Below are 93,696 nucleotides of genomic sequence, written 5' to 3'. Positions count from 1 at the left end.
GCAAGCCTTTTTTTATGCACTCGTACTATGTACAAATCCCTTGCAATAGTCTGTACTTTTATTTTGCATTAAACACCTCTTTCTTCAACAGCAGATAAACCTGGTATGCATAGTATCCAAATAATTCATAAGGATAGAAGTAATTTTGGGTTATAGCTGATTTCTCCTTACTGATCATTAAAAACTGCGATTTCTCCTTGCAATCGAAGTCCTTCTGATTAGTTAAATACCAGAGAGCCCAAATTGCCTCCTTTGAGCGATAAGGAAAATAGGAAGGTTGTAATTTATGAAGGAATTGACTTTTAATTCCGCCACCAAGTACTCTTACAACTGTGTATTCCTCTGTATCTAGCTTACTTAACTTTAAACTTGCCAATCCCTTTAGCGAATCGTAATCAACATCGTTAAATTCTTCAGTGTACCAGGAAGAAAAGGTGGATATATTTCGGCAGACTGTCAATAAATCATTAGGATTGGCTAAATTAAAATCCCTCTGAAACTTATCAAGCTCTTTTGACTTGCTCATCAATGATTTTTGAATGATTCGACATTCCCGCCATAAAGCACTTTTGAAAACGGCAGGACTGTCCTCAAATTCTTCAAGGGCTTCAATATTCAATAACTCAAGATAGCCTAGACGGCCCCTATTGAACTTTTCAATCCCCTTGGTCATTATTTCAGTTAGAATCTGACGGATGTTCCTTACCTTCATTTTCACAGCACTTCCACAGCCAACCTCTGCCGTTTTTTCCGTTTGCCCTGCCAATAGGGAAATTTCAGAGCCCTCTTCAAATTCAATACATCGCTCAAAATAGGAAGGGAAATTCACCTTAATTTCTTCAACAACGCCCTCTATGTGCTTTTCATCATAACAAATTTTTTCAATAGTATTGGGATAGTACATTTGTGAAAATCCTCCTTTTTATTCAAAAGACCAAAGGTGGAGACATTCAAAGTCCTAAAAAGGAATGTTATCCCTGTGACTTTTTTTGTCTGCGGGAGAAAATATACGGTTTGCCGCAAGTTAGGACATTCATAGTCATTTCACCTCTTATTTCTTGAAACTTTGGATTAAAGTAGTTATTTGAATATAATCAAAAATGATTTTAATGCACTTCTATAGGTGATTATTTACATACTTTCAGTGTTTTAAACAGACTGTTTAGAAAAAGGAGAAAAGAGTGGATGGAACCTTGAAGATATATCAGGTTCAAACTATTTTAAATTATTAAAAGTGGGGATATATTCAGATGTAATGGAGGATGGAATGAGGATGTTTGCCCTAACCGTACTTGTCTTGGAGTTTTCAATAAAAATAGGTCAGGGATCCAAAGCTGATGTTAAAATAGTTCCCCCGCAATTTAGATAAACAGTTGTTCTTAATACTATAGTAGAATTATTATAGTTCCATGGAAAAATCATTGTGAGATTAGTACAATGAATGACAGAAAGGATATGTCTAAAGTGCAGTGGGAGCATTACAACGGGGGGTTCAAGAAAACCATTGTGGAGTTATATTGTGCAGGCAGTTCAGTCAAATAGTTAGTGGACGAATATAGTGTTTCAGAATATGCATTATACAAGTAGATTAAGCAGTTTTCCCCAATTGGGGGATCCCCAGAAAGAACTAATAGTTCTTTAGGACGCAAAGAACCTTTGAAAGTAAATTGCTCATTTGAAAGAAAAAAATGTAATTCCAAAAAAGGAGCATGGTTATATTCGCGAGAAAGTAACGGAAATTGAGCTGTCGGAGCGGGTATAGCAATAGGCAAGGGAATGTTATACCAAATACTGGGTTTTCTACCAATGACAGAAGGCGTATATAAAACAAATTTCGGAGATTTATCGGAAGGGCAAAAAGCATTATCAGTTGCCCAAAATTCAGCCGATTTTAATGCCACAGGACGAGGTGGTTGGCCCCAAGCGTGTACAACGGCTTATGGAAAAGGCCGATGTCTATCCCATCAAAATGGAGACAAGTTTTATATTTTAATATTGACAAGATACCTAAATAACATTAGAGTATTGAACAATAGTTATTCCTTGTGAAAAACTGAATAAGCAACAAGCTATGATTGCTATGGATCACACTATAGCAGGAGCAGCTTCTGGAGAGACCGCATGCATGTGCGGCGCCGAAGGGTTCACAATCTCAGGCAAAAGGACAGAAGAGTACTGAATATATATTTGTTGTGCTGGAATTTCCAGTGGAACAGGTATTATTTGTTATTCTTATGACCACGAGATTGGAGAGCATCCAATCTCTTTTTTTATTGTCCAGGAAGCTAGAAGGCCATTTAGATGTTGGATTATCTCGCATTTAAACTGGCACCACAATGGATGTAGGAGGAATTCAAATTGGCACAGCAAGAATTAAAACGAGATTTAGCAAACAGGCACGTCCAACTGATAGCAATTGGCGGAACCATTGGCACCGGATTGTTCTTAGGATCTGGTAAAGCCATACAGGTGGCAGGACCATCTATTATACTGGCCTATCTCATTGTAGGCATCGCCTGCTTTTTCATCATGAGGGCGCTGGGAGAGCTCCTGCTGTCCAAAGCGGGCTATCAATCTTTTACCGACATTGCAGAGGACTACCTGGGACCGCGTGCAGCGTTTGTAACCGGATGGACATACTGGTTTTGTTGGATTATGACTGCAATGGCTGATGTGATTGCGGTTGGTGTATATGTACGATATTGGTTCCATATCCCACAATGGGTACCTGCCATCATCTGTTTGATGATATTATTGGGCCTGAATCTATTAACGGTGAAGCTCTTTGGAGAATTGGAATTCTGGTTTGCTTTGGTAAAGGTAATTACTATTCTTGCACTGATCAGCGTTGGCATTATTCTGCTGGTGATTGGATTCAAGACAGACTCAGGGATAGTTTCCGTAAAGAACCTTTGGGCTCATGGCGGGTTGTTTCCAAACGGAACTACAGGCTTCCTGCTTTCCTTCCAAATGGTTGTGTTTGCATTTACCGGCATGGAATTGGTGGGTGTGACGGCGGCAGAGACATCCAATCCGGAAAAAAGCATCCCATCGGCAATTAATAAAATTCCGTTAAGAATTCTCTTCTTCTATGTGGGTTCTTTAATCATTCTTTTATGCATCAGCCCGTGGACAGCATTGCATGCAGGTGAAAGCCCCTTTGTGAAAACATTCAGCCTGGTGGGAGTTCCAATTGCTGCGGGAATCATTAATTTTGTTGTCTTAACCTCGGCTGCCTCTGCTTGCAACAGCGGGATGTTCTCAACAAGCAGAATCCTATATACCTTAAGCAGTAATGGCCAGGGGCCGGCAAGCTTTGCCAAGCTGAATAAAAATCATGTACCAGGGAATGCGTTGTTGATCTCTACTCTCGTTTTATCAGGTGGTGCCCTGTTGAGCAAACTCATTCCGGAGCAAGCCTTTGGAATTGTTACAACCATCAGTGCCATCTGCTTTATCTGGGTTTGGGGCGTCATCCTGGTTTGCCATGTTAGATATAAGAAAACACGTCCGGATTTACAGGCAAAATCAAAGTTCAAAGCACCATTTACACCATTTATGAATTATGCTGTTCTAGGATTGTTTGCTGTCATTCTGATTGTTATGCTGTTTGCGGAAGCTACAAGACCCGCCCTTTTACTGACGCCTCTATGGTTTATTCTACTGTTTGCTTTGCACGCATATAGAGGAAAAAAACAGAGACAGATAAAATTGTCAGCGTAGATAAACAGTAATGGATGAAATAAGAGAGTGTTGCCACTATATATGATGGCAGCACTTTCTTATTTATATGAATAGGAAGACAGACTGGTATTTGCAGGGTAGCCGATGCCGGGGCATGAGGAGCTACACTTGTGATTAGACTGACTATTCGAAATGTATATTGCATTCAGGATCCCATTCGTTATAATTAAAATATTATTCTCGGACTGCTGTTAAGAAATGCCAGATTCTCAGGGTTGGCACAAGAGGGTACATATTCTGAAGTGAAGGGGCTTGAAAATGAAAAAAACATCTCAATTGCTCATGGCAGGCATCGCATTGGCCGGGATGACCGGAATGATGGCCGGCTGCTCATCCAAAGAAAAAGCAGCATCCACAACTACAAAAGAAAAGGTAATCCTTGTAGGAACACAAAATGATTATCCTCCGTTTGCCTTTGCGGATGAAAAAATAACCTGACCGGCTATGATGTCGAGGTGATGAAGGAAGTGGACAAGAGACTGGATGGCTACACCTTCAAGTTCGTGGCAACACCTTGGGACAGTATGTTCCTTGCGCTGGAATCGAACAAAATTCAGGCTGTGGCAGACCAGGTGGCAAAGACAACTGAGCGCCAGCAAAAATACTTATTTACAGATCAATCTTACTTCGCCGCTCAAACAGTTATCGTAACAAAGGCCGGCCGAAAGGATATTCAGACCCTGAAGGATTTGGAAGGCAAGAAGGTCGGTGCTGTATCAGGAGATTCCTACACACTTTTGCTGGAGGATTACAATAAGAAGACAGATAACGATATCATCTTAAAGTACAGTGAGAACGGAAGTCCGGCTGAGATTCTGCAGGATGTACAAAACGGCCGATTGGATGCCTATGTGAACGATCCTATTATGACAAAGGCCGTCATCAAGAAGCAGAACCTGAAGCTGGATATTGTCGGTGAGCCTTTGGTGAGCGACAACATGGGAATCGTCTTTAAGAAGGACGAGCAGGGCAAGGAGCTACAGGGCCTCATTGATCCTGTTCTGAAGAAAATGAAGGAAGATGGAACCTTAGCAAAGCTATCCAAGAAGTGGACAGAGGGCGAGTATATTCCTAAATAAGGATTAAGAGGGAATTTGAAATGGAAAAATTATTGGATGTTGGATTCATTGTAAAGAGCTTTCCTGTCATTGCAGCCCAATTGCCTGTCACCCTAGCAATTGCCATTGGCTCTATGGCTCTTGGGCTGCTTATCGGGCTGCTGACGGCACTTATTAAAATATACAAGATACCGGTGCTGAAGCAAATTTCCGCCTGTTATGTATCCTTTGTCAGAGGAACACCGCTTCTCGTGCAGATCTATCTCGTCTTTTACGGGATACCCAAACTGATTTACTTCTGCCAAACAGAATATGGCTGGCTGCAGGGGTTGGATGTTAACGTGATCGCACCTGAGTTTTACGCGCTGCTTTCATTCTCAGTCAACCTGGGTGCCTACCTGTCGGAAACTATACGTTCAGCAATTGAGTCCGTTGACCGCGGGCAATTCGAGGCTGCCAAAGCAATCGGCATGAGCCCTGCCAGCATGATGATGAAAATCATTTTGCCGCAGGCTTGGGTTGTGGCAATCCCAAACCTCGGCAATGTGCTGATCAGCACGATTAAGGACACCTCCCTTGTCTTCATTATTGGTGTCATTGATGTGATGGGACAGGCGAAGATTCTGGGCTCCAGGGGACTTGCTTTCTTTGAGGTGTACATTGCGGTTTCCCTCATTTATTGGATCGTTTGCATTTTGATTGAGGCGCTGCTTGTCAGAGTGGAAAAGCGTGCCCGCAGATATGAAGGAAGTGCTGCTTCATGATTCAATTAGAGAAGCTTCATAAGTATTTCGGCCAGCATCATGTGCTGAAGGGTATTGATCTTACTGTACAGCAGGGAAAGGTTGTTGCCATTTTGGGGCCAAGCGGGTCAGGCAAGTCCACCCTGCTGCGCAGCATCAACTTCCTGGAGCCTGCCACCAGCGGCATCATTGAGGTTCAAGGGAAGAGGGTGGATGTGGAAGCTGCAAGCAAGGCGGAGATACAGGCCCTCAGAATATCCACCGGAATGGTGTTTCAGCAGTATAATCTGTTTAAGAATCTGACAGTGCTGCAAAACGTCATGATTGGCCTGACGGATGTAAAAAAAGTAAACCCGAAGGAAGCGCGGGAAACCAGTATCAGCATCCTTGAGAAGGTGGGGCTGCAGGATAGGCTTCACCATTATCCGTCCCACCTCTCCGGGGGACAGCAGCAGCGGGTTGGAATTGCCCGGGCCCTTGCTTTGAAGCCGGAGGTGCTCCTGTTTGACGAACCGACTTCGTCCCTCGATCCTGAGCTGGTGAATGAGGTGCTTATGGTCATCCAACAGGTTGCAAAGGAAGGAAATACAATGCTCATTGTAACGCATGAGCTGCAATTCGCCCGTGAAATTGCGGATCAAATTGTATTTATGGAGGACGGAAGAATTGTGGAAACGGGGACGGCCGAACAAATTTTTACGAATCCTGTTCAGGAGCGTACAAGACAATTCGTAAGCAAGGCATTGCGGCTGTAAGTTGAGAAGCATGGAAGGAGTGGCAGACGATGAATCCGATCACACAGGTTCTGGACAGGTTTCCTATTCTGATTCTTGATGGGGCGATGGCCACAGAGCTGGAGAGCCACGGCTGTGAGTTGAATGATAGCCTTTGGTCGGCAAAGGTGCTGATGGAGAATCCGGATATAATCCGCCGTGTCCATATGGATTATTTTGAAGCGGGAGCGGATTGTGCCATTACTGCCAGTTATCAGGCTACCGTTGAGGGCTATATGAAGAAGGGGTTGACGGAAGCTGAGGCTGTGCATCTGATTGGTGAATCGGTTCGAATTGCAGTGGAAGCAAGGGATGCGTTTTGGGAACAGGCAGGTGCACCGGCTGACCGGCCTAAGCCGTTGGTGGCGGCCTCAGTCGGGCCATATGGGGCATTTCTTGCAGACGGTTCTGAATATAGAGGAGATTATTCTCTGACAGAGGATGAACTGGTGGCATTCCACAGGGACCGAATCAAAATCTTGATTGAGGCAGGAGCTGACATCCTGGCTTGTGAAACAATTCCATGCTTAATGGAGGCCAAGGCCATTATCAGGGTGCTGCAGGAGCTGCCGGGCGTGTATGCCTGGATCACCTTCAGTGCAAAGGATGCTCTGCATATCAGCAGCGGTGAGAGGATAGCAGATTGTGCGGCATGGCTGGATGGGGAGGAGCAGGTAGCCGCCGTTGGCATTAATTGTACACCGCCTAGATACATCTCACCGTTAATTCAAGAAATCAAGAGCCGCACTGCAAAGCCAATCATTGTATATCCAAATTCCGGCGAAGCGTATGATGCGGAAAGTAAGACATGGGGAGCCGGCACAGAAGCGGATAACAGCTTTAATGCCCGATCCTGGTATCAGGCCGGGGCCTCCCTGATTGGCGGCTGCTGCCGGACCGCTCCCGAGGATATTGAAGGGATTGCATCCTGGGCTAGAAAATAAGAAAAGGCCGGACTATCGATTAGTTCGGCCTCTTTTTGCTGTGTATCCAGCAATCAGTATGTTTTTTCAGCAGTGAAATGACCGATTCCCTTCAGTTTCTCATCAAAGAACTTCAGAATTAACTCATTCTCAGTCTTGATGCAGTACTCCTGATTAATATCGGCTTTCCCGCCCTGCAGTGTATCCGCAAGGACAGGGGAGAAGAATGGCAGATCAGTCAGGCTTAAGTGCTTTGCTCCCTTAAAGTGAGTTGTATAAGCCTCCTTGAATTGTGGGTTATCCAACTTATTGGCCGCATACAGGGAGTTGCTTTCAAGCTGATTCCACACATCATCAGAATAAATGTTCAGGAGCGGGATGGTGTAAGGCTTGGTGCTTACGGCAAAATCACTGGTTTCCTTTGAATAAGTAAGCTCACTGAAGAACGGGGCATCAATATTCACAACGGCACTGATATCCTTGCGTTCTCTGCCCAGCCAAACACTGGCTGCAGCACCCATGGAATGCCCGAACACGCCGATTTTCTTTGTGTCAATGTGCTGGTACACCGGGTCGCGGTCCTTGCCGGCCTTTGCAAGGATTGTATCAATGACAAAATTCATATCATCCGTGCGCAGCTTCATCCATTTCTGCGTGAGCTGGAAAAGCTCTTCCTTTGAGTAGACACCGTTATTCATGTTTGTGATTTCCTGATTATATGCGGTATTGATTGTTGCTACAGTTCCATCCGCTGAGCGGGTGAAAAAGGAGTGGTACGGGTGGTCAATGGAAACAACGATATAGCCGTGGCTGGCAAGCTCATTATAGGTGGAGGTGTTGCTTGCCTTAATTCCATATGCGCCGTGTGAGAACACCAGCAGCGGGTATGTTCCGTCTGCATGTTCGGGATACCAGAATTCTACGTTTACGAATCTGTTGCCCCCCTTATCCGTGAATTCCTCCACACGGTTTTTGTCAGTATAGGTGTAAGTGGCATTGGCAACCTTATATTTCCCTGTCACTGCCAATGCTGTATGCTGTGGAAAGACAATCGCCGGTATGCATGCAAAGATAAGAGCCGCTATCATCACAATGGATTTCCACGCAATTGCGGAGGGTTTATATGACTTTTTTGTTTTGTTACGAATGAGGGAAACTGCCGCCTTCAACGCCAACAGGAAAAGCAGCAGGCCCAGCACAGCCCATCGGAGGCTCCACACAATCACCGACGAAAGTGCCAGCACTATAAAAACAGCAAAGATTCCGATTCTCCCCCAATTCTTTGCTTTTGTATGGTTTTGCTTCGTGGCAAAGCAGTAAACAGAGAAAGCAACCTCAAAGGCTACAGCAATCAATAAAAGTACAAGGCCCATCATAGTTATCCCTTCCTTCTGAAGAATTTCTTCTGGATTCATCATAGGAAATTCCAAAAAGGAAGTATATAGAAAAACGGTAAGTTGCGTTCTGAAGCAGGTAAGCTGCAAAAGAAAAGCGATAAGCCTTAGGGCTTACCGCTATATTGCCTGATCCTTCTTAAATGCCTGCAGCTTATCATTGATTTGCCGGGCTTCCTTTTGATCCTTTCTCCATGATAACAGGCGGATGATGCCGTAGATGACCGCAATCTGCAGGGCTAGAATGAGCCCCTCTGCTGTGCTGTTCACAAGGTCCAATACAATGGCAAGGGCAATCAGCAGAACCTCCAGGGCAAGAAAATGAATGAGCATTCTCATACGGGCATGTCTCTCGCTTACATGACGGGAGGAATATGAAATGAATCCCAATGCCGCGCTCAGCAGGGAAAAGCCCATGATGATATAGATGGAATGCAAATCAAAGGCGACGGCAGGCTGATACAGTTGCCGCAGAACAGTCAAGATGACGATGATGGATGCGAAGACCATTAAGAAATCCTTCAGTAATTTTTGTATGAATCCGAACATGTTCTCGTCCCCCCTACAATCCCAGCATGCTCTTGAGGACAGGCACATACTGTCTGGATACCACAGCGCGCTCCCCATTATCCAGCACTGCCTCGAACCTGCCGCTGAAGGAAGGGGAGATTGCTGAGATTTTGGCTATGTTGAGTATCGTTGATTTGGATGCGCGAAAGCATCCTTTTCCCCTGCACAATTCCTCGAGCTCATACAGCTTTTGCTTGACCTCAAATACGTTGTCCTCGCCATACAGAAAGACCTTTCCATCTACTGCTTCAAAGTAATACACGTCGCTCAGCTTCACACGGTGGGCCTTCTCATTCTGATATCCCATGATAATCGAGCTTTCCGTTTTCAGCTTGTTCACAACCTCGTGGATTTCCTCATCCACTTCATGGCACCGGATGAGAATTTCCTCTTCCAGTTCTCTGTTGATTTCTTCTATAGATATTTTCATCCCATCACCCGGTTAAAATAACAGTTTTCTTAATTTTATCAAAACAAATGAATAAAATTAAGAGTATATGGCCATTTACAGCCGAATCTCCATACCGGCAACCTTAACGATGATATCCTTGCAGGCAGCTCGTTCCGGATTATTTTTGGTGAAAAGAATTGCGCGGTCCCAGATTACATCAAAGGGTGCCGGCCCCGTCAAAGTCCTTGGGTCAACATATAATCGAAAGATGATGGAGGCATCCTGGTTGTTATCAACTCCGTAAGCCTTTCCATTTGGATTGCCCATGCTGTACGGCACAAGTATTTCAATTCCTTCCCCGGCAGCTTTTCTTGCCATTTTGCATACGTAATACAGCTTTTCATTTTCATAGCCTTCCGGAAAGAAGGCGGCTGCAGAGTTCTGAAATCCTGTTATATTTGCGACAGCAACACCGTTAAAGAGCTCATTCCCGTAGAAGCTGGCGTTGGAGAAGGTCGCTTTTCCGGTTTGTTTGTGGTTCACGCCATACAGGATGAGAAAATCATCATCAGATGTGAATTGAAAAAGGTCTGATTGCAGGTAGAGTGCATCCCGGTTGTCTGCCCATACGTTTACATCGTTCAGGATGGCTTCAAAGTTTTCTAGAATGGCTAGGTTGAAGTTCAGGTCAGTGTAATGAAAATTTTTGCCCCCATATTTGGAGAGAATCCGGCTTCTGAGATAATCCAATTCTTGTCTCGCGTAAGGAATAGCCTGAAATTCCATAGAGCCTGTTTCCTTGATCGTAAGGTTTGGAATTGGCCAGGGATTCAGATCTGTTTGGAGTGTTTTTGGTGTGATTCGATACACTTTTATATACTGGCTCAGGTTACTTAGATACTGCTGACCGGCAGCCGGATCTGTCCAAAGAGCGGCCCTCATAAGGAATAAGAAGGTATCCCGCCCCTTCTCCAAGCCCATATTCACCAAACCGGCCGGGATATTATCATTGTTCATGATACTTGGATCAAAGCCTGCTTCTGCCAGCGCATCACGAATTTGTTGATTGATACCCTGGTCGGCTGTGCTGATGATAACCGTGGAGCTGTCAAAAGGCCCTCCCGCGGTGCGGATATTGAAGTTATTCAATTGGTCGCCCAGACTGGCGAGAACGCTGTGATAGAAGCCTGTTTCAGCAGTTCCTGCAGTCTCTGTACCACTGTAATCCTTCCCGGGTTTGTTTTCAATAAAGCCAAGATAGCTGCGAAAGGCAAAATACACAGCCGGCGGCGGAGTCTTCCCAACGAAAACGATCGCTTCATCAGGGCGCAGCTTATAAGTGAAGCCGGGTCCAACAAAGTTTATATTGGCAGGCTTGTTATCGGGGTCATCCGGGTTATATCCAACTGGCGGCTCCTGCCCTTCAGATGGGTGCTGGCCGGGGGCAGGCGGAAGAAAACAGGTGGCGTAAGGAGCACCTGCATGGTTTCCTAGACACGTGTCCACGCCTCCTTCACTGCACAGCTTCAGTATGTCTACATATCTAAACTCGCCTTCTTGGATAATGAAGCCTTGTTCCTTTAGTGTTGAAACAAGCTTATTTGTAGGATTAATCCCTTCGTTTATGCGCGGGGTCTGGTGCATTAGATTCATCTCCTTCACAGTGGCATCCATACTACTGATATGAAGGAGCGGTGAAGGGAGTGCCTATTTCAACAGCCATTATATGCAGAGAAAAACCCCCCGCTTTGATGTAGAGCGGAGGGTTTTTTCTATTCGTCATTTAACTTTTTGGAACGGAGGAGAAAGGACTTATTCTCTCCGCTTTCCAGTGAAAAAGAATTTCCGATACCGGCTACTGCATCAATGATAATCTGCATATGCTGCCAATAGGAAAGGTTTGAAGTGTGCATATAGTAGGGCACGCCCAGAACCTCTCCTATTTGCTGATCTTGGCTGCCAAGGTAGAAGCTGTCTGCTGTTGTGCAGAGCGGTGCAGTCCCGTCACAGCAGCCCTCCGAATGAACAAATATAAGGCTGCCGTGCTGCTCCTGCAGTTGCCGGATCAAGGCTTGCGCTGCCTCTGTTGCGATGACCTTGTCCATCTTAGAAGAAGCCCATGGCCCCTTTGTTGTAGCCGACCAGGATGCACTTTGTCTGCTGGTAGTGGTTCAGCATCATCAAATGGTTCTCACGGCCGATGCCGGATTGCTTGTAGCCGCCGAACGCAGCGTGCGCCGGATACTGGTGGTATGTATTTGTCCATACACGGCCAGCTTGGATGGCGCGGCCTGCACGGTAAGCAATCTCGCCATTGCGGGACCATACACCGGCACCCAGGCCGTAGGATGTGTCATTTGCAATCTCAATTGCCTCTTCAAAGTCCTTGAAGGTTGTCACGGACAATACCGGGCCGAAGATTTCTTCCTGGAAGATGCGCATCTTGTTGTGGCCCTTGAATACGGTTGGCGCCACATAGTAGCCTTCTGCCAAGTCACCTTCCAGCTTGTTTTGGTAACCGCCAAGCAGCAGTTCAGCGCCTTCTTGCTTGCCGATTTCAATATAAGACAGGATTTTATCCAGCTGTTGTCTGGAGGCCTGCGCGCCCATCATGGTCTCTGTATCCAACGGGTTGCCGGTCTTGATTGCTTTGACACGTTCCATGACTTTTTCCATGAATGTATCGTAGATGGACTCATGGATTAACGCGCGGGAAGGGCATGTACAAACTTCGCCGGAGTTCAGTGCAAACAGGACGAAGCCTTCAATGGCTTTATCCAAGTATTCATCATCCGCATCCATGACATCCGGGAAGAAGATGTTCGGCGATTTGCCGCCCAACTCCAATGTTACCGGGATAATGTTTTCCGTTGCATATTGCATGATGGAACGGCCTACTGCTGTAGAGCCGGTGAATGCAATCTTGGCAATGCGCGGATTCGTGGCAAGCGGCTTTCCTACTTCGAGTCCTGTTCCTTGCACGATATTCAGCACGCCCTTTGGCAGAAGATCCTGAATCAGCTCAAGCAACACGCAGATAGATGCTGGTGTTTGCTCCGCAGGCTTCAGCACGATACAGTTTCCTGCAGCCAATGCCGGTGCAATTTTCCATGCAGCCATCAGGATTGGGAAGTTCCAAGGGATAATCTGGCCGACAACTCCAAGTGGCTCATGGAAGTGGTAAGCCACTGTATCGCCATTGATTTCGCTGATGCCGCCTTCCTGCGCGCGGATGACACCGGCAAAGTAACGGAAATGGTCCACTACCAGAGGCAAGTCGGCATTCAATGTTTCACGGACTGCTTTTCCATTATCCCAGGTTTCAGCAACAGCAAGCATTTCCAGATTCTCTTCAATGCGGTCCGCAATTTTATTTAAGAGCTGTGCACGGTAAGCAACAGTTGTTTGACCCCATGCAGCCTTGGCTGCATGCGCTGCATCAAGTGCCAGTTCGATATCTTCTGCTGATGAACGGGGGACAGATGTAAACACCTTACCTGTTACAGGAGAAACGACATCCAGGTATTGGCCTTTTACAGGTGCAACCCATTCGCCGCCAATGAAGTTCTGATACTGCTCTTTGAAATGAACAAAAGCGCCTTCTGTGTTCGGATTTGCATAGATCATGCTGCAGTGCCTCCCAATATTATGTATTTTGTCATGCCATCAGCTTTTGTCACATTTTGGACAAAAATAGCTTTGAATCTATCATGCTACTTTTCTAATAAATTTGCAACCGCTTTCAATGAAGTTTTCATCTTTTTTTGATATGCTTAAAGTTGGGGAAAGGCGGTAGTTAAAAATGGATTATAACTATCGTAATAGTGGGCGTTTCAATATTTCAAATATTTTTGATATACTATAGGTAGGCTTTGGTTGGCGCAGAGAGGATATTTTCTGCAAAATTAGGGGATAAGGGATGGGAGAAATGAGCAACAGACAAACGAGAACAGACGTGATCTTGATTGGTGCCGGAGTCATGAGCGCAACCCTGGGGGCATTGCTGAAGGAGCTGGCGCCGGAATGGGAAGTTAAGGTATTTGAGAAGCTCGCGGGGGCAGGGGAAGAAAGCTCCAATGAGTGGAACAATGCGGGCACAGGCCATGCTGCATTATGCGAGCTGAACTACACAACTGAAAAGGCTGACGGCTCCATAGACGTGGGCAAGGCCATCAAAGTGAATGAACAGTTCCAGCTGTCCAGACAGTTCTGGTCCTATCTGGTGAAGCACAACATCATTCGCAATCCGCAGGACTTTATTATGCCAATTCCGCATATGAGCTTGGTCCAGGGGGAGCAAAACGTATCGTTTTTGAAAAAACGTTTTGAAGCGCTTTCAGCAAATCCTTTATTTCAAGGAATGGAGTTCTCTGATGATCCGAAGAAGCTGAAGGAATGGGTTCCGCTGATTATGGAAGGACGGACAGGGGATGAGCCGATTGCGGCAACAAGAATCGAGTCCGGAACAGATGTGAACTTCGGTGCCCTGACGCGCATGCTGTTTGAGCACCTCAAAACACAAAACGTCGAAATCAACTATAAGCATAGTGTGGAAGATATTAAGCGTACCTCTGATGGCCTGTGGCAGGTGAAGGTACACGATATTCATAAGGGTACAACAGAATATCATACCGCCAAATTCGTCTTCATCGGCGGCGGCGGCGGCAGTCTGCCTCTTCTGCAGAAGACGGGCATTCCTGAGTCCAAGCAGATTGGCGGCTTCCCGGTAAGCGGGCTGTTCTTGGTGTGCAACGATCCGAAGGTTGTGGAGCAGCACCATGCAAAGGTGTACGGCAAAGCCAAGGTTGGGGCCCCGCCTATGTCTGTTCCGCATCTGGATACACGATATATTGATAATAAAAAGGCCTTGCTGTTCGGGCCGTTTGCCGGCTTTTCGCCGAAGTTCCTGAAGACGGGGTCCAACTTGGATCTGATCAGCTCTGTGAAGCCGAATAATGTGCTCACGATGCTGGCTGCGGGCATGAAGGAAATGGCATTGACAAAGTACCTGATTGAGCAGGTCATGCTGTCACATGAAAAGCGCATGGAAGAGCTGCGTGAATTCATTCCGAATGCCAAGAGCGAGGACTGGGGCATTGTGGTGGCGGGCCAGCGCGTGCAGGTGATTAAGGACACGCCTGCGGGCAAGGGAACGCTTCAATTCGGCACGGAGGTTGTAAGTGCGGCTGACGGCTCCGTGGCAGCGTTGCTTGGCGCTTCCCCTGGGGCGTCCACGGCTGTCCATGTCATGCTGGAAGTGCTGCAGAAATGCTTCCCGCAGCACATGAAGGAATGGGAGGCGAAGATCATGGAGATGATCCCTTCCTACGGCATGGCGCTTGAGAAGAATCCGGAGTTCTTCCAGGAGATTCATACTTCCACAGCGGAGGCATTGGGATTAAGCGAAAAAAAGCCGGTCTATAGCTGACTGATTGATGCGGAATCAGGCAGAATCACAATAAGAATAAGAAATTGAATCTGGAATGGAGATTCTTTTTCTTTGAAAAAGGAAGCTCCGGTTCACCATCAGAACCGGAGCTTCGTGCAATAGATGAGAAGTAAAAAAGAAGCTGCCAGGCCAACTGACAGCTTCTTTTCTATTAGTTCCGAATCAGATAATCGAATGCACCCAAAGCGGCAGTCGCACCGGATCCCATAGAAATGATAATTTGCTTATAGGCACTGTTTGTGCAGTCTCCCGCAGCAAACACGCCAGGGATGTTTGTAGCGCCGTGGCGGTCTACAACGATCTCGCCGAAACGAGTGCGCTCTATCGTTTCGCCCAGCCAGTCTGTGTTTGGAACAAGACCGATTTGAACAAATACGCCTTCAAGCTCCACATGGTGCACTTCTTCGGTTGCGCGGTCGATGTAGGAAATGCCGTTTACCTTATCAGTGCCCGTAATTTCCTTCGTCTGCACATTCTTCAGAACTGTTACGTTCGGCAGGCTGTACAGGCGGTCTTGCAGGACTGCGTCAGCCTTCAGTTCAGGCATGAACTCCAGAACTGTCACATGGCTTACGATGCCTGCCAAGTCGATTGCTGCTTCCACGCCGGAGTTTCCGCCGCCGATTACAGCTACGCGCTTGCCTGCGAACAGAGGGCCGTCACAGTGAGGGCAGTAAGCCACACCCTTGTTCTTGAACTCTGCTTCGCCGGGAACGCCCACATTGCGCCAGCGGGCGCCTGTGGACAGGATGACGGTCTTGCTCTTCAGCACCGCCCCGTTCTCCAGCTCCAGCTCAACGAAATCCTTCTTCTCCAAGCGCTTCGCACGCTGCAGGTTCATGACATCAATGCCATAGTCCTTGACGTGCTCTTCCAGGCTTGCAACAAGCTTGGGGCCTTCTGTGTATTTCACACTGATGAAGTTCTCAATGCCCATTGTGTCCATAACCTGGCCGCCGAAGCGCTCCGCAACGATGCCTGTACGGATGCCTTTGCGGGCTGCGTAGATTGCCGCACTTGCACCAGCAGGGCCGCCGCCGACAACGAGCACATCAAATGGCTCCTTATCGGAGAATTCAGAAGCATCCGGGCCGGTGCCGATTTTTGCAAGGATTTCCTCAAGCGTCATACGGCCGCTGCCAAAAGGTTCGGCATTGAGGAAAACAGTCGGCACTGCCATGATGTCTTTGCGTTCCACTTCTTCTTTGAATGCCGCACCATCAATCATAGTATGTGTGATATTAGGATTGAGGACGCTCATCAGGTTCAAAGCTTGTACCACGTCAGGACAGTTGTGGCAGCTCAGGCTGATATAAGATTCAAAGTGGTATTCACCCTTAATGCTCTTCACTTGGTCGATTACTTTCTGGTCTGCCTTCGGCGCTCTTCCGCTCACCTGCAGCAAAGCAAGAACCAGTGAAGTGAACTCATGTCCAAGAGGGATGCCGGCAAAAGTGATGCCTGTATCTTCGCCGATACGGTTCACACTAAAGCTTGGCGTTCTTGGCAGTTCTGCTTGTTCAACTTTAATATGGGATGACATGCTGGCCAGCTCGTCCACTAGAGCCAGCATGTCACGGGATACGTCGTCTGCGCCTGCACTGACCTTCAGCAGTACATCGCCCTCCATCAACTGAAGATATTGGGCTAATTGCGCTTTAATATCTGCATCTAGTATCATGATTTACTCTCCTTAGATCTTGCCTACCAGGTCAAGGCTTGGCTTCAATGTTGCAGCGCCTTCTTGCCATTTGGCAGGGCAAACTTCACCTGGGTTGTTGCGTACGTATTGAGCAGCTTTGATCTTGTTGATCAGTGTGCTTGCATCACGGCCGATGCCGTCTGCATTGATTTCCATAGCTTGGATTACGCCGTCTGGATCGATGATGAAGGTAGCGCGCGCAGCCAGGCCGTCTTCTTCAACCAGTACGTTGAAGTTGCGGGAAATTGTGTGAGTAGGGTCGCCAACCATGATGTACTCGATCTTGCCGATTGCTTCGGAGTTGTCATGCCAAGCCTTGTGTGTGAAGTGAGTGTCTGTAGAAACAGAGTATACTTCCACGCCAAGCTCCTTCAGCGCAGCGTATTGGTTTTGCAGGTCTTCCAGTTCAGTCGGGCATACGAATGTGAAGTCTGCAGGGTAGAAGCAAACTACACTCCATTTGCCTTTCAGGTTTTCGTCTGTTACTTGAATGAAATCGCCGTTGAAGAAGGCAGATGCTTTAAATGGTTTTACTTCAGTTCCGATTAGAAACATAGTATATATTCCTCCTTAGAGATAGTAAGTGACAGCTGTAGAAGAAGTCACAGTATAATAATTCTAATTCAATTCTAATTATTATATAGGATTCATTCTCCCGTCAAGTGTCTGTGTATCCATACACAAAAATTTGTCTACATAATAGCATGAAATTGTCATAAACTGTTAGCAATGTACCCTATTATCCATGAAAATAACCCATGAAGGATCACTTCATGGGCCATGGTATGAAAAAAATATTAGTAGCTTAGACCGGCTTTTGGATTCTCACCGTATTGATTCTCGCCGGATTGACTGTCCTGACAGAAGAATACCAGCAGCACGATAAATCCGACGATAGGAATTAAGCTGATGAGGAGCCACCAGCCGCTTCTGCCGGTATCGTGCAATCTGCGGATGCTCACTGCCAAGGATGGGAGAAGCACAGCCAGACTGTATAGATTGGAAATGAGTCCAAACACATCAGCAGCCTGCATTAAGAGAGCAAAAACAAGGCCGATGATAAAGTTGACCAAGGCAAACATCCAGTATTCCTTCCGGCGGGCCCGGCCTGAAAAGCCAACATAGTTCTGAAGCACCTTGACATACCAATTCATTGTGATGTCTCCCCCTTCTGATGTCTTGTCAGTATTAAACATATGTGGACGGGAGAGGTTTCAGAAGAAAAATTGCCATTTGGCAGGCAGAATTTTTGACTTTTGCCAGAGGGAAGCTCAAAAAAGAGACCTCTAAAACAAGAGGTCCCTCACCATTCCTTCGGCTTATAATTCAATTCCCGAAAAAGCTGTGTTTTCTCCTTTTTCGTCAGGTCACGCCATTGTCCCACCGGCAAATTGCCAAGGTGGATATTCATGATACGGATGCGCTGCAGCCGCACGACACTATAGCCCAAAGCCTGGCACATGCGGCGGATTTGGCGGTTTAAGCCCTGTGTCAGCGTGATGCGGAACACATACTTGGAGAGCTTCTCCACCTTGCAGGGCAGCGTTTTGGTATCCAGGATATGTACTCCTTCGGACATTGCTTTGGCAAACTGGGGTGTAACAGGCTGATCCACTGTTACAATATATTCCTTCTCATGCTTGTTTTCCGCACGCAGAATCTCATTTACAATGTCTCCGTCGTTTGTCAGCAGAATCAATCCATCTGAATCCTTATCGAGGCGTCCAATATGGAAAATACGAAGCGGATGATTGACGAAGTCAACAATGTTCCCTTTTACATGCCGCTCGGTTGTACTTGTAATGCCGACAGGCTTATTCAAAGCAATATATACATACTCATGATTCACCTTGGCCGGTGCACCGCCGATGCGGACATCATCACCGGGGTTGACCTGGTCGCCAATTTGGGCGGTTCTGCCGTTAATGGTTACTTTTCCTTCGGCAATCAGCTTGTCGGCCCCCCGCCGGGAGGACAAGCCGGTCTCGCTGAGGTATTTGTTGATACGCAAGCTACACACGTCCTTCAGTAAAGATAGATAGTGACAGTGTACCATATATTCAGTGAAAGGCAAAAAGCCGGAAAGCTCAGCTTCCAGCCTGCAAGTGGGCAGAGTGCGTAATGCGGTTGCGCCCCATTTCTTTAGAGGTGTACAGCCCCTGGTCCGCCCGGGAGAGCAGCTGTCTCTCCTGGTCACCGGGCAGCATCGTGGTAATGCCGATACTGATTGTAATAGGCATCTCGATCCAGCAGGAGGCCTCTACCATGGAACGGACTCTCTCTGCTGCAGCTGCGGCACCATCCTGGTCTGTATCGGGAAGAACCATGGCAAATTCCTCGCCGCCATAACGGGCGGCGGTGTCAATTTTACGGCAGGATTGCATTAAGACTTGGGCAATCTGCTTGAGCACAAAATCTCCGGTGGAGTGGCCGAAGGTGTCATTAATTTGCTTGAAGTGGTCCACATCCAGCAGCAGCAGGGAAAACGGCCGATTTGTCCGATTGAAGAGCTCAATATTGTCAGCCAGGCTTTCTTGAAAGCTGCGCCTGTTTTGTAAACCTGTCAGCTCATCTGTTTTTGCCAGGATTTGCAGCTGTGCATTGAGCTTCAGCAGCTCCTGCTGCTTGTCTTCCAAGTCCTTCTTCAAGGATTCCAGGGCAGCAATTGCCTCATTCTTGCTGCGGGTGGCTTCTTCAGCAGACTTCTTGGCAGCCAATAGGCCTTGTTCAAACTCATAACGCTGCGTCATGTTTGTAAAAATACACTCATTTGAAAGAATACCATCATATTCCTTGCGGACCGCATTAATCAACACCGGGATGCTTTTGCCTGAGCGGGCCTGGAGAGAAAGATACATCTCCTTGACCGTCCCGTGCATCCGAATTAAGGGGAAAAAGTACACCTGATAAAACAGACGACCCGGGGCTGATAAGATGGTATCCACATGCTTCCCCTGCAAATCGGACAAGGGGTAGCCAAGCCACTCCAGCAGTGTTTCATTCAGCGCCAAAATGCTGCCGTCATCCGCCAAAGACAGATAACCGCAAGGGGCAAATTTCAGCCGGGCGTCCACATTCCTCACCTACATTCCTTTGAGATTTCATCGAAGTCAAGCAGACAAATATTCTGCGATGAGCTGCTTCGTCTCTTCCGGGTGGCTCATATGCGGACAATGCCCAGTTGCATTCATCACCTTCAGCACGCTGTTTGTGATGTTCTCATGCATGTAGTAGCCAACCTCAATTGGTGCAATGGCATCTTCAGAGCACTGCAGCACCAGGGTCGGTACTGTAATTTTCTTCAGATCCGCTCTGTTGTCGGAGAAGAAGGTCGCTCTGGCAAAGGTGCGGGCCACCAACGGATCTGTCGAACAGAAGCTTTCCTCCAGCTCAGCAGCCAGCTCCGGGCTGTCAGGATTCTTCATAATGATCGGGGCAAAGGCATTTGCCCAGCCAATATAATTCAGTTCAATCATTTCAATCAAACCGTGCAAATCCTGCTGATTGAAGCCGCCCACATAGCTTTCATCATTCAAATAGCAAGGAGACGGCCCAACCATGACAAGCTGGCTGAAGCGTTCCGGCTGCTGGATGGAAGCAAGCATGCCAATCATGCTGCTGACTGAGTGCCCGACAAAAATCACGTCCTGCAGGTCCATGGCCTCCAGAATATCAATCACATCCTGGGCATAGCCGTCGAGCTTGGCATACTTTTCCGGATCATATGCGGCCAAATTGGTTTGGGTTGCACCGACATAATCAAATAAAATGACTCTGTACTTCTCTTCAAAGGCAGGAGCCACCAGCCGCCACATTTTCTGGTCACAGCCGAAGCCAGGGGCAAACAGGATCGGCTGTGTTCCTTTGCCGCTGATTCTTATATTATTACGTGTGAGAATATGCTCGTTCATAACTCGCACTCCTTATAGCTTGTAGTTAAGATAGTTAATTCATTGAATCATATTATAAATATAACATCATTGAAGCCGCATTCATACTGGTAGAGGCGACCAACAGTGCCTGGGAGCAAGGAATTCATTAAAATGAACAACAGACTGTAACATTTTTGTCACATATATAGGATAACTATTGTAGGGAGCAACGGAAAATTGGTGTAAGAAACCTTTCATCGGGGAAATAGCAGTTCAGAGGGAATAAAAAAATAAAGGCAGGCCGTATCAGGGCTTGCCTTTTGGCTATAAAAGCTCTTCATGGACAATGGCTGTGCCGGTTGCTTCAATACGGAGCTTCTCCTTGCGCAGTGTTTCTTCTATGTGCTGGAGTTCTTCTGTCTGCTTCATGTATACAGAGACATCCTCAATCTCAACCATATGCTTATGGATTTCAAGCTGCTCTTCCCGCAATGGAATGCGCATAACCTCTATTTTTCCCTCGGGCAAAGCTGTCTCAATGACAATTTCCTCTCTTGTGAGGGGGATGGTAATGGTCTTTTCTTCCGTAACCTGTTCTGTGTGCACCTTTACTTTTCCAAGCTCTTTGCGGGTTTTCTCAATCTGAAGCTGTTCTTCCCGCAGTAAAATAGTGTGCTTTTCATTCAAAGGAAACCGCCCCTTATTTAGAATACACCCCGCCTTAGCGGGGTGTATATGCTTGTCCGTTATCGGATCGATTCGTCCCCGTCAATATGGGCGCTGTTGCGGACGATGTGAGGGTCGCCCTCCGTTTCGATGTAGGCTTCCTCACGTTTCACTGTTTCTTCAATGCGCTGTGTTTCAGCGATCTCACGCTTATAAGCAGCGACTTCCTCAGTCACAACAGTATGCTTGCCGACAGATACTGTTTCTTGACTGACAGGGATATGAATCGTGTCATCTTCACTGATCGGCTCATCACTTGGCTCATGCATGGTGCGGCGCTCGATGACCACTTCTTCATGCATAACAGGGACATCCATGACCTTCGGCTCTTCTACAATTTCCTTGCTCAGAATGACTTCACCAGTGCGTACTCTTGTCTTGGACACATCAAGCTCTTCCTGGCGAAGCTGCAGCTTGCCGTCATCAGCAACATGGATATCTTCACGTTCTCCATCGCGTTCGAACAAATCGCTCATGTTATAGCCCCCCGTTGTTGGTGTCACCAAAGGTGCAATACTATCTTGGCTTTTTTGCATGTGTACTATCCAGATTTCACGTACAAAACTATAAGTAAAACTCTTCCTCTCATTCACTTCCTTGGGAAAGCGCATTATAATGGAGACCGATGTGTATAAATTGGACGAAGATGGTGATGTACATGCTCGAGTGGAGCGGAGAACGAATTATTCCAAAGCTCATGAAGCCGATGAATGGGATGCTTCTTGAGCATATTGCCCGTTATTATTTCGCAACCCCTTATATACAGGGGAGAGTATTGGATATTGCCTGCGGGGCTGGGTACGGCTGTCACTTTGTGGCGAAGGATAGAAAGCGTGAGGTGCATGAGGTGATAGGCGTGGATATCGATGCGGCAACAGTTGCCTATGCCAGCCGGGAATACCATCACCAGAAGGTTACCTATGTGCAGGGAGATGCGTTAGATCCGCAATTGCCGGAGAAGCTGGGGGCTTTTGATACAATTCTGAGCTTCGAGACGATTGAGCATGTGGCGGACGACCGGCTGTTTATGGACAATCTATATAATATGCTGAAGCCTGAAGGCAAGCTGATTTTGTCCAGCCCATTCGGCAGGGGAAGGGGGATGCCGACCAGTGAGCCATTCCACGTACATCAGCTCACCCCGCAGGAATTTGAAGAGCTGTTTGAACGGTTTACGGAGGTTGAAATCTATTATCAGCGGGGCCCGACCTTTGAAAAGCCGCGTGAGGGCGTGCGTTATTTCATTGGGGTGGCTGTCTGCACAAAATAAAAAATGAAAAAAGAAAAATTTCACTTTACCGCGTAGATGCTTTAATATATACAGCGTAGTATACAGAGGAAGGAACGATGCAGCATGCCAAAGCAGCAGATTGGGGTTGTCGGTGTTGGCGTTATGGGAAAAAGCCTGGCACTGAACTTTGAAAGTAAGGGCTATTCCGTGGCGCTTTACGACATTTCCGAAGAAAGAGTGAACGCCATTGTGGCGGAGAACTCAGGCAAGAACTTAATTGGTACACATAAGGTTGAAGATTTCATCAACTCATTGGAGCTGCCGCGCAAGATCCTGTTGATGGTGAATGCCGGCGACATTACTGATAAAGCAATTGATTCCCTGTTCCCATACCTGGAAAAGGGAGATATCCTCATTGACGGCGGCAATACATATTTTGAGGATACTGTGCGCCGCAATAAGCGTTTGGCCGAGAATGGAATCAATTTCATCGGTGCGGGCGTTTCCGGCGGCCAAGAAGGAGCGTTAAAGGGCCCTTCCATTATGCCGGGCGGCCAGAAGGAAGCATATGAAAAAGTGAAGGATATGCTGGAGAACATTGCAGCGAAAGTGAACGGCGAAGCCTGCTGCTCATATGTGGGTCCTGACGGTGCCGGCCATTATGTGAAAATGGTGCATAACGGCATTGAGTACGGTGACATGCAGCTGATTTGCGAAGCCTACTTCTTCCTGAAGCAGACCTTGAATCTGTCTGCCGAGGAATTCCATGAGATTTTTGCGTCCTGGAATGAAGGTGAGCTCGACAGCTATTTGATTGAAATTACAGCGGATATCTTTACGAAAAGAGACGAGGAAACAGGAAAGCCTCTCGTTGACGTGATTTTGGACCAGGCAGGCCAGAAGGGAACTGGCAAATGGACAAGCCAGAACGCCCTCGACCTCGGTGTGGCGCTTCCGGTCATTACAGAGTCCGTATTTGCCCGCTGCTTGTCCTCACTGAAGGAAGAGCGTGTATATGCAAGCCAGGTGCTGGGCGGACCGGCAAACAAGCCGGCGCTTACTCTGGACAGAGAAGCATTGATTGAAGCGGTGCGCCAAGCGCTGTACATGAGCAAAATCTGCTCCTATGCGCAGGGCTTTGCCCAGCTGAAGGCAGCCTCCAAGGAGTATGACTGGAATCTGGACTTCGGCAGCATTGCGATGCTGTGGCGCGGGGGCTGCATCATCCGCGCAGGCTTCCTGCACAATATCAAAGAGGCATACGACCGCAATCCGGAGCTGCCAAACCTGATGCTGGACCCATATTTCAAGGAAATTGTGGAATCCTACCAGGGCGGCCTGCGCCAGGTCATTGCAAATGCCGTACTGCAGGGCATTCCGGTGCCGGCATTCTCCGCGGCTGTCTCGTATTATGACAGCTACCGCACAGAAACGCTGCCGGCAAACCTGCTGCAGGCGCAGCGTGACTATTTCGGAGCGCATACGTACCAGCGCATTGATAAAGAAGGCACGTTCCATACAGAGTGGAAATAAGCAAGAGCCAGGCGGATGCCTGGCTCTTTGTTGTTTTTGGGAAAGCTATGTCCTTACTGCAGCCCGTTTCCCCGTGTCCTGCTTAATGGCGCCGTCTTCCACATAGATGATTCTTTCTGCCTGGGCCGCAATGCCTTCATCATGGGTGATGATGACGATTGTTTTTCCTTCCTGATTCAGCTCCTGCATGAAGGAGAGGACTTCCTTCCCTGTCTTCTGGTCGAGCGCGCCGGTCGGCTCATCGGCCAGAATGAGAGGGCATTCACCAACCAGCGCGCGTGCGATGGCCACCCGCTGCTGCTGGCCGCCTGAGAGCTGATTGGGGCGGTGGTGAGTCCTGTCACCGAGACCGACCCGCTTCAAGGTTTCTGTTGCTTTCTGCTTGGCAGCCTTATAGCTTGCGCCCCGAAGAAGGATGGGGAGGGCCACATTATACAGTGCTGTATATTTGGAAATGAGATTGAATTTCTGAAAAACAAAGCCGATTTTCTCATTTCTGATTTTGGCATAGCCATTTTCTGAATGATCATGGATGTTGACACCATCAAGCAGATAATCACCGCTGTCAATGGTGTCAATGAGCCCGATTAAATTCATCAATGTTGTTTTCCCCGAGCCGGAGGGGCCGAGAATGGCAACAAACTCGCCTTGTTCGATGGTTAAGGAGACATCTTTTAATACATCCACCTTGTTCTCAGCCTTGCCAAAAGACTTGCAAATATTTGTCATCTTAATTACCGGGTTTACCACCTGTGCCACCTTGGCCGCCACCACCTGTTCCCTGCTTTCTCAGGGTTATTTTCTTAATTGTTTTTCCGTCCTTTTCATAATAGATGGACAGTGTATTGCCGGATGTCAGCTCATTCAGACTGACCTCACTCTCTTGCATGCCGCTGTCTCCGCGTGTCATGGAAACAATCGGAGTGCCCACCGGAATCACAATTGTTTTTTGTTCGCCTGTATAATTTTTCTGGCGCATACCGCCTCCGCCATTGGCTCCATTGGCACCGCCTGCACCTTGAGCCTGCTTGTCATCCTTGGTGCCGTTATTGGCGCCCCGGGCAGACATATCCGGAATGGCTAAAAGCTTTAAGGTTACTTCATTTCCTGTGATTTCTGCAATTTCACCATATACATCCGGCTTTTCAAAGGCTGGAGCAGTCCCGTTTGCCTGCTTAGTGGTGCTTTGGCTTGTGGTTTGTCCTCCTGAGCTGGAGGTTGCCGCATTCGAGCTGGAGCACCCTGCTATAGTAAAGGTCAGTAATAAAGGTACAACTACCTGCAGTACATGTTTTGTTTTCAATGTTTCCACTCCTATTAATCATGATTTAAAGCTTCAATCGGCTTCAGCTTGGATGCTTTTGCAGCCGGATAATAGCCGAAGAAAATTCCCGTAATAACGGAAAAGCCCAGTCCCAAAAGAATTCCTTTCAGCGAAGCCAGATAGCTGATTTCGGTGAAGGAAAGCAGCCATGGTGCAAACACACTTAGCAGTACACCAAGCAAGCCGCCGCAAAGGCTGATGAAGATTGCCTCGAACAGGAATTCCAGCAGAATCACCTTCCGTGCAGCTCCAATGCTTTTCAGAATGCCGATTTCCCGTGTCCGTTCCTTCACGGATACCATGAGCACGTTCATAATCCCGATGCCGCTTACGACCATGACAATGGCAGCCACCGCAATCAGCAGGGCGGACATGGTGCTGGAGGTTTGCTGGGCGGAAGCAAGTGTGCTTCCCGCATCGACAACAGAATAAGAGTCAGAGGAACCCGTCACTTCTCCGATATACTTTGTAATTTCCTCAATGGCGGGCTTCACGCTGTTGATGTCATTGGCCTGGGCGATGATGGTTACCATACCGCCGCCGCGGCCGCCTTTTGTCCCGCCCATCCCGGTGGTGTACTTCAGAGCCACATCATAAGGAATGAATGCCATGTCATCTGCAGAGGTGCTTCCCATATTGCCGGGGCCGCTGCTGATGCCGCCGGAGCCGCCAATTCGGCTCAGAACGCCTGTCACCGTGTAAGGCGACCCTTTCACCATAATCTTCGAGCCTACTGCCGTATCAACGTTTCCATCAAACAACAGGCTCGCCAAATTATAGCCGAGCACAACTACTTTATTTCGCATGGTGCCATCTTCATCTGTGAATAAGTCTCCGCTCATGGGAGTCAAATGTGTGATGGCCGCATATGCCTCATTGATTCCCTGTATGCTTACGGTGGAGGTTGTCAGCCCGTTGGCAACCTCAGAGGAGGTTCCGGTGCTGATGCCGACACTTTTTACATTGTTCAGCAGCTCAGACATTTTCATCGCATCCTGCTTCGTCAGCGTTTTGGAGGAGGAAGTGCCCTCTTTTCCCGGCCCGCGCACCTTAGTGATTGTAATGCTTTCCACAGAAAGGCGTTTATACTGATCCTCCACCGCTTGTTCACTGGCCTTCCCGATGCCGACAACCATAATGATGGTGAAGGTTCCGATAATGATGCCAAGCGATGTCAGGATGACTCTGAATTTATTGGTGGCTACGCTGAGCATGACAGAGCGCAGCAGTTCAACTAGCTTCATTTCTGAACACCGCCTATAACGACGGTCTCTCCTTGCTTCAGGCCGTCCACAACTTCTGTTTGCGAGCCGTTTGTCAGCCCTCCGGTTATAGCGCGCTTCTCTGTTTTGCCATCAGATGTTTTCACCGTGACATATTGCTTGCCACTTGAAACAGAGATTGCTTTGTTTGGCACCAGCAGGACATCCTTCTTCTCTTTCTTCAGGAAGGTGATGAAGGAAGTCATGCCATCCTTAATGACTTCATTCGGCTCTGTCAGCTTGCCGGTTACCTTGTAGGTGACGACACCGGAGCTGTCTGTTGTCGGGATATCGCTGACGGAAACCACTTCACCCGGGACATTTTCCAGGGAGACAGAGTCGATGGCGACGCGCAGCTGCTGGCCGGTCTTGATGCCGGAAATATCTGATTCTGTCGCGCTGGCTTCCACGTAAATCACAGATGGGTCTACAATTGTCATGAAGGCGCTGCTTGAGGAAGCGGAGTTATTATTGGTGCCGGACTGGTTTCCCGTCACGACCTCGCCGACCTTGTAGTTGATATTCATGATTTTTCCGTCAAGCGGGGCTTTCAAATAGATCTTATTCAGTTTGTTTTTGGCTTCCTGAAGATTGTTTTTGGCCTCTTCTACACTCAATTTTGCATTTTGGATGGTTGAGTTGCTGTTTTGCAGTGTTTGATACTTCTTCAGTTCCAGTTCATATGCCGCTTGCAAGGAAGTGTCATCCGGCTTGGCATCCCATTTCGCTTTTGCATCGGCCACCTTGTTTTTAGAGTCCATTAAGTTGATATCCCGCTGGTTTACCGCATCTGTATAGTTCGCCTGGGCCTTGCTTAATGCATTCTCTGCCTGTGTCACCGCAAGCTGCAGGTCTGTGCCGTCAAGCTCGGCCAGGACGTCTCCGGCCTTTACTGCCTGCCCAAGCTGAACGTTCACCTTCTTCACTGTACCCGACACTTCAAAGTTCAAGTTTGTAATGGAACGGCTGATTTTGCCGTCTGCAGACAAGCCGATTTCCAGATTCCCTTTCACTGCCTTTTGCTCTGTCGTTTTTACAGCGGTTGCAGTTGTCTGCTTGGAAGAGCATCCAGCCAAAGCGGACATACCTATAGAACAGGAAAGAATGATTGCTGCTGTGCGTTTTTTCAAAATGGACCAATCCCCTCTTTATAATGAGCTGTACTCTGGCCGGACCTATTTTCCATATTTCCAATATTCAAAAATAGAAGATGCCTGAGATTTCTAAATCCTACCATGCCAAGCTTAATGAAAGCTTAAGGGAAAATAGACAAGCACCAGACCAGCTGTATTTGACGGGAGGTTCCACATAAGGGGGGATGAGGCTTTGGAAAGTCGTGTGGGATTTGCAGGGCAGGAAACACAAAAAAAGAAGGAACCAAATCGGTCCCTTCTCTTGTCATATTAGATGGAGAACTCGCTGTCATCAGCAATCGGCCACCAGTGGAAGCCGTCCTCTGCCAGCAGATCGTCTGCTGCTTGAGGTCCCATGGAGCCCGCCGCATAGTTCGGGAAGTCCACGTTTGTGTTGTTTGTCCATGCCTTGGAGATCACATCGACAAACTGCCAGGAAAGGGCTACTTCATCCCAGTGGGTGAAGTTTGTGCCGTCGCCTTGGATGGCATCATACAAGAGCTTCTCGTAAGCCTCCGGTGTGTTGAGGGAATCGACACAGTTGTTGCAGTAGTCCAGCTTAACTGGAGTGGCTGTGCCGGATGTGCCCATCTTCTTGCCGTTCAGGACAAGCGAAATGCCCTCGTCAGGCTGGATATGGATAATCAGCAGGTTCGGCTGCTTCTTCTCATCTGCTTTGTCGTACAGATTCATCGGCAGGTCCTTGAACTGAATGACAATCTTTGTGGACTTCTCAGCCATGCGCTTGCCTGTGCGCACGTAGAACGGCACACCCGCCCAGCGGAAGTTGTCAATCATCAGCTTGCCGGCTACATAAGTTTCTGTACGGGAGTCTTCCGGCACGTTTCCTTCGCTGCGATAGCCAGGCACTTCCTTTTCGCCCATTGTACCAGGGCCATACTGGCCGCGGACGAAATACTTTGCGACTTCTTCTTCTGTCATCGGACGAAGGGAACGAAGTGCTTTAATTTTCTCGCTGCGGACCTCATCTGTGGACAGACGGATTGGCGGCTCCATTGCCAGAAGGGCAACCATCTGCAGCATATGGTTCTGCAGCATGTCGCGCAGCGCGCCGGATTTGTCATAATAGCCGCCGCGGTCTTCTACGCCGAGAGATTCGCTGGATGTCACCTGGATGTTGGAGATGTAGCGATTGCTCCAAAGCGATTCGAAAATGGCATTGCCAAAGCGGATTACTTCGATATTCTGCACCATTTCCTTGCCGAGATAATGGTCGATGCGGTAGATTTCGTCTTCTGCAAAGGCTTGGCGCAGCTCTTCATTCAGCTTCTGGGCAGAAGGCAGGTCACGGCCAAATGGCTTTTCAATGATCAGGCGGTTCCAGCCTTTTTCATTTTTTACGCCTTCAGATTTCAAATAAGAAGCGATTGTGCCGAAGAATTCCGGTGCCATAGCCATATAGAACATACGGTTGCCAGGGATGTCAAACTGCTGTTCCATTTCACCCAGCAGGGTGTTCAGATCCTGGTAGGAGGCAGTGTTTGTTACATCAAATGCCAGGTAGCGGAAGTGAGAGAGGAAGTCTTCCAGATCTCCCTCCACCTGCATCTTGGAATCGCGCAGGGAGGCAGCCACGTTTTCGCGGAAGGATTCATCTGTCCAGCCGCGGCGCGCCACACCCACCACTGCGAAGCGGCTGTCCAGCTGCCCTTTGCGGTACAGGTTATATATGGAAGGAAAAAGCTTCCGTTTTGCCAAGTCGCCTGTTGCACCGAAGATGACGATGCTGCAGTTTGTATTTGCTTCAATATTCATTGGAAAACCTCACCTTTGTCAATTTATACTAAATAGTATCCCACGAAACATACAGGAAACTCACCTTTCCATGAAATGTCAGAGGAGCTATTCAGCTGTTGTGCCCTAACAAAAAAAGACTACCTCTGCTTCGTAGTCGCGGCATCCAAAAAGCCTGTCCAAGGGAGCATACTCTTCAAAATCAAGATTATAAGCGTTTTTACATACTTTATCAATTTTAATACTTTAATCTGTATAAGGGTTTGCCCAAAGGGCTGTTGTTACCGTTTGCACCAGTTTCAATTTCATGGCGATAATGCTAATCTTAAGGGTAAGAAAGGAAGTCAGTCAAGAAAATAACAAGCAGGGGAGAGATGTATATGGCGATGCTGCAAAAGAATCAGCTGAATGAGCTGGCAGAGCAGATGGACGAGGAAATCATTGCTTGGAGAAGATATTTGCATCAGCATCCGGAGGTGTCCTTCCATGAGGAGAAGACATCACAGTTTGTATACGACACCTTGGCTTCCTTCGGCGGCTTGGAGTTGTCCCGGCCGACGAAGACAAGTGTCATGGCCCGGCTGATCGGCCCGGCCCCAGGAAAGGTATTGGCCATCCGGGCGGATATGGACGCCCTGCCGATCGAAGAGGAGAATACCTTCGAGTTTGCTTCGCAAAACCCGGGGGCCATGCACGCTTGCGGCCATGATGGCCACACGGCGATGCTCCTGGGCACTGCGAAGGTGCTCGCAGGCCTGAAGGAGCACATCCGGGGCGAAGTGCGCTTTCTATTCCAGCACGCGGAAGAGCTGTTTCCAGGCGGAGCGGAGGAGATGGTGCAGGCCGGCGTGATGGAGGGTGTCGACCTTGTCATTGGCACACATCTATGGTCCCCGCTGGAGGCCGGCAAGGTCGGTGTCGTCTATGGACCGATGATGGCTTCTCCGGACACCTTCTGGATTGATGTAATCGGCAAGGGCGGGCATGGAGGCATCCCGCATCAAACGGTGGATTCCATCGCCATCGGCGCGCAGGTTGTAACGAATCTGCAGCACATTGTATCGCGGAATATGGACCCGCTCGAGAATGTGGTTGTATCCATCGGCCAGTTTACCGGCGGCACGACACACAATGTCATTCCCGGCTCCGTCAGCATGTGGGGAACCGTCCGCAGCTTTGACCTGCAGGTGCGCCAGGATGTGCCGAAGCTCATCGAACGGATTGTAAAGGGGATTACCGAGGCACATGGCGCTTCCTACACCTTCAGATACGAGTTTGGCTACCGTCCGGTGATCAATGAGCAGGAGGTAACGAGGGTAGTGGAAGAGACGGTGCGAGAGGTCTTTGGAGCAGAGGCGCTTGAGCTGATGAAGCCAAGCATGGTTGGCGAAGATTTCTCCGCCTTCCAGCAGAAAGCCCCGGGATGCTTCTTCTACGTCGGCGCCGGCAACCAGGAGAAGGGCATTACATACCCGCACCATCATCCGCGCTTCACGATTGATGAGGATGCCCTGGTCATCGGCGTGAAAACCTTCCTGCATGCAGCCTTTAAGTTTCTTGCGTAATGAGAATCAATAAGTATATCAGCGAAACCGGCTTTTGCTCCAGGCGGGAAACAGACCGGCTGATTGACGCTGGCCGCATCACTATCAACGGCACGGTATGCCAGCCGGGCGATGAGGTGGAGCCGGGGGACACAGTGCTGGTGGACGGAAAGCCGATTCCGCCGCGCGAGCCGTCTGTGTACCTTCTGCTGAACAAGCCGCCCGGCATTACCTGTACCGCAGCGGAGCAGGTGGAAGACAATATTATCTCCTTCGTCAACTATCCCATCCGGATTTTTCCGGTGGGCCGGCTGGATAAGGCATCAGAGGGACTGATCCTGATGACGAATGACGGCAGCATTGTCAACAAAATCTCACGGTCCGAGCATGGGCATGAAAAGGAATATATCGTAAGAGTGGACCGGCCATTTGATGATGCCTTTTTGCAGCACATGGCTGAAGGTGTGGAGATTCTGGGGACAAAGACAAAGCCCTGTCAGGTGTCCCGGGTCAGTGAGGACACCTTCCGCATCATCCTGACGCAGGGGCTGAACCGGCAAATCCGCCGGATGAGCAAGGCGCTCGGCTATCAGGTGGAGAAGCTGGAGCGGATCCGCATCATGAACCTGGAAGCGAAGGGCCTGCCGCAGGGGCAGTGGCGGTATGTAACAGAAGAAGAGCTCCGGCAGCTGCTTGCGCTGCTGGAGGAATAAGAAAGGAGCAGGCTCAGCCTGCTCCTGTTCTTATAGACGGCGGAAGCCCTCTTCATCCAGATACTCTGCCGCTTCACCGTAGGAGTTGAAGGTGCCGTCCAGATTCAGGCCGGCATAGACATTCCACATATCCTCGTCTTCATTCACGAGAATGAGAATATGGCCGTCCTCATTCACCCATTTTTCTTCAGGCTGGTCTCCAACAATGGCGGACTCCTCCGTTGACTTAGGGGCCAGGGCCGCAATGGCCTGCTCCAGCAGGGTGCGCAGCTCATCTGCTGAGAAATCCCGGATGTTCACCATGCCTTTGTCATCCTTCTCATAGCCCTGCAGCCCGCCGGCATAGACGAAGCCATTGCCGTTTGGATGTAAATGATAGACAACATTTTTCTTGTCCGAAGCACTTTCCTCATAGTGAAAATTCACTCGTCCAAGGGAAACATCCTTCCGCTCCAGCTGTGGGAATTCTTTGATGATAGATAGCTTTTCTTCAAATGTAAGCATAGATCCTCCAGTAATGATGATAGTTGGTTCATTATAGCACATAAAATAGCTTTTCCAAAAAAGAGCAATGGGAATTGTTTTTCTGCGGGAAGCGTGAGGGAATGTGGTAAAATAGAGGTCAGATGAACAAGCACCAGAGTCCTGAATAGCAAGGGAGAGGGATACATGAGCTACAAGGCAGTCTTCTTAGATATCGATGGCACAATGCTGCCGCACCGGAAAAGCATTACAAATACAACGAAGCAGGCGGTCCAAAAGCTGAAGGACAATGGGATTCATGTTGTGGTCGCGACAGGACGGGCTCCATACTTTGCGATGCCGATTATTCAAGACCTTCATATCCCATCCGCGATTTTTTTTAATGGCTCTTATGTGGAGCATCGCGGAGAGGTTCTTCATCAGCAGCCGATTGAAAAGTCCATCTTGGAGAAGCTGCACGTGCACACAAGCAGCCATCAGCATCCGCTCACCTATTTGGCGGGGACGGAGTGCCGGGTGACGGAGCAGAACCATCCCTTCGTGAAGGAAGCCTTCCAGCACGATCCATGGCAGCCGGATTTGGCGCCGGCCACCTTCTGGCAGGAGCAGGATATTTACCAGATGTTCCTTCATTGTGACATGGAAGAGGAGCGCCTGTATGAAGAGCGTATTCCCGAACTGCACTTCCGCAGATGGAGCGATGAGGGGATGCGCACCTGTGATGTGAATGCGGCAAACCTGACAAAGGCAGCCGGCATCCTGAAGATTCTGGAGCAGCTGCAGGTTGCGCCGGAGGAGGCTGCGGCGTTTGGAGACGGCCTGAATGATATTGAAATGCTTTCGCTTGTCGGCATGGGCGTGGCCATGGGCAACGCGAGACAAGAGGTCAAGCAGCATGCAGATTTGGTCACACTCACCGCTGAAGAAGACGGCGTTGTGCACGGCTTGAAGAAGCTTGGTTTAATTTGAGGAAAGAGCTTTCCGGTCATTATCGGAAAGCTCTTTTGGTTATTTTAATTTCTCACCAAACAGAGAGCCCATTAACGCAACTGCTGTATCGGCTGTCTTATTTCGCTCATCCAGGATTGGATTGACCTCCACAAATTCAGCGGAAGTAATGATGCCGGATTCAGCCAGCATTTCCATGGCAAGATGGCTTTCCCGGTAGGAAAGGCCGCCGATGACCGGTGTTCCGACGCCGGGGGCATCATGCGGGTCCAAGGCATCCAAGTCCAAGGAGAGGTGCACCCCGTCTGTATGGGCCAGGTGGGCAATTGTCTCTTCCATGACCGCTGTCATCCCCATACGGTCAATCTCATGCATCGTGAACACCTTGATGCCCTCGCGGCGGACAAACTCCTTCTCGCCGTCATCAAGGGCCCTTGTGCCAATCAGCACGACATTTTCTTTCTTGATCTTCGCGCCGTCCTGATACAGGTTTGTCAAAAGCGGATGCCCGACCCCGAGGCTCACTGCCAACGGCATGCCGTGAATGTTTCCGGATGGAGACGTCTCCTCGGTGTTGAGATCACCGTGGGCATCATACCAAATCACCCCTAAGTTCTGATGGTGCTTGGACAGCCCGGCCAGTGTGCCGATTGCAATGCTGTGGTCCCCGCCCAAAACGATTGGAAAGCGCTTACGAGAAACGATGTCATCAACCTTGCCGGCCAACTGCTCACATACACTGACAACACGGGGCAGGTTTCTAAGCTTTGGGCCGCTGTCATCCGTCTGCGTTTGTGAACGTTCTACATACAGATCGCCCAGATCCTCCACGTCAAACTGAAGCTCCTGTAAACGCTCAACCATTCCGGCATAGCGGATGGCACTTGGTCCCATATCTACTCCACGGCGCATTTGCCCCATATCCATTGGTACGCCAACAATTGAAAGCTGTTTGTTCATCATAACCCCTCCACACCCTTTCTTCCCTGCTATTGTAGCCCCCTTTCCTCAAGTGGTTCAACCGGACAATTTTTCTGTATATTTATTACATTCCCATTTTTCTGTTATGTTTCACGTGAAACATTCTAGAAATGATAGGGACAGAGAAATGCGTGTATAATAAGGATATATAGTGAGAATGGAGTGGTATGGATGAGTGAAGCAGAACAGCGGGTTGAATTGGCAACCTTTGCCGGCGGATGCTTTTGGTGCATGGTTTCCCCATTTGAAGAAATGGACGGCATTATTGGGATTGTGTCCGGCTATACAGGGGGACATACTGTAAATCCGACATACAAGGAGGTTTGCTCAGAAACAACAGGGCACTATGAGGCTGTGCAAATCACCTTCGATCCAAGCCGTATGTCATATGAACGGCTGTTGGAAATGTATTGGCAGCAGATTGACCCGACTGATCCGGGAGGCCAATTTTACGATCGCGGGCAGTCTTACCAAACTGTAATTTTCTACCACAGTGAAGAGCAGCGGCAGAAGGCTGAGGCCTCCAAGCAAAAATTAGCGGAAAGCGGCGTTTTCAAAAAGCCGATTGCAACGGCCATTCTGCCGGCTTCCGCCTTTTATCCGGCTGAGGAATATCATCAGGATTACCACAAGAAAAATCCGTTCCGCTATAAGATGTACCGGCAGGGCTCCGGCCGTGATGCCTTTATTAAGCAGCATTGGCCCAGGGGATAAAGAGGCACTGCGGCAGAGGCTGACAGCGCTGCAGTATGCGGTGACGCAAGAACAGGCAACAGAGCCGCCCTTCCAAAATGAATATTGGGGCTTGGAGGAAGAAGGCTTATACGTAGATGTGATATCGGGTGAGCCGTTGTTCTCCTCCCGGCATAAACTCCGGACAGCCGACGGATGGCCCGGCTTTTCCAGGCCGGTAATGGATGCCAGTGTGAAGCGGCCGGATGGTGTTGAGTTGTTTGCGCGTGAAAGCGGAGGCTATCTTGGGATGCTGAAGCAGCAGGGCAATCAAGCGTATTACAGCATCAATTCAGCAGCCCTCCGCTTCATCCCCCTGAAACAGTTGGCTGCTGAAGGCTATGAAGATATGATTATCCTTTTCAGGATAAAATAGGATGAGAATCCTCTCGGTATTTGGGGGATTCTCTATTTCGTTTTGGGGACAAAAACGAGTATACTAGGATGATGAGAAATAATTTAAATAAACAGAGAGATAAATATAAAAATCAAAGAGAGGAGCGGACTGCTTTTGTTTCTGTCAAATAAGGTTAAGCAGCTGCAGCATTTAAAGATCCTTATTCTCGATGATAATGGGAGCAATGTCCGTATTCTGGAGAGAATGCTGCAAATGGCCGGCTATCAACAAATTCACGGGATGACGGATTCCAGAGAAATTTTACATGTGTATGAGTCATATAAACCAGACTTGCTGCTGTTGGATTTGTCCATGCCGTATATGGATGGCTTCGAGGTGATGCAGCTGCTGCGGGAGACCATTGAGGAAGCAGACTACTTCCCTATTCTAATCATCACAGCCCACAGTGACCAGGAAAGCCGGCTCCGGGCATTGGAGCTTGGGGCAAGGGATTTCATCGGCAAGCCGTTCAATCAGTCAGAGCTGCTGATGCGAGTCGGCAATTTGCTGGAGCTGCGCCAGTTGTATGTCGAGCTGCGGAAAAACAATGAAGAGCTGGAGCAGAAGGTGGCCGAGCAGACAGCCCTTTGGAAGGAAACACAAATGGAGCTGGTGCAGCGGCTTGGACATGTAATTGAATTTCGCGATGAGGATACGGGCTTTCATATTGCCAGGATGTCACATTATTCAGCTGCCCTGGGCCGGGCAGCCGGCCTTAATGAGAAGGCGGTGGAGCTGCTGCTGCATGCCAGCACCCTGCATGACATCGGAAAGATTGCCATTCCGGACCATATCCTGCTGAAGCCCGGCAAGCTGGATCCGGAGGAAATGGAGGAAATGCGGGCACATGCCTTGATTGGAGCGGATATGCTGAAGGACAGCACCACGGAGATGATCCAAATGGCGTATACCATTGCATTGTCACATCATGAAAAGTGGGATGGAACGGGTTACCCATATGGGCTGAAGGGGGAAGACATTCCTCTTGTTGCCCGGATTGTTGCGGTTTGCGACGTATATGATGCTCTGACATCTGAAAGACCATATAAATCTGCTTGGAGCGATGAGGATGCCCTTGCATGTATTCTGGCGGACAGCGGCAAGCACTTTGACCCGCAGCTGGTGGAAATTTTCTTAAGGATATTCCCGGAGATTCAAGAGATTCAGCGTAATTACAGCACGGTAGAGGTGGTGCACCAATGAGGAAGAAGAAGACGCTGTTCCGCTGGATCTGGCATGCATACGCAAAATCAGCCATCATTCCATTGATTGTAATTGAACTTGCCTTTCTCGCAATTTATTTTACTTCTAACTCTTGGATCAAGAATAAGAACCAGGAAGCAAGCCACGGGGAAGCGAAGGTGTATCTGCAGGAGCTGGTGGGTCTGGAAGCCAAAGAAGTCCAGAAGCAGCTGCAGGGCGTTTCAAATCTGACGAGAATTTATCAAAAGCAGACAGAAGCTGCCTTGAAGTCGCCGGAGGCTGTAATCCCGCCGGAGGATGCGAAACGGCTTGCCTACGCACCCAATGGGGCGTACTACACAACCTCGGGCCGTCCCGGCGGAAGTGCCGTGTTCTACAGCGGATATGTGCCTGTCGGAGCACCGGAGCGCCAGAAGCTGGCCAAGCTCCTTCCGCTGCAGGGAATCATGAAGGACCTGCAGGAATCCGATCCATTGGTGGCTTCCATCTATTTCAATACGTATGATTCTTTGAATATTATCTATCCGTATTTTTCGGTTTTGGAGCAATACCCGTCTAAAATGGACATTGCCACCTATAATTTCTACTACGAAGCGGATGCTGCCCACAATCCTGAGCAGCGGACCAAGTGGACCGATGTGTATCTTGACCCTGCCGGCCATGGCTGGATGGCTTCCAGCATCGCGCCTGTCTACAATGGCAGCAAGCTGGAGGGTGTTGTCGGTCTTGATATCACTGTTGATACCATCATTAAGACCATCCTGAAGCTGCATGTACCGTGGAACGGCTATGCCCTCCTGGTCGGGAAGGACGGCACCATCATCGGGCTGCCTGAGACCGGCGAGAAGGAGTGGAAGCTGCAGGAGCTTACCTCCCATCAGTACAAAGAAGCGGTCCAGCAGGATACAACAAAGCCTGATGAGTTCAACATTTACAAGCGGAAGGATACGGATGCTTTTGCTTCCTCGATCCGGACAAAGCAGGATGGCGCCTTGGATGTTACCTTCAACAAGGAGCAAAAGGTAGTGAGCTGGACAACCATTCCCGAAACAGGCTGGAAGCTCTTGGTGATGGTGCCCGAAAGTGAAGTGTATAAGGACATTAATTTGTTCAATCAGGCACTGAATCGGGTGGGAACCTGGATGACCATCGGATTGGTGATCTTCTACCTGCTGTTCTTCGCCTGGCTGTACCGCCGCGCAAAAGCAATGAGCTTTCATATGGCAGGTGCGCTGTCAGCCATTAATCGGGGATTACAGCGGATTGTAGAGGAGGATTACCGGAAGGATTATCCTGAATTGCAGGGAGACCATTACGATGTAGTGGAACTGGAGGAAACGGCAAGCCTGCTTGGCGGACTGACTGAGGAGTTGAGCGGGGCAAAGGCGGGATTGCTGGAGGCCAACGCGGAAATTCAGCAGCGTGAACGGGAGCTGCGTGCGCTTGTGAACTCCATCGATGATGTCATTCTGGTTCTAAATGAAAAGGGCTATGTTCTCAATATTTTGACCCAGCAGCAGCATCGCTTCCGCACCCCGATTGAGGAGTTGGTGGGCAGGCACTTGAGCCGGGTTATCGGTGAAGAGACCAGTGCGGCGAAGATTTTGGAGAAATGCCAAGCTGCGGCCCAGGCCAATTCATCAGAAGTATTGGATTTCTCTCTGGCTGCATCCGGCTTGTACTATCAGGCGCGAATCAGCCCGATTCAGCTCGAGAGACAGGAAATGCATTTCGCAGTCGTGATTCATGAAACCACAGAGCAGAGAAAAGCCCAATTGGCCCTCCTTCAGGCAAAGGAGGAAGCAGAGAAAGCCAATCGGGCAAAGTCCCAGTTCTTGTCCCAAATGAGCCATGAGCTGCGCACTCCTTTGAATGCGATTTTGGGATTTGCCCAAATCCTGGAGATGGACCCGCTTGAGCCGCTGCAGGAGGGCCAGAAGGAGAGTGTCACCGAAATTTACAAAGCCGGCAATCATCTTCTGGATTTAATTAATGAAATTCTGGATTTAGCCAAGATTGAGGCGGGTAAGGTTTCCCTTGAGCTCGAGCCGGTGGACTATTGCAGTCTGATGGCTGAGTGCAAAAAGCTCATTCAGCCTTTGGCCCAAAAACGGGGAATTGCCATTGCCGAGAGTGCTGCAGGACAAGAGGCACTGTATGTACAGGCAAATGAAGTGAAGCTGAAGCAGGTGCTGCTCAACCTGCTGTCGAATGCAGTGAAGTACAACCGTGAGCAGGGAAGCATTGAAATCCGCAGTGAAGTTATGGATGGAACGAGAATGCGGGTATCTGTGGCCGACACGGGCTACGGCGTTCCGCTGCAGGATCAGGAGCGAATCTTCGAGCCGTTCCAGCGCTATACGCATGATGACCGCTTCGTTGAGGGGACAGGCATCGGCCTCACCGTTTCCAAGCAGCTCATCCAGCTGATGGGCGGCTCCATCGGTGTGGAAAGCGAGGAGGGTGTTGGAAGCACCTTCTGGATTGAACTGCCGCTGCAGCAAAAGCAGGAGCAACCGCCGGCTGAGCAGGAGGATGCCCTGGCTGCGCCAATCAGCAAAGGAACCGTGTACCGTATTCTGTACATTGAGGATACAGACCATAACATGCGGCTGGTGGATAGAATTTTAAAAGGACAGCCGGACCTGGAGCTGATTGGGGCAAAGAGCGGCTGGGAAGGGCTGCAGCTCATAGAACAGCAGCTGCCGGATGTGATTTTAACAGATATCCATTTGCCGGATATAGACGGCTTTGAAATTCTGCAGCACATGAAGCTGGATGGCCGGACAAAGGATATTCCGGTCATTGCCGTCAGCGCCAATGCCATGCCGCAGGATATAGAAAGAGGCATGCAGATGGGCTTCTATGCCTATCTGACGAAGCCGCTCCGGGTGCGGGAGCTGCTCCAGACAATCAGAGATGCATTACAAGCGTAGGATCGGCGGGAGCCGGTCCTTTTCTTTGTTATAATGGGGGGAGTCAGAGGGAGGGACGTATATGGAAAAGGTTGCAATCTCAGCACGGGCACTGGCTGAGTACATATTTCGGAGCGGCAGCATTGAATCCGGCTTTCAGACGGCTGCAGCCCTGGTTGAGGGGACGAAGGCGCATCAAAGAATTCAGCAGACCTACGGAGCAGGAGACCAGAAGGAAGTGTTCCTGTATGCCGAGATTGAATATGAGGGGCTCTTGTATGCTTTGGAGGGAAGATGTGACGGCCTCCTGCAAATAGACGGCGGCATGATGATCGATGAAATCAAGTCCACAAAGCGGGAGCTTGCGGGCATCGCGGAGGATACCTATCCGGTTCACTGGGCGCAGGCCATCTGCTATGCCTATATGTATGCGAAGGAATACGGGCAGGACTCCATGATTGTCCAGCTCACTTATATCCATACAGCAACGGACATGCAAAAGCAGTTTCGGCGGAGCATGAGCCTGCCTGAGCTGGAGTGTTACATATTGGATCTAATCTGCCGGTATGCCCCTTATGCTTCCATGCAGGCAAAGTATAGACAGCAGCGGACCGCAAGCATTGCCGGGCTGCCATTCCCTTTTCCCTCCTACCGTGCCGGGCAGCGGCGCCTTGCAGGAGCGGCCTATAAAAGCATCCAAGAGAAGCGAAGTCTGTTCGCCAAAGCGCCGACCGGCATCGGGAAGACGATATCCACCCTGTTTCCGGCGGTAAAGGCAATCGGCGAAGGGCACCTGCAGCGCATCTTCTACTTGACCGCACGGACCACGACGCGGACAGCCGCAGAGGAAGCCGTGCAGTTGCTGCAGCGAAACGGGTTACAGGCTCGGAGCGTGACGATTACAGCGAAGGATCAGGCATGCCTGAAGGAGGAGACAATCTGCAAGCAGGAGCATTGCGAGTTTGCGGACGGCTATTACGATCGGATCAATGGCGCGATATTGGATATTTTAAGCGGAGAAATCATGCTGACCCGCCCTGTCATTGAGCAGTATGCCCGCAAGCACCGGGTTTGCCCGTTTGAATTTTCCTTGGACCTGGCCTATGCCTCCGACCTTGTGATTTGCGACTATAACTATATCTTCGACCCCCGCGTGTCCCTGAAGCGCCTGCTGGAGGAGCAAAAGCGGCAGACAGCCCTCCTTGTGGATGAGGCACATAACCTGCCGGAGCGGGCCAGGGAGATGTTTTCCGCCGTCCTGCAAAAATCGGATTTCCTGCAGCTGAAGCGGATGTTTAAGGGAGTGAATCCAGAATTGCATGCGGCTTCGGGCAAGGTGAACGATGCCTGTATCGCCATCCGCAAGCAGCCTGTGCACATATGGAAAGAGGTGCCGCAGGAGCTTGTGGAGGCCGTGGAAGCGTTCGTGGCATGCGCTGAGGAGGAGCTGCAGCGCACACAGCCGGCCGAGCTGCTGGATGCTTATTTTGCAGCGCGTGACTTTGTGCAGACAGCCGGCTTGTTTGACAAAAGGTATGTGGCTTATGCGGAATGTGAAAGAAGCGAGGTCAAGGTCAAGCTGTTTTGCCTGGACCCTTCCCACCTGCTGCGGAAGGCAGGCAAGGGATATCGTTCCAAGATTTATTTCTCAGCGACGCTGACGCCCCTCTCCTATTATGAGGACATGCTCGGAGCGGTGCCGGAGGACTTTGTTGTCTCCATCCCCTCCCCCTTCCGTTCAGAGCAGCTGCAGGTGGAGATTCTGCCGCTGTCCACGAGATATCAGGACAGGGAACAAACGAAAGGGATGATTGCCCGGAGCTTGGCGGCGTTTGTAGGTAAAGGAAATTATCTGATCTTTTTCCCGTCCTACCAATACCTGCGGGATGTCTATGAAGAGTTTCTGGCGCTGCAGCCGGATACCCGCACTCTGGTACAGCAAAGCAGCATGGATACAGGGCAGCGGGAGGAATTTCTGGCGGCCTTTCAGGAGAATCCGGAGGAACCCCTGGTTGGCTTCGCGGTGCTTGGCGGCATTTTCTCCGAGGGAATTGACCTCAAGGGCGACCGGCTGAACGGTGTGGCGGTCATCGGCGTCGGCTTGCCGCAGCTTGGCATGGAGCGGAATATCATCAGGGACTATTTTCAGGAGACCGGCAGGAATGGCTATGATTACGCCTATGTCTTCCCCGGCATGAATAAGGTGCTGCAGGCGGGCGGCCGCCTCATTCGCTCGGAAACAGACACTGGGCGCATCCTGCTCATTGATGACCGGTTCTTACAGCAGAAATACCAGCAGTTGCTGCCGGAGGAATGGCGGCATTTCTCTCTGCTGCGGCAATCCTAAAATAAAACCTGGAGGGCTGGTCTCGAAGCTGACAGACCGTGCCCTCCTTCTTCATCTCTGCGCCCATTCTTCAATTTTGCTCCAGGAGGACCTGCTGACGAGGATGCGTTTGACCAAGGTTGAGCCTTTGTGGCTATTCAGCCCCGGCTGCAGTGAGAAAATAAGGCCATATCCCCGCCGCTGCAGCAGGGCATCAGTGGCAGCTGACCCGAATCCGTACGGATAGGAATAATAGCGCGGAGCATCGCCAAACAGCTTGCGAAAGGCAGTCTCTGCCTTTTCTGTATCCTGTTCAAATGCCGAAAGATTTTCGGGTCTCAGTACAGAAGGATCATTGTCATCATCCGGATGCGGCATATCGTATGTATGTACTCCAATTTCTGCGAGACCGGATCGTTTCATTTCCTGCAGCTGCGGCAGAGTAGCAAGATTGAGATGGCGGTATTGTCTCTCGCCAATATGCTCCTTTTGCAGAATGGGAAAAGCATTTTCATATACAGTCCGGTCAATATCATCAAAGGTAACAAGCGCACATTTTCCCTCTATATGCTGCTTGCCCTGAAGCTGGTCCTGGAGCTCAGCTGCTGTAATAAAGCGGACACCTTGTTTCTTTAAGGCTTGCATTTGTGCGGCAAACTCATCTGTGTATACTGAGTAGGTGGTCAGTTCCTGACTGTTGCCCACAGCTGTCAGAACCTTATTGAGCAAGTTTGGAGGGCGTACCCGGTGATAGCTCAGCACGAGGCAGCCGCTTCCGGGTTCAATGGCAGCTTCAGCGGCAGAAGCATGATAATCGGGGCTTTTGTAGCCGATTTGAATCAAAACAAGCAGCAATACAAGAAGATTTAAAATGAATGCACGCATGGAGATGTTCCTTTCTTGGTTTATCAGTTCTCTTTAAAGAACATAGAGATACAAGCAGTTCTAAATTATGATGGGGATTATATCCTTTATTCTTTATAGAGAACTAGTTCTATTTAAATATATATAAAACTATAATTTCGTTCAATGAAAAGAATAAAATATACTTATATAAAGAACAAAAAATTATGAGTGGAAGGAAAATGTGGAGTATATAAGGTTGGTGGCGGGAAAACGGCTGAAGGCAGCATCTTGACTCCTTAAGATACAAACAGAGGGCGGACTCACATGCTGAGTCCGCCCCTGTTCTTATACGCCTGTGCGCCGGCGCTGGTTATTCGGCTTCTTTGTCTGCTGGCTCTTCATGCCTTTTGTCGTTTTCACAAGGCCGTTCTCCAGCTTGCCGCCGGCCTGCGCCTGCTTCTTTTGCTCCAGCATTTGCTTCATGGCTTCCTGCAGGCTGACTTTTTTTGCTTCGTTTGTCATAAGACACTCTCCATCAGAAAATTTTTGTTGTCCAAGACTCACAGTTCCAAACCTCTGTCGCCACTTCGCGATAGAATTCCGGTTCGTGGGAGATCAAGAGGATGCTGCCCTTATATTCCTTCAAGGCGCGCATCAATTCATCCTTCGCATCTACATCCAAGTGATTCGTCGGCTCGTCAAGCACCAGTACGTTTGTCTCGCTGTTGATCAGCTTGCACAGGCGCACCTTCGCCTTCTCGCCGCCGCTCAGCACTTCGACCTTGCTTTCAATATGCTTGGTCGTTAACCCGCATTTTGCCAAAGCAGCACGCACTTCATACTGGGTAAAGTGCGGGAAGTCCTTCCAGATTTCCTCAATGCAAGTATTGTAGTTGGCTTCCTTCACTTCCTGCTCGAAATAGCCGATGTGCAGGTGCTCGCCAAGCTGGACAGAGCCGGAGATCGGCTGGATGGCACCCAGAATGCTCTTCAAAAGCGTCGTCTTACCGATACCGTTGGCGCCGACAAGCGCAATCTTCTGGCCGCGCTCCATGCGGAGGTTCAACGGCTTGGAAAGCGGTGAATCATAGCCGATGACCAAGTCATTTGTCTCAAAAATCAGCTTGCCGGACGTCCGTGCCGGCTTGAAGCGGAACTCCGGCTTCGGCTTTTCCTTCGCCAATTCAATGACGTCCATCTTATCGAGCTTCTTCTGGCGGGACATTGCCATGTTGCGTGTGGACACACGCGCTTTGTTGCGGGCAACGAAATCCTTCAGCTCGGCGATTTCCTGCTGCTGCTTTTTATAAGCGGATTCCAGCTGCTGCTTCTTCACTTCATATACCTTCATGAACTCATCATAGTCGCCCACATAGCGGTTCAGCTCTTGATTTTCCATATGGTAAATCAGGTTGATGACACTGTTCAGGAATGGAATGTCGTGGGAGATCAGAATGAAGGCATTCTCGTATTCTTGCAAATAGCGCTTCAGCCATTCAATATGCTTCTCATCGAGATAGTTCGTCGGCTCGTCCAAGAGGAGGATATCCGGCTTTTCCAGCAACAGCTTTGCCAAGAGGACCTTCGTACGCTGGCCGCCGCTCAAATCCGTCACATCGCGCTCCAGACCGATATCATCCAAGCCAAGACCGCGGGCCACCTCTTCCACCTTCGCATCAATGATGTAGAAATCATTGTTTGTCAGCGTGTCCTGCAGCACACCCACTTCTTCCAGAAGCTGCTCCAGCTCCTCCGGTGTAGCTTCTGCCATTTTGCCGTAAATATCATTCATTTGTGCCTCAATATCAAACAGATACTGAAATGCGCCCTGCAGTGCCGTGCGGATTGTCATGCCGCGCTGCAGCACCGCATGCTGATCGAGATAGCCGACACGTACATTCTTGGACCATTCCACCTTGCCCTCGTCCGGCTGCAGCTTGCGGGTGATGATGTTCATGAAGGTGGATTTCCCTTCGCCGTTGGCACCGACAAGACCAATATGCTCGCCCTTGAGGAGGCGGAAGGAAACGTTATTAAAAATCGCCCGGTCACCGAAGCCGTGGCTCAAGTTCTTCACTGTTAAAATGCTCATCCGTACACACCTTTTCTCTTATAGTCTAAAGCACACACATATTATCGATTATAGCGGAGTTACGGGTCGGATGAAAGAGAATGGCGGAGAGAATCGTTGGAAAGTCCGATCCTGTGGATAAGTGAAAGGAGCTGTGCTGAAAATAAGTTATCCACAGCCGTAAAAAAAGGAAAACGGTACCTTCATCGTAACCGCAGAAAAGATGATAAAATAGAAGCAGAAAAATATGCGAAACAAGAGGGAGAGCAATGTGTATAAAGATGCAATTTATCCAGTAGATGCAGCGGCCATTTCCCATGACAGCCTCATTCTGGAGCACTATGGACTGAATGAATTGAACTTTGAAGCAGTGAAGCTGTACCGCCAGCTGTTTGCGGCAAGAAAGCTGGATCATCCATGGAACGGATTGGAGACGAAGGACTTTCTTTATAAAATTGGTGCCTGGGGCAAACTCCGCAACGGCAGCAAGGAAGGGCTCACCCTGGCCGGCCTGCTTATGTTCAGCGAAGAACGCATGATCACGGAGGTGCTGCCGCATTATTTCCTGGAGTACCGGGAGTATGAGGCAGATGGAGAGGTATGGTCCAAGCGATTCACCTCCCAGGACGGCACATGGTCGGGAAATATGTTTGATTTCTATTTTAAAGTAATAAAAAGTCTCTCGCAGGAGAAAGCAGAGATTGAGGCGGCCCTGCAGGAAGGCCTGATGAATGCGTTGGTGCACGCGGATTATGAGAACGGCGGCGGCATTCTTGTAGAAGGCGGCCCGGGCTATGTAAGAATTTCGAATCCGGGCCTGCTGCTGGCACCGGTTAAAGCAGGAACGACAGTAAGCATCCTGCGCAATCCAAATATCGTGAAAATCTTGGTGCTGGCCGGCCTTTGCCAACGTGCCGGATCCGGCTTAAAGCAAATCCGGGCCATCTGGGAAAAGCAAGGCTGGCCCCAGCCGGAGCTGCTGCAGGACGGCGAGCGGGAACGAACGGTGCTGTTTTTGCAGATGGAGACTGTATTAGTCGAGGTGCAGGAGGAAATAGATACAGATGTACCAGCTATAGCAGAAGAATGGGAGCCGGAGGAGGAGAGCTCCTATAATAACGCAGACTCCTTAAATAAGGAGTTCGCTAATATAGGAGCTGAATCAAACTCCTATATTAGCGAAATTAACTCCTCTAACAATGTCCATAACTCCTATAATAAAGAAGAAAACTCCTTAAATAACGAATTGAACTCCGTGAATAAGGAGAATGACTCCTACAATAAAGAAGAGCTATGGCAGAGCGGGCATGAAGCAGCGGCAGCGGTAGCGGGCCATACGGATCAGCTTTTATGGGATGTGGGGGAATTGGCCAGAAGAAAGCGACGGCTCAGCCCGCACCAGATGGAGGAAGTGATTCTGCGGCTAGTGGCCATCCGGCCGCTTCGTCTGAAGGAATTGGCGGAGCTGCTCGGGCGGACGCCGGATGGTCTGCGTAACAATTACCTGTCCAAGCTGACGGATGAAGGAAAGCTGCGGCTGAAGTATCCGGACCAGGTGAACCATCCGAAGCAGGCTTATCTGCTTGGGAAATAAAAAAAGGCATGTGGCCGCCCACATGCCTTTTTCCTTAGATCAAGCTGTCACAGGTGTCTCATACGCCTGCTTGAACAGCTGCAGGTAATCTTCCTTTGTGATGGTTCGGGCATTGCTTGGTGTAGAGCCATTTAAATAAGAGGATTCAGCCAGGTAGTCAAAGTCGGCAGGATTTACTTCCTGTAATGAGGAGAAGGAAGGAATGCCGATGTCAGCTGCCAGCTGCTTCATTTCCGCCACCAGACGGGCTGTGGCCTCCTCATCTGACACTGCGGCAGGTGCAATGCCGATGGTCCGGGCAATATTGGCGTGCTTTTTCATGTCTGCCGAAGCGTTGAAGGCTGTAATGTAAGGCAGGAACATGGAGTTCGCCACGCCGTGCGGAGTATCGTACAGGCCGCCGATGGCTTCAGCCATGCAGTGGACCGCTGCCACATCCGCGTGGGAGAAGGCCATGCCGGCAATAGTGGAGCCGATCATCATCTCATAGCGCGCCTCTTCATCGCTGCCATCTCTGACTGCGCGGCGCAGGTTCGGATAGATATGCTTCATTGCCTGCAGGGCGAGGCCATCTGCAATCGGGTTGGACAGCTTGCAAGTGTATGCCTCAATCGCATGGACAAGCGCATCCATGCCGGTGGAAGCAGTGAGGTGAGGCGGCAGGTCATATGTCAAAACCGGGTCCACAATCGCAAGGGCAGGTGCAATCCGGACATCTTTGATCGTAAACTTGATTTTTCGTTCTGTGTCTGTAATGACGGAGGAGCGAGTAACCTCTGCGCCGGTTCCGGCAGTTGTTGGGATGGCAATAATCGGCACGACATCCTCCGGCACATTGCCGCGGCCGGCATAATCCTGCGGCTTGCCGCCGAGGGCCTGCAGAATGGCGATGGCTTTTGCTTCATCGATGACGGAACCGCCGCCAAGTGCGACAATTGCATCAGCCCCAAAGCGTTTGGCCGCTTCTCCGCCGGCCATGCAATCTGTATCCCGTGGATTTGGGCGTACCTGTGTAAACACCTCTGTCACAAAGCCGGCCCGGATGAACAGGTGCTCCAGCTTTGCGGCCAAACCGAGCCGCTCAAGCCCCGGATCTGTCACAATGAACAAACGGTCTCCCCATATCGTTTCACGAACCAGCTCTGCTGCTTTGGTGAAGCTATGATTACCTAAGTGAATTTTTGTTGGAAGCTGAAAGCTGAACGAGCTCATATTCATTCCTCCTCATCTATAATCCCCATCCATTAGTAGTGTATCATACAAGCTTCCATCTGACGGATAGATAAGTCGGAATATTCCGTGAAAAAATATTTCCGAGGAAACACAAAGGGGCTGAGGGTTGCCTCGGAGAAGGCTGAGTGACCAAGAGAAGGGTCCAATTGACCAAGAGAACAGTCAAAGTGACCAGGGAATTCGTGAAATTGGCCAATATGAAAGGGCTGCCCGAAAGCAGCCCCAAAACTTATCAGCTCATTTTCTGGTTGTACCGTCCCCAAAACTTCAGCAGCAGCCTGAAGGGAGCTGGAATGTACCAGCCGGCCTTCTCTGCCTGGCGCAGGAAGTTGATGAAGGAGGCGCCGACGCGGCGTTGTGTTTTGACAGCTTCTTTGTCTGTTTTGAATGTAACGCGATAGCCATCCTCCAAGCCTTCCAGCTTCACTTCATAGGAGCCCACATGCTCAGTTGCCTGTCTTTGTACCTTTTCTTCTGCCATCTTCACTCATCCTTTCTCTTAGTAAACGGCGGTGGGAACGAAGTGTTCCGATATAGTAAAGGATGCTGACGAGAAGCAATCCCCCGCTTCCATAGATCAGCATGCTTTGGGAAAAGAAACAACTGATATAAAGCGCAACGGCACTGATGAGGCAAAACAGCAGGGCATCCCGCTTTTTGGAGAGGAGCAGCTGATGCTGCAGGGACTGGTGATGCTGCTCCTGCTCCCATTCGCGGCGCCGCTGGGGCTCATCAAGTGCCTGCTGGATTTGGCGCGGCAGTGTCAGCAGCGGACGCAAGGTCTGTGTGAGCAGCTGCAGCGGGGAAGAAGCGGCAGGCGCTTCTTCCTCCTTGCCTTGCTTCTGCAGCCACTCCAAGACGAGCGGCTTGCTGGCAGCAAGCAAATCCAGTTCAGGGTTCAGGATATACAGTATGCCAACAAAGATGGAGACCGCCCGCCCGAAGAAGGCGAACTCGCTCGGCAGCTGAATCGGCTGCTTGCGCACAATGGTCTGGATGTCTTCGAGAATTTGCTGGACAATTGCATCATCCATGGTGGTCAGGTCTTCCTGCAAGTAGGTCTGAATCATCAGCTCAATAACCTGCTTGATTTCCTGCTTGTTCGCGTGCGGCAGCAAAAAGCGCAGCTGCTCCAGCGCATCCACGACACGTTCATAATCGCCAATGACAATGCCCTCCACCAGTTGGCGGACAGCAAGCGCATCACGCTTGCTGATTTCCCCGACCATTCCGAAATCGATCAGCACAATCGTGCCGTCCGGCCGCACCAGAATATTGCCGGGATGCGGATCGGCATGAAATTTCCCTTCTTGAAGCAGCTGCTCCAGGAAGCCCCGAAGCAGGCGCATCGCCAGATCCTTCCGGTCAATGCCCTGTGCCTCCAGGTAAGAGAGGTCCGTAATACGGGCGCCCTCCACCCAATCCATCACCAGCACGCGGCGGGTGGAATACTCACTATAGTAAAACGGGACATCCACCTCTGGGAAATGTTCGTATCGATTTCGGAAATACAGCCCGTTCTGCAGCTCTTTGCGGAAGTTCAGCTCCTGGCCGATGACCGTATATGTCTCCTTGTACAGGGAATCAAAATTGATTTGCTTCCCAAAGGAGGTGAAATGCTTTGCCAGCCACATCACGATGCGGAGCGCCTTAAAGTCTGTTTGAATGATCTGCTCAATGCGGGGCCGCTGAATTTTGACCGCAACTGAGGTGCCGCTGTGGAGATAGGCATGGTACACTTCACCAATAGAAGCGGATGCGACAGGTTGCTCGCTGATCTTATGCAGCACATCCCCATACGGCCCGTTCCAATCCTCCTCCAGAATTCTCTTGGCATCCTCCCATGGCACCGGCGGAACTCGATCCACCAAATCCTCCAACTCGTGGATGAATACAGGCGGCATAATATCAGCCCGGGTGCTTAGAAACTGCCCGACCTTAATCAGCAGGCCCTCCAGATGAAGGGCGGTGCGCTTATATTCTGCAGCCTGTTTTTTCAGCAGGGCTTCCCACTTCAGCCGTGTTTGCTCATTCCAGCCGTGGCGGTGCCGTCTTTGGAACAGGATCACTTGTGCGAAAAATTTGACTGCCATTTTGACAATTACCCAAATGCGATAGAGGGACACGTACTTCATGGCTTTCCCCTTCTTTCTCTGTAAGCACCTTCCCTGCATATTCATTGTATAATATATGTTCAAGGAATGTATAGTATAATGGAATAAAACGACAGGATATGGGGTGAGGATGTTTGAACAAAGAGAATATGCCCGGCTTTCAGCTTACGAACTACTTAACCTTCCGCAAAGACCCGCTTGCCTTCTTATATGACACACATACCATCGCAGATATTGTCACGATTAATCCGTCTGACCGCCTGGCTTCCTACATTATTCATGCGCCGGAGGCCATCAAGGAAATTTTGACTGTAAAAGATGAGCAGTTTGTAAAAGGCTCCTCCGCCAAAATCTTCAGCCGGACACTGGGCGAGGGCGTATTGACGACAGAGGGTGAAACACACCGCCGCCAGCGCAAGATGGTACAGCCGGCTTTTCATAAGAAGCGCATTGCCGGCTATGCAGATGCTGTTACTGCTTATGCCGATGAGCTGGTGCAGTCTTGGCAGGACGGCGAGGTGCGCTGGATGAATCAGGATATGATGCAGCTGACTCTGCGTGTCATTGTCAAAACAATGTTTGGCACAGACATTCAAGGCCGGACAACAGAGATTGCCCAAGCGGTGAATGACATCATTGAAAAAGCGGCAGATTCCATTATGATGCCCATCCGCCTTTTTGACTGGCTGCCGACGAAGAAGAACCGCCGCTATGAGCAGGGGGTGAAAACGCTGGATGAGCTTACGGACGATTTGGTGGCGGAAGCCAAGCCAGACGAGGATAACATGATGGGAATGCTGCTGCAGGCGCGGTATGAGGACGGGGAGCCCTTGTCCCGCAAGGAAATTCGCGATCAGGTTGTCACCTTCCTCATTGCCGGCCATGAAACAACCGCAAATGCGCTGACCTGGGCGCTGTTCCTTTTATCACAAAATCCAGAGGCGGAGCAGCTGTTTCATCAGGAGCTGGACACTGTGCTGCAGGGGCGCTGTCCAACCTTCGCGGATATCCCGAGCCTCGTCTACACCAATCAAATTATGCAGGAAACGCTGCGATTATATCCGCCGGCCTGGATTGTCCTGCGGGAGGCGAAGGAGGATGTGGAGATTGGGGGGCACAGCTTCAAGAAGAATGCATCCTTCATGATCAGCCCGTACGTCATGCACCGCAACCCGGCCTTTTTTGCCGAGCCGGAAGCTTTTCGTCCGGAGCGGTTCACGAAGGAAAATCAGGCAAACATTCCGCATTACGCTTATATCCCATTTGGTGCCGGCTCCCGCGGCTGTATCGGAACGCAGTTTGCGATGATGGAGGCGCTGCTGATTTTGGCAACGGTGGGGCAGCGCTATAAGCTGCGCACGCTGGAGCCTGAGAAGGTGCGGCCGGAGCCGCTGGTGTCATTGCGGGTGCGGGATGGGGTGCAGATGGAAGTGGTAAAAAGATAGCACAAGCGAAGGACCCTTTTATACTTGAAAAAGCAACCTTTCTGCCAAAGAAGGTTGCTTTTTCCTATTCTCAGTTTACAAACATGCTTATGATGAATACACCCGCAAGACCGACGAGGGATGCGATTGTAACCATGACAGACCATGTTTTAATCGTTTTCCCGATGGAAAGGTTGAAGAATTCTTTGTAAATCCAGAAGCCTGCGTCATTCACATGGGAGAATGTCATGCTTCCAGCTCCCGTTGCCAGCACCATCAGCTCCGGGCTCACATGTGCAGTTGCCACAAGCGGCGCGCAAATGCCGGCTGCTGTCATGCCTGCTACAGTGGCGGACCCTAATACGAGTCTTAGGATGGCGGCAATCAGCCAGGCCAAGAATAAGGGAGACATGGAGGAGCCTTCCATGAGATGAGCCACATACTTGTCTACATGACTGTCAATCAAGACTTGTTTAAATGCGCCGCCGCCGCCGATGATTAATAGAATGACAGCGATACTGCCAATGGATTCAGTGAGTGAATCCATGATGTCGGGCATTTTCCGGCCGCGGTTGATGCCGAATGTGAAAATAGCGATGATAACAGAAACCAATAGAGCGACACCTGGATTTCCCAAGAACTTTGCTGTCGGCAGAAGAGCTGACTTTGGCGCTGTAATTTCAACTACAGCTTGGAAGGCAATGAGAATGACTGGAATCAAAGCTGTGAATAGGCTGACGCCGAAGCCAGGCATTTCTTCTTCTTTAAAATGCTTTGGCGTGAACAAGCCTTTTGGAATTTCTACTTCCAGATCTTCCTTCTTGAAAAGCTTTGTGTATACAGGGCCGCTCAGGATGACTGCGGGAATCCCAATGAGAATGCCATACAACAAGGTTTTTCCTATGTTGGCTTGATAAATGCCCGCAACGGCTGTAGGTCCTGGATGCGGCGGCACAAAACCATGCATCGTGATCAAGGCTGCGATGACCGGCATGCCGATATACAGAATGGGAACTCCTGCTTCTGCAGCAATTGTGAATACCAGTGGCATTAGAACCACAACACCTGTTTCAAAGAATAAGGCAATTCCAACGATAAAGGCAGTAAGCACAGCTGCCAGTTGTACCCTCTTCTTGCCGAATATTCGGATCAGGGTGACCGCAATCCGCTGGGCGCCGCCTGAATCAGCCATCAGTTTTCCAATCATGCCCCCAAACACAATGACCAGTGCCAGGTTCCCCAATGTGCCGCCCAACCCGGTTGTAATGGAAGTCATAGCCTTAACTGGTGACATCCCCTCCATAATTCCTACAAGCAGAGCAGTCACAATTAAAGAAATGAATGCGTTTACTCTACAGACAACCATTAATAATAGTAAAACAATGACTCCAATACCGATAAAAACTATTGGCATTTCTCTCCCTCTTCCCGCTTTTATTTTTCAGGAATGCCAATCCATGCTCTGCATTGGCATTCCCGCAAGTCTTCTATTTATTTAAAAGCTCAACAACCTCTTTTAAATCCCGCTTTGTACCGACATTGCCAGGGAAAATCACATAAGCCATACCGGGATATTTACTTTCCTGCCCTGTCTTCCAAACTGGAATTCCTGGTCTGATTTGCCCGGCCACTGTTGCCCGCTTCACCTGCAAGCCCTTCGTGCCAACATCACTTGAGGTGATGCCCCCTTTGGCAATTAAGAATTTCGGCCGTACCTGCAGTCTGGTTACAATGCTCGTGACCGCATCAGAGATGGCAACGGACAGCTGCAGTTCTTCTTCTTTTTTATCCGGTCCCAGGTCAAGCCGCTCTCTTCTTGTATAGACAGCCACTGTCTTTCCTTCCCGGATCAGAGATTCTGTTGTTTCAATTACACGGTTCAGCTCACGGTGAAATTCATCCGGTTCCAGAACCAGGTGGCTGTTGAATTCAAGGAATGCCAGCTCCTTCAGTGCTTTCAGCTCTTCCAGCTGCTCCGTTGTTTTCTTCACATGAGAGCCGACAATGATCAATCCGCCGTTTTCCGTTTCTTCTCCAATTAACTCTTCTTTGGCAAGAAGCGGCCGGTCACTGACACCGCCAATAACCTTTGGCAGAGCAGCTGCACTCCGGAACAGAAATTGTTTGCCTGCATGCATGGCTTGCACCAAAGCTATAGTGAAGATTTTTACATCAACCTCATCCACTGCGTTCACTACCACCTTGCGGAAAGCATCCACCTGAAGCAGCTGTTCAGCAATCCCGCCAATGTCCAGAGACCGCAGCTGCTCCAAGGAAATGTACAGGGTAGAAGCAGCTGTAAATTCCCCGTTGGATTTCTCCTCCACCCATTTTCCCAGGTGGGAGTTTATGTAGCCGAAGGTGCGGTCTTTTGCAAATTCCGTCTCTCCAGCCGGCACCAGCTCTTCGCCATATTGCACATAGTGGGTGTTATGAATGGTGAAGCGCCCGCCCTCTTTAAAAAATGGGAGAAGCACTTCACCATCAATTTTCATGGAAGAGGATTCCTCCAATGCTTCCTTCAAAACCTTCGTCTCCAATGGATAATGGCCCCGTAAAGTCGAATCTCCCCGGCTGATTATGATAAACTCACGGTTCAGCCTGCCGGCCACGGTTAGAACGTTGGCGGCAATGTCCCGGTGCGCTTTCTCTGTTTCTGCCGCCGTGAACCCGCGGGAATTTGTCAGGATGAAGAACATGGACTGCTCTTCCTGAAATCCTTGTTCGATGCTTTGCTCTGACCAGTCTGTGAAAACTGAAATATCGTGTACAGTTTGCACACCAGTAGGGTCATCATCTAAAACAATAATTTTCTTGTTCAAGCCTTGCAGCGCCTCGGCCAGCAAGCCGTCCACCTTTTGGCGGTCAACTTCAGGAACTGTACTTAAAATTGCAATGCTTTCCTTCATGGCTCAAACCCTCTTTACTTCGACATTGGCAAGCTTTTCGTAGTATCTGACGATGCTTCCGTGGTCGTCTTGTATTTTTCCGTCCACCTTCAATGCGTGGAAGATCTCCAACAGCTGGCTGGAGAGAGGAAGCGGAACTCCGATTTCATGCGCGGTGTTCATGACGTTCGTAATGTCCTTCATATTGATGGCAATGCTGCCGCCTGCAACAAAGTTCCGGTCCAAGATCATAGGCACCTTTGCATCGAGTACAGCGCTTCCTGCAAGACCGCTCCGGATAGCCTGGTACATTTTCTCAACATCAATTCCCGCCTTTGCCGCCAGCACCAAAGCTTCAGACATGGCAGCAATGTTCAGGTTCACAATAATTTGGTTTGCCAGCTTCGCGGTCACGCCGCAGCCATGATCGCCGACTAATGTCACGTCTTTTCCCATGTCATACAACACAGGCTTCACGCTTTCAAACACATCTTCTTTTCCGCCAACCATAATAGCCAGTGTGCCGTCAATCGCTTTCGGTTCCCCGCCGCTGACAGGCGCATCAAGCATTCCCACGCCTTTCTTGGCAGCCTCAGCAGCCAGCTCTCTGGACGTTTCGGGGGTAATGGAGCTCATATCAATGATGACAGCGCCTTCTTTTGCCCCTGCCAGAATTCCGTTCTCTCCCAACACGGCGTCCTTCACATGCTTGGAAGCGGGCAGCATGGTGATGATGATCTCACTTTGCTCAGCAACCTCCTTGGCGGACAAAGCAGCCTTCGCCCCCGCCGCTGTCAAACTGTTCACCACATCCGCATTCAAATCAAACACAGTCAGTGCATGCCCGGCCTTCATAAGATTCAGTGACATAGGCTTTCCCATAATGCCCAATCCGATAAAGCCAATCGTTCTTCCCATTTGAATTCCTCCCAACTGTTTCTATTTCAAGCAATCGCCGCAGGTCTGAAGCTATAGCTGCAATCGCTTTCATCAACCTCTATGCCGTAATTGTACACGAAACGTTCAATTTTGTATACAATTTTTATATTTTTGTATACATAAAGTATGCGGCACCCTTTCTTGTACTTTTTTTCCCTTGAATTTGGTAAGATACAAATAGCGAGTGAAAGGATATTGAGGTGAGACCATGTTGCTTGGAAGTGATCGTTCTCGTCCTGCCTACCATCAATCCTATGAGATTCTTCGTGACAGGATTTTAAGTGGAGAGCTTCCCGGGGGATCGAAAATTGTGGAGGAAAAAATAGCTGCTGAACTGGGTGTCAGCCGCACCCCCATACGGGAATCGATCCGGAAGCTGGAGCAAGAGGGGTTAATTGTCAATAAAAGAGTTGTGAAGCCTACAGGGAAAGACCTGCGAAATATGTTTCAAGTCCGCATTCTATTAGAGGGCTATTCCGCCCAATGTGCCGCATCTTATTTAAAGGAAAACGAGCTCGAGGCCCTGTATCAGTGTGTTGAGGTTGGAAGAAAGGGCACCCGTGAGGAAATCATGATGGCAAACGAACGGTTCCATGAGATTATCGTTCATGCCAGCAATAACCCTGTCATGATCGACATTATTGACCGGATGCAATCCACCATCTATCTCTTTAGAAAAACGGTAGTGTTCTATCAGCGGCCGCATCTGATTGATGAGCATGAACAGATTTATCATGCCATTCAGGCAAGAGATGGCCAGCAGGCTGAATTGTTGATGAAAAGTCATCTTCAGGCTGACCTGGATTTCTGCTTGCATCTCATCAGCAATGAATAGGCAAAAGAAAGAGGCTGGCGCCAAGATTCTGTTTCAAGTGAATCTTGGCGCCAGCTTTTTTCATACCTTTGAAATGTTTCACCTTCTTCTCAGAAAAACGTATTGACGCCCGCAATTTAATTGCGTACAATTTAATTACAGGAGACAAAAAAGCGAAACATAAATAATCTAATTAGAAAAAGGAGAAATCTCACATGACCATTTTGTACACAGCAAACGCTACAGCAGTAGGCGGCCGCCACGGACGCGTTGTTTCTTCCGATAACGTACTGGATCTGGATCTGAAAACACCAAAGGGCCTTGGCGGTCCCGGCGGCCATGGCACAAACCCTGAGCAGCTGTTCGCAGCCGGCTACTCTGCTTGTTTTGATGGAGCTTTGAACCTGGTTGCCCGCCAAAAGGGCTTCGCGGATATCACAACTGCCGTAACAGCGACCATCCACATTCTGAAGGACCCGGCAGCCGGCGGCGTGAAGCTGGCGGCTGAGCTGGAAGTAGAAGTGGAAGGTGTGGACCGTGCGACTGCAGAGGAGCTTGTGGAAGAGGCACATGCTTTCTGTCCATATTCCAAGGCAACACGCGGCAATATGGATGTGACATTGAAGGTTGTCTGACAGCCAGTTTTTTTGCCGGGACCAGCCATTGGCTGGTCTCTTCGTCATTCAAGATGGAAAGAAAAAGAGGTCATCCTTCGGATCGTATGGAACAAAGCTCATGCTTCCCACCGTATACTTCTTCCCGTCCCAAGTGTACAGAAGCTTCAAATAACCAATTAAGCCTCCCGTCGCCGCATCCTGTTCCGCGTAAACCGGCACAGCCCCAAGCAATTGTCCGTTCTGCACGGCATAGTCAGTCAGTTCAAACGCAAGGAGGAAGGGCTCCCGCGGGTTGACATAATCGTAGGAGGAGAGATCTGCAGTATAGGTCTGCTTGCCAATCTGGACTGTCACAAGCTTCCCGTTTTTCTGCATCTTCACCTGTTGGGCAATTGTTTGTTGTGGAGGTTCGATTTTTGCTTCCTCATAGCCATGCCCTGCGATCCGGTTCAGGATATGCAGGTCTCTCCGGGGTCTGTCCCGGTTCAGCACAATGATGATGTCCTCCAGCGCATCTCCGCTGACATCTGCCGCATACAGCTTCGGTTCATATTTTCCGTGACGCCAATGAGGAAAATGATAGAGCACCTGCCCCATATCCCCGACCTGAACCGTAACATTCCTATAATCCATCCAAGTGATTTGGTCCGCCATCAGGTAAATGCGCTGGTGCCAGGCTTCTGAAGGAACGCTGGTCAGCACAACCCGTTCGCTCGCTTCCGCTTTTCCCGCAGTTCCCAATAACAGGATGACCAGAGCCATCCATAGATTTCTTGTCATTTCGGCCCTCCTTTCCTAACTAGTATGAGCCTGATCCAAACGCTTTTTTCCGTTAAGAGAATGTTAAGCCTTCTGCGGCATAATCAATCTCGTAGACAACAGCAAGATCAAAAAACAAACATACAAGCTTCTATTAAGGAGGAATTAGATATGAAGAAAAGTTGGTTATTCTGGCTCCCGGTTGGAGCGGCGGCAGTTTGGGCAGGTTCCCATTTATTGGGCTTTGGCCACCACGGCCATGAGATGATGCAAGGCGCGCAGGGCATGATGGGCGGCAAGGGCGGCCATGGGATGGCACAAGGCGGAGCAAACATGATGCACGGCGGCAGAGGCGGATTTGGCTTCGGCTGGTCGAAGGCAGTGATTGGCGCAGGGCTTGCGATTCTCGGCATTACGCTTCGCAAGGGCGCAGGCGAGACAACATGGAAGAAATGGGCGGGCTACGGCTTGCTGGCAGCGGGCCTTGTGGCAATCGCAAAACCAATTCTGCCGGTAGTGGCAATTGGCGCAGGTGCGTACTGGCTGTTCAAGAAGAAGGGCGGCTCCAAGCAGGAAGACTTCGTGACAGTGCCGGTTGAAGCAACGATTGTAAGCAGCAATGCGGCGGCATTGGACGCATGGGAACAAACTATCTCCAAGGAGGACAAATAAGATGGGCATTTTTACAAGAGTGAAACGAATCGTAACAGCGGATGTACATGAGCTTTTGGATAAGGCAGAAAACCCGATCAGCCTGTTGAACCAGTATATGCGGGAATTGGATGAGCAGGTGGGCAAGGCGAAGGACGCGCTGGCGCAGCAGCTGTATCTGGAAAAACGCCAGGAGCAGCTGGTGGCGGAAACAGCGGCAGTGGTGGCCAAGCGTACACGCCAGGCTGAGCTGGCAGTCGCAAAAGGCGAAGACACAATGGCGAAGCTTGCATTGCAGGAAAAGCTGCAGGCAGAGACTCGGCTGAACCTGTTCAAGGAACAGCTGGAAGCGATGAAGCAGCAGACGGTGAAAATTCATGAGCAGATCGACGTATTGCTGGAGAAGTACAGCGAATTGTCCTACAAGCGCTTGGTGCTCGTATCCCGTGCCCATGCGGCGAAGGTACAGCAGCAAACACAGGCAGCCATCGCATCCTTCAGCGCGGACAGCGCCGTAAAAGGCTTCAACCGTGTGGAAGAGTATGTACAAAAGCTGGAGGCGCAAGCAGCAGCGGGCGCATACTTCGTGCCGGCAGCGCCTGCGGTAAGCGTGGAAGTGCAGGAAGCCGTGGAGCGTGAACTCGCGAAGCTGAAGGAAAGCAAATAAGCAGACAAACCCTCCCCCTCTTTGTCTGTGGATAGATAAGAAGCCTGGATAGCCAGGCTTCCTTTTTTATTGGACCAGCTCGCTGAAAACAACAAGCCGTTCCGCTCTCTCGGTTGTTTTCGGATCATATTTCCCTTCGCATGTGATCAGATTCAGCATGTTTTGGTAGGTGTAGCCAAATATCTGATCCAGGGGCGCATCCTGCCGGGGATACACTTGGATGTCCCGCACAACAAAGGTCAGCCTTCTTCCGTTCTGATCAGTTACATAGATTGTATCGTCCTTCTTCAGTTTATTGAGGTCAAAGAAGACCGCCGGATTTACCGTGTCGTCCACATGCCCGGCCATAACCGCATTTCCCCGTTCCCCGGGCTTTGTGCCCTGCTCATACCAGGCTACCGCTTTGCTGCCTTTCGGGGCACCCATGCTCCCATCCGGCAGCAGCCCCACCTTCTCAATGTCAGCCTTTACGCCGATTGCCGGTATTTCAATCATGGCAGGAATGATGCCGGTTTGCTTCTCGGGAGGCGGCTGCGGCTTGCTGACAGCGGCCGTCACCTGAGGAGATGCTTTTGGCGCAGTTTCGACAGCAGAATTGCATCCGGAAAGCAAAGTAAGCAGGATGCAGAGAAGCCCTATACCTCGCTTCATAAAATCACCTTCCTTTATGGAAAAGAGGAGGGGACGAATCCTCCTCCTTTGGATGAATCAGTTTGCTTTGCTTCTGCGGACCATCAAAGCTGCAAGAATAGACGTTAATGCCAAGGCAAGAAGTGAGCCCGCCGCAACGTTTGATTGCGGTGCCGGCAGTCCGGTTTTCGGCATTGCTGCCGGCATGCTGCCTTGGAATTTGGCCGGGAACTGGTTCACAATCGCGCCTGATAAGCCTTCTCCCACCATAAACATATGTGTGTAGGCTGTATGCACAGTTGGATACGTAGTGTTGTAGTCTCCCTTTACGTAGCTGTTGAAGGCCAACAGCAGGTCATCCACATGCACCTTCAATCCTGCCTCGAGGTCAGAGGCCTTCAGCCGGCCTTCTGTCGCTGTCTCCAAAAACTTTGCCTGCTTGGCGCGGTACGCATCCAATTCTCCAATGGCCTTTTGCTTCGCGGCTTCATCCTTGCCGGCAGTGGCTTTGACATAGTCGACAAAGTAGCCGATATGGCTGCTCCAAATGGTTTTGAACTGTGCCGCCGCCTCGTCCCCGTACACGGAGCCGATTGCTTTTGCCAAATCATCCGTGTTTTGGCTTAATGCCCCGGCCGCTGCTTCAAAGTCCTTCGCGCCGGAAATGCCTTTTTGCATCGCTAAAACTGCGAATCCCGCATGCTCTGACAATAGATGGTTCAGGTTTTCACGCAGATCAGAGGCTGGTGTATCGACCTTCGTGCTGCTGAATGTATCCGGAAATTGCTCCGTGATGGCCCAGGACAGGCCTTTGCCGACATGGTACATATGGTCGATGGACTCTCTTACACTTTTATAGGCAGTGCTGTAGTCGCCTGCAACATAGCTGTCAAAAGCGGAAAGCAGCTCCTTCACGTGCATATTCAAGTCCTCCTGCAGCTGTGCGGACTTCAGCCGGCCGCCTGTTGCCTGATCCAGGAAGTCGGCTTGCTTCACGCGGTACGCATCGAGCTCAGCCAAGGCCTTCTTCTTAGCAGCTTCATCCTTTGCGCCTGTTGCCTTGACGTAGTCGACAAAGTAGCCGATATGGCTGGCCCAGATTTCTTTGAATTGCATGCCCGCCTCCTTGCCGTATACAGAAGCTACGGCATTGCTGAGGTCCTCTGTATTTTGCATCAGCGCCTTTGCGGAAGCCTCAAAATCCTTCGCGCCGTCCGCCCCTTTTTGCATGGTGATGATGGCAAGGTAAGCATGCTCGGACAGGATGCTGTCCAGCGTGGCCCGCAGGTCAGCTGCTGGAGATTTCACTGTTACGGACTGGGCTGTATGGACCTCATTTCCGTGGGCGCTTACAGACCCGGCTGCCGGAATCAGCAGAGACAAGCTTAACGGAAGAACAAAGAATGACTTTTTCAAGTTCATGTATGAACACTCCCCTTTTGTATGTGTGCACTCAGCTAACGCAACAACACCTGAACCGGATCACTCTGTTTGAAAAAAAAAATCTGCGGGCAGGTGTGAGCTGCTTTCATAGAGGCTAACGGAGGGAGGCTTCATTTGGATCACAGGTGCAGCAAATATTTTTTCGGGCTGTGTTAAGAGAATGTTAAGCCTTGTCCGGCATAATCAGTCTTGTAAGAGAGAACACAACAAATCGTACAAAGCGGTTTTTCAATAAGGAGGAAAAATAAAATGGGTATTTTCAAACGGATCAGCAGAATGTTTCAGGCAGATGTGCACGAGCTATTGGATAAGGCGGAGAACCCGATCAGCATGCTGAATCAATATATGCGGGAATTGGACGAGCAGGTGGGCAAGGCAAAGAATGCACTGGCGCAGCAGCTGTACCTCGAAAAGCGCCAGGAGCAGCTGGTGGCTGAGACAGCGGCGGTTGTGGCCAAGCGCACACGCCAAGCGGAGCTGGCAGTGGCGAAAAATGAGGATGGTATTGCGAAGCTTGCGCTGCAGGAGAAGCTGCAGGCAGAGACTCGCTTGAACCTGTTCACGGAGCAGCTGGAAGCCATGAAGCAGCAGACGGTGAAAATCCATGAGCAAATCGACGTATTGCTGGAGAAGTACAGCGAGCTGTCCTATAAGCGCCTTGTGCTCGTATCCCGTGCCCATGCGGCGAAGGTACAGCAGCAAACACAAGCAGCGATTGCATCCTTCAATGCGGACAGCGCTGTAAAAGGCTTCAATCGTGTGGAGGACTATGTGCAGAAGCTGGAAGCGCAAGCAGCAGCAGGCGCCTACTTCGTGCCGGCGCCGGTTGTGAACCTGGACCTGCAGGAAGCGGTGGAGCGTGAATTGGTGAAGCTGAAGGAAGCGAAGTAAGTCACAGACAAGTTGTCCCCCTCCTCGTCTGTTGATATAAATTGGGAAGTCTGATGAGAATCGGCTTCCTTTTTTTATGGCTGGAGCAATTAAACAGCGCAGTGAAACAATCTTGCAGTCGGGATTTTGGGCAATGAAACAAAAAAGCGAAAAATGGAACAATCATCTCAAAAAATGAAACAATTCCTGTATGAAGCTGAAAAACCGCGCCCATTTGAGCGCGGTTTTTGCTTTAAATGACCCTCTAGGGCTTTGGGAGCATAGATTTGGCGATCATAATAAGCTCTTCTTTAGGCAATCCACTCAATGTATATTGTAAACCGTCTTTATGAAAGGTGAGGCAGCGGGTGTGGTAGGAGGCTGTTACTCCCTGCTGTAGCAGGATGTCTCCTTTTGACAGGGAAGCCTGCGGCACAATGGTGAGTCGCAGCTTGTTTTTCCTGTTGCTATACTGAAGGACCAGGTGGTTGCTTGCTTTTCCTTGTACATGCGTGACGGAAAAGGGGAAATCGGCAGGCACTAAGACTTTATCCTTATATTGCGGGTAAGCTTTTTCAAACTTCTGTACGGCATAGCCCTCATTCATAAGCGGCACGGCGCCGTCATGCACCACACGGATTTTCGTGATTTTGTCATCCTTCACGGCCAGCTCCCAAATGAAGGCAGTGCGCTCGAGCTGTTTACTGTCCCGGTAGCGCGCCACGACCACCCGCATGTTTTTTCGGGGGGACGAGAGTGTGGCAGCCCCGCTGATGGGCGTTTCCTCACGGATTTCCGGGATATGGACTCCCGGGGCTATGTACTTCCGGGCCATCTTCTCATCACGATGATGGAACAGCGAGTAGATCAGGCCCTGTACGGGATCCACGGAAGGATAGGCAGAGGCTGGGGAAGAAAGGGTGCTTACGAGCAAGAGTATACATAGAATTCGAAACATACATGTCACCTCCCGCTTAGTTTGCACCAGATAAAGGATCAGGTATGCAATAAGAGGGAAAGCTATCATTCGTCTGTCTTGCTTCTTATGGCAGTATCCGTCATAATTCAGTTTGAATATTGAAAAAGGAGGATATTACATATGCAATATACGCGCATTACAAGCATTGAGGATCCGTTGTTCCGCAAGATGCATGACCTCATGAAGGAGGTCTTCCCCCCTGAGGAAGTGCTGGAGTTCTCTCTCTGGAAGGAGCCGCTGGAGGATCCAAGCATCCGTGTATTTGTTGCTGTCCATGAGGATGAAGTGGTGGGCTGCACGGAATACCGCTACTATCCGGGCTGGAAGATTGCGATGACGGACTTCACCATCATCGGCAAGCCGGGCCTCAGCATCGGCCGCTTCCTGGCGCAAAATCGCATGAAGGATCTGCGCGCGGTTGCCGAAGCGAACGGGGAAGAGCTGTTCGGCATGTTCGCGGAAATTTATGATCCATACCGTGTAGCTCATTATGAGTTCGGCGGCGTGAAGCCAATGGATCCATATGTGCGCCGTGAGGTCCTGTCTCACCTGGGCTACAAGCGTCTGGACTTCCCATATGTACATCCGTCCTGGAATAATGATGGCGAAGCGGTATCCGGACTGGACTTCTGCTTCATGCCGACGAATGATGAAGTAACAGAGGTTCCAGCGCAGCTGGTGGCGGACTTCCTGAAGAAGTATTACTCCGTGCTGTCCAACAAGCCGCAGGAGTGGCTGGATATGGTGGCAAAGCTGGAGCAGCAGCAGACAGTATCCTTGCTGCCTTTATAAGCCAAAAAGGGGGAGCATTCTTTCATTTGTGAAGAAGCTCCCCTTTTCCGCGTGAGAAACAACCTAATAAAAAGATATTCAACTAGAAATTTATATAGAAATTCAGGAAAAACGCTTTACCGTTCTTTATAAAGAATATATACTCCTATTAAGGAGTATTATTCACGTTTTTAGTATGGAACTGTTCTTTATAAAAATATGAAGTGGGGGAATGAGAAATGTCAGTTACAGCTAAAACACTTTCTTTAGTATTGGCAGGCACATTCGGGCTTACAGCCGCAGTTTACTCAGGCGGAGACTATTTGAATGATATCAAGGGGAACTATAGCAAGCTTCAGGAAAAAATTGTGCTGACTGCTGACGAGGCGAAGACTAAGATTGATTCCGCGAACGGCCTGGTGCAAACTCTTGAAAAGGCATTCGAGGATCAAAAGGCAGAAACAACAAAGGCAAACACTGAAATTACGACTGCCAAGACAGAAATGGGTAAAGCGAACCAGGCAATTGCTGATGCAAATGCTGATATGTCAGCAGTGAAGACATTCGGCGACGGAGTCGTTAGTGCAACAAGCGGTGATCAAGTTACGGTGAATGTGACCAGCACATATGAGGTAGTAAGCGGCCAGTCATTAGCTATTGCAAACGTGGCGGGCACAACGAAAAAGCGCGTGGTGAATCCAAACAGCGCAGCAGTTAACGTATCAGTGAACAATACTACAGTATCTCTTGCAGGTGGAGATGTGTTGTACGTAGACCAAGGTGCAACTGTTGTACAGCAATAAGCCAAAGTTGAGGGGCATACCAATGCTCCTCTCCTCCCTTGTTTTTTATTAAGTACATAAAAGGTTATGTTTTTAATAAAAAACAAGATTTTTAAAGGAGGGCAATATGATGGCGATTTCAGGAAAGGTTCTAGCCCTGTTGCTTGCAGGGACATTTGGTGCTTCAGCTTTAACGTACACAGGAAGTGTAAATCGAGACTTGGCAAAGCAGGATTTTACGGAACTGCAGAGTCGCATTATCTTGACAGCGGATGAGGCAAAAACGAAAATTGATTTGGCAAATACACGGATTGCCAACCAGAATAAAAAGTATACTGACTTGGTGGCTCAGTCTACCCCGCTGTCCTTTACTTATACACAGAATAATACAGACAGACTTTCCATTACGATCAAGAATGATAACAATATTGACATCACTGTAAGCTATGTAAATCGGACAAGCCCAGGTGCGCCAATTCCACCAGTAACAGTTCCTAAGAATGGTGGCACTGTGGCTGTTTCCAGGAGCAAATCCGGCAGCGGCTCCAATGCATATACTCCTATTTATACATTTACATATCAGTTAAACAATAAAACTATAACTATAGACATGTAATAGGCTGTAAGTATCCATCTCCGGAGGTGGATACTTTTTTAATGCCAGGCATAATAGGTTTCCTCCTTGCCGCGTAAAGGCTATACTTAAGGGTGGAAAAGAAATGAGGTGGCAAGATGAAAACATTAGTTTTAGCAGAAAAACCATCCGTCGGAAGAGACATTGCCCGCGTGCTGCGTTGTGCAAAGGGCGGCAATGGCTTTCTTGAGGGAGATAAGTATATCGTAACTTGGGCACTCGGCCATTTGGTGACGCTGGCTGACCCGGAAATCTATGATGATAAATATAAAGCATGGAAAATTGAGGACCTGCCGATGCTGCCGCCGCAGCTGAAGCTTGTTGTCATCAAGCAGACAAGCAAGCAGTACAAGACGGTGAAGGAGCAAATGAGCCGCAAGGACGTGAATGAAATCGTCATCGCGACGGATGCTGGACGCGAAGGGGAGCTTGTGGCCCGCTGGATTATTGAAAAGGGCGGCATTAAGAAGCCGCTGAAGCGTCTTTGGATTTCCTCTGTGACAGACAAGGCGATTCAGGAAGGCTTCCGTAAGCTGAAGGATGGCCGCGAGTATGAGAATCTGTACGCATCTGCGGTGGCGCGCGCGGAAGCAGACTGGCTTGTGGGCATTAATGCAACGCGGGCACTGACAACACGCCATAATGCGCAGCTGTCCTGCGGCCGGGTGCAGACGCCGACGCTTGCGATGATTGCCAAGCGCGAGGAGGAAATCAAGAAGTTCCAGCCGCAGCCGTTTTACGGGGCATCCGCGGTGGCGGGCACCCTGAAGCTGACTTGGCAGGATGCGAAAACAAAGGAAACACGTACCTTCTCCAAGGAAAAGGCAGATGCTGTGCTGAAGGCGGTCCGCAACCAGAATGCGAAGGTTGTGGAAGTGAAGAAGGCGCTGAAGAAAAGCTTTGCGCCGCAGCTGTACGATTTGACAGAGCTGCAGCGGGATGCGCACAAGATCTTCAGCTATTCTGCAAAAGAGACCTTGTCCATTTTACAGAAGCTGTATGAGCAGCATAAGGTGGTCACGTATCCGCGGACAGATTCCCGTTATTTGTCCTCTGATCTTGTAGATACCTTGAAGGAACGGGTGCAGGCGTGCAGCGTGAAGCCATATTCCCGTTTGGCGAATAAGATTTTACAGAAACCGATTAAGGCAAACAAGAGCTTTGTTGACGACAGCAAGGTATCCGACCACCATGCGATTATCCCGACTGAGGAATCTCCGATTATGTCGGCGCTGAGCGATAAGGAGCGCAAGATTTATGATTTGATTGTAAAGCGATTCTTGGCTGTGCTGTATCCGCCATTTGAGTATGAGCAGACAACGGTGCGTGCCCAAATTGGGCAGGAGAGCTTTGTCGCCAAGGGCAAGACGATCGTGGCGCAGGGGTGGAAGGAAGTATACGAGGACTACCTTGATGAGGACGATGACAGCGGCGTGAAGGAGCAGCTGCTGCCGAGCCTGAACGAGGGAGATGTCCTGCAGGTGCAGAATGTCACGCAGACGAAGGGCGAAACAAAACCGCCGGAGCCTTTTAATGAAGGAACGCTGCTTTCTGCGATGGAGAATCCATCCCGCTATATGGCTGGCGAAAGCAAGGACCTCATTCAAACCATCGGCAAGACAGGCGGTCTTGGCACGGTGGCGACGCGTGCGGATATTATTGAAAAGCTGTTCAACAGCTTCCTGATTGAGAAGAAGGGCAAGCATATTGCGATTACGTCGAAGGGCAAGCAGTTGCTGGAGCTTGTGCCGGAAGAGCTGCAGTCTCCTGCTTTGACAGCCGAGTGGGAGCAGAAGCTGGAGGCCATTTCCAAGGGAAGCCTGAAAAAGGACGCCTTCCTGCAGGAAATCCGCTCTTACGCGAAGTCTGCGGTCAGCGAGATCAAGTACAGTGATAAGAAGTTCAAGCATGACAATATTACCGGCACGAAATGTCCGGATTGCGGCAAGCTCATGCTTGAGGTGAATGGCAAGCATGGCCGGATGCTCGTTTGTCAGGACCGTGATTGCGGCCACCGCAAGAACCTTGCGCGCAACACAAATGCCCGCTGTCCAAACTGCCATAAGAAGCTGGAGCTGCGCGGCGAGGGCGAAGGACAAATCTTTGTCTGCAAGTGCGGACATCGCGAGAAGCTCTCCTCCTTCCAGGCGCGGCGCGATAAGGAGAAGAAGGGCAGCGTATCCAAGCGCGATGTGGCGAAGTATATGAAGCAGCAGAATCAGCCGGAGGAGCCGTTCAACAACCCGTTTGCGGAGGCGCTGGCGAAGCTGAAGAAGCAATAAAGATGCATGAGGATGTTCTATAAGGCTGCCTGTCAGCAGCTTTCTGGTGCATCCTTCTTTTTTGCCTTTCTAAAATGCCTTGCAAGCCTGTTGGGAATCCTATCAAATTGTAGGAAACATCAACTGAATTGCAGAAAAGGCATTTTGATTTGCAGGAAACGCTGCCCGACTGTCGGAAAGCTAAGAGACCAGGAGAATTCTTGTCCTGCTCCTTCGCTTTCAGTCCAACACAAAGTATGATACAGTTTTCATATACTTAAATTAGGGGGAATCATAAGATGACAGTAAACAACCAAGCTTTGCCGCCAAAAACATGTACAATCGAGCGTTTGGTCACAATGCCGGAGGATGTGCAGAAGGTGCTGGCCGGAGAGAAGACGGCGACGCGCCGCAATGGCCGGTATGCAGATGTGGGCGAGGTCATGACATTGGAAGGCAAGCAGTTTGTTGTGGAGAACGTATACGCGCAGACGCTGGGCGAATTGACAGATGAGCATGCGCAGCAGGAGGGCTTTGAGAACGTGGAAGCCTACAAGCAATCCATCCTGTCCATCCATCCGGGTATGCCGTGGCTGCCGCACATGAGAGTCTGGGTGCACGAATTCCGTGCTGTATAAGGCTCTTCTCTATATTCACGTAACAAGTGCAGTACTCTCGATCGGCCCGTTTTTTCTCTTGTTTTCTACGATTAAAAAGCTGCGGCAGGCAGATGAGCAGACAGAGCAGGCTTATCTCGACACGTTCCGCTTTGCTGTATATCTGGCCAAGCATGCCGGACATGTGCTGGTCGTTGCCGGCATCCTGCTGGCGGTGCTGGGGTCCTGGCCGTGGACAACGCCGTGGCTGCTGCTGACCATTATCATTTTAGTGGCATCCCTGCTGTTCCTCGCTCGGGCATTTTCGCCGACCATCCGTAAATTTGGGACGCCTGGAGCGGACAGGCAGCAGCTGGTAGACAAGCTGCTGCGCGCCGTTTGGATTTATGTTGTATTGTTGCTCACCATGCTTTGGCTGATGGTGACAAAGCCAATGCTTTGGTAACACGAACAGGGGCTGACTGAGGTCAGCCCTTTTTGTATATACATTTGAAACTGTTGTAGATGAATTCGGGAAATATATAGATAAAATTGAAAGAGTGTCTGATAAAGCTTCTAGTACCGAGGTCTGCTGTGCAGCTGCAGGCCGAGGAAGGGACTCATATTGATATATGCGCAAACGGATGCGATGAAGGAGAAGCCATTCATGCGCTTGTGAAGCTTGTGCAGAACAATTTTATCAGGTGAATGAAGATGAGGGAGATATAGCATGCAAACGGTGTACGGATGTGATTTCAGCGGGGCCAAGGATGCCTCAAAGGGATTATTTTACGCAGAGGGCCTGCTGGATGGGCACGTGCTGCGCGTGCAGCGGGTACAGCAATGCGATGACCGGCTGGACCTGTACGCTGCCATCATCCATTCAGAAGGGGCATGGGGCATGGATTTCCCATTCTCCTTACCGCAAGCTGCATTCGAAGCGCTTGGTGCGGGCAGCTGGGAAGAGCTGCTGGCATGGACAGCCGGGCAGACAAGAGCGGACTTTCTGGCGAGACTGCAAGAGGCCTTCCCGCAGTCCCATGAAGTGAAATGCAGCTTGGAGCAGCTGCATCCCCAATGCCGGGCGGCTGACGGGGCAGCGAACAGCTACAGTCCGCTGAAGCAGTATAATCCCGGCCTCCGCAGCATGGTCTACAGTGCCTTTAAGCTGCTTCACTATCTGCGAAAGCAAGGTGTTACCGTATATCCCTTTGACCAGAAGCCGGGCAGAATCCGGCTGTATGAGGTGTATCCCTCTCAAGTCTGGTCCCGTTTTGGCTTAAAACGGGCAGCCTCCCTGCAGGAGCTGGCCCATCATATTCAGGCGGAAGGTACACTTCAGATCGAAATCCCCGGTGATTTTGCGGATTTGCCGCAGGACGGGAAGGATGCGGTCACAGCCTGCATGGTGATGGCGCATATGCTGGCTGTCGAGGAGGACTGGACGGTGAAGCCGGACTGGTGCGGGGAGCTGGAGTGGGAGCGTCGCTTGCAGGAGGGGCTCATTTTACCATATGTATAAAAAGAAGAACCCGCATCGCAGCGGGTTCTACACAGGATTTCGTCTTGCAAAGTCGACAAAGCGGAACTTGTCCGGCCGGTGGCGGGATTCCGTATACTGAAACAGGCTGGCGTCTTCGAGGTAGACGTAGCTCTTGATCACAACAATGTTATAGAATCCATCCAAGTCCAGCAGGGCGCGGTCCTCATCGGTCGGCTCCTCCACTACAATCTCCTTCTTCGCGAAGCTGATTGGCAGCTTCAGGTCCTGCTCGAGATATTGATAAATGGAGGACGCACAAATGTCCCCTGTAATCTCCGGGACGTGCTTAGTGCTCAGATAGTCCTTATCCAGGATAATCCGCTCGCCGCCGATTTCCCGGATGCGGCTGATTTTCCAGACCGTGTCCTTCACAGACAGGTTCAGCTGCTGGCGGATATATTCATCCGGCTTCCACAAATCCAGCCCATGGACGATGGTCACCGGCTTTTGCCCCATCTTGTCGGCTAACTCCTTAAAGCTGACAAGACCGGATACCGGAAAGTTAAATTTCTCACTTTTGATGACAATGGAGCCCTTTCCGCGCACCTTCTGAATGTAGCCGTTTTGCGCCAGCAGGTTCAGCGCCTTTCGAATCGTTTCCCTGGATGTATTGTAACGATCCTTCAGTTCATTCTCTGAAGGAAGCAGGGAATTCCGCTGCAGTTCCCCGGTTTCAATTTGATGGACAATGTCGTTATGGATCGTTAAATACTTAGTTGTCATGGCAGTCTCCAGTTATCGTTTTAGATAGAATACCACCGACTCATACGGACGAAGGGTCAATTGACGGACGTTCGCTTCTGTGTCCGCATAGTTGGACAGCAGCAGCTCGCTTTGATAGCCGTCAACCTCTACATGCGCGGGAAGCTCGAACAGCGTCTCTTTTCCCCTAAAGTTATTGATCACAAGCAGCTTTTCCGTGTCGGTGCTTCGTACATATCCAAAAATATCACTATGTTCTCCCAATATCAATTCATAATTTCCTTCTGTCACAATCTCATACTGCTTTCTCAGCTGAATGAGCTTCTGATAATGATAGAAAATAGAGCCGGAATCTGCCAGAGCGCTTGCCGCGTTCACGGATGGATAGTTTGCCGCCACATCAATCCACGGTATGCCAGCTGTAAATCCGGCATGGGCCGAGGCATCCCACTGCACCGGGGTGCGGGAGTTGTCTCTTGATTTTTGCTGTAAAATCGCTAGAATCTCTGCTTCTTCCTTGCCCTGCTGCTTCAGCAGTTCAAACATATTTAAGGACTCTACATCCCGGTAATCCGTGATTTGCCGGAAGCCGGGGTTCGTCATGCCGAATTCCTCGCCCTGATAAATGTAAGGTGTGCCCTGCATCAGATGAATGGTGGTCGCCAGCATTTTCGCGGACTGCACATGGTATTCGCGGTCATTGCCAAAGCGGGATACGACACGCGGCTGATCGTGGTTGCACCAGAACAGCGCATTCCAGCCGCCGCCCTTGTTCATACCCACCTGCCAGTCGGACAAAATCTTCTTCAGATGCAGGAAGTCAAAGTCCGCTTTCGTCCACTTCTCCCCGTTTGGGTAGTCCACCTTCAAATGATGGAAGCTGAAGGTCATATTCAGCTCATGCCGGCTCGGCTCTGTGTACTTGATGCAGTTATCAATCGAAGTGGAGGACATCTCGCCCACCGTCATAATGTCATGCTTGGCAAATACCTCCTGATTCATCTCCTGCAGCAGCTCATGAATGCGCGGGCCATCCGTGTAAAATTTCCGTCCATCTCCCGGTGGTGTATCGTTCAGGAAGCGCTGGTCCTTCGAAATCAGATTGATGACATCGAGGCGGAAGCCGTCCACTCCTTTGTCGAGCCAGAAGTTCATCATCTCATATACCGCTTTGCGGACAGGCTCATGCTCCCAGTTCAAATCAGCTTGTGTCACGTCAAACAGATGCAAGTAAGATTGGCCGGATGCCTCATCCCACTCCCAGGCTGAGCCGCCAAACTTTGACTGCCAATTGGTCGGCTCCTTGCCATCCTTCCAGATGTAAAAGTCACGATACTCATTTTCCTTGGAGGAAGCAGCCTGCTGGAACCATGCATGCTCAGTGGATGTATGATTCACCACAATATCCATGATGAGCTTCATGCCCCGCTTGTGCGTCTCCGCCAGCAGACGCTCGAAGTCCTCCATCGTGCCGTACTCCTCATGAATTGTGTAATAATCGCTGATATCATATCCATTATCACGCTGCGGCGACGCATAGATTGGCGTGAGCCAGAGCACATCCACACCGAGCTCCTTCAGATAGTCGAGCTTTTCCAGAATCCCCTGCAAATCGCCGACCCCATTGCCGGTTGTATCCTTAAAGCTCTTCGGATAGATCTGATATACTGTTGCCTTCTTCCACCATGGTTGTGTCATGCTTACACCGTCTTTCTTCATTGATAGGTTGGAACGGGAAAAGGAGACATCCGCATGTCCCCTTTCCGCCTTATGCTGCCTTAGCTGAATTTTCCTTCTTGCCCTTCAGGGAAATCTTGCCTACATTTGCCTTTGCGAATGCAAGTGTCAACACGATTGGCACCACAATCGCAACAACCATTGCGATTGCGAATGTTCCCATGTACTTCGGCTGGATGGACAGAATGCCCGGCAGACCGCCGACACCAATGGAATTCGCCATTACATGGTTGCCGACAGAGATGACTGCCGCAATCATGGAGCCGATCATCGCAGCCAAGAATGGATAGCCATACTTTAGGTTAATCCCGAACATCGCCGGTTCTGTTACTCCCAGGTAGCAAGAGATGGTCGCTGGGATGGAAACCTGCTTCTCTTCTTCGTTCTTTCTATTTACATAGATCATTGCCAATACCGCGGAGCCCTGTGCAATGTTGGACAATGCAATCATCGGCCACAGGTTTGTGCCGCCAAGCTGGCTCATCAGCTGCAGGTCGATTGCATTTGTCATATGGTGCAGACCTGTAATAACAAGCGGCGCGTACACAAAGCCGAATACTGCTGCGAACAGCCATCCGAAGGAGGATGTCAGACCGGAATATACAACTGTGGAAACGACAGAGCCGATTTTCCAGCCAAGCGGTCCCAAGATTGTGTGCGCGATCAGTACAGTCGGCACGAGCGCCAGGAATGGAACTACAATCATGGAAACGGAGTTTGGAACAATTTTACGCAGACGCAGCTCCAGGAAGGACAGCACGAGACCAGCCAGAATAGCCGGAATGACCTGCGCCTGATAGCCAATCATCTGTACCTTCGCAAAGCCGAAATCCCAGAACGGAATTTCTTTCGCGCCCGCGACACCATATGCATTCAGCAGCTGCGGAGATACAAGGGTGATACCAAGTACGATGCCGAGAATCTGAGTTGCCCCCATTTTTCTCGCTACAGCCCATGTAATTCCGACCGGAAGGAAGTGGAAAATCGCTTCGCCGATCAGCCACAGGAAGGAATGGACACCCTTCCAGAATTGGGATACTTCAATAATTGTTTTCGTGCCGTCCTCAAGCAGCTTAATGTCGCCGATGATGTTCCGGAAGCCGAGAATCAGACCGCCGACTACAATTGCCGGAATCAGCGGTGTGAAAATGTCCGCCAGGTGGGCAATCATTCGCTGCAGCACATTCATATTTTGCTTTGCTGCTTCCTTTGCCTCTTCCTTGGATGTGTCGCCCACACCCGCAATGGCAATGAACTCATTATAGAAGGAAGAAACCTCATTGCCGATAATAACCTGGAACTGGCCTGCTTGTGTGAAAGTTCCCTTCACAAGCGGCAGCGCATCAATGTTTTCGACATCTGCTTTCTTTGGATCCTTTAATACAAAACGCATTCTCGTCACACAATGTGTAACGACTGAGATGTTCTCGCTGCCGCCGACATACTTCAGTAAGTCACGTGCAGGTCCTTGATACTTGCTCATATGGCTCCTCCTCTTTTCTTGCCAGCTTGTATATACATGTTATGAATACGTTCTCATCATAACTTGTATATACAAGTGTGTCAATACTATTTTTGAGCGCTTACATCCAGAAACAATGAAGAAGCTGTCTTTCATACGGGAGCAACAACAAAGGAAAGGAGGAGCCGCAGAGCTCCTCCTTTTCTCTTAGATCTTGAACTTGCGCACGATTGTCTGCAGCTCTTCCGCCATCAGGGACAGCGTCGAAGCAGAGGAACTGATTTCTTCCATGGCTGCGGACTGCTGCTCGGCAGCTGCCGCCACGCCTTGTGTGCTTGCGGAGGTTTCCTTCGCAATGTGGGAAATCTCGTTCACTGATACAGTAACCTGCTGGGCATTGGCGGACATTTGCTGCGTCGTTGCCGCCACTTCCTGGATATGCCGGGCTGTTTCTTCTGTCAGCTGCAAAATTTCGGTGAAGTTCTGCTCTGTGTCCTGCGCCAGCTGCATACCGGATTGCACCTCCGCTTTTACGCCGCCCATCACATCGATGGAGTGCCCCATACCCTGCTGGATTTCCTGAATCAGATCGGCAATCTGGCCGGAGGATTGGGCTGACTGCTCAGCCAGCTTGCGCACCTCAGCAGCCACTACAGCGAAGCCGCGTCCATGCTCGCCGGCGCGGGCCGCTTCAATTGCCGCGTTCAGTGCCAGCATGTTGGTCTGGTCGGCAATATTGCGGATGACATCCAGAATGGCGCCAATCTGCTCTGACTTCTGGCCAAGGGAGCGGATGGCGGTGTCAGACTCCTGGACAGAGCTCTGAATGGAGTGCATTTGCTTGGCTGTCTGCACCACCATTTCACCCCCGGCCGCCGCCTTATCCTTTGTATAAGCAGAGGAACTGGAGATGGAGCCGAAGGTGTCCGCCACCTGCTGGATGCCTTCGCTCATTTGGGTTAACAGCTGGGCGCTTGCCTCCACCTGCTCTGTCTGGTCTTCAGAGCCGGCCGCCACCTGTTGGATGGACTGGGTAATGGACTCTGTGGCCATGCTTGTCTGCTCCGCACTGGCTGTCAGCTCTTCTGCTGAAGCCGCCACATGCTCAATGGAATTGCTGAGCTGGCTGATGACATCGCGCAAAGAGGTTGTCATCGTATTGAAGCTGTCCGCCAGCTTGCCAATTTCATCATCTGTATGGACATGAATGGTCTCTGTCAGATTTCCTTCACTGATCTGCCCTGCTGATGCCACCAGTTCGTTCAATGGCTTCACGATGGAACGGATGATGAAGTACACAATGGCTGCCCCGATGATGACAGCACCGAGAATGACGAACAGCGTCATACGGAGGATGGACTGTGCCGCTGTGTCCACATCTGCCTGCGCCATGGTGCCGGCAATCTTCCAGCCGGTCAGCTTGTTTGTCAGGAACACCATTTTCTTGTCTTCCCCATTGAAGGTGTAAGAGAATTTGCCGGAGTCGCTGCCAAACAATGTGTCAACCCATGTGCCGGCTGCTGCTGTTCCCTGCTTCTCTGTTGGATGAATCAAGAATTTCTTGTCTGTGTCCAATATGACTACATAGCCGCTGCGGCCGATTTTGATATCGCCGGCAATTTTCTTCACGTCACTGAGATTTACATCCACCGCGATGACGCCGGAACCGTCACCCAGGGTCTGCATGACGGAAAGAGAAGCATTGCCTGAGCCATCAGCCTGAAATGGCTTGGACAATACAGCTTTCCCGTTCTTTTCCTTTGCTGCCTTGTACCAATCCTCCTTGCGCGGGTCATACGCGCCGGAAGTCATGGATTTTGCCGGAGAAGCAAAGAGCCGTCCGTCCGCCGTGCCGACATAGATGGAGGACACATCCGGATGGAGCTTCAAATACTGGTCCAGCTTCTGCTGGACAACAGCAGCATTGTCCTCCTTCAGCATGCCTGCAGAAAATACATTGGAGAAATAATCAACATCATGCAGCTTTGGCATGATTGCATTATCCAAAGCCGCCTGCGCCAGCTTAATGCTCTCTCCCGCGCTTTGCAGCAGCTCATCCTCCAGCTTCTGCTTGGCTTCCGTGAAGGAAAGCAGGCCGATCAATAAGCTTGGCAGGAGCAGCACCAACGCGAAGCCGGCTATTAATTTATTGCGTATAGAAAGCCTTTTGAGCCTCATGGGAATCCTCCTTGAAATAATTTTAAAAATTAAACATAAAGATAAATAGATATATCCTGTGAACATTGTACTGCATTCTGCCCTGTTTGTGTTCATCCGGCAGATATTACCGGGGGATGCGCATACTAACTTTCGATTTTTCGTCAAAAATAGTAGGATTGAGTATGTTAGGATGCCAAGTTTGTTTGGAGGAGTAGAAAATGAAAAAGCAGGTTATCATTGCGGACATCGCGTCCCGCCTCGAGGATGAAAGCATCCCTTACGAGGTGACGGGTGCGGCCGCTTTATACATACAAGGAATAGACCATATAGATGTAGGGGAAATCCGTATCGACGTGCAGTGGGATGTGATGGATCGGGCATATGAAATCTTTCAGCCGTATGCTCCGGGCGAAGTGAAACGGGATAAGGTGCAGGCAGCGTTTTCCTTCTCGTATGAGGGCGAGACAGTTGTGATTGCTTGCCTGTTCAATACAACGGTGCGCACGCAGCCATACCGGGTGTCCGTGCAGATAGAGGAGCGGGAGGTTTGGTGCCGGTCTCTGTACTCGTACTTGTACTACCCTGAACATGCGGAATTCGGCTCGGCCATCCACACCTTCCTGCAAGAGCGGCAGCGGGCCATCACAGCCCAGAACGAAACTGCCTGGAACACAAGCAACTATGCAGCGCTGCTGAATCGGCATGGTGAGCCGGCAGTGGTGGCGGAGAAGATTCAGCAAAATCCGGAATGGCGGCTGCATCCCTTTTTAAAATATATGAAGGATGTACAAGGCAAGCGGGTGATTCACCTTATGGGTTCACACGGCATCAAGGCAGTGGCATTGGCTTTGTTGGGAGCGGATGTGGCCGTTGTGGATTTCTCGCAGGAAAATGCCATGTTCGCCGGGGAGCTGGCCAAGCATGCCGGAGTGGAGCTTTCCTATGTGGTCTCGGATGTGCTGTCCGCTGATCTGGAGGCGGAAGCGGCAGATTTCGTGCTGATGGAGCTGGGCGTGCTCCACTATTACCTGGACCTGCAGCCGCTGGCGCAAATCATTCACAGGCTCCTGAAGCCGGGCGGGCGCTTCGTGCTGCACGAATTCCATCCGGTCTCCGTCAAAATGATCACTTCTTCCGGCAAGAAGCATAAGGTGGACGGAAATTATTTTGACCCGTCGCTCCGGCAGCGGCAGGTTGCCTTTTCCAAGCATGTAGCCGCGGAGGAAACAGAGGCGGTGCTGCAGCGCAAATGGACGATGGGGGAGCTGGTGACGGCATTTGCCGGGTCGGGGCTGATAATCCGCATTCTGGAGGAGGAACCGAATCATAAGCTGCACGATATCGGTCTGCCGAAGACCTTCACCCTGGTGGCAGAAAGGATATAAAAAAGGACTGTGCTCAGGATTTCTGAGACAGTCCTTTTGGCTGTTCTGTTCTGAAAACCGGGAAATTTACATTGTACATGACCGCAACCACGCGCACCACAAAGGTCACCAGCAAGCAAATATAAAACGACAGCACGTGCGGCACCTTGTCATAGGTGAACAAAAAGCTGAGGGCCCCTAAAATGGAGGCAATCGCATAAATCTCCTTCCGGAACACGTACGGAATATCCTTGGCGAACAAATCACGCAAAATGCCGCCGCCGATGCCTGTCAGCAGGCCCATGGATACGACCAGGAACGGGGCATTCAGCAGGTCCTGTGAGACGGCCGCATTGGCGCCGATCGCCGTGAATACGCCAAGGCCGACCGCGTCGGAAAGCATGATGGTATTCTGCAGCTTCGTGATCCGTTCATAGAAGAAGCAGGTGACCAGCGCGGCGAGTGTGCTGACCAGGAAGTAAATCGGTTTAATGAAAACAACGGGAGGAAAGTGGCCGATCATGATGTCACGGATGACGCCGCCTCCAAGTGAAGTTGCGGCAGCCAGGAAAATAAGGCCGAACAAGTCCATCTGTTTTTTCATGCCGACAAGTGTCCCTGAAACCGCAGCGGCAATAATGCCAAGAAAGCTGAAAATCGTAATGAGCGTCATTCCTTCTGATTCCTCTCTCTTTCTGTAAAAAGGTTGGACAGCCTTTAGTTTTTAGCATGGCTGATGCATATGTGATAGAGGACAGCCAACGCCCGCAAAGCCGGGAGGACTGTCCCTCTCTTTTTTTCGTGAAGGGGCTGTCAATCAAAAAACATGTGTGTTTTTTTGTCTCAGCACACTATACAATAAAGTTATCTATTTCACAATCCTTGTTTCGCCACATGCGGAAAAAGGCTGTACAGACTAAAAGAAAACGTTTGAAAAAGGGAGCTGAGCTGCACAGAAATCTTATGCGTTTCACTTGGTAAATTATGTTATAATTTGAATTCAAGGTCTACTAATTGAAATATTTAACTTATAATGGCGTCATTGCTTTTACCCAGGAATGCAGAACATAAGAATGAGATAATAGAAAATCGGATACTCCGCTTTGCAGAGGGGAAAAGGGAGAGCCATAACCGGTTTGGGAGGGGAAGAAATGAAGGTTTTGTATGTGAATGCGGGAGCAGAAGAAGGCGGCGGAAAAACACACATTCTTTCTCTCTTATTGCAGTTTCCAGCCAAAGAGGTTGAAATGGCTGTGTTCGAGGAGGGCAGCATTGCCAGGGAAGCCCGTGAATCCGGGATGCCCGTGCATCTGTTTGCCCAGACAAGCCGCTATGACATCTCTGTGCTGCCCCGGTTGGCCAGATTCATTAATGAGCGCGGCTTTGACATCATCCATACACATGGGGCGCGCGCAAACTTCTTTTTATCTCTGATTAAAGATAGAATCCACGCAAAGTGGGTTACGACCGTCCATAGCGATCCGCTGCTCGATTTCATGGAGTGCGGCGTCCGGGGCTGGCTGTTCACACGGTTACATTTGCGTTCCTTCCGCAAGGTGGATCTGTTTTTTGCCATTACAGAGCAATTTAAGGAGAACCTCCTTCGTCTCGGGGTGCCGGCCGAGAAAATCCGTACGGTGTACAACGGGATTGAGTATGACCAGCAGCCGGCGGCCCCTTACAGCCGGCTGAATCTGGGCATAGAAGCGGGAGCCTTTACCTTAATTCAAGTGGCCCGTCTGCATCCGGTCAAACGGCATGAGATTCTGTTTGAGGCGCTGCAAAAGGCCGGAATCCCGAATGTGAAGGTGCTGCTTGTCGGCGACGGGACGGCTGAGCAGCATTTGAAGCAGGAGGTAAGCAAAAGAGGCCTGTCCTCTGTTGTATCCTTTCTGGGCTACCGCAAGGATGTGAAACGCTTATATGCTTCGGCGGACCTGAGCTTGCTGACGTCCCAGAGCGAAAGCTTCCCGCTGGTGCTGCTCGAATCTGCCAATCAGCGGGTGCCGTTCATCGCGACAAATGTGGGGGACATGCATAAGCTGATTCCGGATCCGTCCTATGGCTGGATTGTCCCGATTGATGATGCGGATGCACTGGCTGAGGCTTTGTGCCAGGCATACAGCAAGTGGCAGCGCGGGGAGCTGAAGGAGATGGGGCAGCGGATCCATGAGTATGCCTCCCGCCGTTTTTCCCTGCGAAAGCTGTATGAGGACACGCATCAGGCTTACCGGCAGCTCTTGCAGCATGCAGTTCGCGTTTAACTTTGAAGAAGGAAAGGGTTTCGTACGATGAAAGTCCATACGGTTGATATTCTAGGTGTACCCTTCTCCACGCTGACGATGGAGGAGACCATTCAATATTTGTTCGGGCAGCTGAAGCAGGAGCGGCGCCAAACGTTTCATGTCGTGACGGCCAACCCTGAGATTGTGATGTGCGCCCGCAAGGACAGTGCGTTTCAGAATGACCTGCTGCAGGCGGACCTGATCACGCCGGACGGCATCGGGGTTGTCAAGGCAAGCGGCATGCTGGGGGAGCCTTTGCAGGAGCGGGTGTCCGGCTTTGATTTGATGAACGGCTGGTTTGCCCAGGCCGAGCAGCAGGGCCGGCAGCTGTCTGTGTTTCTGTTGGGAGCGAAGCCGCATGTGGTGGAGCGGGCGGCCAAGGAGCTGCGCAGACTGTACCCTTCCCTGCAGGTGGCCGGCCATCAGCATGGCTATTTCGGTGCGGACGAAGAGGAGCAGATTGTGGAGAAGATTGCGGCGGCCAAGCCGGATATCCTGCTCGTTGCCCTCGGGTTCCCGCGCCAGGAGAAGTTCATCCAGACGCATAAGCAACGCCTGCAGACGAAGATTGCGGTCGGTGTCGGCGGCTCCTTTGACGTTTGGGCCGGCGAGGCAAAGCGGGCGCCGAAGTGGATCCAATCCATCCATCTGGAGTGGTTCTACCGCCTTTGCAAGACGCCGTCCCGCTGGCGGCGCCAGCTTGTGCTGTTGGAGTTTCTGCAGCATGTGCTGCGTGAGAGGAAAATGGTTCGATGACATAAGGGCTGCCCTGAAAGACTGCCGTTTGGCAAGCTTTCGGGGCAGCCCTTTTTGGTCTCCGGGAAAATCAATTAGATAAAAAATCGTTGAAATATCTATGAAGAACAAAGGTGTTGTATATATAGAACTGGAATAATTAAAGGAAGAGAAAACAGGATTCCGACTGCAGGGGGAGAAGGGAATGAAGAAGAAGACATTGTTAATCTGTCTCATTTCAGCGGGCATAGCGGCGGCAGGCGGGGCAGCGGTATTCAGCAAGAGCAGTCAGGGTAGTCAGGGTGCCATTTCTCAGGCTGAGCTTTGTACGCCTGCTGAGAAGCTTTCAGCAAAGAAGGAATTAAAGAAAAAGATGCTGGACTCCTTGCAGTATTTTGATACGGCAAAGGGGACGGTTGCATATGGAAACAGGAGATTAAACCTTGCGGCAATGTCCCAATATGAGCTGCGGACAAAGGGAACCCCCTTTTTATATGAGAAGACGACACAGGAAAACGGGGCATCGGAGGAAGTGGCTTTTGATGGCAAGGAGACGGTAATACAGGTGGATCATCAGAAGAAAGCATACAAGCAGCAAATAGTGGAACAAACCCCCGATGACTTGCTTCAGGCAGAACAGATTTCGCTCCGCGCTGCTGATATGGTGAATGGCATTTTAAAAAATGAGGACCAGTGGGATGTTGTTTCAGAGGAGAGTATACTCGGCCTCCCTGTATTCGTCGTACAGGGCGAACTCGGTAAGGAATTGCAGAAGCGGGATGGCGCCAGTACGTTAAAGGTCTGGATTCATAAGGATACAGGGATTGTCCTGCGGATGGAGGAGTATAACCAAAAGGGCGAGCCTGTGATATACGTCAGCACGCAATCCATTACCATTAATGGGCCTGTGGATGAAAGCAAGGGAAAGCTCGTGCCTCCTTCTGATTATCAGTCCATGTAGCCTATTCTATGCGAGCTTCTGAATAAAAGGGTGTATGGATGAAGGGGCAAATCCGTTATGGAGCTGATTGCCCATCGTCTGGAAACCATCAAAAAGGCGGCCGACACTAAAAAAAATCAAGCGGGATGCGCTCCAGCTTGATTTTTTTATGCGGCAGGGATGGCGAAAATCGCCATCCAAGCTTAACAGAGTCCTTGCAAAAGGCCAGTCAGCTCTTCCTTATACGCTTGCCGGTTCAGGTGCGAGTTGTCTAATTGCCGGGATGCCAGCTGCAGCTGGGAAAGAATGCGGAGCTCCCGGGCGCGGCGTTCCTCCAAAACGGCAAGTGTGCCGTCCAGTCCTTCATAGCCCTGCTCCTGTCCGAAGCCTTGCTGCGTATAGTATTGCGCAAAGCCCTCTGACCAAGCCTGCGGCCGTTCCGCCACTGCTCTGCGGAAGGCGCTCTCCAAATCCTGCTGATTGACGTAAACCAGCATCGGCTGCAGCGGCAGGATGGCCTGCTCCAGCTCTTGTACGTAGGCGAGAGATTCCTCATAGGCTGCGCCATACTTGATCATGCTGACGGTCATGGGATTTTGGAGGAAGCAGCATTCGAAAATGTATACCGTATCCTCTTGTGCGGCAGCCGCCGCAAAGCTGCGCCAGCGGTCCGCGATCAGCCTGCGGTTCAGCTCCAATGGCAGCTCGTATATATCACGGGCGTACAAGTCCGCAAGCTGGGAGTCTGGCAGCCTGTCCCGCAGCTTTTGATACGGAATGACCCAGCCGTCTTCCACCTGCTGTGCGTGCTCTCTCAGTATGTCCGGCAGCTCATGGAGCTTGAAATAAGCACATCCGTCGTAATCCGCCGGATGGTCCAGGTTCCCTTCCAGAAACAGCTTTGTCTGAACCCCTTGCTTCTGTAAAATTTCTTCTATTATGGTGGCTGTAGTTGTTTTGCCAAAGCCGGGCAGCCCTTCTACAAGTATAAGCTTTGTCTTCATCATCTCTCCCCCTTGCACTTTACTTTACCGCAGCAAGAAGAAAATGGAAATATATATTTCTGCGGCAGGACAGGGATACTAAAGAGACAGTCTTGTACGATTGCAACAGCAGCGTGTAGAATGCTATATGTAAGAAAATTATAGAAAGAATGGTGGTTTATATGAAGCAAGAGACACCTGTGTCCAACCGCAGGCTGCTCGGGGTTGCCGGGCTTGGCTGGCTGTTTGATGCCATGGATGTCGGACTTCTTTCCTTCGTGATCGCAGCCCTGCAGAAGGATTGGAATTTGACGGTCCAGCAAATGGGATGGATCGGCAGCGTCAACTCCATCGGAATGGCAGTGGGAGCGCTGCTGTTTGGCCTGTTAGCCGACCGGATCGGCCGGAAACATGTTTTCATTATTACCTTATTGCTGTTCTCGATCGGCAGCGGCCTGTCCGCATTTGCTCCCACACTCACTGTGTTTCTGCTGCTTCGCTTTATCATTGGGGCGGGCCTTGGCGGAGAGCTTCCGGTGGCCTCCACGCTTGTATCTGAAAGTGTGGAAGCGCACAAGCGCGGCCGTGTGGTTGTCCTGCTGGAAAGCTTCTGGGCTGGCGGCTGGCTCATCGCGGCGCTGATTGCCTATTTCGTCATTCCGGGCTACGGCTGGAAGACAGCCATGCTGCTGAGCGCGATTCCTGCTGTGTATGCCTTGTACTTGCGCCTCAGCCTGCCGGATTCCCCGCGGTTTCAGCCGCAGGAGGCGAAGCAATCCGCGTGGGAGAAGATCCAGACAGTATGGTCCGGTCCTTATGCCCGTCCGACGGTCATGCTTTGGGTGCTTTGGTTCTGCGTGGTATTCTCTTATTACGGCATGTTTCTCTGGCTGCCGAGCGTGATGGTGCTGAAGGGCTTCAGCATGATCAAGAGCTTCCAATATACGCTCATCATGACGCTGGCGCAGCTTCCGGGCTATTTTACCGCGGCTTGGCTGATTGAACGGGCCGGCCGGAAATTTGTTCTCATTACATATTTGCTGGGCACAGCAGCCAGCGCTTACTTCTTCGGCGGCGCGGAAACGGTAACGGCGTTGGTGGTATCGGGTGCGCTGCTGTCCTTCTTTAATCTGGGAGCATGGGGCGCCCTCTATGCGTACACGCCGGAGCAGTATCCGACTGCCGTGCGCGGCACAGGAGCAGGGATGGCAGCTTCCTTTGGCCGGGTCGGCGGCATTCTTGGTCCGCTCTTCGTCGGGTATCTGGTGGCGCAGAAGCATGCCATTTCCTCCATCTTCACGATTTTTACCATTACAATCATTGTCGGAGCCCTCGCTGTCCTCCTTCTTGGAAAAGAAACGAAGCAGCAGGAGCTGATCTGAACGAAAACCCGGGTGCCGCCCGGGTTTTTTTGTTGTTGGAAAATAAAGAGAAGGCGGGTCTGTTGGATTGACGAGGAGAACCACTGAAGTGACCAAGAGAAGAGTTGAACTGACCAAGAGAACAGAAGAAGCTCAAATAAATAGCAGGATTTTGTTGGCAGGAAGAGGGAGGTATGATAAAAATGGTACAATGATACTTTTTGCTGTACCTGGAACCAAAACCTTTCCGCACCAAAGAAAGGAATTCGTCATTCTTTGTCGAATAGGTATGCTAACTCAGAGAAATTTAGAAGGATTAGGTGGTAAAGGGGAATGAGAATCTTACTTGTAAGCGACGCAGCTGAAGAACGGGAGCAGCTCAAGCAAGGCCTGAAGGAAGAGCTTAATAAGGCAGATGTATGGGAAGCGGCGGACATGCTGGAAGCAGCCAAGCGAATGAAGCAGGTGCAGCCCGATTTTCTGTTTATGAATATAGATCAGATACAGGATAAGGAATTGCTGGGGCAGCATGAGTCGCAAGTGATTTTGATGGGAACAGAGGAACGGCAGGCTGTGCAGGCCTTCCGGCACCGCGCTTTTTACTTTTTGCTGCTGCCAATTGCGGAGCATGAGCTGTCATTCGTCTGCAGCCTGATGGAAAGAGAGGCCAAGCGCCAGACAAACGTCTGTGGAAAGCTTTCCATCGAAGGCCATGAAGGGATTCTGTACCTGCAGCCGCGCGATATCGTATATGTGAGCAAGAACAAAGAGAATAAGACTGTATCCATCTACACCAGACAGCAGCAGTACGTCTCCTCCTGCACGCTGCATGACCTGGAGGAAAAGCTGACGCCGTACCAGTTCCAGCGGGTGCATAAGAGCTATCTGGTGAATCTGCTGTATATTAAGGAGCTGCGCCCGTATTACAATGGCACCTATAACCTCTATCTGGAGAGCTATCCGGAGGAGCCGATTCCAGTCAGCCGGAATTATGTGAAGAAATTGAGGAGCAGTCTGGAAATCTAATAAATTGAATATTAAATGTGACAAGTTAATCTGGTTATCTAACCGCTTAATGCATGAAATTTTCATGATACGGACAAATTAGTTAAACTTTTCTGAACATTTAGTATAATTCCCTGTAAGGCATACTTAGGGGGGATTTTAGTGAAGGGGTTCAAGTCGATTTTGCTCTGGGGTGCAATTTCTGCAGTTGGTGCAGGGGCATTCGGGGTGCTCGCCTTGCAGCGGGGGGAAACAATCAATGCAGTTTGGCTGCTTGTGGCGGCTGTCTCTGTCTATGCAGTTGCCTACCGCTTTTACAGCAAGTATATCGCGCAGAAGGTGTTTCAGCTCGATGACAGCCGGAAAACGCCGTCTGAAATTATGAATGATGGAAAGGATTATGTGCCGACAAACAAATGGGTGCTCTTTGGCCACCATTTTGCGGCAATTGCCGGCGCAGGCCCGCTGGTGGGACCGATTCTGGCGGCACAAATGGGCTATCTGCCGGGAACCATCTGGATCATCGCCGGGGTTGTGCTGGCAGGTGCGGTTCAGGATTTTGTTATCTTATTTGCTTCTACACGCCGCAACGGCAAGTCGCTCGGTGAAATCATTAAAGAGGAAATGGGGCCGGTTACAGGTCTCATCGCGATGATTGGAATCTTGGGCATTATGATTATTCTGCTGGCCGTACTGGCGCTTGTTGTTGTAAAAGCATTGGTCGGCAGCCCTTGGGGCATGTTCACAATCGCTGCGACGATTCCAATCGCCCTGTTCATGGGTGTGTACATGCGCTACATCCGTCCGGGCAAGGTCGGAGAAGCTTCCGTGGTCGGCATTGTGCTGCTGATTCTGTCTCTCATGGCAGGGCAGCATGTAGCCAATACGCCGGATTTGGCAAAGCTGTTCACCTTTAAAGGGGAAACCATCGCCATTATGATGATTGCGTACGGCTTTGTGGCATCCGCCCTGCCGGTTTGGCTGCTGCTGGCGCCGCGTGATTATCTGAGCACGTTCCTGAAGGTCGGTACAATCGTCGGTTTGGCCATCGGCATCCTGGTCGTGGCGCCTGATTTGCAAATGCCGGCTGTTTCTAAATTCGTGGATGGAACAGGCCCTGTATTCGCGGGCAACATGTTCCCGTTCCTGTTCATTACCATCGCCTGCGGAGCCGTATCCGGCTTCCACTCCCTCGTCTCCTCCGGTACAACACCGAAGATGATGGAACGCGAAAGCCATGCGCGCGCAATTGGATATGGCGCCATGCTGACGGAATCCTTCGTTGCGGCAATGGCGATGATTGCAGCATGCGTTTTGACACCAGGCACATATTTTGCAATTAACGCCCCGGCGGCCTTGATTGGCACAGACGCCGTGCAGGCAGCCAAGGTGATTTCCTCCTGGGGCTTCACCATCACACCGGACAATTTGACGCAGCTGGCGAAGGATGTAGGCGAGCAGACGATTCTGTCCCGTACAGGCGGAGCGCCGACACTGGCAATCGGCATGGCCTTCATCTTCTCCAAGGTGATTGGCGGCAAAGCACTGATGGCATTCTGGTATCACTTCGCCATCCTGTTTGAAGCGCTGTTTATCCTGACAACGATTGATGCAGGCACACGCGTCGGCCGTTTTATGATTCAGGATATCCTTGGGAACTTCTATAAGCCAATGGCAAGAACAGACTCTACCTTTGCCAACGTTGTGGCCACCACCATTTGCGTGGCCGGCTGGGGCTACTTCCTGTATCAGGGTGTCATTGATCCGCTTGGCGGCATCAATACGCTGTGGCCGTTGTTTGGGATTGCCAACCAGATGCTGGCAGGCATTGCGCTTCTGCTTGGTACCACAATCCTATTCAAAATGGGCAAGAAGGCATATGTGTGGGTCACGCTCTTGCCGACCACATGGATTCTCCTTGTCACCATGGTAGCCGGCTGGCAGAAGCTGTTCCATGCTGATGTGAAAATCGGCTTCCTGTCCCATGCGAAGAAATTCCAGGGACAGCTGGATGCCGGCAAAGTGCTGGCACCGGCAAAGAATGTGGAGCAAATGAAGCAAATCATCTTCAATGACTACGTGGATGCAGCGCTTTGCGCCATTTTCATGGTCGTGGTGCTGGCGGTTCTGTTCTCTGCCATTCGGATTTGGATGCAGGTATTGCGCGGCGAGAAGGTGACGCTGAAGGAAGAGCCATATGTACCGCGTGAGACAGAAAACGATGTGCGGAACTATGCGTAATTGGTGGAGCAAGCTGCTGCAGCATCGGAAGGAATTCATCAGCCTGCTTGTCGGGGTGCCAAGCTATGAGAAGTATGTGGCTCACATGAAGGAGCGGTATCCGAATGAGCCCATTCTATGCGAAAAGCAATTTTTTGCCCAGGCCCAGGAATCCCGCTATGAGGCAAAGGGCGGCAAGGTATCGCGCTGCTGCTGAGGAAAAGGAAGGTCTCCCGTATCGGGGGCCTTCCTTTTTATGCATATTTTTACTGTTGTGGGGAAGGTTCAGCCATGTGACTCCAATCATATTTCTGCTATAATGAAAGAAATATAGATTCAGGTTGGAGTGACAGCTATGAAACTGACAAAATATATGATGGCACTTACCGTGTCTGCCGGCTTGCTTATTCCTTCCTTCCACACAACAGCTTTGGCTGCCGGAGATACCCAAACTGTCCAGCAAGGTGAGTATAAGAAGGACGAGCTGGTCGTGCAGTGGAAGGCTTACGTGTCCCCGGCACAACGGGCAGCCGTGTTCCAAAAGTGGAATATGCAAGAGGCTTATTATATCTCTAAAAACAATTATTCGGTTATAAAGATAAAAGGAGGCCAGAGCGTACCGGCATTGATTGCCCGCCTCGTCCAGCAGGAGCAGGTGCTGAAGGTGGAACCAAACTACAAGCTGAAGCAGATGTATGTGTTCACCGATCCATACGCAGCAAAGCAATGGCACCTTGCAAAATTGAATTTGCCAAAGGCTTGGGATGTGACAAAGGGCTCTAGCGAGATTAAGGTTGCGCTGATTGATGGCGCCGTACAGACAAATCATCCGGACCTGGCCGGCAGATTCACCGGAGCGTATGATGTTGTGTCCAAATCGGCTGTTTTGCCGGCTGCGGATGACCATGGGACGCACGTGGCCGGTATTGTCGGCGCTGCGGGGGACGGCAAGGGCATTGTCGGCATCGCGCCTGGTGTTAAGCTCATGCCCATCAACGTGTTTTATGAAGATGGCTATACATCTGCCGCAGAAGTGGCCAGCGCCATCATGTACGCGGCGGACCATGGGGCCAATGTCATTAACATGAGCCTTGGCGGCTATGAGTACAGCTCCCTGATGAATTCGGCAGTGCAATATGCGGCCTCCAAAGGTGTGGTTGTGGTGGCTGCGGCGGGCAATGAAGAAACCTCTCAGCCGATGTATCCGGCAGCGCTGTCCAATGTCATCAGTGTGAGTGCGGTAACCTCATCAGACCGTTTGGCATATTTCTCGAATTATGGCTCTACCATTGATTTTGCCGCACCTGGCGATGGAATATTCTCCACCATCGCCGGGGGAGCATATGCCAGCATGTCCGGCACGTCCATGGCAGCGCCTATGGTGTCCGGCACGGCTGCCCTTGTTCTGTCACGGAATCCGTTCCTGACTCCTTCGCAGGTGTACAGCCGCCTGAAGGCTTCCGCTTTGGACCTGGGAGCAGCGGGCCGCGATATTTACTACGGGGAAGGCCGGATTGATGCCTATAAGGCAGTGTCTCTGACACCTGCGCCTTTGACTGGCTTCACGGTGTCCACAAGTCGGCTGGTTACAGACGGCAGAAGCAGCGCTTCCATCACGTTCCAGCCATATGGCTCTATGGATGCCGCCATCTATGTGACAGATGCTGCCGGGAAGACGGTGCGTACGTTGTTCAGCAAGCATGTCACAACGGAAAAAATAGCGGCTTCCTGGGATGGAAAGCTGACTGACGGCACCTACGCCAAGCCCGGTGAATATAAGGTGAACCTGAAGGTGACAAATGGGAAACAGACGCTGACAAAGTCCAGCGCATTGACTGTGGCAGCCCCTGCGCCATCACTGAAGCTATCGGCTTCTCAGCTGTTGATGAACGGGGTCAATAAGGTTAAAATCTCCTTCCAAAAATACAGCACCATGACTGCATCCATCCTTGTGAAGGACAGCAGCGGTTCTACCGTCCGGACACTCGCGGTGCAGCCGGGCGGCACAGGCAGCGGAACGGTGTATTGGGAAGGCAAGAACAGCAGCCAGCGCTTTGTCAAACCGGGCACTTACCGTGTCTATGTAAAGATTACAGATGGAAAGCGCTCCTTCACGCAGGAGGTTCCATTGAAAGCAGTATCCAAGTAGCAGAAAAGGGGCTGACTCCGGTCAGCCCCTCAGCTTGCTGAAATATATATCTGTCAATGGACGTGCAGCGTGCCTTTTTGTTCTGTTTGTCGGATACTTTTTCGGATTTGATGGTTATTTTCTCAGATTTGATGGTTAGTTTCGCGGATTTGATGGTTATTCTTTCAGATTTGATGGATACTGCGAAAGGGTAGCATTTCTGGTGGCTGCAACCTTTTTCAACAGCATGAGGGGCTGACTCCGGTCAGCCCCTGCTTTCATTTTCACACAGCCCAGTTGCCGTTGCGGAACAGCGGCTCGCGTGTGCCATCCTCTTTCACGCCATCAATGTTCATCTCCGCAGAACCAATCATGAAGTCCACATGGGTCAGGCTCGTGTTGGCTCCGTTCTGCTCCAGCTCTTCCTTGGACATGGCTGTTCCGCCTTCCAGGTTGAAGGCATAGGCGCTGCCGATGGCCAGGTGGGCAGAAGCATTCTCGTCAAAGAGTGTGTTGTAGAAAATAATGTTTGTATCAGAGATGGGGGACTGGTGCGGCACCAGCGCCACTTCGCCCAGATAGTGCGAGCCTTCGTCTGTTTCCACCAGTGTCTTCAGTGTTTCTTCCCCGGTTTCAGCTGTATAGGCTACAATGCGTCCATTCTCGAAGGTCAGCTTGAAGTTTTCAATCAGGTTGCCGCTGTAGTTGAGCGGCTTTGTGCTGGATACATACCCGTTCACGCCGGTTTTCAGCGGCATGGTGAATACTTCTTCCGTCGGGATATTGGCTACGAACGGCGTGCCGCTTGCTGTGGCGCCGCCCCCGCCAACCCAAACATGCTGCTTTGGCAGTTCAATTGTCAGGTCTGTGCCGGGCGCGGTGTAATGCAGTGCCTGATAGCGCTTACTGTTCAAATATTGCACTTTGCTCTCCAACGCAGCGTTATGCTCCTTCCAAGCCTGGACCGGATTGTCCAGTGTAGCGCGTGTTGCCGCGAAAATGGCATTCCAGAGGCTCTCCACCTGCTGCTCCGCCGGCTGGTCAGGGAATACCTTGGCTGCCCATTCCGGTGAAGGGGCGGCAATGACTGTCCAGCTTACCTTGTTGGACTGAATGGCGGTGCGGAAGCCGGATAATGCTTGCCCCGCTGTTTTATTGAAGCTGGCAATGCGTGCGCTGTCCACACCCTTCAGCAAATCGGGGTTGGAGGCCACGATGGACAGGAAGGCAGCTCCTTCCTCAACCAGTGTATCCCGCATATGTACGACCCAGGATGGGAATTGCAGAAAAGCATCATCCGGCGCCAAATCATATTTCAAGCGCGTGACGATGTCGTCGCTCCAATCCACATACACCTGCTTGGCGCCGACTTCGTATGCGCGTTTTACTGCCAGCCTTGTCAATTCGACGGCAGCAATCGGCGAGCTGATGAACACCGTTTGACCCGGCTGCACATTGAGCCCAACCTCAACGGCGAGAGCGGCATATTTCTCTAAATGTTGCTGGAATGTCATATGTGACTCCTTCTTTCTTTACAGGATATTTCCATTGTACCGAAAAAGCCGGGAAAGTGCGATTCTCTCCACCCGATTTGGAGAAAAATGGACGTCTGCAGTCAACTGCACTCCGGTTTAAATGTATATAAAAATAAAACAGTTTTGTGTATAATGAACTGAAATAGATTAATATCTAAATAAGATAATTTATTTATATTTTCGGACAATTATCTATTGATCATGAGAAGCGCAGGAGGGTTACATGATAGCATTTTTTGCAGGCTTTTTATTTTGGTATCCGCTGCTGATGAGTTTGTTTTGGATTTCAGGCGGTATTCTGTTCTACATGAAGCGGGAACGAAAAGAGCCGCTGCCATTGACAGAAACACCGCTGGTTTCAATTCTCGTTCCGTGCCATAACGAGGAGGAGACAGTTTGGGAGACTGTGGACCATTTGCTGCAGCTGAACTACCCGAACTATGAGATTCTTCTGATTAATGATGGAAGCCATGATGTCACGGGCCGAATTGCCGAGGTCATCACCACCATGTATCCGAAGAAGGTTCGTTTTATTGATATGAAAAAGAATTCGGGTAAAGCAAACGCGCTGTACATGGGCTTTCTGGCTTCCAAGGGAGAGTATTTGGTTTGTGTGGACGCGGATGCCCTGCTGGACCGAGACGCGCTCCGGTATATGATTCCGCACTTTACAACCGCCAATAATGGTGAGCGAGTGGGGGCGGTGACCGGCAACCCGCGTGTGCGCAACCGCAGCAGTCTCTTGTCCCGGCTCCAGCTTGTGGAATATGCAAGCATCATCAGTTCGATTAAGAGAACGCAGCGCATTCTCGGCAAGGTCATGACGGTGTCGGGTGTTGTCGTGGCGTTCCGCAAGCGGGCTTTGCTGGATTGCGGCCTTTGGGACCGTGATATGATCACGGAGGATATTGCCGTGACCTGGAAGCTGCAGAAGCGCTTCTGGGACGTGCGGTACGAGCCGAATGCCCTCTGCTGGATGCTCGTGCCGGAGACGCTCCGCGGCATTTGGAAGCAGCGGGTGCGCTGGGCACAGGGCGGCCTTGAGGTGATGCTGCGCCATTGGGATATCTTCCTGGACTGGCGCCAGCGCCGATTGTATCCGATTTATATGGAGCAGGTGTTCAGCCTGCTTTGGTCGGTGCTCTGGGTTGTCTTCACGGTTCTCGCGCTGTGCAAGGCAGTGGCGACCTTTGAGTTTCTTGGGCTGTTTACACTGTATGCCTGCGTCCTTTCGGTCACCTGCATCGTGCAGTTCTTTATCGCCGTCCAATTGGACAGGCGGTATGATGAGAAGCTTGCGAGATACTATCTCTGGGCAGTCTGGTACCCGCTTGTGTATTGGTACGTGAACACATTCGTAGTGGTAAGGGCGTTGCCAAAAGCCCTTTTTAAGAAGAAGGGAGAGATGGCTGTATGGGAAAGTCCGGACCGGGGCGTGACCATGTGAGCTTGATTGTCCAGCATAAACGCCCGCTGTGGATCCGCGTAATTGAACTGGTGATTACGGCGGCGGCCTGGCTGTATCTGATTGCCACGGCTACCCTCTTGGTCAGTGCGTCGTTTGGCATTGATGCTTCCTGGAAGGATGTCGTTCTGGTTGTGTTTCATGTAGATGAGAAGGACATCCGCAACCTGGTTATTTTGCTGGGATTCTTCCTTGGCGCCGCAGCGTTGGGGCAGTGGATTTGGTCGGGCTATAATTATACGAAATACGGCAGCCTGCGAAGAAGGAAATTTCCAATCTCTGTAGAGAGCGGGGAGATCGCAGACTTCTTCTCCTTGTCTGAGGAGGAGGTCCGCCGCATGCAGGAGGAACAGGTTATTATTTTGAAGGAACGAATCTTTTAATGAAAAAAAAGCGGCCAAATCGCCGCTTTTTTTTCGTTGGTACAGGCTGCTTCTAGGCTCCTGCCCAATCCCGGACAGCCTTCCAGGAATCCTTGTCCAGCAGCACCCGCTTGATGAAGAAGCTGGGGTCGCCGGGCTTTACGATGCCGGACTGGAGCGAGAAAATGAGCTGGCTGCCCTGCTGCAGCAGGAACAAATCCGTGTCGGGGGTGCCGTAGCCATACGGATAAGCATAGTAGCGGGGCTTCTCCCCAAACAGCTTCTCATAGGCTTCCGCCGCCTTGCCGGTGTCCTGCTGGAAGCGCTGCAGATTGCCGGCTTTCAGAAACGGCGGCTTCCCGTCCTTGTCCAAATAGTGCATGTCATAGGTGTGCAAACCAATTTCGGCCAAACCGGATTTTTTCATGGCCAACAGCTGGTCCTTGCTGGCAAGCTGCAGCTGATTGTATTCTTCACCAATGTGCCCCATAATCATAAAAACAGTAAAAGGAACCTGCTCTTCCTTGAGGATCGGAAAGGCTTCCTTATATACGCTTTCATCGATATCATCAAATGTAATCATGGCGCATTTTCCCGCAATTTGCTTTTTGCCGGTCACATATGCCTTCAGCTCGTCCGCTGTCACAAATTGGACGTGGTGCTCCTTTAAGTAGCGGATTTGGGATTTAAATTCATCTGTATAAACAGAATAAACGTTTAATTCCGCATTGCCTGTCAGCTTTGCCAGTGAGTCTGTCACAATATTCGGTTCCCGGATTCGGTGGTAGTTTAACACAACGCAGCCGCTTCCCGTAAGCTGCCCCGTCTTGCCGACCGGATCACCGCCCTCAATATTCGTGCAGCCGCTTTGCCAAAGCAGGCATAGAATCAGGATGGCGCTGTAAAAAAATTTCATGCCGATCTTCCTTTCGTGCTGCCAAACAGCCTTGTGTGTAAAAAAGATGGTCTGTAACAGGAAACTGCCGAGTAAAACAAGAAAGAGGTTGTCAGGTTTATTATACAAGAAAAGTGGCAGGAAGAGGAGGCTGTATAGAGAATGCTGATAGCAAAAAAGGTATTTCTAACCAAGGAGTATACGTTTGGAAGTGGCAAGACTGTGCCGATTGAGGCCGGCTATGAGACGTATGGCACGCTGAATGCGGACCGGGACAATGTGATTCTCGTTTGCCATTACTTCAGCGCGACCAGCCACGCGGCGGGGGTGTACACGGACAAGGATGCGGCGCCCGGCTGGTGGGATGGCCTCATCGGACCCGGCAAGGCCCTTGATACAAACCGATATTTCATTGTCTGTATGGATAACTTATGCAATGTGCAGTGGAAAAATCCGATGGTGACCACAACAGGGCCGGCTTCCGTGAACAGGGAAACAGGCCGGCCGTACGGCATGGAGTTTCCCCCTTTCTCCTGCCGGGACGTGGTGGAGGTGCAAAAGCAGCTGCTGGAATCGCTGGGCATTTCCCGTTTGCATGCCGTAGTCGGCCCTTCTCTCGGCGGGATGATTGCGCTGCAGTGGGCTGTTTCGTATCCGGATCTGCTGGAGCACTGTATTGGCGTCATCACCAACGCGAAGAACCCGGCTATCACCTCCTTCCAGCTGCAGCATGCTGTCCGGGCCATCCAGCTGGACCCGAATTGGCGGGGCGGCATGTATTACGGGCGGCGCGAGCCGGAGGAAGGCTTGCGGATGGCGGCGCAGATGATGTATACGGGGGCGTTCCAGCCGGATTTTTACGAGGAGCAATTTCAGGGCCGTATAGAGCAGGATGTGTATTACTCTTCCCTGGCCCGCGCGTCCTTTGAAAAGCAGATGGACGAGGTCATTCAGAATAATGCCCGTCTTGTGGATGCGAACCACTGGCTGTATACATGCCGGGCAACCATGTATCAGGATGTGTCGCGGGGCTTCCCTTCCATGGAGGCGGCTTTGGCGCGCATTCAGGCGGATGTGCTGCTGATTTCCTGCGAGCAGGATGTGCTGCAGCCGGCCCACTACAGCAGGAAGACAGTGGAGCAGTTGCGGGCTCTCGGCAAACGGGCGGAATTCTATTCCTTCTCCAGCCCGAATGGCCATATGGCGGGCGTGCTGGACACACACCTGTTTGAGGAAGAAATTCGCAGATGTATTTCAAGACAACTTGCTTGATGGATGCCCGGATGTCTTATATACTTAAGTGGTTAAAAATGTTCAACTGTTGAACTATCTGTAGGGAGAGGAGGGGAAATGCATGGATGCAGAAAAGCTGGGGCAGCTGATCCGGCGCTACGAGGAGGTCTTCC

Annotated in this window: 89 protein-coding genes and 1 riboswitch (1 of these 90 cut by a window edge); of the genes, 46 read left to right on the top strand and 43 right to left on the bottom strand. The window is 50.4% G+C overall.

The window, feature by feature from the left end:
• Nucleotides 1-58: 58 nt before the first annotated feature.
• Entirely contained in the window at nt 59-904 is an 846-nt protein-coding gene (locus NK662_RS06150; protein ID WP_254758019.1) for a hypothetical protein, read from the bottom strand.
• Nucleotides 905-1,822: 918 nt separating this feature from the next.
• On the opposite strand from NK662_RS06150, the gene NK662_RS23725 reads away from it, so the two are divergent.
• The 7 genes from NK662_RS23725 to mmuM all read left to right on the top strand — a co-directional run bounded on the left by NK662_RS23725 (nt 1,823) and on the right by mmuM (nt 7,262).
• A complete protein-coding gene (locus NK662_RS23725; RefSeq protein ID WP_368736056.1) occupies nt 1,823-1,993 on the top strand; it encodes an IS3 family transposase in 171 nt (56 codons plus the stop codon).
• A 105-nt stretch (nt 1,994-2,098) separates the two neighbouring features.
• A riboswitch (glycine riboswitch) is annotated at nt 2,099-2,178 on the top strand.
• Between the two features lie 180 nt (nt 2,179-2,358).
• Nucleotides 2,359-3,723: an amino acid permease gene (locus NK662_RS06145; protein WP_254758018.1), complete on the top strand. Its 1,365-nt coding sequence runs from the start codon at nt 2,359-2,361 to the stop codon at nt 3,721-3,723.
• Nucleotides 3,724-4,002: 279 nt separating this feature from the next.
• The gene (locus NK662_RS06140) at nt 4,003-4,182 is read left to right on the top strand and encodes a hypothetical protein (protein ID WP_254758017.1); all 180 of its coding nucleotides are present in this window, start codon (nt 4,003-4,005) and stop codon (nt 4,180-4,182) included.
• Between the two features lie 29 nt (nt 4,183-4,211).
• The gene (locus NK662_RS06135) at nt 4,212-4,823 is read left to right on the top strand and encodes a transporter substrate-binding domain-containing protein (RefSeq protein WP_254758016.1); all 612 of its coding nucleotides are present in this window, start codon (nt 4,212-4,214) and stop codon (nt 4,821-4,823) included.
• 20 nt (nt 4,824-4,843) lie between these two features.
• The gene (locus NK662_RS06130; protein WP_254758015.1) at nt 4,844-5,566 is read left to right on the top strand and encodes an amino acid ABC transporter permease; all 723 of its coding nucleotides are present in this window, start codon (nt 4,844-4,846) and stop codon (nt 5,564-5,566) included.
• Nucleotides 5,563-6,300: an amino acid ABC transporter ATP-binding protein gene (locus NK662_RS06125; protein ID WP_254758014.1), complete on the top strand. Its 738-nt coding sequence runs from the start codon at nt 5,563-5,565 to the stop codon at nt 6,298-6,300. The genes NK662_RS06130 and NK662_RS06125 overlap by 4 nt, the downstream gene beginning before the upstream one ends.
• Before the next feature lie 29 nt (nt 6,301-6,329).
• Complete coding sequence (gene mmuM, locus NK662_RS06120) at nt 6,330-7,262, top strand: homocysteine S-methyltransferase (RefSeq protein WP_254758013.1); 933 nt, start codon at nt 6,330-6,332, stop codon at nt 7,260-7,262.
• Nucleotides 7,263-7,315: 53 nt separating this feature from the next.
• Here mmuM and NK662_RS06115 read toward each other — a convergent pair whose 3' ends face one another.
• The 6 genes from NK662_RS06115 to exaC all read right to left on the bottom strand — a co-directional run bounded on the left by NK662_RS06115 (nt 7,316) and on the right by exaC (nt 13,223).
• Nucleotides 7,316-8,617 carry an alpha/beta hydrolase family protein gene (locus tag NK662_RS06115; protein WP_254758012.1) on the bottom strand — a complete coding sequence of 434 codons (1,302 nt, stop codon included), beginning with the start codon at nt 8,615-8,617 and terminating at the stop codon, nt 7,316-7,318.
• A 138-nt stretch (nt 8,618-8,755) separates the two neighbouring features.
• Nucleotides 8,756-9,184: a DUF3021 family protein gene (locus NK662_RS06110; protein WP_254758011.1), complete on the bottom strand. Its 429-nt coding sequence runs from the start codon at nt 9,182-9,184 to the stop codon at nt 8,756-8,758.
• 13 nt (nt 9,185-9,197) lie between these two features.
• Complete coding sequence (locus NK662_RS06105) at nt 9,198-9,635, bottom strand: LytTR family DNA-binding domain-containing protein (RefSeq protein WP_254758010.1); 438 nt, start codon at nt 9,633-9,635, stop codon at nt 9,198-9,200.
• 75 nt (nt 9,636-9,710) lie between these two features.
• On the bottom strand, nt 9,711-11,102 hold the full coding sequence (locus NK662_RS06100) for a hypothetical protein (RefSeq protein WP_254758009.1): 1,392 nt from the start codon (nt 11,100-11,102) through the stop codon (nt 9,711-9,713).
• A 266-nt stretch (nt 11,103-11,368) separates the two neighbouring features.
• Entirely contained in the window at nt 11,369-11,701 is a 333-nt protein-coding gene (locus NK662_RS06095; RefSeq protein ID WP_254758008.1) for a DUF779 domain-containing protein, read from the bottom strand.
• Between the two features lies 1 nt (nt 11,702).
• Nucleotides 11,703-13,223 carry an acetaldehyde dehydrogenase ExaC gene (exaC, locus tag NK662_RS06090; RefSeq protein WP_254758007.1) on the bottom strand — a complete coding sequence of 507 codons (1,521 nt, stop codon included), beginning with the start codon at nt 13,221-13,223 and terminating at the stop codon, nt 11,703-11,705.
• A 301-nt stretch (nt 13,224-13,524) separates the two neighbouring features.
• On the opposite strand from exaC, the gene NK662_RS06085 reads away from it, so the two are divergent.
• Nucleotides 13,525-15,024 carry a malate:quinone oxidoreductase gene (locus NK662_RS06085; RefSeq protein WP_254758006.1) on the top strand — a complete coding sequence of 500 codons (1,500 nt, stop codon included), beginning with the start codon at nt 13,525-13,527 and terminating at the stop codon, nt 15,022-15,024.
• Nucleotides 15,025-15,196: 172 nt separating this feature from the next.
• Here NK662_RS06085 and ahpF read toward each other — a convergent pair whose 3' ends face one another.
• The 8 genes from ahpF to NK662_RS06045 all read right to left on the bottom strand — a co-directional run bounded on the left by ahpF (nt 15,197) and on the right by NK662_RS06045 (nt 21,821).
• Nucleotides 15,197-16,726 (bottom strand): alkyl hydroperoxide reductase subunit F, encoded by a 1,530-nt coding sequence (gene ahpF / locus NK662_RS06080; protein WP_254758005.1) that lies wholly within the window; start codon nt 16,724-16,726, stop codon nt 15,197-15,199.
• Nucleotides 16,727-16,738: 12 nt separating this feature from the next.
• Nucleotides 16,739-17,302: an alkyl hydroperoxide reductase subunit C gene (ahpC, locus tag NK662_RS06075; protein ID WP_254758004.1), complete on the bottom strand. Its 564-nt coding sequence runs from the start codon at nt 17,300-17,302 to the stop codon at nt 16,739-16,741.
• 242 nt (nt 17,303-17,544) lie between these two features.
• Nucleotides 17,545-17,901 (bottom strand): DUF805 domain-containing protein, encoded by a 357-nt coding sequence (locus NK662_RS06070; protein WP_254758003.1) that lies wholly within the window; start codon nt 17,899-17,901, stop codon nt 17,545-17,547.
• A gap of 149 nt (nt 17,902-18,050) precedes the next feature.
• The gene (rluF, locus tag NK662_RS06065; RefSeq protein WP_438503595.1) at nt 18,051-18,803 is read right to left on the bottom strand and encodes a 23S rRNA pseudouridine(2604) synthase RluF; all 753 of its coding nucleotides are present in this window, start codon (nt 18,801-18,803) and stop codon (nt 18,051-18,053) included.
• A 31-nt stretch (nt 18,804-18,834) separates the two neighbouring features.
• Nucleotides 18,835-19,821: a sensor domain-containing diguanylate cyclase gene (locus tag NK662_RS06060; protein ID WP_254758001.1), complete on the bottom strand. Its 987-nt coding sequence runs from the start codon at nt 19,819-19,821 to the stop codon at nt 18,835-18,837.
• A 36-nt stretch (nt 19,822-19,857) separates the two neighbouring features.
• Nucleotides 19,858-20,658, bottom strand: a complete 801-nt coding sequence (locus tag NK662_RS06055; RefSeq protein WP_254758000.1) for an alpha/beta fold hydrolase — start codon at nt 20,656-20,658, stop codon at nt 19,858-19,860.
• 285 nt (nt 20,659-20,943) lie between these two features.
• Complete coding sequence (locus NK662_RS06050; protein ID WP_254757999.1) at nt 20,944-21,306, bottom strand: YsnF/AvaK domain-containing protein; 363 nt, start codon at nt 21,304-21,306, stop codon at nt 20,944-20,946.
• Between the two features lie 59 nt (nt 21,307-21,365).
• A complete protein-coding gene (locus NK662_RS06045) occupies nt 21,366-21,821 on the bottom strand; it encodes a YsnF/AvaK domain-containing protein (protein ID WP_254757998.1) in 456 nt (151 codons plus the stop codon).
• A gap of 182 nt (nt 21,822-22,003) precedes the next feature.
• Here NK662_RS06045 and NK662_RS06040 point away from each other — a divergent pair, with 182 nt between their 5' ends.
• A complete protein-coding gene (locus tag NK662_RS06040; protein ID WP_254757997.1) occupies nt 22,004-22,615 on the top strand; it encodes a class I SAM-dependent methyltransferase in 612 nt (203 codons plus the stop codon).
• Nucleotides 22,616-22,699: 84 nt separating this feature from the next.
• Nucleotides 22,700-24,109, top strand: a complete 1,410-nt coding sequence (gene gnd / locus NK662_RS06035; protein ID WP_254757996.1) for an NADP-dependent phosphogluconate dehydrogenase — start codon at nt 22,700-22,702, stop codon at nt 24,107-24,109.
• A 45-nt stretch (nt 24,110-24,154) separates the two neighbouring features.
• Here the strand turns inward: gnd and NK662_RS06030 are convergent, their stop codons facing one another.
• The 5 genes from NK662_RS06030 to zwf all read right to left on the bottom strand — a co-directional run bounded on the left by NK662_RS06030 (nt 24,155) and on the right by zwf (nt 29,604).
• Complete coding sequence (locus NK662_RS06030; RefSeq protein WP_368736052.1) at nt 24,155-24,880, bottom strand: ABC transporter ATP-binding protein; 726 nt, start codon at nt 24,878-24,880, stop codon at nt 24,155-24,157.
• The gene (locus tag NK662_RS06025; RefSeq protein WP_254757995.1) at nt 24,840-25,412 is read right to left on the bottom strand and encodes a hypothetical protein; all 573 of its coding nucleotides are present in this window, start codon (nt 25,410-25,412) and stop codon (nt 24,840-24,842) included. Before NK662_RS06025 ends, NK662_RS06030 begins: the two co-directional genes overlap by 41 nt.
• Before the next feature lie 14 nt (nt 25,413-25,426).
• The gene (locus NK662_RS06020; RefSeq protein ID WP_254757994.1) at nt 25,427-26,677 is read right to left on the bottom strand and encodes an ABC transporter permease; all 1,251 of its coding nucleotides are present in this window, start codon (nt 26,675-26,677) and stop codon (nt 25,427-25,429) included.
• Complete coding sequence (locus NK662_RS06015) at nt 26,674-27,825, bottom strand: efflux RND transporter periplasmic adaptor subunit (RefSeq protein WP_254757993.1); 1,152 nt, start codon at nt 27,823-27,825, stop codon at nt 26,674-26,676. The genes NK662_RS06020 and NK662_RS06015 overlap by 4 nt, the downstream gene beginning before the upstream one ends.
• A 273-nt stretch (nt 27,826-28,098) precedes the next feature.
• Nucleotides 28,099-29,604, bottom strand: a complete 1,506-nt coding sequence (gene zwf, locus NK662_RS06010; protein WP_254757992.1) for a glucose-6-phosphate dehydrogenase — start codon at nt 29,602-29,604, stop codon at nt 28,099-28,101.
• A 359-nt stretch (nt 29,605-29,963) separates the two neighbouring features.
• Here zwf and NK662_RS06005 point away from each other — a divergent pair, with 359 nt between their 5' ends.
• Entirely contained in the window at nt 29,964-31,148 is a 1,185-nt protein-coding gene (locus tag NK662_RS06005; RefSeq protein ID WP_279663725.1) for a M20 family metallopeptidase, read from the top strand.
• A complete protein-coding gene (locus tag NK662_RS06000) occupies nt 31,148-31,840 on the top strand; it encodes a pseudouridine synthase (RefSeq protein WP_254757991.1) in 693 nt (230 codons plus the stop codon). The genes NK662_RS06005 and NK662_RS06000 overlap by 1 nt, the downstream gene beginning before the upstream one ends.
• Before the next feature lie 30 nt (nt 31,841-31,870).
• Here the strand turns inward: NK662_RS06000 and NK662_RS05995 are convergent, their stop codons facing one another.
• Nucleotides 31,871-32,344 carry a hypothetical protein gene (locus tag NK662_RS05995; RefSeq protein WP_254757990.1) on the bottom strand — a complete coding sequence of 158 codons (474 nt, stop codon included), beginning with the start codon at nt 32,342-32,344 and terminating at the stop codon, nt 31,871-31,873.
• Between the two features lie 165 nt (nt 32,345-32,509).
• Between NK662_RS05995 and NK662_RS05990 the strand changes: the two genes are divergently transcribed.
• The gene (locus NK662_RS05990; protein ID WP_254757989.1) at nt 32,510-33,292 is read left to right on the top strand and encodes a Cof-type HAD-IIB family hydrolase; all 783 of its coding nucleotides are present in this window, start codon (nt 32,510-32,512) and stop codon (nt 33,290-33,292) included.
• Between the two features lie 39 nt (nt 33,293-33,331).
• On the opposite strand, the gene rocF is transcribed toward NK662_RS05990, so the two are convergent.
• On the bottom strand, nt 33,332-34,231 hold the full coding sequence (gene rocF / locus NK662_RS05985) for an arginase (RefSeq protein ID WP_254757988.1): 900 nt from the start codon (nt 34,229-34,231) through the stop codon (nt 33,332-33,334).
• Between the two features lie 192 nt (nt 34,232-34,423).
• Here rocF and msrA point away from each other — a divergent pair, with 192 nt between their 5' ends.
• The 5 genes from msrA to NK662_RS05965 all read left to right on the top strand — a co-directional run bounded on the left by msrA (nt 34,424) and on the right by NK662_RS05965 (nt 41,846).
• The gene (msrA, locus tag NK662_RS24320) at nt 34,424-34,966 is read left to right on the top strand and encodes a peptide-methionine (S)-S-oxide reductase MsrA (protein WP_438503590.1); all 543 of its coding nucleotides are present in this window, start codon (nt 34,424-34,426) and stop codon (nt 34,964-34,966) included.
• Nucleotides 34,932-35,360 (top strand): peptide-methionine (R)-S-oxide reductase, encoded by a 429-nt coding sequence (locus NK662_RS24315; protein WP_438503594.1) that lies wholly within the window; start codon nt 34,932-34,934, stop codon nt 35,358-35,360. The genes msrA and NK662_RS24315 overlap by 35 nt, the downstream gene beginning before the upstream one ends.
• Nucleotides 35,361-35,495: 135 nt before the next feature.
• Nucleotides 35,496-36,584, top strand: a complete 1,089-nt coding sequence (locus NK662_RS05975) for an HD domain-containing phosphohydrolase (RefSeq protein WP_254757987.1) — start codon at nt 35,496-35,498, stop codon at nt 36,582-36,584.
• Nucleotides 36,581-39,520, top strand: a complete 2,940-nt coding sequence (locus NK662_RS05970; RefSeq protein WP_254757986.1) for an ATP-binding protein — start codon at nt 36,581-36,583, stop codon at nt 39,518-39,520. Before NK662_RS05975 ends, NK662_RS05970 begins: the two co-directional genes overlap by 4 nt.
• A gap of 61 nt (nt 39,521-39,581) precedes the next feature.
• Entirely contained in the window at nt 39,582-41,846 is a 2,265-nt protein-coding gene (locus NK662_RS05965) for a helicase C-terminal domain-containing protein (RefSeq protein WP_254757985.1), read from the top strand.
• A gap of 51 nt (nt 41,847-41,897) precedes the next feature.
• Here the strand turns inward: NK662_RS05965 and NK662_RS05960 are convergent, their stop codons facing one another.
• The 3 genes from NK662_RS05960 to NK662_RS05950 form a co-directional block, all read right to left on the bottom strand.
• Entirely contained in the window at nt 41,898-42,710 is an 813-nt protein-coding gene (locus tag NK662_RS05960; RefSeq protein ID WP_254757984.1) for a polysaccharide deacetylase family protein, read from the bottom strand.
• Nucleotides 42,711-43,016: 306 nt separating this feature from the next.
• Entirely contained in the window at nt 43,017-43,193 is a 177-nt protein-coding gene (locus NK662_RS05955) for a hypothetical protein (RefSeq protein ID WP_254757983.1), read from the bottom strand.
• 13 nt (nt 43,194-43,206) lie between these two features.
• Complete coding sequence (locus NK662_RS05950; protein ID WP_254757982.1) at nt 43,207-44,763, bottom strand: ABC-F family ATP-binding cassette domain-containing protein; 1,557 nt, start codon at nt 44,761-44,763, stop codon at nt 43,207-43,209.
• A gap of 250 nt (nt 44,764-45,013) precedes the next feature.
• Here NK662_RS05950 and NK662_RS05945 point away from each other — a divergent pair, with 250 nt between their 5' ends.
• Entirely contained in the window at nt 45,014-46,336 is a 1,323-nt protein-coding gene (locus NK662_RS05945) for a DUF8451 domain-containing protein (RefSeq protein ID WP_254757981.1), read from the top strand.
• A 39-nt stretch (nt 46,337-46,375) separates the two neighbouring features.
• Here NK662_RS05945 and NK662_RS05940 read toward each other — a convergent pair whose 3' ends face one another.
• The 3 genes from NK662_RS05940 to NK662_RS05930 form a co-directional block, all read right to left on the bottom strand.
• A complete protein-coding gene (locus NK662_RS05940) occupies nt 46,376-47,548 on the bottom strand; it encodes an iron-containing alcohol dehydrogenase (protein WP_254757980.1) in 1,173 nt (390 codons plus the stop codon).
• A 253-nt stretch (nt 47,549-47,801) separates the two neighbouring features.
• On the bottom strand, nt 47,802-48,050 hold the full coding sequence (locus tag NK662_RS05935) for a hypothetical protein (RefSeq protein WP_254757979.1): 249 nt from the start codon (nt 48,048-48,050) through the stop codon (nt 47,802-47,804).
• Nucleotides 48,016-49,704, bottom strand: coding sequence for an ABC1 kinase family protein (locus tag NK662_RS05930; RefSeq protein WP_254757978.1), 1,689 nt, complete (start codon nt 49,702-49,704; stop codon nt 48,016-48,018). Before NK662_RS05930 ends, NK662_RS05935 begins: the two co-directional genes overlap by 35 nt.
• Nucleotides 49,705-49,817: 113 nt before the next feature.
• Between NK662_RS05930 and NK662_RS05925 the strand changes: the two genes are divergently transcribed.
• Nucleotides 49,818-51,128, top strand: a complete 1,311-nt coding sequence (locus NK662_RS05925) for a cytochrome P450 (protein ID WP_254757977.1) — start codon at nt 49,818-49,820, stop codon at nt 51,126-51,128.
• Nucleotides 51,129-51,198: 70 nt separating this feature from the next.
• On the opposite strand, the gene NK662_RS05920 is transcribed toward NK662_RS05925, so the two are convergent.
• The 3 genes from NK662_RS05920 to garR all read right to left on the bottom strand — a co-directional run bounded on the left by NK662_RS05920 (nt 51,199) and on the right by garR (nt 54,913).
• On the bottom strand, nt 51,199-52,521 hold the full coding sequence (locus NK662_RS05920) for a gluconate:H+ symporter (protein WP_254757976.1): 1,323 nt from the start codon (nt 52,519-52,521) through the stop codon (nt 51,199-51,201).
• A 73-nt stretch (nt 52,522-52,594) separates the two neighbouring features.
• On the bottom strand, nt 52,595-54,016 hold the full coding sequence (locus tag NK662_RS05915) for a four-carbon acid sugar kinase family protein (RefSeq protein WP_254757975.1): 1,422 nt from the start codon (nt 54,014-54,016) through the stop codon (nt 52,595-52,597).
• 3 nt (nt 54,017-54,019) lie between these two features.
• The gene (gene garR / locus NK662_RS05910; RefSeq protein ID WP_254757974.1) at nt 54,020-54,913 is read right to left on the bottom strand and encodes a 2-hydroxy-3-oxopropionate reductase; all 894 of its coding nucleotides are present in this window, start codon (nt 54,911-54,913) and stop codon (nt 54,020-54,022) included.
• Between the two features lie 229 nt (nt 54,914-55,142).
• On the opposite strand from garR, the gene NK662_RS05905 reads away from it, so the two are divergent.
• Both NK662_RS05905 and NK662_RS05900 read left to right on the top strand, forming a co-directional pair.
• Nucleotides 55,143-55,769 carry a GntR family transcriptional regulator gene (locus NK662_RS05905; protein WP_254757973.1) on the top strand — a complete coding sequence of 209 codons (627 nt, stop codon included), beginning with the start codon at nt 55,143-55,145 and terminating at the stop codon, nt 55,767-55,769.
• Nucleotides 55,770-55,963: 194 nt separating this feature from the next.
• Nucleotides 55,964-56,383 carry an organic hydroperoxide resistance protein gene (locus tag NK662_RS05900; RefSeq protein WP_254757972.1) on the top strand — a complete coding sequence of 140 codons (420 nt, stop codon included), beginning with the start codon at nt 55,964-55,966 and terminating at the stop codon, nt 56,381-56,383.
• Between the two features lie 48 nt (nt 56,384-56,431).
• On the opposite strand, the gene NK662_RS05895 is transcribed toward NK662_RS05900, so the two are convergent.
• Nucleotides 56,432-57,145, bottom strand: a complete 714-nt coding sequence (locus NK662_RS05895; RefSeq protein ID WP_254757971.1) for a hypothetical protein — start codon at nt 57,143-57,145, stop codon at nt 56,432-56,434.
• 150 nt (nt 57,146-57,295) lie between these two features.
• Here NK662_RS05895 and NK662_RS05890 point away from each other — a divergent pair, with 150 nt between their 5' ends.
• Nucleotides 57,296-57,796 (top strand): hypothetical protein, encoded by a 501-nt coding sequence (locus tag NK662_RS05890; RefSeq protein ID WP_254757970.1) that lies wholly within the window; start codon nt 57,296-57,298, stop codon nt 57,794-57,796.
• 1 nt (nt 57,797) lies between these two features.
• Entirely contained in the window at nt 57,798-58,442 is a 645-nt protein-coding gene (locus tag NK662_RS05885; RefSeq protein ID WP_254757969.1) for a PspA/IM30 family protein, read from the top strand.
• A gap of 66 nt (nt 58,443-58,508) precedes the next feature.
• Here the strand turns inward: NK662_RS05885 and NK662_RS05880 are convergent, their stop codons facing one another.
• Nucleotides 58,509-59,093 (bottom strand): class F sortase, encoded by a 585-nt coding sequence (locus NK662_RS05880; protein ID WP_254757968.1) that lies wholly within the window; start codon nt 59,091-59,093, stop codon nt 58,509-58,511.
• A 57-nt stretch (nt 59,094-59,150) separates the two neighbouring features.
• A complete protein-coding gene (locus tag NK662_RS05875; RefSeq protein WP_254757967.1) occupies nt 59,151-60,494 on the bottom strand; it encodes a copper amine oxidase in 1,344 nt (447 codons plus the stop codon).
• A gap of 270 nt (nt 60,495-60,764) precedes the next feature.
• Here NK662_RS05875 and NK662_RS05870 point away from each other — a divergent pair, with 270 nt between their 5' ends.
• The gene (locus NK662_RS05870) at nt 60,765-61,406 is read left to right on the top strand and encodes a PspA/IM30 family protein (RefSeq protein WP_254757966.1); all 642 of its coding nucleotides are present in this window, start codon (nt 60,765-60,767) and stop codon (nt 61,404-61,406) included.
• 244 nt (nt 61,407-61,650) lie between these two features.
• Here the strand turns inward: NK662_RS05870 and NK662_RS05865 are convergent, their stop codons facing one another.
• Nucleotides 61,651-62,343, bottom strand: a complete 693-nt coding sequence (locus NK662_RS05865) for a DUF4367 domain-containing protein (protein ID WP_254757965.1) — start codon at nt 62,341-62,343, stop codon at nt 61,651-61,653.
• Between the two features lie 141 nt (nt 62,344-62,484).
• Here NK662_RS05865 and NK662_RS05860 point away from each other — a divergent pair, with 141 nt between their 5' ends.
• The 7 genes from NK662_RS05860 to NK662_RS05830 all read left to right on the top strand — a co-directional run bounded on the left by NK662_RS05860 (nt 62,485) and on the right by NK662_RS05830 (nt 68,930).
• On the top strand, nt 62,485-63,156 hold the full coding sequence (locus tag NK662_RS05860) for a GNAT family N-acetyltransferase (RefSeq protein WP_254757964.1): 672 nt from the start codon (nt 62,485-62,487) through the stop codon (nt 63,154-63,156).
• Between the two features lie 218 nt (nt 63,157-63,374).
• Nucleotides 63,375-63,938, top strand: a complete 564-nt coding sequence (locus NK662_RS05855) for a hypothetical protein (protein ID WP_254757963.1) — start codon at nt 63,375-63,377, stop codon at nt 63,936-63,938.
• A 106-nt stretch (nt 63,939-64,044) separates the two neighbouring features.
• On the top strand, nt 64,045-64,533 hold the full coding sequence (locus tag NK662_RS05850; RefSeq protein WP_254757962.1) for a hypothetical protein: 489 nt from the start codon (nt 64,045-64,047) through the stop codon (nt 64,531-64,533).
• Between the two features lie 116 nt (nt 64,534-64,649).
• The gene (locus tag NK662_RS05845; protein ID WP_254757961.1) at nt 64,650-66,833 is read left to right on the top strand and encodes a DNA topoisomerase III; all 2,184 of its coding nucleotides are present in this window, start codon (nt 64,650-64,652) and stop codon (nt 66,831-66,833) included.
• Between the two features lie 278 nt (nt 66,834-67,111).
• On the top strand, nt 67,112-67,450 hold the full coding sequence (locus NK662_RS05840) for an ASCH domain-containing protein (protein ID WP_254757960.1): 339 nt from the start codon (nt 67,112-67,114) through the stop codon (nt 67,448-67,450).
• A complete protein-coding gene (locus NK662_RS05835; protein ID WP_254757959.1) occupies nt 67,440-67,874 on the top strand; it encodes a DUF2269 family protein in 435 nt (144 codons plus the stop codon). Before NK662_RS05840 ends, NK662_RS05835 begins: the two co-directional genes overlap by 11 nt.
• 264 nt (nt 67,875-68,138) lie before the next feature.
• Nucleotides 68,139-68,930, top strand: coding sequence for a hypothetical protein (locus tag NK662_RS05830; protein WP_254757958.1), 792 nt, complete (start codon nt 68,139-68,141; stop codon nt 68,928-68,930).
• A 27-nt stretch (nt 68,931-68,957) separates the two neighbouring features.
• Here NK662_RS05830 and treR read toward each other — a convergent pair whose 3' ends face one another.
• The 4 genes from treR to NK662_RS05810 all read right to left on the bottom strand — a co-directional run bounded on the left by treR (nt 68,958) and on the right by NK662_RS05810 (nt 75,030).
• Nucleotides 68,958-69,674 carry a trehalose operon repressor gene (gene treR / locus NK662_RS05825; RefSeq protein WP_254757957.1) on the bottom strand — a complete coding sequence of 239 codons (717 nt, stop codon included), beginning with the start codon at nt 69,672-69,674 and terminating at the stop codon, nt 68,958-68,960.
• A gap of 12 nt (nt 69,675-69,686) precedes the next feature.
• Nucleotides 69,687-71,351, bottom strand: a complete 1,665-nt coding sequence (gene treC / locus NK662_RS05820; protein ID WP_254757956.1) for an alpha,alpha-phosphotrehalase — start codon at nt 71,349-71,351, stop codon at nt 69,687-69,689.
• Nucleotides 71,352-71,421: 70 nt separating this feature from the next.
• A complete protein-coding gene (gene treP, locus NK662_RS05815) occupies nt 71,422-72,873 on the bottom strand; it encodes a PTS system trehalose-specific EIIBC component (RefSeq protein WP_254757955.1) in 1,452 nt (483 codons plus the stop codon).
• Between the two features lie 186 nt (nt 72,874-73,059).
• Nucleotides 73,060-75,030, bottom strand: a complete 1,971-nt coding sequence (locus tag NK662_RS05810) for a methyl-accepting chemotaxis protein (RefSeq protein WP_254757954.1) — start codon at nt 75,028-75,030, stop codon at nt 73,060-73,062.
• Nucleotides 75,031-75,230: 200 nt separating this feature from the next.
• On the opposite strand from NK662_RS05810, the gene NK662_RS05805 reads away from it, so the two are divergent.
• Nucleotides 75,231-76,397 (top strand): class I SAM-dependent methyltransferase, encoded by a 1,167-nt coding sequence (locus tag NK662_RS05805; protein ID WP_254757953.1) that lies wholly within the window; start codon nt 75,231-75,233, stop codon nt 76,395-76,397.
• Between the two features lie 13 nt (nt 76,398-76,410).
• Here the strand turns inward: NK662_RS05805 and NK662_RS05800 are convergent, their stop codons facing one another.
• Nucleotides 76,411-77,049 (bottom strand): trimeric intracellular cation channel family protein, encoded by a 639-nt coding sequence (locus tag NK662_RS05800; RefSeq protein ID WP_254757952.1) that lies wholly within the window; start codon nt 77,047-77,049, stop codon nt 76,411-76,413.
• A 478-nt stretch (nt 77,050-77,527) separates the two neighbouring features.
• On the opposite strand from NK662_RS05800, the gene NK662_RS05795 reads away from it, so the two are divergent.
• The 3 genes from NK662_RS05795 to NK662_RS05785 all read left to right on the top strand — a co-directional run bounded on the left by NK662_RS05795 (nt 77,528) and on the right by NK662_RS05785 (nt 80,357).
• The gene (locus NK662_RS05795) at nt 77,528-78,640 is read left to right on the top strand and encodes a glycosyltransferase family 4 protein (RefSeq protein ID WP_254757951.1); all 1,113 of its coding nucleotides are present in this window, start codon (nt 77,528-77,530) and stop codon (nt 78,638-78,640) included.
• Between the two features lie 27 nt (nt 78,641-78,667).
• Nucleotides 78,668-79,417 (top strand): WecB/TagA/CpsF family glycosyltransferase, encoded by a 750-nt coding sequence (locus tag NK662_RS05790; RefSeq protein WP_254757950.1) that lies wholly within the window; start codon nt 78,668-78,670, stop codon nt 79,415-79,417.
• A gap of 184 nt (nt 79,418-79,601) precedes the next feature.
• The gene (locus NK662_RS05785; RefSeq protein WP_254757949.1) at nt 79,602-80,357 is read left to right on the top strand and encodes a LolA-like protein; all 756 of its coding nucleotides are present in this window, start codon (nt 79,602-79,604) and stop codon (nt 80,355-80,357) included.
• Nucleotides 80,358-80,539: 182 nt separating this feature from the next.
• Here the strand turns inward: NK662_RS05785 and NK662_RS05780 are convergent, their stop codons facing one another.
• Nucleotides 80,540-81,340 (bottom strand): P-loop NTPase family protein, encoded by an 801-nt coding sequence (locus NK662_RS05780; protein ID WP_254757948.1) that lies wholly within the window; start codon nt 81,338-81,340, stop codon nt 80,540-80,542.
• A gap of 161 nt (nt 81,341-81,501) precedes the next feature.
• On the opposite strand from NK662_RS05780, the gene NK662_RS05775 reads away from it, so the two are divergent.
• The 6 genes from NK662_RS05775 to NK662_RS05750 all read left to right on the top strand — a co-directional run bounded on the left by NK662_RS05775 (nt 81,502) and on the right by NK662_RS05750 (nt 88,054).
• Entirely contained in the window at nt 81,502-82,701 is a 1,200-nt protein-coding gene (locus NK662_RS05775; protein ID WP_254757947.1) for an MFS transporter, read from the top strand.
• A gap of 88 nt (nt 82,702-82,789) precedes the next feature.
• On the top strand, nt 82,790-83,017 hold the full coding sequence (locus NK662_RS05770) for a hypothetical protein (RefSeq protein WP_254757946.1): 228 nt from the start codon (nt 82,790-82,792) through the stop codon (nt 83,015-83,017).
• Nucleotides 83,014-83,706, top strand: coding sequence for a LytR/AlgR family response regulator transcription factor (locus NK662_RS05765; protein ID WP_254757945.1), 693 nt, complete (start codon nt 83,014-83,016; stop codon nt 83,704-83,706). The genes NK662_RS05770 and NK662_RS05765 overlap by 4 nt, the downstream gene beginning before the upstream one ends.
• Nucleotides 83,707-83,847: 141 nt before the next feature.
• Complete coding sequence (locus NK662_RS05760) at nt 83,848-85,926, top strand: carbon starvation CstA family protein (RefSeq protein WP_254757944.1); 2,079 nt, start codon at nt 83,848-83,850, stop codon at nt 85,924-85,926.
• Entirely contained in the window at nt 85,907-86,122 is a 216-nt protein-coding gene (locus tag NK662_RS05755; protein WP_254758040.1) for a YbdD/YjiX family protein, read from the top strand. The genes NK662_RS05760 and NK662_RS05755 overlap by 20 nt, the downstream gene beginning before the upstream one ends.
• A 138-nt stretch (nt 86,123-86,260) precedes the next feature.
• Nucleotides 86,261-88,054, top strand: coding sequence for a S8 family serine peptidase (locus tag NK662_RS05750; protein WP_254757943.1), 1,794 nt, complete (start codon nt 86,261-86,263; stop codon nt 88,052-88,054).
• Nucleotides 88,055-88,317: 263 nt separating this feature from the next.
• Here the strand turns inward: NK662_RS05750 and NK662_RS05745 are convergent, their stop codons facing one another.
• Entirely contained in the window at nt 88,318-89,547 is a 1,230-nt protein-coding gene (locus NK662_RS05745) for an aminopeptidase (protein ID WP_254757942.1), read from the bottom strand.
• A 244-nt stretch (nt 89,548-89,791) separates the two neighbouring features.
• Between NK662_RS05745 and pgaC the strand changes: the two genes are divergently transcribed.
• Entirely contained in the window at nt 89,792-91,015 is a 1,224-nt protein-coding gene (gene pgaC, locus NK662_RS05740) for a poly-beta-1,6-N-acetyl-D-glucosamine synthase (RefSeq protein ID WP_254757941.1), read from the top strand.
• Nucleotides 90,982-91,416 carry a poly-beta-1,6-N-acetyl-D-glucosamine biosynthesis protein PgaD gene (gene pgaD, locus NK662_RS05735; RefSeq protein WP_254757940.1) on the top strand — a complete coding sequence of 145 codons (435 nt, stop codon included), beginning with the start codon at nt 90,982-90,984 and terminating at the stop codon, nt 91,414-91,416. The genes pgaC and pgaD overlap by 34 nt, the downstream gene beginning before the upstream one ends.
• 52 nt (nt 91,417-91,468) lie before the next feature.
• On the opposite strand, the gene NK662_RS05730 is transcribed toward pgaD, so the two are convergent.
• On the bottom strand, nt 91,469-92,311 hold the full coding sequence (locus tag NK662_RS05730) for a polysaccharide deacetylase family protein (RefSeq protein ID WP_254757939.1): 843 nt from the start codon (nt 92,309-92,311) through the stop codon (nt 91,469-91,471).
• Nucleotides 92,312-92,452: 141 nt separating this feature from the next.
• Here NK662_RS05730 and NK662_RS05725 point away from each other — a divergent pair, with 141 nt between their 5' ends.
• On the top strand, nt 92,453-93,562 hold the full coding sequence (locus NK662_RS05725) for an alpha/beta fold hydrolase (RefSeq protein ID WP_254757938.1): 1,110 nt from the start codon (nt 92,453-92,455) through the stop codon (nt 93,560-93,562).
• An 82-nt stretch (nt 93,563-93,644) separates the two neighbouring features.
• Nucleotides 93,645-93,696: the start of a MarR family winged helix-turn-helix transcriptional regulator gene (locus NK662_RS05720; protein ID WP_254757937.1), read on the top strand. The gene runs 398 nt beyond the window's last position; 52 of the gene's 450 nt are visible here — the first part of the coding sequence; its start codon is at nt 93,645-93,647; its stop codon lies beyond the right edge, outside the window.

This window comes from Ectobacillus ponti, assembly GCF_024294785.1.
Taxonomy (GTDB): domain Bacteria; phylum Bacillota; class Bacilli; order Bacillales; family Bacillaceae_G; genus Ectobacillus; species Ectobacillus ponti.
The sequence above is the reverse complement of the archived record's forward strand: the minus strand, read 5'-3'. Positions and strand labels throughout refer to the sequence as shown.

Coding starts and splice junctions, on each gene's coding strand:
- NK662_RS06150 (WP_254758019.1), bottom strand. CDS start 904: ATGTACTATCCCAATACTATTGAAAAAATTTGTTATGATGAAAAGCAC.
- NK662_RS06140 (WP_254758017.1), top strand. CDS start 4,003: ATGAAAAAAACATCTCAATTGCTCATGGCAGGCATCGCATTGGCCGGG.
- NK662_RS06130 (WP_254758015.1), top strand. CDS start 4,844: ATGGAAAAATTATTGGATGTTGGATTCATTGTAAAGAGCTTTCCTGTC.
- NK662_RS06125 (WP_254758014.1), top strand. CDS start 5,563: ATGATTCAATTAGAGAAGCTTCATAAGTATTTCGGCCAGCATCATGTG.
- mmuM (WP_254758013.1), top strand. CDS start 6,330: ATGAATCCGATCACACAGGTTCTGGACAGGTTTCCTATTCTGATTCTT.
- NK662_RS06115 (WP_254758012.1), bottom strand. CDS start 8,617: ATGATGGGCCTTGTACTTTTATTGATTGCTGTAGCCTTTGAGGTTGCT.
- NK662_RS06110 (WP_254758011.1), bottom strand. CDS start 9,184: ATGTTCGGATTCATACAAAAATTACTGAAGGATTTCTTAATGGTCTTC.
- NK662_RS06105 (WP_254758010.1), bottom strand. CDS start 9,635: ATGAAAATATCTATAGAAGAAATCAACAGAGAACTGGAAGAGGAAATT.
- NK662_RS06095 (WP_254758008.1), bottom strand. CDS start 11,701: ATGGACAAGGTCATCGCAACAGAGGCAGCGCAAGCCTTGATCCGGCAA.
- exaC (WP_254758007.1), bottom strand. CDS start 13,223: ATGATCTATGCAAATCCGAACACAGAAGGCGCTTTTGTTCATTTCAAA.
- NK662_RS06085 (WP_254758006.1), top strand. CDS start 13,525: ATGAGCAACAGACAAACGAGAACAGACGTGATCTTGATTGGTGCCGGA.
- ahpF (WP_254758005.1), bottom strand. CDS start 16,726: ATGATACTAGATGCAGATATTAAAGCGCAATTAGCCCAATATCTTCAG.
- ahpC (WP_254758004.1), bottom strand. CDS start 17,302: ATGTTTCTAATCGGAACTGAAGTAAAACCATTTAAAGCATCTGCCTTC.
- NK662_RS06070 (WP_254758003.1), bottom strand. CDS start 17,901: ATGAATTGGTATGTCAAGGTGCTTCAGAACTATGTTGGCTTTTCAGGC.
- rluF (WP_438503595.1), bottom strand. CDS start 18,803: ATGGTACACTGTCACTATCTATCTTTACTGAAGGACGTGTGTAGCTTG.
- NK662_RS06055 (WP_254758000.1), bottom strand. CDS start 20,658: ATGAACGAGCATATTCTCACACGTAATAATATAAGAATCAGCGGCAAA.
- NK662_RS06045 (WP_254757998.1), bottom strand. CDS start 21,821: ATGAGCGATTTGTTCGAACGCGATGGAGAACGTGAAGATATCCATGTT.
- NK662_RS06040 (WP_254757997.1), top strand. CDS start 22,004: ATGCTCGAGTGGAGCGGAGAACGAATTATTCCAAAGCTCATGAAGCCG.
- gnd (WP_254757996.1), top strand. CDS start 22,700: ATGCCAAAGCAGCAGATTGGGGTTGTCGGTGTTGGCGTTATGGGAAAA.
- NK662_RS06020 (WP_254757994.1), bottom strand. CDS start 26,677: ATGAAGCTAGTTGAACTGCTGCGCTCTGTCATGCTCAGCGTAGCCACC.
- zwf (WP_254757992.1), bottom strand. CDS start 29,604: ATGAATATTGAAGCAAATACAAACTGCAGCATCGTCATCTTCGGTGCA.
- NK662_RS06005 (WP_279663725.1), top strand. CDS start 29,964: ATGGCGATGCTGCAAAAGAATCAGCTGAATGAGCTGGCAGAGCAGATG.
- NK662_RS06000 (WP_254757991.1), top strand. CDS start 31,148: ATGAGAATCAATAAGTATATCAGCGAAACCGGCTTTTGCTCCAGGCGG.
- NK662_RS05995 (WP_254757990.1), bottom strand. CDS start 32,344: ATGCTTACATTTGAAGAAAAGCTATCTATCATCAAAGAATTCCCACAG.
- NK662_RS05990 (WP_254757989.1), top strand. CDS start 32,510: ATGAGCTACAAGGCAGTCTTCTTAGATATCGATGGCACAATGCTGCCG.
- rocF (WP_254757988.1), bottom strand. CDS start 34,231: ATGAACAAACAGCTTTCAATTGTTGGCGTACCAATGGATATGGGGCAA.
- msrA (WP_438503590.1), top strand. CDS start 34,424: ATGAGTGAAGCAGAACAGCGGGTTGAATTGGCAACCTTTGCCGGCGGA.
- NK662_RS24315 (WP_438503594.1), top strand. CDS start 34,932: ATGCCTTTATTAAGCAGCATTGGCCCAGGGGATAAAGAGGCACTGCGG.
- NK662_RS05970 (WP_254757986.1), top strand. CDS start 36,581: ATGAGGAAGAAGAAGACGCTGTTCCGCTGGATCTGGCATGCATACGCA.
- NK662_RS05965 (WP_254757985.1), top strand. CDS start 39,582: ATGGAAAAGGTTGCAATCTCAGCACGGGCACTGGCTGAGTACATATTT.
- NK662_RS05960 (WP_254757984.1), bottom strand. CDS start 42,710: ATGCGTGCATTCATTTTAAATCTTCTTGTATTGCTGCTTGTTTTGATT.
- NK662_RS05955 (WP_254757983.1), bottom strand. CDS start 43,193: ATGACAAACGAAGCAAAAAAAGTCAGCCTGCAGGAAGCCATGAAGCAA.
- NK662_RS05950 (WP_254757982.1), bottom strand. CDS start 44,763: ATGAGCATTTTAACAGTGAAGAACTTGAGCCACGGCTTCGGTGACCGG.
- NK662_RS05940 (WP_254757980.1), bottom strand. CDS start 47,548: ATGAGCTCGTTCAGCTTTCAGCTTCCAACAAAAATTCACTTAGGTAAT.
- NK662_RS05935 (WP_254757979.1), bottom strand. CDS start 48,050: ATGGCAGAAGAAAAGGTACAAAGACAGGCAACTGAGCATGTGGGCTCC.
- NK662_RS05930 (WP_254757978.1), bottom strand. CDS start 49,704: ATGAAGTACGTGTCCCTCTATCGCATTTGGGTAATTGTCAAAATGGCA.
- NK662_RS05920 (WP_254757976.1), bottom strand. CDS start 52,521: ATGCCAATAGTTTTTATCGGTATTGGAGTCATTGTTTTACTATTATTA.
- NK662_RS05915 (WP_254757975.1), bottom strand. CDS start 54,016: ATGAAGGAAAGCATTGCAATTTTAAGTACAGTTCCTGAAGTTGACCGC.
- garR (WP_254757974.1), bottom strand. CDS start 54,913: ATGGGAAGAACGATTGGCTTTATCGGATTGGGCATTATGGGAAAGCCT.
- NK662_RS05905 (WP_254757973.1), top strand. CDS start 55,143: ATGTTGCTTGGAAGTGATCGTTCTCGTCCTGCCTACCATCAATCCTAT.
- NK662_RS05900 (WP_254757972.1), top strand. CDS start 55,964: ATGACCATTTTGTACACAGCAAACGCTACAGCAGTAGGCGGCCGCCAC.
- NK662_RS05895 (WP_254757971.1), bottom strand. CDS start 57,145: ATGACAAGAAATCTATGGATGGCTCTGGTCATCCTGTTATTGGGAACT.
- NK662_RS05890 (WP_254757970.1), top strand. CDS start 57,296: ATGAAGAAAAGTTGGTTATTCTGGCTCCCGGTTGGAGCGGCGGCAGTT.
- NK662_RS05885 (WP_254757969.1), top strand. CDS start 57,798: ATGGGCATTTTTACAAGAGTGAAACGAATCGTAACAGCGGATGTACAT.
- NK662_RS05880 (WP_254757968.1), bottom strand. CDS start 59,093: ATGAAGCGAGGTATAGGGCTTCTCTGCATCCTGCTTACTTTGCTTTCC.
- NK662_RS05875 (WP_254757967.1), bottom strand. CDS start 60,494: ATGAACTTGAAAAAGTCATTCTTTGTTCTTCCGTTAAGCTTGTCTCTG.
- NK662_RS05870 (WP_254757966.1), top strand. CDS start 60,765: ATGGGTATTTTCAAACGGATCAGCAGAATGTTTCAGGCAGATGTGCAC.
- NK662_RS05865 (WP_254757965.1), bottom strand. CDS start 62,343: ATGTTTCGAATTCTATGTATACTCTTGCTCGTAAGCACCCTTTCTTCC.
- NK662_RS05860 (WP_254757964.1), top strand. CDS start 62,485: ATGCAATATACGCGCATTACAAGCATTGAGGATCCGTTGTTCCGCAAG.
- NK662_RS05855 (WP_254757963.1), top strand. CDS start 63,375: ATGTCAGTTACAGCTAAAACACTTTCTTTAGTATTGGCAGGCACATTC.
- NK662_RS05850 (WP_254757962.1), top strand. CDS start 64,045: ATGATGGCGATTTCAGGAAAGGTTCTAGCCCTGTTGCTTGCAGGGACA.
- NK662_RS05845 (WP_254757961.1), top strand. CDS start 64,650: ATGAAAACATTAGTTTTAGCAGAAAAACCATCCGTCGGAAGAGACATT.
- NK662_RS05840 (WP_254757960.1), top strand. CDS start 67,112: ATGACAGTAAACAACCAAGCTTTGCCGCCAAAAACATGTACAATCGAG.
- NK662_RS05830 (WP_254757958.1), top strand. CDS start 68,139: ATGCAAACGGTGTACGGATGTGATTTCAGCGGGGCCAAGGATGCCTCA.
- treR (WP_254757957.1), bottom strand. CDS start 69,674: ATGACAACTAAGTATTTAACGATCCATAACGACATTGTCCATCAAATT.
- treC (WP_254757956.1), bottom strand. CDS start 71,351: ATGACACAACCATGGTGGAAGAAGGCAACAGTATATCAGATCTATCCG.
- treP (WP_254757955.1), bottom strand. CDS start 72,873: ATGAGCAAGTATCAAGGACCTGCACGTGACTTACTGAAGTATGTCGGC.
- NK662_RS05810 (WP_254757954.1), bottom strand. CDS start 75,030: ATGAGGCTCAAAAGGCTTTCTATACGCAATAAATTAATAGCCGGCTTC.
- NK662_RS05805 (WP_254757953.1), top strand. CDS start 75,231: ATGAAAAAGCAGGTTATCATTGCGGACATCGCGTCCCGCCTCGAGGAT.
- NK662_RS05800 (WP_254757952.1), bottom strand. CDS start 77,049: ATGACGCTCATTACGATTTTCAGCTTTCTTGGCATTATTGCCGCTGCG.
- NK662_RS05795 (WP_254757951.1), top strand. CDS start 77,528: ATGAAGGTTTTGTATGTGAATGCGGGAGCAGAAGAAGGCGGCGGAAAA.
- NK662_RS05790 (WP_254757950.1), top strand. CDS start 78,668: ATGAAAGTCCATACGGTTGATATTCTAGGTGTACCCTTCTCCACGCTG.
- NK662_RS05785 (WP_254757949.1), top strand. CDS start 79,602: ATGAAGAAGAAGACATTGTTAATCTGTCTCATTTCAGCGGGCATAGCG.
- NK662_RS05780 (WP_254757948.1), bottom strand. CDS start 81,340: ATGAAGACAAAGCTTATACTTGTAGAAGGGCTGCCCGGCTTTGGCAAA.
- NK662_RS05775 (WP_254757947.1), top strand. CDS start 81,502: ATGAAGCAAGAGACACCTGTGTCCAACCGCAGGCTGCTCGGGGTTGCC.
- NK662_RS05765 (WP_254757945.1), top strand. CDS start 83,014: ATGAGAATCTTACTTGTAAGCGACGCAGCTGAAGAACGGGAGCAGCTC.
- NK662_RS05755 (WP_254758040.1), top strand. CDS start 85,907: ATGTGCGGAACTATGCGTAATTGGTGGAGCAAGCTGCTGCAGCATCGG.
- NK662_RS05750 (WP_254757943.1), top strand. CDS start 86,261: ATGAAACTGACAAAATATATGATGGCACTTACCGTGTCTGCCGGCTTG.
- NK662_RS05745 (WP_254757942.1), bottom strand. CDS start 89,547: ATGACATTCCAGCAACATTTAGAGAAATATGCCGCTCTCGCCGTTGAG.
- pgaC (WP_254757941.1), top strand. CDS start 89,792: ATGATAGCATTTTTTGCAGGCTTTTTATTTTGGTATCCGCTGCTGATG.
- pgaD (WP_254757940.1), top strand. CDS start 90,982: ATGGGAAAGTCCGGACCGGGGCGTGACCATGTGAGCTTGATTGTCCAG.
- NK662_RS05730 (WP_254757939.1), bottom strand. CDS start 92,311: ATGAAATTTTTTTACAGCGCCATCCTGATTCTATGCCTGCTTTGGCAA.
- NK662_RS05725 (WP_254757938.1), top strand. CDS start 92,453: ATGCTGATAGCAAAAAAGGTATTTCTAACCAAGGAGTATACGTTTGGA.